This window comes from Anaerococcoides asporogena, from assembly GCF_029590275.1.
Classification (GTDB): domain Bacteria; phylum Bacillota; class Clostridia; order Clostridiales; family Clostridiaceae; genus JG1575.
This window is the reverse complement of the sequence record NZ_CP120965.1, coordinates 1,377,980-1,493,322: the sequence shown is the minus strand read 5'-3', so window position 1 is coordinate 1,493,322 and position 115,343 is coordinate 1,377,980. Positions and strand designations below refer to the sequence as shown.

Sequence of the window (115,343 nt, the reverse complement as noted above, 5' to 3'; positions counted from 1 at the left end):
TCCCACTGGGTGACGCCCCGCCCCACCCGGGCATTGATAAACGGTGCAACCTTGGGTGACTCCGATACAATCAGCGCAAACACCTTGACGTTCTGGTAATGTACCCGGTCCAGAACCAGGGAATACACCACGGTAAAGACCACGGAATAGATCAGGATCTCAATGGGAAAGCTGACCGCCACATAGAGCATGACGATGCCTGACACCAGCAGCGATACTTTTCCTACGGAGAAGCCGCGGAATTTCAGGGACAGGTACACCCCGAGAATATCCAGACCGCCGCCTGATCCCCCATGACGCAGGGTAAAGCCGGCACCGAAGCCTGACACCAGTCCGCCAATAACACAGAGTGTCAGCCAGTCATTGATGAGCGGCTGCCCTGCAATGGGAATCACCGCCATGGCAATGGACTGAGCCGTCAGCGTCAGCAGTGTCTTATAAAAGAAACCCTTATGAATGACCCGATAGGTCAGAACCAGAAGCGGAATATTGATCAGAAACAGCAGCGGTCCGGTCATCGCCAGATTCAGATTGCCCAGAGAATTGATAATGGCCTGAACCATCTGCGCGATTCCCGTGATCGTTCCGATATACAGTCCCAGCGGAAACACAAACAGATTCAGACCGGTGGCATAAAGGATGCCCCCCAGCATGGAATAAACCGTCTCCATCAGCACACGTCCCGTAAATTTCTTCTTAATATCCTGCATTTGCCCCATCCCTTCGACATTGAGATCATACCAATCATGTCCTGTACATTGATCCGACTGAGGGTCAGTTTCCCCCGGGCAGAACCTAAACTATACCCCAGAACCCGGTAGTTTTCAAGTCAGCCCATGGGAAATGATCCAGTCTGTCTCAAAGCCATCAATGAAAAAAGGGCATTCCATGGCTCACTGTTCCCGGATGGCAGCTGAGCTGTCCATCCCGTGGTGATTGAGGCATCCTGTCCGGATTCGAGACTCTTCTGGGACTCCTTCGCGACTTACTGATCGAATTGCTGAAAATTTCCCCTTTATAATGTGGTTGATTCAAATTTTTAGGTTGGGTGAACCCGCTTCCTGTGATATAATAACTCCGGCAGGTCCCCTGCCCGGATGGAGTGCCTTGCGGAGCTGCTACATAAATATCAAAAGTTTCAGGTCTAAGGTTGAAAATAAAACACCATTTGTGATATACTAATTTATGCTGTAAAAAACACTCGTTAAGGAGGTGTTGTAATGTCAAGAAAATGCGAATATTGCGATAAGGGCGTTGTTTCAGGTGTCTCCTACAGCCACTCACACAGACAAAACAAGAGAACCTGGGCTCCTAACCTGATGAAGGTCAGAGCAATTGTCAACGGTACTCCTAGAAGAGTTGTTGTTTGCACAAGATGCTTAAGATCCGGAAAAGTAGAAAGAGCAATATAATCTGAAAGGCCAGAATATAAATTCCGGCCTTTTCGTCTTTTTTGGGATTCGAAACCTTCCGGATTCCCTTCGGTCGAATTTCCATTGAACGAAATCCCGTTGAACGTATTCCAGAAGGAACGTATTCCAGACGGTGCTGTTCCCCTTGGACGTATTCCAGACGGAGCAATTCCCGTAAAATAAAAGCAGAACCATGAGCTGATGAGGCTCACGGTTCTGCTTTTTTGTTTTTATCGTACCGGTGCTCCGGCGAAGCCCTGAGTCTGCCCGGGCTAACAGCTCCCTGCCTGCACCTGCGAGTGAACGACTGCGACCTGGTCCCAGCTGGTCGTGCCTGGAATCAGTCGCGGCTGATGCAGACGAGAACCTGGCCGCGAGAAAATCGGATGCGGGCAGGACCCTCCAGAAACTCATTGGAGACGGTCAGGGTGGTGGCGAAATCCAGGGTATGGCGATCCAGGGGGTATTTCACGTTTTCCACGGTGAAATCGGGAATGGGTCTTCCCAGCGGGAAAAAAGAGATGTACCAGCCTGAGACAGCGTCGATGCTCTGTGGGGCATCGGCCAGGAAAATCCGGTTGTTGTCATCGCGGATCAAAAGCTTTGCTCCCAGAGACCGGGCTTTCTGGAGCAGGCCCAGGTTGCCGATAAAGTGATCCAGCCGATTGCCGGTGGCTCCAAGGAGCGTGATGTCCGTGGCCCCCCGCTCAATGGCTTCCTCCAGCGCTGCCTCCGTGTCGGTAAAATTCTTGCGCACCTGGTAGGTGATCACCGGGGTCTGGCTGCGGATCTGTTCCAGCAGTCCCGGTTCAATGGAGTCAAAATCTCCCAGGGCCAGGTCCATGGCGATGCCTTCCCGGAACAGGACGCCGGCTCCGGCGTCCGCTCCAATGATGAGATCCACCCCGCCGGCCAGCACTTCATCGAGGAGTTCCCGCGACGGAATCCGGCCGCCGGAAACAATCAGGGCTTTCATGCGAGCTGTTCCCGCAGCAGGTCCATGTTTTCCTGGATGGCGCGGTTGCGGAATACGGCAGAACCCGCGACAAAGCAGTCCGCGCCGGCCTGGGCCAGCATCCGGATGTTGGCGGCATCAACGCCGCCGTCGATCTGGATCACCAGATCCGGGTTTGAGTCCAGCGCCATTTCGCGGAGTTCCTTGATCTTGTTGACCGTGTATGGGATGAATTTCTGTCCGCCGAAGCCCGGATTCACACTCATGAGGAGCACGTAGTCCAGACAGGGCAGGATGTCCTTCAGAACACTGACCGGAGTGGCCGGATTCAGCGTAATACCTGCCTTGACGCCCAGTTCCTTGAGCATGGCTACGGCCCGGTCGATATGCGATACCGCCTCCCAGTGGAAGGAGATCATGTCCGCCCCGGCTTTGGCAAACTCAGCGAAATACTGCTCCGGATGAACGATCATGAGATGAACATCAAAGGGCAGCGTGCTGTACGGCCGGATGGCCTTGACCACCATGGGTCCGATGCTGATATTAGGAACAAAGCTGCCGTCCATGACGTCCACATGGACCCAGTCGGCTCCCGCCTGTGTAATTGCGGTGATGTCCTGTCCCAGAGCGGCAAAATCCGCTGAAAGTATCGATGGTGCGATCAATCCCATTTGTATTTGTCTTCCTCCTTGAGTTTTAAAAACATGCGTTGGTAATAGTCGTAGCGTTCGGGTGAGACGGCGGTGCCGATCTGTGCCTTTACGGCACAGCCTGGCTCCCGGTCATGCAGACAGCCGTTGAAGCGGCACTCGCCTTCAAAAGGCTGAAATTCCGGAAACAGGTCCTTCAGCTCCCGGTACGGGATCCCCTGGGGTTCGATGTTGGAAAAGCCGGGGGTATCCGCCAGGAGTCCTTCCCCCACTTCGACCAGTTCCGTATGGCGGGTGGTATGCTTGCCTCGGCCGATTTTTTCCGAGACCACGCCAGTCTCCATTTTTTCTTCCCCCAGCAGCTGATTCAGCAGAGTGGACTTGCCGGCTCCGGAGGGGCCGCACAAGACTGTCACTTCATCCTTCAGCCGGCCCGTCAGCAGCTCTCTGACCAGCGGATCGAGCGCTGAGATAAACAGCAACTCATAGCCAGTGCCCAGAAACCGCTGGATGATAGCCTGTCTGGTTTCCTCCGGCACCAGATCCTTTTTGTTCAGCAGAATCAGCGGCCGGATGGCTTTCTGTTCCATGACCAGAAGAAAATGATTGAGCAGATCCCAGTTGATGTCCGGTTCAGCCAGCGCAAAAACCAGGAAAGCCTGCGTAATGTTGGCGATGGCCGGGCGGATGAGATCATTGCGACGCGACTTCAGTTCGTTGATGATGCCCTCGGGGACGGCCCGTTCATAAGAAACGAGATCCCCGGGCAAAGGGGCTGTCTGGCGCCGGAATTTCCCCCGGGCCCGACAGGGTGTCACCGTGCCGTCTGTCAGATCCCTGACATAGTACAGCCCGCCGACGCCTTTCATGATGATTCCTTCCATGGCTACCTCCCATGCGATGCTTTTCTGGATCCTTCGAGTGATTGATCCTTCGAGCGATTGATCCTTCATGGAAAAAGCCCGTTGCTACGGGCTTTTTCCATTTAATCGATCTGAACGTTGCTCAGTACATTGACCAGAATGCGTTTTCCGGAAATATCGACTTCTTTGATGATGCCATCGATTTTCCCCTGATTGAGCAGCTTATTTTTCTTGGCGGTGGATACGACGGATCCATCCGGATTATGCAGATTCAGGATGCTGATGGTGTACCCTGCCTTCAATGCAATCTCTTCAGCCTCATAGTAATCCTTGTTCAGGATGTCCTTGGAGGTTACTTTCGTGTTGGAGGTCGGCGGAGTTGTCGTTGACGGCGGCTTGGTCGACGGCTTGGTACTTGGCTTCGTAGCCGGCTCGGTGGAGGGCTCGGTCGAAGGAGTCGTCGTCGACGGCTTGGTGGCCGGCTTGGTCGCCGGGACATACCGGCCGATCTCGACATTCACCACGGTATCCTTGGCAACCAGCGTGCCGCGGACCAGGCTCTGCCGGACTACCTTGCCCTCAAAGGCCTTGTCGTTCACCGTCACCGGGCTGGCTGTACCCAGCTTCAGGCTGGCAGCAATCAGCGCGTTGTTGGCTTCATCCAGGCTCTGACCCATGAGGTCCGGCACAATCAGATCCACTTTGACCGGATCCTTGCCCTTGGACACCGTCAGGTTGACGGTCGTGCCTTTTTCTACCTCACGGCCGGAAATCGGATCCGCGCTGACAATGACACCCGCCAGGATATAGTCATGGAAGCTTTCGGTGACCGTGCCGACAACCAGATCCGAAGCAGCAATGGCTCCCTGGGCATCTTCCAGTTTCATGTTGGAGAAATCAGGCACCTTCACCATTTCACGGGTTTTGCTGATCTTGGCTTTCACAGTTCCGCCGGACTGGATGGTCTGGCCGGCGGCGGGATCGGATTCCAGAACGATGCCGCCCGGGGTCTCGGATACCACATATTCTGGTTCCAGCTTGATCTGGAACTTGGAGAGCTCCAGGCGGGCCTTGGCTTCGTTCATGCCCACAATGTTGATCATGGAGATGGACTTGGGCGCGGCTTCCACCTGACGCTTCTCATTGAGGTCTTTGAAGTACTTGATGCCAAAGACACTGACGCCGGTCAGCAGCAGCACCAGGAACACCAGCAGTGCCAGGAGACCTTTGTTGCGCCGCTTTTCCTTTTCCTCTTCTTCCACCAGTTCGTCATACTCAAACTCATCCTCTTCCTCCGTGGGAGGAATGGCTGAGAATTTCTTCTGCACGGTGACCGGGCTGGAGGTTCGAACCGGTGCCATGACCTGAGTGGAATCCATGCGCACCTTGGGCTTGGATTCCTCGTCCTCAGCGGCACTGGCATGGGCGTAGACCAGCGGACTGGATCCCTTGATGCGCTGAATGTCCGTCAGCATGTCATCCATGCTCTGATACCGGTCGATGGGGTCTTTCTCCACCGCCTTCATGATGACCGCATTGAGCTTGTCGGAGATGCCGGGATTAATCGTTTTAGGCGGAATCACCGGTTCCTGCATATGCTTGAGGGCAATGGTCACCGGGCTTTCCGAGTCAAAGGGCAGCCGGCCTGTAATCATCTCATACATTACAATTCCCAGGGAATAGATGTCCGAGCGCAGGTCCGTCGTCAGGCCCCTGGCCTGTTCCGGTGAAAAGTAGTGAACCGAGCCGATGATGCGGCCCGAATTGGTGATGGTGGATGATTCCGAGTGCTTGGCAATGCCAAAATCAAAGATCTTCACCCGATCATCGTCCGTAATCAGAATGTTGTGGGGCTTAATGTCCCGATGAATAATTCCGTTGATATGGGCATGCTGCAGTCCCTTGGCGATCTGCTCGGAATAATTGATGACCTGGTCCTGAAACAGGCGGCCCTTTTCCTTGATGATCTTTTTCAGGGTCTTGCCCTTGATGTATTCCATGACAATATACTGCAGGCCGTTTTCGGATCCCACATTGTAAATATTTACGATGTTGGGGTGATTGAGTCCGGCGACCGAATTGGCTTCCTGCCGGAACTGTTCCAGAAACTCCTTGTTCTGGGCAAACTCTTCTTTCAGAATCTTGACGGCGTCATACCGTTTCAGATTCATGTCCAATGCCTTATAGACATTGCTCATTCCGCCCATGGCGACTTTTTCTACGATTTGGTATCTTTTTCCCAGTACTCTTCCAATCATCTGCGGTCTCCTCCGAATATCAGCAGGGAAATATTGTCCTGGCTTCCCCTCTCTTTGGCCAGGTTCACCATCATTTCCACAAATTTCTTATTGTCCGGCTCATTCAGATGAGCCTGGAGCATTTCTTCTTTCGTTACATAATCTGTCAGGCCGTCCGTACAGAGCAGCATATAGTCAAAATGGCTTTTGTCCACTTCCAGTATATCCAGTTTCAGTTCATCTTTGGTTCCCAGTGACCGGGTGATGATGTTTTTCTGGGGGTGACGGACCATTTCTTCCTCCGTCAGCGTCCCGATGTCCACCATTTCCTGGACCAGGGAATGATCCCGCGTCAGCTTGGCAATTCGGTCATCCTTGATCAGGTAGGCCGAGGAATCGCCCGCATGAGCGAGAAAGACCTCGCTGCCCACATCCAGGGCACAGGTAATGGTGGTGCCCATCCCGCTGTACTCCGCTTTTTCAGAGGACATGCGGTACACTTCCCGGTTGGCTTTCTGAATCGCCGACTCCAGGATCTGCGGGGCGATGCTGCGGTTGTAGTATTCCCGGATATAGTTTCGGATCAGTTCCACCGCTTCCCGTGAGGCGATTTCGCCGGCCCGGTGGCCGCCGATTCCGTCGCAGACGATGTAGAACCCGTAGTCTTTCGTGATGTCATAATCCACGAAATCCTCATTGGTCTCCCGGTAATTGCCAATATCAGACATCTTCTCCGCCAACGTCATCACCTCCCTGATCCAGAAAACTTCGCTTGAGCTGACCGCAGGCGGCATCAATATCAGAACCCATCTCCCTGCGGATGGTGGTGGGAATGTTGAAGCTCTCGAGCCTGGCCCGGAATGCTTCGATTTTTTTGAGATCAGGCTTTTTATAGAGCCCGTCTTTAATTTCATTGAGCGGAATCAGATTGACGTGGCACTTGAGGCCGCGCAGCAGGACACGCAGAGCCTGAGCTGCCTCGGGGGTATCATTGACCCCGTCCACCAGGGCATACTCGAAGGAGATGCGCCGGTTGGTTTTGGTCTGGTAATAGCGCAGCGCCTCGAACAGCGAAGTCAGATCATGCTGCCAGGCCACCGGCATCAGCTTCTGGCGCTCGGCCTGAGTGGGCTGGTGCAGGGAGATTGCCAGCGTGACCTGATTGTCCAGATCGGCAAAGTCCCGGATCCGCGGGGCGATGCCGCAGGTGGACAGCGTGATGTGGCGCTGGCCGATGGCCAGCCCCCAGGGCGAGGACACCATGCCCAGGAACCGGGCCACCTCGTCAAAGTTGTCCAGCGGCTCGCCGGACCCCATGAGCACGAGATTGGAGATTCGCTCCCCCGCAACCTGCTGCAGAGCCAGAATCTGTCCAATCATTTCACCGGCGGTCAGGTTGCGGATCAGCCCTTCCTTGGTAGAAGCGCAGAAACTGCAACCCATCCGGCATCCGACCTGGGTTGAAATGCAGACGGAATAGCCATGCTCATATTTCATCAGCACAGCTTCGATGATATGCGAATCCTTCAGCTTCAGAAGCCCCTTGCGGGTTCCGTCCACCGATTTCAGAAGCTTGATGATCTCGGGGACATCCACGGAAAACTCCCGCTTGAGCAGCGCTCTTGTTCCCTCCCCCAGATTCTTCATGTCGTCAAAGGAAAACACGCCCTCATAAATCCAGTTCAGGATCTGATCGGCCCGAAACGGTTTTTCACCTGATTCTTTCAGTTTTTGTTTCAATTCCTCTGGTGTGAGGTCCAATATATTAATCAATGATTCTCCGCCCAAACTGTATAAATTTCTCAATTATTATAACATACATCCCTTGGGATTTAATGACAAAATGAAGTGTCTCCCCAGCTTTCCCGTTTCCGGGAAAATCAAAAAATCCGATGGGACAGGATCATTACCCGCCCGCTGGCCGGTTGAATCAACAGTCGGCACCCCTCCCATCCCGAAAGAAGTGCCGCAGCCGTATTTCAATGAATCCTAGTTAAAATGGTCTCCCCGAACTCGCCGGGCAGTGCCGCGCCGATCCGGGGAGATATTAACACTTCCAGGCCAGGCAGCACCTGGCCCTGCCAGGTGCCGGCAGGAGCGAGCTGCATGATTGCCGGGAAGCTAATTCTTCTTGAGGACTGCCACAAAAAAACCATCCAGACCCGCTCCGGGCAGAACGGTCAGCATGCCGTCATGAAGCAGCAGATTGTCCAGTCCCCGGGCACCGGCCTGTTCCGCCAGCCGTTCCAGGGGCTGAGCCTGCAGCGCAAACTCCGGATGATCCGCCAGAAACGCCCTGACGTTGTCCTGATTCTCCGCGGGGTTCAGGGTGCAGGTGGAATAGATCAGGCAGCCGCCGCGTTTCAGATAGCGGGAGCCGTTACGCAGAATCCGGGCCTGGATCTTCGCCAGTTCCTGCATGCCCTTCTGATCCATGTTATGCCGGATGTCGGGCTTTCGGCCCAGCAGTCCCAGCCCGGAACAGGGAACATCCAGCAGGATGCCGTCCGCCGATTCGGCCAGGTCCGGCTGAAACTCCGTCGCATCCCCGATTCGGGTTGTAACGGTCAGCCCCAGTCTTTTAAAATTTTCTTCCATACGGTCGAGCTTGCGCTGGGACAGATCAAAGGCCGTGATCCGGTAATCGCCGGGAGTCTCGGCCAGGTAAGCGCTCTTGCCCCCCGGAGCGGCGCACAGGTCCAGGATGGTGCCGTCCGGCACCAGCTGATGCAGCAGCATGGGCGGCAGCGCGGCCGCCTCATTTTGAACCGAGAACCAGCCAGCGCGGTATCCCGGCAGATCACGCAGTGCGCCCTGCCGCGTCAGGTAGAGGAACTGATCCGAGAACCAGCCCGGTCTGGCTTCCAGCCCGACTTCCTGCAGTCGGGCTGTATAATCCGGCGAAGCGATCTTTTTCTGATTGACCCGGATGCACAGTCCTTCGGCCTGAATTAAATCAGCCAGGATGGACGGTGCCCGATCGCCAAAGGTCTTTTGAAAATGGCGGACCAGCTCGGGCTTCAGGGAATACTCAAAAGCCAGGCGGTCGGTTTCACCGGCAAAAGCCACGGCTTTTTCCTCCCGCAGAATGCTGCGGAGCATACCGTTGACAAAGCCGGCGGCCTTCGGACTTTTCTTGCGAACAATGGTAACGGCCTCGGATACCGCAGCAAAGGGCGGCACCCGGTCCAGGTACTTCATCTGATAAACCGCCAGGCGCAGCTGACTGAGCACCTGATCTTCCATTTTGCTCAGCCGGACCTTGGAATAAGTTTCCAGAATCCGATCGATGCTGTAGAGTCTGGCCAGCGTCCCGTAGACCAGTTCGGTAATAAATGCCTTGTCCTGCTGCGTCAGCTTGGCGTTAAAAAGGGCCTGATCAAGCTCAGCGCCTGAATAAGCCCCTTCCTTGGTTATTTTCGTCAGCAGGTCACCGGCAAGTTTTCTTGCCTGATCCATCAGTCACGCCTCCGGGAAAGCAGGAGAATTCTCAGAAAGCTGAGGATTCCCGTCACGGCAGCCGCCACATAGGTCAGAGCGGCTGCGTTGAGTACCCGCTTGGCTCCCTCTACCTCAGTGGGTGTAAGGATACCGGTGTCCAGAATTCGCAAGGCCCGTTTGGAGGCATCGAATTCAACCGGCAGCGTCACCAGCTGGAACAGCACGGTGAACAGGAACAGGAAGGCACCGATCTGGACCAGTCCGGTTCCGCCCAGGAACAGACCTGCCAGCACCAGAACCATGGAGAGATTTCCGCCGATGGCTGCCAGTGGCACGATAGCACCGCGCAGGCGCATCGGTCCGTAGTTGGTGGCATCCTGGATGGCATGGCCCACTTCATGGGAGGCGATGCCCAGGGCCGCCACCGACTGGCTGCCGTAGACGCCTTCGGACAGGCGCAGTACTTTGCCCTTGGGATCGTAGTGGTCGGTCAGCTGTCCGCGAATCGGTTCAATCGTAATATTATTCAGTCCGCTGTTATCCAGGATGTATCGGGCGACCTGAGCGCCGGTCAGACCGCGCTGGTTGCCCACCCGGGAAAACTGCTGATAGGTCGAGGTTACCTTGGACTGGGCCCAGGCAGCCAGAAGAATTCCCGGAATCAGGATCAGCATGGTGGAATCCATATAAGGAATCATTGCCGCGATGGCAGAGATAATGGTCATTCTGACACACTCCTTTTCATTTCTTTTGCTTCCAGCCGGTTTCCGTTCAGGAAATCGGCCACGGCCATGGGCCGCTTGCCAGGAAGCTGAAGCTCCTGGACACTGATGGCGCCGTCGCCGGTCCGAATGAGGATGCCGGATTTCTCCTGCGCCAGGATGGTACCGGGCTTCTCAGAACCATGGGCCTCCCGGGCGCTGGCTTTTAAGATCTTGACCATGACGTCCCCCGCATAGGCATACGCCAGCGGATGGGGATTCATCCCGCGGATCAGATTCAGAATCTCCCGCGTCGGCCGGCTAAAATCAATGGCGGCATCTTCCTTCTTTATTTTCCGGACGTAGCTGACCCCAGTCTCAGGCTGCGGCACCGGGGTTACCGTTCCGTCAGCCAGTCCGTGGATGGTGCGGATCAGAAGAGATCCTCCGCCCTCCATCAGAACATCATGCAGTTCGCCATAGGTCATGTCCGGCCCAATCGCCACCGGATCAGTCAGCAGAATGGCTCCGGTATCCAGACCTTCTTCCATCCGCATCGTAGTATTGCCCGATTGGGTATCTCCCGACAGAATAGCCTGCTGGATCGGTGCCGCTCCCCGCCAGGCCGGCAGGAGACTGGCATGCAGGTTAATGCAGCCAAGCCGGGGCAGTTCGAGAATTGTCTTTGGAAGCAGCTGACCGTAGGCTACCACCACAATGACATCGGGTGACAGCGCCTTCAGCTGATCCAGCACCGCAGGATCCTTCCGGATACTTTCCGGAGTCAGAACCGGGATGCCCAGAGATTCGGCCAGCGTCCTGACGGGCGTCGGCAGGAATTTCTTGCCCCGGCCCCTGGGCCGGTCCGGCTGGGTGATAACCAGCGCAATCTCGTAGACTTTCGCCAGTTCCTCCAGACTCTTTGCCGCATAATCCGGCGTGCCCATGAAGACCAGGGACAGCCGCTTCGTGTTATTCGTCAATCCCTTCTTCATCCTCCTCTACGGCTTCTACGAACTCCGGCTTGTCGATGAAAAGGATGCCGTGGAGATGGTCCACTTCATGACAGATGGCCCGGGCGAAGAAACCCTCGGCGTCCAGGGTTCTCTGAGCCCCGGTTTCATCCAGATATTCCACGGTGATCTTCTCCGGCCGGTCAACGAATCCAAATAGTCCGGGGACTGAAAGACAGCCTTCCGTGCCGTTGCATTTGCCTTGTGACCGGGTGATGACCGGATTGATGAACACATGGGGCTGTTTTTCTTCCATCCCCACATCGACGACGGCAATCCGCTTTAAGATTCCTACCTGCGGCGCAGCCAGTCCCACCCCGTGGGCGTTATACATCGTATCCAACATATCGTCGATCAGCTGCTTCACCCGCGGCGTCACTTCTTTTACTTCTTTGCTGATTTTCCGAAGGACGGGATCCTGTTCTTCCCGAATTTGTCTTAATGCCATATTACTCTCCTGTTGTGTATGGTCCGCACTCCCCATGAATCAGGAATCCGGATCGATAAAATGATTAGTGCCTAGGTTTCGTTCTGTTCGTTCTGTTCTTTCTTTTCTGTACTTTCTGTCTGGTTGATCCATCTACTTTTGGTTTACATTATATTGTAACAGATCGACCTTAAAACCAGTTTAAATTTGCTGCTCTGCCCCAACCAGAAGCATCGACAGCTCTCTTCATTCCAACTGTTTTTTATTGAGCTTTTCATCGGTTCATCCGCTTTTCTGCTCAGCTGGTTTACTTTTCAGCTGGTTATTCTGTTCAGCTGGTTATTCTGTTCAACTGGTTATTCTGTTCAACTGTTGATCATCCAGCAAAGAGTGGAGAGTCTTTTCTGATTTGCTCCATTTCATCTGCTGGCTTTTTTCAGCTCTTCATTGCTGAGCTCTTACCTTGGCTGGAAATCCAACTGAGGGCTCTAAACCAGATTCATCGGGTTGGCATCCAGGGAGACCCGGATGTCCTTGCCCCGAACCGCCTCATAGACCAGATCTTTGCAGGCCATGGCGAAATCCTGTGTCAGCTGACCCTTAATGATGATCTGCTGGCGGAAGTAGCCTTTGATTCTGGAAATCAGACAGGCGCTGGGTCCCATTACAGTAATGTTAGCATAGCGCGAACTTAATTCCCTTAAGAGCTGTGCAACAAACTGTATATTTTTTATTAATTCGGCTTCCTGCGTCCCGGACAGGACGATGGCAAGCAGGTCTCCCCGGGGCGGATAGGCCATGGCCTGGCGCACCATCATTTCCTGCTCAAAGAAGCCGAGATAGTCTGCCCGGGCCGCCATGGTGACGGGATACGCTTCGGGCTGGTAGGTCTGAAGGACCACCAGTCCGCCCTCATCGCCCCGGCCGGCGCGGCCCGATACCTGGGTGATAAGCTGGAAAGTCTTTTCGTAGGCGCGGAAATCCGGCAGATTCATGGACAGATCCGCTGCCAGAATTCCCACCAGATCGACGCCGTGGAAATCCAGACCCTTGGCGACCATCTGTGTTCCGATCAGAATATCGGCAGCCCCATCCCGAAAGGTATTGTATATCTCTTCGTAAGCTTCTTTATGACTGGTGGTATCCCGGTCCATCCGCAGCACCTGGGCATCGGGGAAGCGCTTTCTGACTTCCTGTTCGACTTTTTCCGTCCCGATGCCGAATTCCCGGATAAAGGACGAGCCGCAGGAGGGACAAAGTTCCTTCTGATACTGGCTGTACCCGCAATGGTGGCAGGTCAGGCGGCCGCCCTGGTGCTTGGTCAGGGAGACCGAACAATTGGGGCAGCGGTAAACAAACCCGCAGGCCCGGCAGGATACAAATCCGGACATGCCGCGGCGATTGAGAAACAGAATAATCTGCCGGCCTCTGGCCAGACTTTTTTCCATTTCCGCTGCCAGACGGCTCGACAGAATGCTCCGGTTGCCCAGCCGCAGTTCCTTGCGCATGTCGACGGTGACTACCGTCGGCATGGCCCCCTGACCCGCCCGCTGCGTCAGCTGAATCAGATGATACTGACCCTGGCGCGCCCGGTCAAAGGCTTCCATGGAGGGCGTCGCCGAAGCGAGCACCACTTTGCCTCCGGTCTGTTCCATCATAAAAGCCGCCACATCGCGGGTGACGTACTTGGGACTGGTCTCCGACTTGTAGCTGGTTTCGTGTTCCTCGTCCACCACTACCAGCCGGAGGTCGCGAAAGGGCAGAAACAGCGCAGACCGGGCACCGATGGCAATGCGCACCTTGCCCTCGCGGACCCGCATCCATTCATCATAGCGCTCCCCGTCGCTGAGCCGGGAGTGATAGACGGTGATGTCCCGGCCAAACCGGCTCTTGACGCGTTCAATCATCTGCGGCGTCAGGGCGATTTCCGGCACCAGAATCACAGAGTCATGCCCCTGCTTCAGCATATGGCTGACCAGGTGCAGAAAGACCTCCGTCTTGCCCGAACCGGTGATGCCGTGCATCAGGTAGGTTCCGGGATCCCCCTCCACAATGGCGCGAAAACCCGCGGCCTGCTCCTGATTCAGCACCCGGGCGCCATCCTCGGCATAGCGTACCGTGGAATAGCGGTCCTCGACCCGGTCTTCGACCTGGAGAAATCCGTGTTTGATCATGGTCTGAAGGGAACTGGCGGAAAATCCGGCCCGGACTGCTTCCGCCTTGATCACGCCGCCTTCGGCCAGGCTTTCTCTGACAAAATCGCAGATCACTCCATAGGCTTTGGCTTTGGGGTGATCGGGCGGAATGGGCTGCCCCGGCACCAGAATTTTACGGTATTTATGGCCCACCCCGGTCAGTTCTCCCCGGGGGATCAGCAGACGCAGCGCGTCCAGATGGGTGCACAGGTATTCCCGGCGCAGAAAATCAACCAGTGCCAGTCCCCTGACATCAAACAGGCCGGAGGCCAGCACCCGCTGAATCGGTTTGACCTTGTCCGCCGGAACATCGGGATCCAGGTTGTCCCGGATTCCCATGACAAAGCCCTGAAGGTGGCGGTTGCCTCCCCCAAAGGGAACCTGAACCAGATCCCCCACTGCCACCGTCAGATCCTGCGGCACCGCATACAGAAACATTCGATCCAGCGTCTGGCTCGTCGAATTGATAATTAGATCGGCATAAGCCATGGCGTTCCCTCCTGTCATTTGAAAAAACCCGCCTTCAGGCGGGTCCTTCGTCCGTTTGGCTAGTTATCTACTTGGCGATGTCCTTGATCGTTTCGTACTGAATGAGGCCTTCGTTGACTTCGTCGATGGCCGTTGACAGCGGCTTATCCGAATCACCGTCATCCGTCAGGGGTTCCTGCTTGGCAACAATCTGACGGGCCCGGCGTGATGTCACGGTCACCAGACGGTAGCGGTTGTCCACTTTTTCCAGAAGGTCCTTGATGGACGGATTGATCATAGTCTTTTTATCCGATGATTTCTTTTCCATTGTGTTTTTCTCCCTGTAAGTCTTTGATATTGGGCAATACCCTGGCAACGCGGCACTTTTCCGCCTGCACGATCGCCCGTACATTGGTCAGCGCCTCTTCCACCGTGGTATTGATGACGGCATAGTTGTATTTGGAAATGTAGTTGATTTCCTCAAAGGCGGATTCAAACCGCCGGATCAGCGATTCCGGCGTTTCCGAACCGCGCTTGATGATCCGGTTCTTCAGCTCCTCCATGGAAGGCGGCAGAACGAAAATGAAGATCCCTTCCTCCGTGTTTTCCTGAACCTTGAGTGCCCCCTGGATATCGATCTCCAGGATGACATCGATGCCCTGGGCAAGCTTCTCCTCGACGCGGGAGCGCGGCGTTCCGTACAGATTGCCGTAGACCTCCGCGTGTTCCAGGAAATCGCCCTGAACCAGCTTGGTTTCAAATTCCGCGCGGTCCAGGAAAAAATAGGATACACCCTCAGTTTCTCCCACCCGCGGTGAGCGGGTGGTGGCGGACACGGACAGCCAGGTGTTTTTGGCTTCCTTCAGATACGCGTTGCAGATCGTTCCCTTTCCGGCCCCGGAGGGTCCGGAAATGACAAACAGCAGGCCTCTAGTCATTCGGATTCTCCTCCACTTCTTCCTCGCGGGCAGTGATCCGATGAGCTACTGTTTCCGGCTGAACCGCCGAGAGGATCACATGATCCGAATCCGTGATAATGACGGCGCGGGTTCTGCGGCCGTACGTCGCGTCAATGAGCATGCCGCGGTCCCGGGCTTCCTGAATAATGCGCTTGATGGGCGCCGATTCCGGTGACACAATGGCCACCAGGCGGTTGGCCGATACAATATTGCCAAATCCGATATTGATCAACTTGATGTTCATTCATCTACTCCTGTCTGTTCAATGCTGCTATTCGATGTTCTGGATCTGTTCCCGGATTTTCTCAATCTCATTCTTGATATCCAGAACGAGACTGGTGATTTCCAGGTCCACAGACTTGCTGGCCATGGTGTTGGCTTCCCGGTTCATTTCCTGAGCCAGAAAATCCAGTTTCCGGCCGATCGGTTCTTCCAGGTTGACCAGATCCTTCAACTGATCCATGTGGGAATACAGTCGGGTGATCTCCTCGTCAATGGACGCACGGTCGGCGTAGAGGGCGACTTCCTGCGCGATTCGGTCATCATCGGCATAGAGCTGATCCAGCTCCGCCAGACGTTCCCGCAGCTTCTCGCGGTAGCGCTGCGTCATGCCTTCGGCCAGCCGGGCAATGAGTCCCAGCTTTTCCAGAATCACGCCGCGTTTTTCCAGCAGATCCCGCTTTAAGTTTTCTCCCTCGGCCCGGCGCATCGCTTCATGATTGGTCATGGCTTTGCCCAGAACGCCGGAGATCAGTTCCCAGACCCGGTCCAGGTCCTCGGTTTTTTCCTCCAGCGTAATGACATTGTCCAGCTTCAGCAGAAAGCTCGACGCGATGTCGTCCACAATGCCCAGTTCCTGGGTCAGCTGACGCAGAGCCTCGACATACTTGCGGGCTGCGCCCTCATTGACCCGGACCTCAAGGTCGTTTTCATTGTGATTGCGGTAGGTCAGGAAGACATCCACTTTGCCCCGGGCAATGCCGGAACCCAGCTGCTTCTTGATGCGGTCCTCCAGAGCCATCAGTGCCTTGGGCATCCGGATATTGATGTCCAGATACCTGGAATTGACGGATTTAAATTCAAGATCCAGCGACCGGCCATCCAGTACATCGGAGGCTTTGCCAAATCCTGTCATGCTTTTGATCATAGGTTCCCATCCTCATTTCATATCTATCTATCCATTATAGGGAAAGGACCCCATAAATTCAAGAAAAAGCGAGAAAACAAAAGATAATCGATCAAAACCGGCCCTGACAGCGGATAGATCACCCCTGCTGCGGCAAGGCGCCTGCCAGGCCTGCAAGATCCGGCTGATTCTCCGGTTTAATACCAAAATCCTGTTGAACCCCAACGCCGCGGGAGTGCATGGCCCGGTCAGCTATCCTTGCCAGTTCAGATGCCTTTCCCGGCAAAGACCGGGATCCCTCCAACCATGGTCGGAAGGATCCCGCCTGTTTTACAGTTCGCTGTACAGATCCCGTTCAAACCATTCCTTGACCGTTGTCAGATCCTCGGTGGCAGACAGAGCGACCATCAGCTTGATTCGGGCCTTCTGGCCATTGAGGTTGTCCCCCAGAATGACGCCCAGCTCCCTCAAATTGCGGCCTCCTCCCGGATAGCCGTAGGAATCAAACACGCGGCCTTCAAAGCAGCGCGAGACAATGACCACGGCCACTCCCTGGGAAATGGCCCGCCGGACGCCGGCCACCATCTGAGGCGGGATGTTGCCGCGGCCCATGGCCTCAATCACAATGCCCCGGTCTCCCCTGTCCAGACAGAAATCCAGGAACGCCGAATCCATGCCCGTGCAGGTCTTGATCAGGGCGACCCGGCTCTCGAGATGGTCGATCTCATGGGATTCGTGACGCAGCGTCTGACGGTAGAAAATGACCTGATTGTTGTCCACAATGCCCACCGGACCGTAGGTCGGCGTGCGGAAAGCGTTGAGAGCCATGGAATTGGCTTTGGTTACTTCACTGGCCGTATTGAGTTCTCCGTTGAGACAGACCAGCACACCGCGGCCCTTGGACTTGTCGGAAGCCGCGGTACAGATCGAAGCCGCCAGATTGGACGGTCCGTCATAACCCAGCTCCGAGCCGGACCGCATGGAACCGGTAAAGACAATGGGCTTTCTGGTATTTACGGTCAGATCCACCAGATAGGCCGTTTCCTCCAGTGTATCTGTTCCATGAGTGACAACGACTCCGTCATAGTCTCCCAGGGTCAGTTCGCGAATCAGCTTGGCCAGATCCATCATGATCTCCGGTGTCATATGCGGACTCGGGAATGACGAGAACTGGAAGGAATCCACCTTCGCGTAATCCTCGATTCCCGTTACCAGCGTCATAATCTCTTCGCCGGTCAGCGACGGCACCGCCGCTTTCAGCTTCGGATCCACCTTCATGGAAATGGTCCCGCCATTAAAAATCACAGCAACTTTTTTCATCTTTGTCTTCCCCCGTCATGGGCCATGCCGCGGCTCTCAGCGCCCGTCGCATGAGCTCATTGTTAAAATACAAGTTTTGCAATACAAGTTCGATATCGGAAATTCGTCTGTCTAAAAAAGGTTTCTAATACAATGATTGATTGATTGATTGATTTCGGGTCCGGCTCTCGCATTCCTTCGAATATTCTGTTTCCCCGGTTGGACGCGAAGTTCCAAGGCGGCCTCTGAACCCTGGCGGTTCACCGATTCTTCCTTTGAAATCCGGGCAGGGAATTATTTTTCCTGATTGGCTTTGGCTTCGGCCTTGCGAAAGTACTGATACATATAGCACAGCAGCCGGCCGTTATAGAGCTTGCGGTTCTTGTCGGATTTCTGGCCAAAGTATTTCTCAAAGTCCTTCAAGGCCGTGAAGACGTTGATGTCATAGGCCGGATACGCTTTCCGGATCTTGCCCAGAGCATAGGACAGAACCTGGGCCGTTTCCTCTTCATCGAGGCGTTCGCCGTAGGGCGGGTTGGTGATGATGGTGGCCGGAGTCTGCTCTTCCACGAAATTTCGGGCGTCCCGTTCCTTGAAGAAGATATCACGGAACACTTCGGCTTTTTTGGCGTTCGCCTTGGCGGTATTGAGCACCCAGGAGTTGATGTCATAGCCCGTGAGCGAGAGCTTCTTCTCCCGGTCGATGGCGGAGCGGGCTCCGGATCGAACCATTTCGAAGGGATTTTCCTCCAGGAACTGCGGCCAGGCTTCACAGGCAAAGGTCCGGTACAATCCGGGCGCCATGTTTCGGGCGATCATGGCAGCTTCGATCAGAATGGTGCCGGATCCGCAGAACGGATCGAACAGCGGCACTTCTCCCTTCCAGCCGGAGAGCATGACCAGGGCCGCCGCCAGAGTTTCCTTCAGCGGAGCCGCTCCGGAGTCCTTGCGGTAGCCGCGCTTATGCAGGCCCACGCCGGTGGTGTCCACCGACATCGTCACCTGATCTTTCAAAATGGCCACTTCAATTTTGTATCTGGGGCCGTCTTCCTGAAAATCCCGGCCGGGATAGGTCCGGCGCATCGCTTCCACAATGGCCTTCTTAGTGATGGACTGACAGTCCGGCACCGAATGCAGCTGGCTTTTCACCGATTTTCCGTTGACATGCATGAAGGCATCCGGCGGCATCAGTTCGCCCCAGGGCAGCGCCAGCACGCCCTGATAGAGTTCCTCGAAGGTGGTCGCGGAAAACTCGCCGAAATTGATGAGTACCCGGTCGGCACAGCGCAAATGCGTATTGGCAATGGCAATGTCCATTTCGTCTCCACTGAACTTGACCCGGCCGTTTTCCGTCACCAGGTCATCGTAGCCCAGCACTTTCAGTTCTTTGGCAACCAGGGCTTCCAGGCCGAAGGTTGCCGTTGCGATCAGTTGATAATCCATGGACTATTCCTCTCCTGCGGCGAAGGCGTCTTCGCTGGCCCCAACAGTGGACAGACCGGTCGTCGGCCAGTCCAGGGTGAGGGTCAGCGGACAGTGGTCCGAGCCCATGTACTCATTGAGAATCTGAGCATCCAATACCAGCGGCAGAGTCGCTTCATCCACGACAAAGTAATCGATGCGCCAGCCGACGTTGCGGTCTCTGGCCCGGAAGCGCTGATCCCACCAGGTATAGATCACCTGGTCCGGATTCAGGCGGCGGTATACATCAACAAAGCCGGCATCCAAAAACCGGCTGAACCAGTCGCGTTCCTCCGGCAGGAACCCAGACGTCTTCTCATTGGACTTGGGGTTGGCCAGGTCGATTTCCTGATGAGCGACGTTGAAGTCGCCGCAGACCACGACATGACGGCCTTGTTCCTTGAGGGTGCGGAACAGTTCCAGGTAATGGTCATAGAAGCGCATTTTGTAGGCCATGCGCTCTTCCCCCCGTCCGCCGTTGGGAAAATAGATGCCAAATACCGACAGCTTGCCAAAATCGACCCGGATGACCCGGCCTTCTTCGTCAAACTCGGAGCCGGTGCCTAAAAACACCTGATCCGGATCAATGCGCGAATAGACGGCTACTCCGGAGTAGCCCTTGCGCTGCGCCGGGTGGAGCATCAAGCGATAGCCCAGCTCCTCCAGATCCATCTCCGGTGTCCGCTGGTCTTCCTGCATCTTGATTTCCTGCAGGAACAGGACATCGGCATCCAGCTGAGCCGCCAGAGCGGCGAAATCCTTCTTCATGATGGCCCTCAGGCCGTTGATATTCCAGGATGCGATCTTCATTTAAGCTTCCTCCTGCTGATAAAGCAGCACAGCGTCCTGCTCGTCAAGTTCGCGGATCTCCACCGCCACCAGTTCATTCTTGGCTGTGGGAACATTCTTTCCGACATAGTCGGCCCGGATCGGAAGCTCGCGATGGCCGCGATCCACCAGAACCGCCAGCTGGATGCTCTGCGGACGCCCCAGCTTGACGACCGCGTCAATGGCGGCACGCACCGTCCGGCCGGTATAAAGTACGTCATCCACGAGAATAATCTTGCGGCCGGCCACGGAAAACCTGGTTCCGTGATCAACGACCTTGGGATATTCGCTCATCTCGGTGAGATCATCCCGGTACAGGGTGATATCCACTTCCTCCACCGGCAGGCGGACGCCCTCAATATCCTCAATCAGACGGGCAATGCGGTGCGCCAGCGGAACCCCGCGGCGCTTGATCCCCACCAGACTGATGTTTTCAATTCCCTTGTTTTTTTCTATAATTTCATGGGCGATCCGTTTCAGGGCCCGTTTCATAGCCATTTCGTCCATTAGATTCGATTTTAAAATCACACTCGTCGACCTGCCTTTTCTGCAGCCAGTTTTTCTAAAACCAGCCTGAATTCTTCGGGAACCGGCACCGAAAATTCCATCGGCTGCCCGTCCCGGGGATGTAGAAAGCCCAGGAGCCTGGCGTGAAGCATCTGGCCCTGGTATTTAACTCGCTGTTTTTTGAACCCGTAGACCGGATCCGCCGCCACCGGGTGATGAATTGACGCCATATGCACCCGGATTTGATGCGTCCGTCCGGTTTCCAGCCGCAGCCGGACCAGGGTCATGTCCTGATAGCGCTGCTGGACTGTATAATGGGTCACTGCCCGCCGGCCATTTGGAACAATCCCCATGCGCAGTCGATTTCTCGGGTCGCGCCCGATGGGCGCGTCAATGGTTCCCTGATCCATCTTGACCAGCCCCTCGCACAGAGCGACATATTCCCGGGTCATGGAATGGTCAGCCAGCTGTTTGGACAGGGCCTGATGGGCTTCATCGTTTTTTGCGATCACCAGCAGACCCGAGGTGTCCTTATCGATCCGATGGACAATGCCCGGACGGATCACGCCATTGACCGAAGACAGGTCCGTCAGATGATACAGCAGCGCGTTCACCAGCGTGCCGTGCTCGTTTCCCGGCGCCGGGTGAACCACCAGGCCCACCGGCTTGTTAATAACGGCCAGATACTCATCCTGGTAGATAATCTCCAGGGGAATGTTCTCGGCCTCAACTTTCAGCTCCACGGCCGGCGGCAGTTCAAACTCCACTTCATCGCCCGCTTTGAGCTTATGGGAGGATTTGACCCGGCGGGCATTGACCAGCAGCCGGTCATCCTCAATCAGGCGCTGTACCTGTGACCGGGAAATTCCTGGGAATTTGCCGGACAGATAGACGTCAACCCGCAGGCCGGCCTCCGCTTCCTCGATCAGGTAGTAAAATTCCTCGGTCATGAACGGTCGCCCTGCCTTCCTTCAATAAAGAGAACATAAAGAATCATCAGGCCAGACCCGACGACGACACACGAGTCCGCCACATTAAACGTCGGGAAATGCCAGGTGCTGTTGAGGTGAAAATGAATGAAATCCACCACAAAGCCATAGAAAAACCGGTCATAGGCATTGCCCAGCGCTCCGGCGACAATCAGGCTCAGCGAGATCTTCATCAGCGGATGGACTGACCGGTTCTTCACCAGATACAGCAGCAGCAGGGTACCCATGACCAGGGAAATGACCCCCAGTACCCGAATCTGCCCCTGGAAAATCCCAAAGGCCGCTCCGCGGTTCTCCACATAGCTGAAATCCAGATAACCCGGAATCAGATCTATCACCTGACCCGCGGTCAGGTTGGCCAGCGCCCAGCGCTTGGACAGATAATCACCGGCGATTCCCAGTATAATGATAATCCAAATCATAGAATTTACCTCTTTCTTGTACGGACCATTCGGGTCCGCCTGTTATTTCCGGTATACATACCAGAGTCCACTGGATGTCCTAAACGACCCTCTCGATTCCTGCGGAAGTGAAGAAAGCATCAGGAAACCATCCCCCGAATCTGCTCTGGTTTCTCTATTAATTTATCACAGTGAGCCCCTGTTTGCCACTGGCGGGCGCAAAAGGAGGACTCATGCTCTTGATCTTTTACGCTCGATGGGTCCATTCATTCTTCAACAGAACATTCAGAACGGATTGCAAGGTCGTTTCTTGACCTTTCTTGAACAGGAAGGATCGAATGAGTCAACCTGCGGCAGCTTCCGATCAGCTGATTACGAACCGAAACGTTCCTCAGGACCGATGATGCCGGAACATCCATCGCCTGTCCTGTTTCCTTCTACCGGGTCATTCTGGCGAACCCCCCTTATCCATCCATTTTTTCAATTTAAAATCATTCATTGACAGTAACCTATTTTATGATTATTATTAATGTTAACCAATTCTATCTTTAATTGATTAATTTCTCCATCATATAAATAACCATTATTACAATTGAAACCGCTTAATAATTCAAATTTACATTGGGAGAACTCAAAATGAGACACAGCATATCAGCCATCTTACTATCCGGCACACTTCTACTACAAGGCTGCAGCATCCTGGGTACCGGAACTGGCACTGGTGCTGGAACATCCGGAACTGCTGCAGCGATCGGAACCTCACCCACAGCAAATACCTGTGCAAATGCAACTGCTGCGGAATCGGACAAGACAACAGCCCAACTCAACACAACGACCCCAGAGTCAGTAAACCCATCAAACGCATATGATTACCTTAAAATGACTAAATTATTTAATTTTGTCAAGTCGAATTTATCTTTGCCCAATTTGGAATTGACTGAAGAATATGGATCAGCCTACCGATTATACTTGGATCCTGAAGTCACTTTTGATGGTCGGGGCATCGTTGCCAGTCAGGATGAAACCAGACCCTATAAGATGTACTTAGAGTATGCTCAAAAAGACAGCTCCCAGAAGAAAATCCAGCTCAGCATCTATTTTTATTATAATGACCCTGAGCTAAATGCATTTACTTATGATAATTTTGACTCGTTTGGCAATGGGGACTTCATTGAAAAATCTTATTTCATGAAATATGACATGGCTTTTATTCGAGTAACCCAAAAATTCTATGACCCATCAATGAAAGAAAATTCCGATGAGTATTATCTCGAGCAGCAAAAGTCGGCTTCAGCCATTACAGAGGAAATCGTAAAGTTACTAAAGAAATACCGGAATTAACCGGAAAGGAGTGCGTCCTTTGTTGCCGCAGCTCCTTTTTTTCGTTTGATACCCCTAACCAGGCACCTCAGGCAGCACCATATAATCTTTGCCTGGTCTGACGGTACGGAAAGTTTCATCCTGGTTCCTGATCCATCGCTTGATTCGTCCGGCTTGGAGCTTGCCACCTAAATTAAGAAAAAACGGGATCCGGCCGGATCCCTGTTTTTTTTATTAATATTGCTCTACCGTGAGGCGCAGCCGTCCCTTGCGGGTCTCCCCCGTGATTTCTCCTACCCGGAACTTGCCTGAACCGCGAATGGTCAGAACATCCTGAGTGTGAACGTCCTGAGCGCGGTCCTTCACTTCCCGATAATTCAGCAGGACCTTGCCGGACTTGATCAGCGCTTCCGCCTGGGAGCGGGATATTCCGGCGATCTCCGCGACCAGAGCATCCAGTCGCAGGGAGGCCACCTGAAGCGAGCGTTCCCGAACCGGACGCGGCAGAACCGATAATTCTTCCAGTCCCACTTCCCGGCAGCTGACCCCGTTGGAACCGACCTTGGTCAGGTTTTCCAGAATGTAGGGCATTATTTCCGGCAGCATCGGAATATAGCAGCAGTCAGAGACTACCATCAGGTCTGAGAACTTCTCCCGCCGCACGCCCAGGCTCATCAGCGCACCCATGTAGTCCTGATGCGCCAGCGGGCGGGCCGGATAAAGGTTTTTCACCTCCAGAACGGCAATCGAGCCGTCTGCCTGATCCAGCGGCGAGGCAAACAGTCGCCGATCTGCCTCCAGGGGACCGTAAAAGCCGGCCTCGGGCGGAAGGCAGCCCTTTTGAGCTTCGATCCGGGACCAGACGGCCGGCGTATAGAATTCGTTGGAAACCAGAGGGCGGCCCGACCAGGCTGCCTCGATGCAGCCGTACAGGCGGGCCAGCAGAACCGGATCCTCCCCCGGAAAAAGGGCCATAAAACGAGATTTATCCATTATTTCATGCCAAACAGGTTCTTCATGACCGATTCCGTGCGGGCGCTGTTTTTCAAGGACACGCCGCAGGGGGTCACTACATAGACCGCTTCCATGACTTCCTGGATATCCCCGTCCAGGGCAAAAGCCGCTCCGGACACAAAATCCAGCAGGCGCTGAGCGCTCTTCAGGTCCATCCGGGCAGTATTGATCACAATAATTTCTCCGGCCCGAACTTCATTGACAATCGCCATGGCATCATCAAATGCTTCCGGACGGATAATATTCACGGCCTGTTCCTCGACAGCCGGACGGATCGCTGCCGGACCGGCAGTTTCCTTTTCCCGACGCTTGAAGAAGGAAGGTTTTATAACATTATTCTCCTGCGGGCTGACCTCGGCTGCGTCCACTTCATCCTGAAAGCTTTCATAATCATCTTCCAAGCTAAACGTCCGTTTGAAACTATCTAATACGCTCATCCTGATTCCTCCATTCCCATGATACTCATTTGATATGTTCTTTTTTTATCTTTTCGGTTATTTCTTATTCTGTTTCCGCTGCATCAGACGGATTCGTACAGTGCGGACTGCAGATCACCCGAAGCCATCTGCCAATGGCCTGGGTCAGGTCTCTCGCCAGAGGTATGCTCTGGCCAGTTCCCGTTCCGGAATGGCGGGGTGAATCAGACCTCTGCAGGGTCTCCGGCGGACAGAGAGGTATTGGCGGAATAATCGCGGGCTCCGAAGATGGCGCTGCCGATGCGCACCATGGTGCTGCCGCAGGCCATGGCGGTCTGATAGTCTCCGCTCATGCCCATGGACAGAATCTCCATCTCATAGCGGGGTCCTTCCTTGGCCTTTTCCTTCCGGAACAGCTCCTGCATGGCCTGGAACCAGGCCCGCTGTTCCGCTTCATCCTCGGTCTCGGGGATGACGGTCATCAGCCCTTTGACATGCAGTCCCGGCAGTTCCCGGACCGCTGCCGTCAGCTCGGGCAGATCTTCGGGCAGCGCGCCGCCCTTGTTCTCCTCCCGGCCGATGTTGACTTCGAGCAGGATGTTCTGGATATAGCCTTTTTTTCGGGCCTGGCGGTCGATTTCCTGTGCCAGACTGATCCGGTCCACGGAGTGGATCAGATGAATCCGCTCATCCAGGTATTTTACCTTGTTGCGCTGGAGATTGCCGATGAAATGCCATTCAATGTCGGCGGGCAGCTGATCGATTTTCCGCATCAGCTCCTGCACCTTGTTTTCGCCAAATGCCCGCTGACCGGCCTCGTACGCTTCCCGGACGGCTTCGGCCGGCTTGGTTTTCGACACGGCGATCAGACGGACATCCGGTGCCAGCGTTGCCCGGATCTGATCCAGATTATGCTTGATTTCCATTACGATTCTCCTTTGGGACGGATGACGGGATCCGCATTGAACTTCAGATCGATGATGGCCGGTTCTTCCTGGATTTTCACCACCTTCAGGATATTGATCGCCCGGTTGACCTTCTGTTCCAGGCTGGCGCCATCCCCCAGCTCCACAACCCAGCCCCCGGATTCGAGTTTCAGGTCGGCCGGATCCGTCAGGATGAGGCGCGAAAAGCGGATGTCCGAGGTGTTCTGATCCATCAGAGCCATAAACTCCACCATCACATTTTTCTTGATGCCCTCTCCATACATCGTATGACCGGGCGCCAGGGGTTTGGTGTCATCAACCAGTTCGACGATATTCGGCGGAATGATGATCTGACTGGACAGGACCCGGCCCTGGCGGTCCAGCACCACCACCTGCCCCTCCTGAATCAGGGCATATTCCTGGGGATATTCCTCCGCCTCAATGGTCAGGGTTCCCAACAGGGAGCTTTTGATCCGCACATTGCGCAGGTACGGATCCGCCAGCACGTCCTGGCGCAAAGCACTTCTGCCGACCAGCAGCGCATGGCGGCCGATCTCGGCATTGGCCCGGGCAGTGATTTTCGCCTGATCGGCATGGGCAAAGCCCTTGAGGCTGACCTGGCGGATCTTGAACAGCGGCGAGAAAAAAAAGATGACGATGAGCAGCAGTCCGATGCCGCTTCGGGTCAGGATCCGGAAGAGCCGACTCTGTCGCTGCCGCCGGGCCTGATCACGCCGGACCAGCAGTTCCGATACCCGTTCCGGGCTCTCCTGCCGGTTGTTTTTGAATCTGGTGTTTGTCATGACATCACCTTCTGCTTGGAAATATTCAATAGAATTCCCATGGCGGCCAGGTTAACGATCATGGAGGTACCGCCGGCCGAGATGAAAGGCAGCGGCACGCCGGTGACCGGGAACGCTCCCATGACAACGGCCATGTTGATGGCTGCCTGCAGTCCGATAATGGACACAATGCCGACACTAAGCAGCTTGCCGTAAGAATCCTTCGCCTGCCGACCGATTTTCAGTCCGGTCAGAACCAGGAAGGCAAAAATACTCAGGACCGTCAGTCCGCCCAGCAGACCGAGCTCCTCACAGATAATGGCGAAGATAAAGTCATTTTCGGCATAGGGCAGCCAGAATGCCTTGAAGCGGGAGTTGCCGAGCCCCCGGCCCAGCAAGCCGCCCATGGACAAGGCGTAGAGCGACTGAACCAACTGAAGCGTATTGCCAGTGGGATCGGAGAACGGATGAAAAAAGCCCATCATCCGGTCAAGACGATAACCCGTGGTCCGAACCAGGACAACGCCGGCCAGTCCGCCGCCCACGAAAGGAAATATGTTCCACCACATCGGCACCTGGGAAACCAGGATGACCAGGAAGGCTGCCATCGCCAGAATGGCGCTGGTGGACAGATTGCTCTGCAGCTTGGCGATGATCAGGATGAAGACACCGACAAAGCTCCAGACCAGAAGATAGCGATAAAAAATGGTTCGCCGGGGGGTGGTTTTGGGAAATGTCATCAGACAGGCCGTAAGGACGGCAATGTAGTACTTGGCGATTTCGGAAGGCTGCAGGGTAGTAAACCCAAGATCCAGCCAGCGATAGGCTCCGTTGACCGGTGTTCCGACCAGTCGCGGCAGAAGATTCAGCAGAATGACCACAGGTGCGAGCCCCAGCAGCAGAGACCAGTTCAGACGATGATAGTCGAAGGAAGCCATGAACCACATGGCGCCAAACCCAAGAACCGTCAGAAGAATCTGCTTGCCGATAAAACCAAAGATGCTTTCCTGGCCGCGCCGGATAATGGTGTAGGAGGCCGTGGAGGTGACCATGACCAGTCCAAAGAGCACCAGCGTCAGGAGCAGAAACAGGAGTGTCCGGTCAATATGACTCAGAGAGAAGTCAAAGGACCGGTGCAGGTTCCGGAGCGTCGAACCAAAGGATGGTTTCCGGGCGGGACGGACGGGCGGCAGCTGTGGCCTGGGTGCTGGTTTTTCCTGATGCTGTTCCATTATGTCCCTCCTTTCCCGGATAATCCGATATACTTCAGCCGGATTCCCTTTGGGGCGGATCAGCTGATGAGATAAGCGATGGCAACGCAGACTGCGGTAATAAGCGAGAAGATGCCGACGATTTTGACTTCGGACCAGCCCTTCTTCTCGAAGTGGTGATGGATGGGCGACATGAGGAAAATGCGCTTGCCCCGGGTCTGGAAGGAAATGACCTGGATAATGACGGAGGCAGATTCTATAACATAGATCAGGCCGACCAGAATGAACAGCAGTTCGGTCTGAGTCATGACGCCCAGCGTCGCCAGAGCGCCGCCCAGAGCGAAGGAACCGACATCACCCATGAAGACCCGCGCCGGGTGCCAGTTGAAAAACAGGTAGGCGGCCAGCGCACCGGCCAGAGCGGAAGCAAACAGGATGACGGCAGGATCTCCCCGCCTGACGCCATACAGAATGTAGAATATGGCGACAATCAGCGATACCGAGCCGCACAGGCCGTCGATGCCGTCCGCCAGATTCACGGAATTGGTGACGGAAGTGAAAAATACGATCATAAACAGGAAGTACAGGACAGTCCCCAGGGTGAGTGTCTGATTCAGCAGCGGCACCTTCAAAACGAAGGGAGCCAGAGTCTGGTTCATCACATAGGCTATGCCAACGGCAAACAGCACATTCAGGCCGATTTTCTGGCGGGCGGTCAGTCCTTCCGACTGATGTTTGCGGATTTTGGCGCGGTCGTCAACGAAACCGATCAGACCAAACAGCAGCAGGCCGATTACGGGCCAGAGAACCCGCAGAAGATCTCCCGATGGGGGATAAATCAGGTTCATAATCAGATAGGAAACCAGAATGCCGACAATAAAGATCAGCCCGCCCATGGTGGGCGTCCCCTGTTTCTTGTAATGCTCCACCGGTCCGTCCTGACGGATCATCTGACCCTGGCGGTATTCCTTGAGTTTCCGGATTATGACCGGTCCGGCAGCCAGCCCGCTGATCAGGGCAATCACTATGGCTAATGCAATCTGCATGGTTATATCCTCTCCAATACACTTAAGAATCGTTCGAATTTCATGGACCGGGATGCCTTCAGATAGACCAGGTCCCCTTCATCCAGAAGATTGGGCAAAGCAATGACGGCATCCTCATAGGTCGGATAGCCATGGAAATCCTGGCTGCCAAAGCCCTCGCCGTATTCCTTGGCGAAGTCGCCCACGGCGATGAGGACATCAACCCGGGAGCGGGCATAGGCCCCTACTTCGACATGAGCCTTGGCGCTGTAGTCGCCCAGTTCCTTCATGTCACCCATCAGGGCAACCTTGCGTCCGCCGCGCAGAGCAAGGGTATCCAGTCCGGCTTTGGCGGATTCCGGGCTGGCATTGTACGCGTCGTTAATAACCGTCAGATGCTCAAACTGAGTCTCTTCCAGCCGCATGACCGTGCGGTCGATGGTCATACGGGTCAGATCCGCGGCGGAAATGCCCAGCTGATGGGCACAGGCGAAGCACAGGATGCCGTTGGCCACATTATGCATGCCGGGTACTTCCAGCTTGATGTGACCCAGGGTTTCCTCACCCCTCAGAGCGTCAAACTCAATGGTGCCGGGCTCCAGCGAGATGTTTTTGGCTCGATAGATGCCGGTGGCGATTCCGGCCGTCACGATCTGGTAGGTCTGGTGCTTGATACCGGCCAGGTAGGGATCATCGGCATTGAGGAACAGAACCTGGTCCGGCCCGAAAAAGTCCGTAATTTCCAACTTGGCTTTCAGGATATTTTCCCGGGTCTTCAAAATTTCGATGTGGGAGGTGCCGATGTTGGTGATTAACGCCAGATCCGGCCGGACAATGTCTGCCAGGAAATGGATTTCTCCCAGGGAAGACATGCCCATTTCCAGCACGGCGAAATCATAGCTGGAATCCATTGAAAAAATCATCAGCGGCAGTCCCAGTTCATTGTTGTAGTTGCCGCGGGTCTTAAAGACCTTGTATTTGGCGGACAGCATGCCGCAGAGCATGTCCTTGGCCGTCGTTTTGCCCACCGAGCCGGTGATGGCGATGAAACGGGTATTGGTCAGCGAGCGGTTCTTGTAATATTTAGCCAGGGCGGCCAGGGCATCCCGGGTGGAAGGCACCCAAACCAGACCTTTCTGTCCGGTCGGGATCACGTCCACGTCTTTTTCAATCAGCGCAATCGTCGCCCCCTGCTCGAAGGCGGTTAAAAAGTAGTCATTGCCATCGACCTGTTCGCCTTTAATACCTATGAACAGGGCGTTTTCCGTCACTTTGCGGGAATCCATTACGACGGATTCGCAAGTTACATCGTCATTGCCGAACAGGATCTTGCCACCTGTGGCCTGGGCTATTTCTATCAGTGTAAGTTTTTCCACGATCATCCATCCTCATATTTTTAGTTAACTTGAATATTATATCACGGAATGATCAATTAGTTGCCAGGTCCGTTCAGGTAGCTGATGGACTCCTGGATGATCCGCTTGGCCAGCGGTGCTGCCACCTGGCTGCCGAACGTCCGGTCCGTACCGGGCTCATCCACTGCGACGAAGACGGATATTTTGGGATCCTCCGCCGGCGCGGCGCCGACAAAGGAGGAAACGTAGAACTCATATTTTCCGGTCGCTGGGTTAACTTTCTGTGCGGTTCCGGTCTTGCCCAGAACCCGCAGTCCGTCAATCCGGGCTGCCCGGCTGCCGCCGTTGGCGACCGAGTTTTCCAGCATGGCCAAGAGGGTCTCGGCGGCCGAATTCTCCAGAATATCTTCGGTGCGCTGTTCCTCATAGGTGCGTACCACTTCAGTGGTTCCGTCGCCCTTGATCGTGCGGATTTCCTTCATCAGATGCGGCGTGGTCAGCTTGCCTTTGTTCACCACGGTGTTGAGATCATTCAGCAGCTGGAGGGATGTGGTCATGGTAGCCTGCCCCATGGATTTATTGGCCAGAGCATAGTCACTGGTGCCGGCCTTGAAATCCATCTTGCCCGAGGCTTCTCCGGTCAGATCAACACCCAGTCTGGTTCCCAGGCCGAACTTTTCAGCCCATTCGCCCAGCCGCTCCACACCCAGGCGGCGGCCCAGCTCAATGAAGCCGGGATTGCAGGAATTGGCCAGGATGTCGAAATAATTCTGATCGCCGTGCCCTTCCTTGTTGGTGCAGTTGATGCGGATGCCATTGACGATGGTGTAGCCGGGACAATGGAATACGTCATCTTCATCGACCACGCCTTCGGACAGTGCCGCGGCCATGGTCACAATCTTGAAGGTGGAACCCGGCTCATAGGCATCGGAAATGGCCCGGTTCTTCCAGGTTTCCTGTACCGTCTGACCTTCACTGACTGCATAGGGCTGGTTCAGGTCGAATCCGGGGCTGGTGACCATGGCCAGAATCTCCCCCGTCCGAGGAGCCATGACGATGATGTGAACGCCTTTGGCCTGATTGGCGGTCAGACCCTCCTGCGCCGCTTCCTCCGCGATCTGCTGAATCTTCTCGTCAATGGTGGTGACCAGGGTATGGCCATCCACCGGCAGGGTAACGATGGGTTCGGTCAGGAGAATGTCCTCACTGAGCTTGTCGACTTCCGAGATCTTCAGGCCGTCAATGCCGGCCAGATCATCTTCATAGACCGATTCCAGGCCGAACCGGCCTTTGTTGTCTTGCCCGACGATGCCCAGCGCCTGCGCAAGCATGTCCTGATTGGGGTAATACCGCTGAGTATCATCCAGGATCCTGAGCCAGGTCAGTTCATTGTCCCGGCGAAACTGTCTGAATTTCTCCAGATTGGTCAGATCTTCCTTGCTGCCCAGCAGCCCGTAGGACAAAAAGTTGCCCTTTGAGCCTGTGGCAGTCAGAATCTTGTAGAGTCCTTCCTGGGTCTTGCTCAGATATTCATCCAGACGGGCTGACCAGTCCTGGGCATACGCCCGGACAGCAGCCTGATCCGCTTCGGTCAGAGTATCCACATTTTTACGCCCCAGGGCGGCGCGTCTCATAGCCACCAGATCCGCCTCCACCGTAAAAGCCGAAACGCTGCTGGCCAGAAGACTGCCATTGCGGTCCACGATATCCCCCCGCCGGGCTGGCAGAACCGTCTCATTGCGCAGCTGGGCAAACGCCAGCGTCCGGATCGAACCGGCATCGTGCAGCATGACCAGGCTCAATTTGATTGCCAGAGCTCCAAACATCAGCGAGAAGATCAGAATCGGGATTCGGTTATTTTTTTTCAAGTCTATTTTCATATTCAGTCGCTCCTTGCGGGTCTTCCCGGCCGATGGACGGTCATTTAGAAAAAAAGAAAACTGAAATCATGCGGTTTCAGTTTTCTTTGCCTGTTTATTGAAAGAAGGCGAAAAGCTTTCCCCACCATGATACCTGATCTGCTGTCTGCGCAGTTCCGGTGAAGTTGTTGTAATCAAGATCCACACTCAGAGCCGTCTGGGCTGATCGTGACACATATTCGCCCGCCAGGGCTACCTGCTTGGTCTGATCCAGGTCCTGTGCCTTGAGGACGGTAACCCGCAGCGTTTCATTGGTCCGCTTCAGCTGAGTGATTTCCCCGTTGACGGATGCCAGATTGCGCTGCATGGCGTAAATGGCAATGGACTGCATCAGGATCACAAATACAACTGCCAGGGCAGCCAATGCCACCCAGTATTTGCGCAGGGCAGCTTCCAGTCGAAGGGCGCGTCGCCGCGACCGTTCCTGTTCGATCACAAGGTCCATGGTGGAAGCAGCATAGCTGCCTCCGGCCAGACTTGAATTCATTCGTTTGATTTCTGCCATTGATATTCCCCATTTTACTCAGAGTGAAGTGAAACTGCGGCCAGGCACCTCGGTTTTTCTATGTGTTGTCGCTGGCTGGCGGTGCCGCTGGAAGTTTTTCGCAGAGCCTCAGTTTGGCACTGCGCGAGCGCGGGTTTTCCCCCAATTCATCATGGCCCGGTTCAATGGCTTTGCGGGAAACCAGTGAAACGACGGGTACTTTGCCGCAGACACATGGGAGGTGTCTGGGACAGGTACAGGGATCGGCCTGTTCTCTGAAGACATTCTTCACGATCCGATCCTCCAGGGAATGGAATGTGATGATGGCGTATCGTCCGCCGGGTTTGAGCCGGGCAATGCCCGCCTCGATGGTTTTCTTTAATATGGTCAGTTCCCGGTTGACTTCAATGCGGATGGCCTGGAACGTTCGCTTGGAGGGGTGCGGGCCCACTCTGCGGTCCTTGGCCGGTATGGCGCGTTTGATGATTTCATTGAGGGCGAAGGTTGAGGTAATCGGACCTTCTTCACGAACCCGAACGATGTAGCGGGCAATGCGGGAGGCAAACCGCTCTTCGCCGTATTCTTTAATAATGCGGTAGAGATCGTTCTCGGTATAGGCGTTGACCACATCATAGGCGGTCATTTCGGCTTCCTGATCCATGCGCATGTCCAGCGGGGCATCGTTCATATAGGAGAACCCCCGGTCCGGATTATCCAGCTGATAGGAGGAAACGCCCAGATCCATCAGGATCCCGTCGACGCCGTCGGGTGCGTGCTCATCGATGATGGCTGCCAGATTCTCAAAGTTGTCATGGACGTAGGTGACATTGTCATGGTCACTGAGCCGTTCTCTGGCGTGCCTCAGGGCTTCCAGATCCTGGTCGATGGCGATGAGCCGGCCTTGCGGCAAATGTCGGAGAATTTCAGAGGAATGTCCCCCGCCCCCTAAAGTACAGTCCACATAAATGCCATCCGGTTTGATGTTCAACCCTCGGATCGCCTCGGACAATAATACGCTTTTGTGCTTGAATTCCATTGTCATAGCCCTAAATCAGCCATCCTTTCCGCCAGTTCATCCATATCCAGTTCTTCATTCTGGTACTGATCCCAGCTTTCCCTGGACCAGATTTCCAGCTTGTCCTGCATGCCGATGGTGACGACTTCATTGACCAGATTGCCAAACTCCACCAGATGAATCGGAATCAGGGCTCGGCCCTGTTTGTCCATTTCCACCTGGGTGGCACCGGCCAGGAAAAACCGCTTGTAGCGGCGGGCTTCATTGCGATTCCCCGGCAGTTGAGCCAAAGTCTCCTGGAACTGTTCCCAGGCCGCCATGGGGAAAGCATAGAGGCAGTGGTCCAGCCCCTTGGTCAGCATGAAGGGAGAACCCAGCTCATTGCGAAGCTTGGTCGGGATCATGATTCGATTTTTCGGGTCGATGGTATGCCAGTGCTCACCAATCAGCATGATCTTCACCACTTTTCTCCACTTTTTACCACTTTAGGTTCATTGTATAGAATATTCATCAATAATTCAACAAACGAAATCCCCTGCCTGGCCACTTCCGGCACGGGATTATAACAGAATATTTCTAAGAAAATAAACAAAAAAACTGCCGGCGGCAGTTTTTCAAAATCTTGTATTTCTTTTTATTCCCAATGTTTTTTCGTGTTATCACCAAAAAGGTGATTCCATGCCAGCATTTCAAAACCAAAACACCCGTTCTAAGCGCTGCGCACCATGGTTTGTTCAAAAAAACCTGTAAAGAATATTTATTAATAAACTATTTACATTTAAAAAGATCCGGTTCCACCGCAGCTCCCCAACTCTCAGTAAATATCCTTGTGTCCCAATGCCTTTTTCTAACCATATCCAAACACCTGGTTGCCAGGCTGTATGAAATAAAGTCCCAGTGCATACCTTGTCCGCAAGTACTTCCCGGCCGGTCTTTGGAATCCTCTAGTTGTCCTGACTCCACTCCCCCACCAGGTTTTTGATAATGATGGCATTGAGCCGTTCCAGTTCCTCCCGCTCCGCAGCGGTCAGACCGGCAAAGCAGGCCGATTCCCACTCAGCCAGGATCCGGTGAAGAGCCGGCAACTGTTCTTCCCCCGCTTCCGTCAGGAAGCACAGCTTGTTGCGCTGGTCCTTTTCATCCGGTGTCCGATGGATCAGTTTCTCATGCTCCATGGCTTGAAGCAGCTTGGTTACATTGGCCTTGTCGGTCTGCAGAAAGGGCTTCAGCTTCGCCTGGGAAATTCCGGGCCGCTGCTCCAGAACGAACAATACCACCAGTTGCCGCCAGTCCAGGCTGCCCGGAGCCAGCATCTGATCCAGCTTTATTTTTCCATATCGATTAAACACACTGATATCACAAATAAACATAATAACTCCAATTTTGCTCAAATTTCTTTATCCATTATACACCGATTTCCATACTGCACTGCTCCATTAACACAGGGAAATCCTGCGATTCTCAAAAAACACTCTCCCCTGAAGCGTCGAAGTGTCTATTCCGGCCGCCGGCAGCAGTGAAATAATCAGCCTTTCCGTGGCGGCCAAACAGCAATCAAAAATACCCGAAACCAAATTCCTCTCCGTCAAAAAACAGTCACCTGACATCCTCAAACCGGATCACCGCCAATGGCAAAGCGGCTGGTGATCCGCAGATCACCGGCCGCTCGAAGGTTCCTATCATAATAAGGCTTGGTTCATCACACCTTGCGCCACTTCACTTTCCGGATGGGTCGGGGTGGCTGGATCCGGAACGAGGCGCGCCTGCCCATCGTAAAGGACAGACCCCCGGATGTCTTTCAGATATAGATAATCTCGATGTTCTCGCCGATCAGTTCGGCTTCGGCGTGGTTATAGATGTAATCACTGATCCGGGCAGCTTCATTCTCAGCTACCACCTTGGAGGAGTTGATCACCGAGATGGATATCTCGATGTCCCGGATGGAATCGTTCAGTCCGGTTTCGGAACAGGAGGCATTGAATTTGTTCCGGACCCGATCAATGATAGACTTTGTCACCATCCGTTTGTCCTTGAGCGAATAAGCCGTATGCAGCTTCAGTCGGAATACTCCGCATGCGATTACCACTGTGATCACCTCGTTTCAGTTTTGGTCGGACAACCGCTGTCTCCAGCAGTTCCGCTTTGGAATCACCTGAAGGGGGGCTTTGCGAAAGAATGGATCCAACACCTCCTGGATGACCAGACAGCGGTTCCGGCAGCCGGAACATGAACTGATGCCGCTTTATTCCTGATAACCATCCAGCTCCTGATATTGCCGGCTGGCCCAGATCTCATGCTTGTAAACCGGAGCACGGTCATTGAAAATGGACCGAAGCGAATGATGTCTGAGGTAACGGATTGACGCGATTACCATGACCACACCGAGTACCAAAAGGACACCGCCCAGAATCATTTCACTGGGCTCTCCTTCCACCAGAACTCCGGTGGACAGCAGGATCGCCTGACCGAAGGCAACTGCATTGTTCACCGCATGTCCGATGATGGCAACTTTCAGATCACCGGTGATTTGATAAATGAAGGCCAGCACCAGTCCGATGATTGCAGTCTGCAGAAAGGTCGTTCCATGAAGGATACCGAAAATAACGGAACTGATCAGGGCTGATACCCACAAGGGCAGGGTTTTATTTAATAGATTGTAAAGGACGCCGCGAAAGGCGATTTCCTCCACGATCGGTGCCATGACAACTACAGATAAAAACAACAGCAACAGGGAGACCGGATCCGGGGAACTCATGAAATTTTCCGGCAGATTGCCGGCCTCCATCATCCGTTCCAGAAAGCTGGGAAAAAACCGTTCCAGAAACAGAACATAGATCACATTCACCGGCAGAGCCAGCAGAAACGGTGCCAGATAAAAGCCAAACCGCTTGGGGCTGTGGGCGGGCGCTGGTGTCAGAATGCGCTGACGGTCTTCCCTGGTCAGGCTCAGTCCCCAGATAAAGATCATAATGCCAAGATAAAGTCCCAGCGAGGACAGGAAGATTTCCCAGGATCCGGTCATGAGGATTTCCCCTTCTGCCATCTGAGTCATGGTATAGGGAATTAACAGGGCTACGCTCAGGCCGATACTCAGCAGGAACATCAGAATGAATTTCCCGATCCCAATTTTCTTAAAATATTCTGTCATACGTCTCCTTCTAGGCGGCGGTCATCATGCCGTGCCGCCGACAGTCACCGGTGGCATCCCAGGCTCTTCCGATCAAATACCTGGAAATAGTTCACCTCTTTATTAACTCAATTATAGCTCAATTCTCTCCCTGATTTGTTAAAACCAGCTTAATTTCAGTTTGGCTGGTCACTGTCGGTTGAAGCACACCTGAGAATGAAAATAACCGCAGCATAAAATCCATTCCGCCCCAGGGCTTTCTTTCCGCCGCCGAGAAAAAGTAACAATTTGGTAACGAAAAATAGATTGCCTCTTGCTACCCCATTTGATAAGCTATCTTTATAGATTGTAGAACGATTTCAATTCAACGTAAGATGAGGCAACCACTATGAAGCTGATCAATGCTCTATTGCCGCTGTTACTGACTTTAACAGCTTTTTTTTATAATAGCGCCAACGCATCCCAACCCGAGATCGTGATGACTACCGGCACTGCCCTGGCTGTGCTGTGGCTACTGTTCATCCTCCTGGTTCGTACCCGCCGCGTCCTTGATTTTTATTTGCTGAGCTGGTTCATCATGACCATGCTGGTGCTGCTTCGAATCAAGATCAAAATCGAAGGAGTGATTGAACTGCCCGCCGTCTTTGACTGGCTGTCCAATACGATCATTCTCCCGTTTTTGGGTCTGGTCAATTATTTCGGGGTACAGTACCAATGGGAAACCGCGACCCTGCTGGGAACGCTGTTTGTGACAGTCATCCTTGTTCGGATTCAGCTGGTGAATAAGCCAATCCTCACAGGCCGTCCAGTGAAGACCCGATATTGATGTAAATGAAATTTATTGAAAACTAGATAATGCAAATCAGACAGCAATAAACTAGACCGTTCAAACCGGTCAGTTAATAACCGGTCAGTTAATAACTAGACAGCAAAAAGCAAGATAACCTGCCATGCCGGCAGGTTATCTTGCTTTTTCAGAATCCATTTGAAACATCTTCACCATGGGTTGTTGATACCTATGGATGTTCTATTTGGTCCCTACAGAATCCCCACGCTGTATTTTCAGATGTCCTTTGGATTTTCTTCCGAATTGTCTTCCGAATTGTCTTCCGGATTGTCTTCCGGATTATTTTCAGGTTCCCGGCAGAAATGCCTGAACGACCCTAGACGTTGAACCGGAAGTTCACCACATCGCCGTCCTGCATGATGTATTCCTTGCCTTCCAGGCGGAACAGCCCCTTCTCTTTGGCATGGGCTTCCGAGCCGCAGGCAATGAGATCATTGAAGGAAACAATTTCGGCCCGAATGAAGCCTCGTTCGATATCGGAATGAATTTTTCCGGCTGCCTGGGGCGCTTTGGTGCCTTTCTTGATGGTCCAGGCTCTGGATTCCATGGGTCCGGCGGTCAGGAAGCTCATCAGCCCCAGCAGGTCATAGCTTTCCTTGACCAGCTGGTCCAGCCCGGTTTCCTTTAATCCGTACTCTGACAGCATTTCATGTTTCTCGGCATCGGACAGACCGGACATGTCTTCTTCCAACTTGGCGCAGACGACAATAACGCCAGCCCCTTCCTGATGGGCATAGTTTCTGATTTTTTCCACCATGTCATTATTCAGGTTGCCTGCGGCCAGATCATCTTCGGAAATGTTGGCGACATACAGAACTTTTTTCGAAGTGATCAGGAAAAACTGGCGGACAATCTCTTCCTCTTCCGGTGTGAATTCTAATGTCCGGACCGGTTTCTCCAGTTCCAGATGAGCCTTGATTCGTTCCATCAGGGCATACTCGACCTTTGCCGTCTTATCGCCTGAACGGACCTGGCGCAGGGACTTATCCATGCGTTTTTCCAGCACTTCCAGATCGGCCAGAATCAGTTCCAGATTGATGGTCTCGATATCCCGGATCGGATCCACGTTGCCGTCCACATGTACGACATTGGGATCTTCAAAAGCCCGGACGACATGGACAATGGCTTCGACTTCACGGATATGGGACAGGAACTTGTTGCCCAAACCTTCGCCTTTGGAAGCACCTTTTACCAGACCGGCAATATCATAGAACTCGATCGCCGTTTCAACTTTCTTTTTGGAATGATATACCTCGGCCAGGCGGTCCAGCCGCTCGTCCGGCACCGCGACGACACCGACATTGGGTTCAATGGTGCAAAAGGGATAATTGGCTGACTCTGCGCCAGCCTGCGTAATGGCATTAAAAAGGGTGCTTTTCCCGACATTGGGCAGCCCCACGATTCCTAATTTCATAAATTCAACTCCTCACGTTTACCACTGCTCATTATAACCCATGGACTCCCTTTTGTTCAAGGCAGACCATCCCATCGAGAATCTCCGGCCTCTGCCAGGCAATTCCGTCAGGGTCTGACCGGCGGTTCGACGGAGCCGTTGAGAAACAGCGCCAGCTCATCCAGAGCGCGGTGTATGCCTTGATCCTCCCGGGCCGGTACTCGATCGGTATCACTGGCGGTCACCGTGGGCCAGATGGATTGTACGCCCATATTCTTCAGCAGAATGTGGCAGCTGTGTTCAGGATAAATCAGGTTGCAGTGGCCGGCATAAGCTAACAGAAGCGCGCCTTTTTTCGGGTTGGGAAACAGTGTCTCCTGCCGGAGAAAGCGGGCGCTCCAGTAGACCTGAACCTTGGACAGAACCCGCAGGAGCTCTCCGGTCACTTCACTGAAATAGATCGGCGAGGCCAGGATGATATTATCACAGGAGCGGATCCGGTCATCCAGCTCCTGAAAATCCGGAAACACGCAGTGCGGATGGGTCCAGCAGTAGCGGCAGTCCACACAACTTTTCACGCCGCAGGTATAGGCGTCAATGACATGGACTTCACCGCTGAGGCGCTCACTCAGATAATCAATCATAAACCGGGTGTCTCCCTGCTTACGGGGAGAACCGTTGAATATCAGGGTTTTCATTTCAGTATTTTCTCCAGCTGCTCCCTGGCGCTGAGCGTCAGGGTCCGGATCAGCTCCGGCGGAATCGGCTCCTCATGCGGAAACTGAATCGCGCCTTTGCTGGTTTTATAGGCTGAGAGGGCCTGCGCGTGATCCAGAATGACCTGGGGTCCGGGATAGAATCCGATGTGCTGTCTGGATCCTCCGATATGGCACATATTCTTGCCGCGCCATTGAAAGGTGGGAATGCCATAGGCAATTTTCTCGGTTACCTCCGGCACCAGCTCATGAATCTGGGCCCGGATCGCTTCCAGGCGGTCCCGGACCGCTGGGGGCATCGCTGCCAGATATGCGTTGACGTCCTGACTGTATGTTTCCTTTGGCTGCATCGCGTCATCCTCCTTGTTCTTGATCACTTATGATTTATCAGATTCAGGTCCCAGCTCCTGGGTCAGCCGCTGCTGAATGTGGGCGATGAACTGATCGGGATCGGGCACATTGACCGGATCGGGAATACAGATCCGTTTCAGCCGGTGCGGATAATATTCGTAGAGCTCCCCGCCCAGCTTTTTCAGTTCAGTTTTGATATAGGCGTCATAGAGTGGACTGTTCAGAAGCCGGCACAGCCACTCCAGATCGATCTCTGTCCGATAGGAGTAGATATCCGCCGAGTGAAAGACATTTTGTGAGGGCACAAACAGGCTCCCGGCTCCCTTGTAGGGAAACAGAACCCGACGGGATTCAAACAAGGCGCGGTCTCTGCCCCACTGCAGCTGATAAAAGCGGATCATCCCTTTTTTCACTTCGCGCCGGCCGGACAACCGGTCCCGGTGCTGCTCAATGTACCTCATGAAATTCGGACAGTCTCCCGCCGCCGCGTCGGCATAGATCAGGCGGTTGATCCGGCGAATGCCCCTCAGATCCGTGGACTTGATCCAGTCCACCAGCAGTTCATCCTCGATGCGCAAAGCGGCAGCTTCCTTTGGAGACAGGACAAAGGCCTTGTCAAAACCGGTGATGATCCCCTGGTAGAATTCACCCGCCTGGCCCAGGGTCATGGCACATTCCTGCTCCAGAATGCGCCGCATGATCCGTTCCTGCCGCGTCAGCAGCTTCATGGAATCAGAACTCAGCGCGTCGGAAGAAATGACGAATTCTCCGACATCTTCCCGCCACACGGGGATGTCATAAGGGACTGCTGCCTGTCCTTTTGCCAGGACGATCAGAATCGGATCCACCCCGGCCCCGAAGGGACGGCTGCCGTACCAGTCATGCAGATAAAGAATCCGGAAATGGTTCAGCACAAACCGGCGCAGGTCCTGGCCTGAATCCGCTTCCAGCCAATAGCGCGAGACCAGAAGGGACAGAATGCCTCCTTCGGGCAGAAGCTCCCAGGCCTTGGCAAAAAAAGCAAAATGGAGATCAGCCTTGTCTCCCATAACGTGCGGAAAAAGCGATTTGACCCGTTCCTTCTCCGCCGGACTCATGCCCTTGTGACCTTCATAGGGCGGGTTGCCGATGATCACATCATACCGTCCGGCGGCCTCCAGAAAATCACCGGTACAGACCCTCACCCCGGGGTGTTCCATCTCGGCAATGGCCAGCGCGGTGACATCGCGGTCCATCAGCTGCACGCTGGCACCTGCCTGAACGAAAGGAGCGGCCAGATCACCGGTCCCTCCGGAACAGTCCAGGATTGAATCCGTCGCCTGCCAGGGAGTGCGTTCAAACAGGAGTCGAGCCAGTTCCGGCGGTGTATAGACCGAGCTGTTGACTTTTTCCCGGACGCGGCTGGCGTACAATCCCGACAGGGAGGGCTCCCGTTTGGAACCGCCTCGGCCTCTGGGCCGCCATTTCTCCAGGATGACCTGTTTTTGCGCCTCATAGTCAGAGAAGGGAGCCTTATCAAAGAGCTCCCTTAATCTGACGATATCCAGTTGAAATTCGTCCGGACTATGCATCCAGCTTCTTGGAAACAGAACTGTAGATCTTGTTGACCCGCTCGGTGGATTCAGCCAGCAGGCCATTCATCCGCTCCACATATTCCACTTTCTTCGCTTCGTCCTTCACCATGGGCAGATTGATCTTGACATTGAGCAAGGCAGCCTTGATGGCGGCATCCAGCATCAGCGCAGCCACTCCGGCATCGGACACGGCATTGGGGTTGCCATAGTTGTTGGCCAGTTCAATGGCGTCCCAGGCTTTGGCAGCAGACACGGCAATTTTTTCCGGGGTAGTGATAATATCAACCTTGGCCTGATCCAGCGCTGCTTTGCGGACCGCCTTCTCTTCCTCGGTTGCTTTCGGCATTTTCAGAGCGCTCATGAAGCGGTTGAAGCTGGCGGTATCTTCTTCGACCAGGTCGATGAACTCCGTTTTCAGTTTCAGCATCTCTTCCCGTCTGGTCTTCATCTCTTCGATGATTTCCGGAGCCAGGCCTTCGCCGGCTTTATTGTCAATGGTCAGATTGAATACCATGCTGGTGAGGGCTGCGCCCAGGGAAGCGGCCAGACCTGCGGTGGAACCGCCGCCCGGTGCCGGTGAAACCGAAGCCAGTTCATTCACAAACGTATCCAAATTCATTTCTCTTAACATTATTTTTCCTCCAGAATTTTAATTTCGCGTTATCTATCTGCATTATAACAGGAACTTCCCATGGATGGAATTGGATTCCCCCAGGTTGGAAAGGTTGTCAGTTCGCCCCCAAAAAACAATCGCCATCTCCTCCGGATCAGACCGTCCGAGGACAGGCCCGGATCTATGATTTCTCTGTGCTTGATCCGGACAGAGAGGCAGGAAAAGCAAAAAGCCTGACTGCTCAGGCTTTTTGTGTTTCCATTATTTTTGCTTACTGGGGCTTGCCCTGCGCGGAACCGGCTTTGGCCTGGGTCTGACGTCTGGCTTCTTCCGTGGCTTTAATCAGCTTAACCGGTTTCGCCCGTTTCAGGTCCTTGGCTTTGTCATCCGGTTTCTTTCTGGGTGCCGGTTTCTTGTCGGCCTGGGAGGAAACCAGGACACTGCGGGAGGTTTTAAGGCGCTCCGCCAGCAGATCAATGAAATAGTTCTGGGATTTGTCGGACACGATGATCAGTTCCAGCTTGGGATCCTGAGAGCCCTCAACAATAATGGAATCTTTGGAACGATGCATTTTTTCCAGATGGTCAAACGGGATTGCGTCGGTTCCGACCACAATTCCGTCCCGATACTGTCCGGTCAAGGTTCCCAGAAAATCAAATCCGCCCAGCATGCCTCCGGTGGATTCCAGCCGGAAAGCCCGCTTCTTCTGCGTGAGGAGCCGATCCGGAAATGCTCCGCCCAGCTGAGCCAGAATGGCGGCAGCCACCCCGGCGATAATCACGCCGGCAACCAGATAGGACGGCAGCCGGTAATTCGCCAGGCGGGCCATGACGATCAGGAAGGCTGCATACAGGATCAGCATAGCCACCGGATAGAGATAGTAGGCATAGGACCTGAGCCGGACTCCGGGCAACTGCAGCACTTTCAGAATGCGGAAGAGACCCCGGAGCACCAGGATCAGGATGAAATAGTTCAGCACAAAGAACAGGATTCCGCCGATGACACGGTCCGTCAGATCAATTTTCTGAGCCGACATCAGATACTGCAAAATAACCGACAGCAGTGCCGTGAGCACCAGGGATGGGAGGTTTATCGCTTTTTTCATTCCTGACTCTCCTCCCGGACCGGTTCAGACTTGGCCAGGGCGATGCCCAGTTCTTTCAGCTGCTTGTCATCCACCACATTGGGAGCTTCGGTCAGAGGACAGAATGCGTTCTGATTCTTGGGGAAGGCAATGACATCCTTGATATTGTCTGTTCCGGCCAGGAACATGATCAGCCGGTCAAAACCGAAGGCCAGACCGCCATGGGGCGGTGGACCGTACTTGAATGCTTCCAGCAGATAGCCAAAGCGGGCCCAGGCTTCTTCCTGGGTAAAGCCCAGCAGCTGGAACATGCGTTCCTGCAGATCCTGACGATGGATTCGGATGGATCCACCGCCCAGCTCTTCGCCGTTCAAGACCATGTCGTAGGCTTTGGCCCGAACCTTTCCCGGATCGGAAGCCATCAGCTCGATGTCTTCATCCATGGGTGAGGTAAAGGGATGATGAGCTGCCACATAGCGGCTCTCTTCCTCCGAATATTCCAGGAGCGGGAATTCAGTGACCCAGACAAATTTAAATACATCCTGCGGGATCAGTCCGTGCTTTTTCGCCAGTTCCAGACGCAGAGCACCCAGGGACTGGAATACCACGCTGTCCTTATCTGCCACAATCAGAATCAGATCGCCGGTTTTGGCGCCGCAGGCCTCAGCGATGCGGGCCAGTCCGGCCTCATCGAAGAACTTGCCGATGGAAGCCTTGATGCCGTCGGCCTTCAGCGCCACGGTAGCCAGCCCCTTGGCTTTATAGGTCTTGACGAATTCACCCAGACGGTCGAGATCCTTGCGGCCGGTGTCGGCACCGTCCTCCAGGACCAGAGCGCGAACCGATCCGCCATTGTCAATGGCCTGACGGAATACGACGAAGTCGGTATCCCGAACCGCGTCGGTTATGTTTTTGATTTCCATGCCAAAGCGCAGGTCCGGCTTGTCCGAACCGAACCGGTCCATGGCTTCCCGATAGGGCAGGCGCTCAAACGGAACCGGAATTTCCACATTCAGGACATCCTGGAAGACCTTTTGAATCAGGCCTTCGTTCAGGGTCTGGATTTCCACCTCTCCCAGGAAGGAGGTTTCAATATCGATCTGGGTGAACTCCGGCTGACGGTTGGCCCGCAGATCTTCGTCCCGGAAGCATTTCACCACCTGGAAATAGCGGTCGAAGCCGGCCACCATCAGCAGCTGCTTGAACAGCTGAGGTGACTGGGGCAGTGCGTAGAACGTTCCCGGATAGTTTCTGGACGGCACCAGATAATCCCGGGCGCCTTCCGGAGTGGAACGGGCCAGGGTCGGGGTTTCCACTTCAATAAAGCCGTTCTGGTTGAAATACTCACGGACCGAGTGAGCGGCCCGGGAACGCAGGAACAGAATCCGCTGCATGTCGGGGCGACGCAGGTCCAGATAGCGGTACTTCATGCGAACGTCTTCCCGGGCATCCAGATTCTCCATCACCTGAATGGGCGGAGTTTCCGATTCAGACAGAATTTTCAGCTCCGTCGCGTTAATTTCGATTTCACCGGTGGGAAGATTGGGGTTGACGGATTCCCGGGCAGCCACCTGGCCGGTGATTGCCACACAGTATTCCCGGCGCAGTCCCTTGGCTTTTTCCAGAGCTGCCGGCGCCACTTCCTCGCGGAACACTACCTGACAGATGCCCGCGCGGTCGCGAACGTCGCTGAAAATAATGGATCCCTTGTCCCGGCTCGTCTGGATCCAGCCCATGACGGTCACGGTCTGACCGATGTGTTCCCTGTTCAGTTCGCCGCACATGTTCGTGCGTCTGACATTGCCTAATGCCTCTCCCATATCCGTTACCTCTTTTCTTAAAATCCTTGATGAGGACGCTTTCGTCCGCTGGTAAGCCCTATGCCGGAGAGAACTCTGTTTCGATGCTCTCCTGACTGCCCGAACCGGCGGCGGCATTGCGGCCTCCGGGCCCGGCCGAGCGCTGGGCTGACTTCTTAATCATTATAATAGCTGTCTGGCCTTTCTGACAAATCCAATCGTTCCCTGGCCCGGGACAGTACCCCGGCTTTCGCGGCCAGACTCTCATTCAGAGAACGCAGATAGAGCTCCAGATCCTTGTACCCGTTATGTCTTAACAGGAGCGGAGATCCTGACTCACCGGCCGCCCCCGTCACGACCCGGGTAATGCCCGATGCCCCGCAGGCTGCGATGGTGTCGGTTTCCTCGATCATGGCGATGTTGTAGCGGCTGGCATGATCCCCCCGGGTAAATCCGACGTTCTCAAGATTGCCCAGGGTGTTCTTGTTTCGGTAGAGATAGTACGGCTCATAGCCGGCCCGTGCCAGTTCGTCATAGACGATCCGGTACATGGCACTCACCCGGTCCCGGATTTGGGAATCCACCTGAGTCAGGCTGGCGCCTTTTTTCAAAGCCAGACCGTGAATCGTGATGTTTTCCGGCCCCAGGGCACAGGCCCGCCGGATGGAGGCGGCCGCCTCTGCCACGGATTCACCGGGCAGCCCCAGGATCAGATCCATGTTGATGGACTCAAAATTCAGACTGCGCGCCTGGTCAAGACACGCTTCGATATCCCGGCCGGTGTGAGTCCGGCCCATGGACTGCAGCGTCCGGTCGCAGAACGTCTGTGGGTTGATGCTCAGCCGCGTGACGCCCAGTTCCTTCATCAGGCTCAGCTTTTCCGGGGTAATGGTATCCGGCCGACCGGCCTCCACCGTGAACTCCGTCATGGGCGAAGCCGAACGAAAGGTCTGGATGGCAGCCGTCAGGATCCGGCGCAGCGACTCGGCGGACCCAGACGTCGGCGTCCCGCCGCCGAAATAGAGGTAGCCCGGTTCCAGGCCCAGTGTTTTCAGAAGCTCTCCCGTTCTTTGGATATCCTGCAGAAGCGCTTCCTCATATCGCGCCATGGCCGCCTGATTGGCCGAGGGATAGGACAGGAACGAGCAGTAGAAACATTTGGTTGGGCAGAACGGCATATCCAGATAGATGCCGATCCGTCCATCCTGCCAGCCCTGCAGCAGTTTCTGTTCCGTTTTAGCCACCCGGATCGCCAGATCCAGCTTTTCCTCCGTCACCAGGTACCGCTCCAAAAGCTGGGCACGGATCGCTGGTTCCGACCGGCCCGCCGTCAGTGCCGTCAGGACCAGCTTGGTGGGACGAACGCCAATGAGCGTACCCCAGGGAATGCGTTGTCCGGTCCATTCTGACAGGAAGGAAAAGACGGCCCGCTTGCAGCTTTCCTTATCCGTTCCCGGATATTCCCGTTCCCGGCCCGACGAGCGGTCCTGGATCCGGATGACATTCATCGGGCGATCGGCCAGCACGGCCAAATCTGGTTTGGATAAAGAAGTTTCCACTTCCATCGAGCCGCTGACAAAGAGCCGGGCGGTATGATAGATGTGGAAAACATAAGATTCTTCATTGGTGCTGATGCGCAGATCCGATATCCGGACGAGACTGACTTGCCCGGTCATGGGATTACTTATTCCCCTTGACGAACATGTTGTACTTCTTTTCATGGGCAATATCGGTCTCATCTTCATGTCCGGAATAAACCCTGGTATGATCGGGCAGAGCATACAGCTTTTCCCGGACAGAATGCAGGAGCGCGTCGTAATCTCCGCCGGGCAGATCGGAACGCCCGATGGAATGGCGGAACAGCGTATCGCCGGCAAACAGATGATCTTCCAGCAGGTAGCAGACGCCGCCCTCGGTATGCCCCGGGGTTTCAATCACCCGGATTTCATGGCCGGCAAAAGGAATGATCATGCCGTCGAAAACCGGAAGGGTTTCACTGACCAAATCTCCGAAAATCCGGGTATCCTCATCAATGGCCTGGCGGTCGGCCGGATGCAGGTAGACCGGAACCGGACGGGCTTTGGTGATGCCGTCGACGCCGTTGACGTGGTCCAGGTGCCCGTGGGTAAGCAGGATGAACCGGAGGTTCAGCCCATGCAGGTCCAGATAATTCAGCACTTCCACGGGACGGTCGCCCGGATCCACCAGAAAAGCGTCGTGGCCTTCCGAGACGATATAGCAGTTGGACTGGAACATGCCCAGTGCCAGTTTTTGAATATTCATGTAAGACCTCCTAGAACAGCTTGGTTGAGTCAAGCAGGATCGTCACCGGTCCGTCATTAACGATGGTGACTTCCATTTCCGCGCCGAATTCGCCGGTATCCACCCGCAGACCGCGCTGGCGCAGCCGATCACGCAGTGTTTCATACAAGACCTTCGCCGCCTCGCCTTTCTGAGCGTGAATATAGGACGGCCGGCGCCCCTTACGGGCATCCCCGTACAGAGTGAACTGCGAAACGAGCAGAACCTCTCCCCTCGCGTCCTCCAGGGAAACATTCATCACGCCGTTTTCATCATCAAACAGGCGCAGTCCCGCGATTTTATCCTCGATGTATTGCAGATCCTTTTCGGTGTCCTCTGTGGAAATACCCAAAAGGACCGTGAACCCGGGTCCGATCTGTCCGATCACGTTCCCGTCGACGGAAACGTTGGACCGCTTGACCCGCTGAACGACTGCTCTCATATGATTCTCCTAGTTGTTGCCCATGCGCTGGACATCCAGCACCGAGGGCAGTTTTTTGATGCGTCGGCTCAGTTCGTTGAGCAGCGCGATATTGGAAACCAGCAGGGACAGATTGACCACCGCCTCACCGTTTTTCTTGTTTTCCGCGTTGACCGAGTTGATGGCTACCTTCATTTCGTTGAGAACCAGCATCACGTCTGTCAGCAGAGCGGGACGATCCACCGCCTCAATCTTGAGACGGGCAGAATAAAGTTCCTGAGACTGCGATTCCCACTCCACGCCCACAAAGCGCGAGGGCTCCTCTTTTTCCCGAAGGGTTTTCAGATTGCTGCAGTCCGCCCGATGAACTGAAATCCCCCGGAAATTGGTAATGTAACCGACAATGTCATCCCCTGGCAGGGGATTGCAGCATTTGGAAAAGCGGACCTCGACATTGTCCATGCCGGTGACGGTAACGCCGAAGAAATTCCGGGCCTTCTTTTTTTTGCGCTCTTCAGCCTTCTTTTTGGAATCTTCCACCAGAGCGGCGGCATTGGCCAGTTCCTGTTCCAACGTGGGCGGCTTTTCCTGTTTTTCCTTTTCTTCCAGGCCCTGGATCAGAAAATTGACAACAAACGCCGGCGTAACCTGACCCGTACCGACAACCACCATCAGGTCATCAATGCTGTTGCCGTGGTATTTCTCAATGATGCGGTGCAGCGGAACGCCCCGGGCAATGTCTCCGAAGTTGCGGTCACGCCGCTTGGCTTCTTTTTCCAGAAGCTCCTTGCCCTTGGCAATGTTCTCTTCCCGCTTTTCCTTTTTGAACCAGCCGCGGATTTTCGATTTGGCCTGGTTGGATTTGACAATGTTGAGCCAGTGAATGGACGGGCCCTTGTTGGAATTGGAGGTGACGATTTCGACGATTTCTCCCGTTTTCAGGCGGTAATCCAGGGAGACCATGTTGCCGTTGACTTTGGCACCCACCGCCTTGTGCCCAACATCGGTATGGATCCGATAGGCAAAATCGATGGGGCTGGAATCCGACGGCAGATTGATGACTTCACCTTTGGGCGTGAAGACAAAAACTTCATCCTCAAACAAGTCGACCTTGAAGCCTTCCATGAATTCATCGGCATCCGTCGTATCCTTCTGCCACTCCAGCATGTCGCGCAGCCAGACGTAGCGCTTGTCGACCGAGGCCTGGTCATTGCCTTCCTTATAGTTCCAGTGAGCCGCAATGCCGTATTCCGCGGTGCGGTGCATGTCAAAGGTGCGGATCTGGATTTCGAATGGCTTGCCCTGAGGGCCGATGACGGTAGTATGAAGGCTCTGATACATGTTGGGCTTGGGCATGGCGATGTAGTCTTTAAACCGTCCGGGAATCGGCTTGTAGATGGTATGGACGATACCCAGCGCGGCATAACAGTCCTTGATGGAATCCACGATCACGCGGATTGCGGTCAGATCGAAGATCTGATCGATGGTCTTGGACTGATTGTTCATCTTTTTATAGATGGAGTAGAAATGCTTGGGCCGCCCGTCGATCTCGCATTCAATGCCGGCATCGTGCAGCCGCTCGACGATTTCGCCCATGACGCGGTGGATATATTCCTCGCGCTCCTTGCGTTTTTCGGCGATTTGATCCACCAGGTCATAGTACTCGGTCGGATTGAGATAGCGGAACGCCAGGTCTTCCAGTTCCCACTTGATGCGGAACAGACCCAGCCGGTGAGCCAGCGGGGCGTAGATGTCAAAGACTTCCTTGGCCTTTTCCTTCTGCTTTTCCGGGCTTTTGAAGCGCAGGGTGCGCATATTGTGCAAACGGTCCGCCAGTTTGATCAGAACGACTCGAATGTCCTTGGCCATAGCCAGGACCATCTTGCGGACATTGTCTGCCTGTTCTTCCTCGCGGCTTTTGTATTCGATTTTACCGAGTTTGGTAACCCCTTCCACCAGTTCGGCTATTTCCGTGCCGAACTCGCGCTCGATGTCCTCATACGTATGGTCGGAATCTTCCACCACATCATGCAGCAGCGCGGCCGCAATCGTATTGGTATCCATTCCGATGTCCACCAGTATGGACGCTACTTCAATGGGATGGATCACATAGGGCTCTCCCGACAGGCGCATTTGTCCCTGGTGGGCCTCACTGGCTAAATTATAGGCTCTGATGATGACTTCTTTATCGATATTTCCCGCCCGATCAATCTTGGACAATAATCCCTGGATCACCTCTGGTCACCTCCCGGTTGATTTTGAGTTCGAAAAAAGCCCTTTTCCAAGGGCTCACCTCATGAAAACAATGAGAATATTATATATGATCTGTGATGAACTTGTCTATCTTTGGTCGATCCCGACTAAAATTCGTAGGTTACCATGCTCTCCACGTTGTATCCGGCGAGCTTGTCACGGCCTTTGAGGCCTGTCAGTTCAATCACAAAGTCCACGGAGACCACTTCGGCGCCGGCCAGCTCAAGCAGGTCCTTGCAGGCAGCTATGGTACCGCCGGTGGCCAGAAGGTCATCAATGATGGCTACCCGCATTCCGGGCCAGATGGCGTCCTTATGGACTTCCAGCGTATCCTTGCCGTATTCCAGGTCATAAGTCAGAGAGTAGGTATCAGACGGCAGCTTGCCTTTCTTGCGGATCGGCAGAAAGCCGACTTCCAGGGCATACGCTACCGGGACACCGAAAATGAATCCCCGGGCTTCCGGACCGGCCACGGCATCGATTTTCAAATCACGAAGGCGGGCCGCCATGGCGTCCACCATTTCTTTGAACACCGGACCGTTCTTGATCACCGTTGTAATATCCTTGAAGCTGATTCCGGGCTTCGGGAAGTCCTCAATGACTCTGATATGCTCTTTAAAATCCATAACGTTCTCCTTTTGTCCAATGCGTCAATTGATTTGACATCACTCCTATTTTATCACGGTTCGATTAAAATGATTCAAAACGGGCGTATAATTTGTCGTTCTGGCATCAGCTTGCCGGCTCCGTCATGATAATTCTTTGACAATGCCACCTCTTTTTACATTTTTCTGAAAATATGTTATACTATATTCAGATAAGTCGCTAAACGTGGTTTCGCCACGTTTTCCTTTTTACTGCCACAGGAGGAATTGATGTTTCATAAAAATGATTTGGTGCTCTATCGCACCGAGGGGGTCTACAGAGTGGAAGACATCTGTGTACCCGACATTTCTGGCACCAGTGACAGGCTTTATTACGTGATGCAGTCCCTATCCACCCAGACCACGGCGTATACCCCCGTGGACGCGGAGGTTAACATGCGGCGGATCTGTTCCCGGCCCGAAGCGCTCAAGGCGCTCAGCGAACTCCGTGAGATGGAGGCCGTGGATCTCTCGACCCTCAGCCACAAGCATTTAAAGGATTTCTACGCCAAAGCCATTAAAGACCAGAATTTCACCAATCTGCTGGCTCTCTACAAATCCATCAATCAGAAGAAAGATTCGCTTGAGGGAACCACCAAAAAGCTATGCCAGACCGACACCGCCTATTTACGCAAAATTCTTACCCTGCTGACGGAAGAAATCGCACTGTGCTTTGACATCAAAGATGATGAAGCCGTCCTGATGCTGGACCGGGCTCTTTCCCCTGACCTCAACTGATCCGGCCTGTTTCTCATCCGACAGATTATGGAATGGCATCAGCCAGAGGCTCAATGAATCTGCCCCTGACTCCCTTCCAAGCTGACCAGGAATCTTTTTTTCAAACAGGCAATCGCTGCAACTCACTTATAAGCCATATTTTCATATGAAATGCATCAGCCCCGGCCGTCTGGCCGGGGCTTTTTATTCGCACACGTCATGTTTTCGCTTTTCTCTCATCCGGACGATTAGCGAAACTATATTTCTGTATCATATGACGTCAGCAGTAAAAAATAAAAATCAAATCAGTGGATCAGCTCGTAGATCCTGATATTCATGCCCTCGGCAATCCATATCGGCTCACCGTTTAAAAAGAAGATCCGATATGACAGGCTGTCCTGGTTGTCTTCCGCATAGTATGTATACACGCTCATCTCCTGGGCATCGCTGAACTTTGGCACGGCCTTGCCCTTGCCCCAGAAGAACGACGGGTCTCCCAGCTCTTTCTCCAAAGCGCTTTGCGAATAGTAACTTCTTGTCGCGGACTTGCTTTCGAAGGATACAGTTCCATCCTGTTTGACCAGTTTCAGAGCGGTGGGCGAAAGGATCTGAATCTGACCCAGATGTTCTCCGGTCATGGGACGGTAGGACACAACACCGGCACAAACCAGCGGCCCGGCCCGGAAGGTGCCAGTCTGAATTCCCTGGGTCAGTGAGGTCGCCGGGTCCGTCAGGAAACAGCCTGCCAGCATGAGGGTGGCCACCAGGGCAAGGACCGTCATCGACCGACGGGGTTTCTGATAGCGCAGGATCTTCACGATTCGTTCTCTGACCCCCACTTCGCCAAAGGCCAGCGGACCTGCCGCCAGACCGTGCCGCGGCAAGCTCAGGGTCAGCAGTCCTCTGGCATAGTCCTGGCGTTGGGGCACCGTCATAGCTCGAATCACTCGTTCGTCACAGGTCAGTTCCAGATCCCGGCAGAACAGGATATAAGCGGTCCAGACCAATGGGTTGAACCAATGAACAGACATAAGGAGAAAGCCAAGCAGTTTCCACCACTGATCCCCTCTGGCCAGATGTGACTGCTCATGGGCTTCCACCAAAGGCAGCGTCCTTGCTTCCAGCTGGGAGGGCAGATAAATCCGGGGGCAGAAATATCCCAGGATAAACGGACTCCCCACCTCATCGCAAAGCCACAGGTTATCCCGCAGCCGCACGGCCGCGCGGACTTTTCGCCGAAGATTCCAGTAACTGGTCAGGGCATACAGCAGCATCAGTGAAAGTCCGATCAGCCAGATCAGTCCGAAGAACGACCAGGAAGATGATGCCACCAGGGCAGTTCCGGACAGATCCTGAGCCACAGGATTTCCTGCCGACGGTTTTTGAGTCAGTCCACCGATAGCACCCTGAGCAAGGGGCTGAGCCAGACGCTGGACAGGAATCAGGCTCCAGCTGCTTTTTACGGACACCGGCAGCATCAGTCGAAGTGCTGTCAGTGACCAGAGGATAAGCCGAAATGACTTCGGCGTCTCCCGCAGCAGACAGCGCAGGAACAACACTCCGATGATAAGCCAGCTGGCCTTCAGGCTGAGCGATAACACTTCAAAAAACAGACGATCCATCCCTATTCCTCCCCGCTTGATTCAATCAAACGTCTGATTTCAGCAATTTCCGCCTCAGACAGTGCCTGGGTTCGGGTAAAGGCAGCGATAAACTGCGGCAGTGACCCTTGAAAGGACTCCTTTACGATCCGCTCAGTCTGTATCGACTGAAACTCAGAGCGCGAGATTCGGGAGCTAACGGTCCCCTTCAAATTTTGAAAAAGTCCCCGCTCCGATAATTTTTTCAGCACGGTGTAGGTTGTAGATTTTTTCCAGTTCAGCTGAGCCTCACATAATCGGACCAGATCCTGCGATGAAATGGGTTCATGGTCCCAGATCAGATCCGCAAACCGAGATTCAATCACGCCAAGTTTCAAATCCAGCGTTGATTGATTTTTTGTCTGATCCATTGTCTGATCCATTGTCTGATCTGATGATTGATCCGTTGATCGATCCTTTAATTGATCCTTTGTCTGATCCATAGATTGCCTCCTCACCGCCTAATTACCAATCGGCCCTCTTTGGTCTATTCACTATCGACTGTTTTCAGTCTACTCCGAATAGACTGAAAGGTCAACCAATTTCACCTTGCCCTGATATAGCAGACAGCCCGGGTCGATCCTCTGGATCGGTCCGGGCTGTCTGCTTCACCATCATTCACTGTTCAGGAATGCGGTAAGGGCTTATTTGATTCGTGTGGTATTTTAATACTCATCCTCATCAAACTCGATTTTCTTCAAAGACTCTGCACTGGCTGAGCTGAATTTGAAGTCATCGGCCAGAGGGATTTCACGCTTTACCACTTCTTCGGGCGCAACCTCATGGAGTGATTCACCGACATTTCCTTCGACTGGTCGACTGGTCTTCTTTTTGGCATAGCGGTTGGAGTAGCGCAAATCCGACTTGGCCGCCTTGACTTTTGCTACGGCGACAGGTTCTGCCGCGCCAGTCTCAGTCTGAACTATCTTGGCCGATTTGACGGATGCGGCCGGCTGAACGACCTTGGTTTCTCCCTTGCCCTTCAGTTTCTTCTCCAGCATGACATAGATCGGAGAAGCAATGAAGACGGTGGAGTAGACACCGGAGAGTGTTCCAAGAAGCAGCGGGAGTGTGAACTCACGGATCTGCGGAACAAAGAAGAAGACCATAAGCAGGACAACAATAACCGTCAGACTCGTATTAATGGTTCTTACCATGGTCTGGCTGATGGATTCATCCGTCACTTCATCCAGGTGGCGGGAGCCTTTCAGCGCCAGATTTTCACGGATCCGGTCAAAGATAACGACCGTATCATTAATGGAATAACCGATGATGGTCAGAATCGCCGCGATAAAGGGCGAGTTGATCGGAATCCGGAACAGGAAGTACATCGCCAGGGTAAACAGCACGTCATGGATTAAGGCTACGATGGCGCCGACTCCCAGGGTAAAGTTAAACCGGACTGCGACATAGGCCAGTATGGCGAGAACTGACAGGGCGGAAGCCAGAATGGCTTTGCCGCTCTGCTCGGAACCGATGGTGGCTCCGATTTCATTGATGGATTCCACAAACCCGGTTCCAGGCTTGTATTTGGTCTCAAGTTCCTTGATGGCATCGTTGAAGGTTTCGGTAGTCAGCTTTTGGCTTCTGGCTTCCAGTTTGTTTGAGTTGATGACCTGAGTAATCATGGAATCATCGTATTTCTTCAGAATTTCATCCACTTCCACCTTATTGACGGCAGCAGGGAAATTCAGCGTCACCTGGGTTCCGCCGGCAAAGTCGATGCCGACATTCGGTCCCCGGACAATCCCGATGACCAGACCGAGGCCGATGACCACAGCGGAAGCAATGAAAAAGATGTTCCGCTTTTTGTAGAATGGGAAGCGGAAGGTTGTTTCCTTTTCCTTAAAGCCGAAGGCTGCCTTGGTTTTGAGCAGTCCAGCAGAATAAGCCAGAACCATCAGGAAGCGGGTCACAATGATTGCAGTGAACATGGATAGCAGCACACCGATGACCAGGTTGAGGGCAAAGCCTCTGACAGAGCCCGCTCCAAAATAGAACAGGATGAAGCCGGAAATCAGGGTGGTGATGTTGGCATCCAGAATGGAGCTCATGGCATGGCGGAAACCAAGGGCGATGGAACGCTTGATGTCAAGTCCGGACTGAAGTTCTTCCTTGATGCGTTCGAAAATCAGGACGTTGGCGTCAACTGCCATACCGATCGACAGCAGGAAACCGGCGATACCGGCCAGGGACATCGAGATTTTAAGCCCGGCTGTTACCAGGATCAACCCCAGACAGAAAATGACAAGTGCCAGAGAGGCCAGAATACCAGGTACGCGGTAGAACCAGACCATGATCAGGAAGATCGCGGCGATTCCCAGAATACCTGCCAGCTTGACGTTGGGCAGTACGGAGGATCCGAGTGTTGCGCCGACTTCCTGTACCGACAGGGTTTTCACCGGGTAAGGGAGTGCGCCATTGTTAATCATGGCAGCCAGCATTTTGGCTTCATCTTCCGTAAACTGGCCGGTGATGGACGCCTGTCCGTTCTTGATGGCTTCATTGACCACAGGATTGGACAGCATTTCATCATCCATATTGATGGAGATGGATTTTCCGACATTGGCGGTCGTGGCATCCGCGAATTTCTGAACGCCGGAGTCTTTCATCTTCAGGTTGACCACAATTCTTCCCAGATCGTCGTATCCGGGAGTAGCTTCCTGAATATCCTTGCCTTCGAGAACGACTTTGCCGTCGGCATCCTTAAAGGTCAGGACACCGGTCTTGCTCAGCTGTTCCACGATGTTGGCGGACTGGTATTTTCCGGGGATATCGACCCGGATCCGATTAGTGCCTTCGGTGGTGATCGTCGGATCAACCGCACCGGTGGCGTCAACACGCAGGTTGATGAGGGAGCGGACGCGGTCCAGGCCGGCAGCATCCAGGTTCGGTGCCTGAACTTCGAGTAGTACGGAAGTACCACCCTGAAGATCCAGACCCTTGACGATCTGCTCGCCGAAGGTCTTAACCCGGTAATCTCCTAATTTCAGTCCGAAAAGACCGGAAAAACTAAGTAACCCCGTGATGACGGCGATTACGATCAAAGCAATTAGTGCTGATGGTTTACCTTTCTTGTTCATTTAGTTATCCACCTGTTCCTCTTCCAATATTTTAGATTTCAATGCAATGGCCGACTCGATCCGTTTTTTCTGCAGTTCGCAGCCCAGTTCATAGGGCTGATTAATGTCTCCCGTGAAATTAATGTTATTGGCCTGGCAGCCGCCGGAGCAGTAAAAGCGTGCCCAGCAGTCCCGACAGACAGGTTTATTATAAATGTGTGCTTTGCGGAATTTATCCACCAGATCCTGACGCTTGATGCCATCCGTCAGATTGCCCATGAGATACTCCGGGTTTCCGACGAACTGGTGGCAGGGATAAATGTCACCGGAAGGTGTCACTGCGACATATTCAAACCCGGCGCCGCATCCGGAAATCCGTTTGTAAACACACGGCCCGCCGGAAAGGTCAATGTTGAAGTGGTAGAATTTGACCTTCTCCCCTTTGCGATGCGATTCTAATAAATCGTGATACAGCAGATCATACTGTTCCTTGATCTTTGGAACATCTTCCCAGCGCAGGGACAGCGGATGGTCATTGGGCAGAACCACGGGTTCGATGGAAATTTCATCGAAGCCTTCGTCCTTCAGGAACTTGTAATCATTGTAAAAGTCCAGATTTTCCCGGGTAAACGTCCCGCGGACATAGTATTGCTTGGATGGGTCCCGCTGCTCGACCATGGTCTTGATCTTTGGCATGATCTGCTGAAAAGAACCCTTGCCGTCAAACCGAATTCGGACCTTGTCATTGACTTCGGGCCGGCCGTCAATTGACAGAACCAGATTGCCCATGTTCTTGTCAAGATACGCCATGTTTTCTTCATTGAGCAGGGTGGCGTTGGTGGTCATGGTAAAGCGGATATTCTTTCCGGTTTCAAGCTCCCGCAGTCTGGCATAATCAACAATTTCCTTGATCTGCCGGAATGCCATAAGCGGCTCGCCGCCGAACAGGTCCACTTCGATGTTATGGCGCGGTCCCGAAGCTTCGATCACAAAATCGATGGCCTTTTTGCCAATTTCAGCGGACATCACCTCGCGCTTGCCATGATATTCTCCTTCATCGGCAAAGCAGTATTTGCAGCGCAGATTGCAGTCATGAATGACATTCAGGCACAGTGCCTTCACATAATCCGGACCATCATCTGTCTGAGCGATCTCTTCATAGAGATCTTCTGTATATAGCATCCCTTCGTTTTTCAGTTCCAGGATCTCGCCATAGGCTTCTTCCAGTTCGACCGGATCTGCCGTGCTCAGGCGTTTTTTCAGGTCTTCCAGGCTTTCCAGAGCATTTTCATCCAGCATATCGTAGATGAACTCATCCACCAGGTGGACCGATCCTGAATTTACATCGAGCACATAGCGCTCGTTGTCGTTTACAAATTTATGTATCAGTGCCATTCAGGCCTCCTCAAAATGAAAGGGCAACTTGTTTAGTTGCCCTGTTTCCACCGAATTTTAGTTTTCGCAAGCTAAGTTAGCAACAGTGCAGGATGTTTTACAGGCGGACTGGCAGGAGTTTGCACATTCCTTGCATCCCGGTTTTGAAAGGCTCTTCTTGAGATTTTTAGCGTTGACAGTTTTGATACGTTTCATAGTATAACCCCCATTTTTTTATATTCGATTGTTTACATTTCCTTCATGATTATTTTATCTGATTCCAAATCGCAAATCAACTGGAAGGAACGGATTAGGAGCGCTCCACTTTCACGGTTGGCTCAGTTTTTTCGACTTTCGAGAAAATCGCGTCACGGACCATGCGCAGTCTGACGCGGTCAGGACCAGTTTCGACGACCATATAGTCATCTTCCAGCTTGATGATCTTGCCGATGACTCCGCCCTTGGTAATGATCTCATCATTGACCGAAAGCTGGGTCAGCATCTGACGATACGTTTCCTTGCGCTTCTTTTCCGGTTTCAGGATCAGAAAATACATGATGGCGAACATTCCGAGCAGCGGCAATAAAGACACCAGCATGCTCCCGAGGTCACCCCCGGCTGCTAAAAAAAACATCTATTCATCCTCCTTTTTGTATTTCACCGCACCGCGAACCCGGGATCCGGCAAAATTGGTTTTTATGCGTTTAATTATACTCGTTCCCGCCATGGATTGCCATTCTTATTTCAACACAAGTTTGATTCCGGAGTTGTCAGTTCATGGCCGGTCGGTCCATCGAAATCAGTGGGGCTCGGGCTGCTTCCACTGCGCCAGCTGAGCGGCCTTATACTCGGCAAAAGTGCCCTCTTCGATACGGCGGCGGATTTTCGCCATCATATCATTGTAAAACCAGAGGTTATGCAGCACGCACAGTCGCATGGCCAGCATTTCCTTGGCCTTGAACAGATGCCGGATATACGCTCTGGAGTAATTCTGGCAGGCCGGACAGCCACAGCCTGGATCAATGGGGCGCTGATCCCGCTCAAAGCGCTGATTGCCCAAGTTGATTCTGCCATGAGCGGTAAAGACGTGGCCATGGCGGCCGTTGCGTGCCGGAAGGACGCAGTCAAAGAAATCAACACCCCGTTCAACGGCTTCCAGAATATTCTCCGGCAGTCCGACGCCCATAAGGTAGATGGGCTTGTCTTCGGGTAAATGAGGTACCACCGCATCCAGAATCCGGTACATCTCTTCATGGGATTCCCCGACAGCCAGACCACCAATGGCATAGCCCGGCAGGTCCAGTTTCGAGATTTCCTTGGCATGGGTGATTCTCAGGTCATCAAAGACCCCGCCCTGATTAATGCCGAACAGCAGCTGGTCGGGATTGATGGTCCCTTCCGCCTGATTCAGCTCTTCCAGTTTTGCCATGCAGCGCTTCAGCCAGCGGGTGGTCCGCTCTACGGAAGCCTCGACGTATTCCCTGGGAGCGGGATTTTCGACGCACTCGTCAAATGCCATGGCGATGGTCGATGCCAGATTGCTCTGAATCTGCATAGATTCTTCCGGTCCCATGAATATGGTCCGGCCATCTACATGGCTCTTGAAGGTCACTCCCTCTTCTTTGATCTTGCGCATCTGGGCCAGGGAAAACACCTGGAACCCGCCTGAGTCAGTCAGAATCGGCCGGTCCCAGTTCATGAAGCGGTGCAGTCCGCCCAGGTCCCGGATCAGTTCATCTCCGGGCCGAACATGCAGATGGTAGGTGTTGGACAGCTCCACCTGACAGTTGATCGCTTTCAGGTCCTGCGCATCCACAGCGCCTTTGATGGCCGCCTGAGTTCCGACATTCATAAATACCGGAGTCTCGATGGTGCCGTGCACGGTTTCGAAGCGTCCGCGGCGGGCTTTTCCCTCTTTTTTGAGTAAAGTATATTTATGCTTGCCTATCATGATTTGGTCCCTCTTTAAATCGGCTGCTCCGGATGAACATGGAATCCCCGAAACTGAAAAAACGGTAGCGTTCCCGGACTGCCTCGCGATAGGCCTCCATGGTATGGTCATAGCCCAGCAGAGCACTGACCAGCATAATCAACGTGGATTCCGGCAGATGGAAATTGGTAATGAGACTGTCCACAATCCGGAACTCAAATCCGGGATAGATGAAGATATCCGTCCAGCCCGAGCAGGCTTCGATTCGACCCCGGTCGCGCATGACGGTTTCAAGGGTCCGCGTTGTGGTTGTGCCGACACTGATAATACGCCGACCCGCGGTCCGCGCAGCTTCGATCCGCTGAGCGGTCAGCTCATCGATGGAATAGTATTCGCTGTGCATCAGATGCTCGGTGATCACTTCGACCTTGACCGGTCGGAACGTGCCGAGCCCCACATGAAGGGTCAGAAAGGCGGTCTCCGCGCCGCGGCCTCGGATAGCCTCCAGCAGTTCCGGAGTGAAATGAAGTCCGGCAGTGGGTGCCGCGGCAGACCCCTCGGCCCGGGAGTACACGGTCTGGTACCGCTCGCGGTCCTCCAGCTTTTCGTGGATATAGGGCGGCAGCGGCATTTCACCCAGGTCATCCAGCACTTTTTCGAAGACACCCTCGTAGTGGAAGCGGACAATGCGGTTGCCGTCCTCGCGAACTTCAAGAATTTCAGCCCGCAGCCGGCCATCGCCAAAGCTGAAGAATCGTCCCGGTCTGGCTGATTTGCCAGGCTTTGCCAATGTTTCCCAGGTGTTCAGGTCAATCCGGCGCAACAGAAGCAATTCCACCTGCCCCCCCGTTCCTTCACGCACGCCCAGCAGCCTGGCCGGCAGCACCCTGGTGTCATTGAGTACCAGTAGATCCCCGGGTTCGATGTATTCGATCAGATCCCGGAACACCCGGTGAGTAATTCCCCCGGTGGCCTGATCAATGACCATCAGCCGGGACTGGTCACGCTGAGCCAGCGGATGCTGCGCAATCAGCTCCGGTGGCAGATCATAATTAAAATCACTAACTTTCATTGTTATCGTCTCTTTCCCGTTAGATTCCGTTATTCCTTTCCGTATGAAAACAAAAAGGAAGGGACTAACATCGAGTCCCTGTTGTATCATATCTTATTTTTCCGGTCTTTGCACGCCTAAATGATCGTAGGCCCGGTCCGAGGCCATCCGGCCGCGCGGCGTCCGCAGAATGAATCCTTCCTTAATCAGGTACGGCTCATAGACATCCACGATGGTGTCAAGATCCTCGCCGATGAAATAGGACAAGGTTTCCACGCCCACCGGTCCTCCCCGGAAATTGTGGACCAGGGATTCCAGGATCCGGTTATCCACCCGGTCCAGCCCCTCGCCATCCACATCGAGCATCCTGAGAGCGCCCTGAGCGGCTTCGAGATTTACCCGCTCATACTGCTTGACCATGAAGTAGTCGCGAACCCGGCGCAGCAGGCGGTTGGCAATTCGCGGTGTGCCCCGGCTGCGCTTGGCGATTTCAAAAGCGCCGTCCTCGTTGATCGGCGTATTCAGGATTCCGGCAGAGCGCAGGACAATTTCCTTGAGCTCCTGCGGCGTGTAATAGTCCATCTGACATACCACGCCAAACCGGTCGCGCAGTGCGTTGGTCAGCATGCCGGCACGGGTTGTGGCACCAATCAGGGTGAAATGTTCCAGGTCCAGCCGGATGGACTTGGCCTGGGATCCTTTCCCGATCACAATATCAAGAGAATAATCTTCCATGGCCGGGTACAGCACTTCTTCCACATTGGGATTCAGGCGATGGATTTCATCGATGAACAGCACATCCTGAGCCGACAAGGAGGTCAGAATGGCAGCCAGATCGCCGGCCCGTTCAATAGCCGGTCCGGAGGTGATCCGCAGATTCCCGCCCATTTCCAGAGCGATGATATTGGCCAGGGTGGTCTTGCCCAGCCCCGGGGGACCGTACAGGAGCACATGATCCAGAGCTTCGCGCCGCATCCGGGCCGCTTCGATGAAGATCTTCATCCGTTCTTTAACGGCAGACTGGCCGATGTATTCGGACAGCCGCCGGGGCCGAAGCGAATATTCCTGGACGTCCTCTTCCGGTATTTGACATTGGCTTAAAAAACGTTCACTCATGTTGCTCTCCCTGTTCCCCGCGGCCGGCTAGCTCATCAGAGCCTGCAGCGCCTGTTTGATAGTCTCTTCAACGGTAAGATCCGGCTTTACCGTTTTCAGTACGGTGTCGGCCTCCTTCTGTGTATACCCCAGGGACAGCAAAGCTTCCACTGCCTCCGCCTGACTGGCGGAGATCTGGATGTCCCGGTCGGGAGCAGTCAGGTTCAGTTTCTTGAACTTGTCCTTCAGCTCCAGAATAATTCGGCCAGCGGTCTTTTTTCCGATGCCCGTTGCCCGCAAAAGGAGTGTTTCCTCCTCAAAAGCCATAGCTTTCTTCAGGTTATCCGGCGTGGCGATGGACAGGAGTGACAAAGCGGATTTCGCGCCGACGCCTGAAACTGTCAGAAGCTGATTAAACAGCTCCAGCTCAGCCCGGTCATGAAATCCGTACAGACCGATGAAGTCCTCCCGCACGATCTGATGAAGGAACAGCTTGGCTGCTTCCCCCATAGCCGGCATTTTCGCCATGGTATTGCCTGAAGTATATATCTTATAGCCAAGGCCCTGGTGGTCGATCACCACATAATCCTTGAAAATGCCCATGAACCGTCCTTCAATATATTCGTACATAAGGGTCCTCCCGCATTTTTCTAACTTCTCCAATCATAGCATATTTCACCCTCAAATCAAATATACGTTCGCTTTCCGGGCGGCATAGCGCAGACAGCCCTCCGCGATACGCGGAGGGCTGTCTGCCGGTCTGAACTGGTTGCCCGGTCCCATTCATGCTGGACTGGAATGGATCAGCGGCTGTCTGAAGAACCATTTTCTTCTGTTTCTTCAAACGGGACATCCAGCACGGTATGGTCCTTTTCCCAGAATTCATCATCCCGGACGCTGGCCGGACGTTCCAGCACTACATCCGGTGCTTCGACCTCTTCGCTGCCACGGAACGGACCGGACTGGTCCGGGTCCGTGTACTGGATGCGCCGTCCCGCGGGAGCCTCTTCCTCAAAGCGTCGTCTGCCAAGGAGTCCCCGAAAATTGGCAAACAGCGCGATGACAGCAGCCACTGCGATTAACGGCAGCAGAAACGGCACAAGCATCATCAGGAACAGAAGAATCAGGATTAATATAATCAGCTGCATGAAAAAGTCTCCTCTAAATGGATCAGTCGTAATCATTCGTTGGTTCAATTATAACCCGAATGTCATCATGAAACATTATGAGGAGACCAGATTAAACCCGGCTTAAAATGAAATACTTATTCTGCTTTGGCCAGTTCAACGGCAATGTCGGATGCGACCGCGGCGTTGTTGTAAACCAGCTGGATATTGGAATCGAGGGATTTGCCCTTGGTAATTTCCTTGATCCGGGAGAGCAGGAACGGGGTGGTTTCTTTTCCCTGAATGCCCTGGACTTTTGCCTCGTCCAGCGCGTTCTCAATGGCCTGGTTGATCAGTTCAGGATCCATGGAATATTCCGCGGGGATCGGATTGGTGACCAGAACGCCGCCGGAAAGATTCAGATCCCATTTGGTCTGAGCGATGGCCGCGATTTCGCGGGCGCTATCCACTCGGTAATCGACTTTGAATTCCGAAGTGCTGGTATAGAATGCCGGCAGGCTGGCTGTCTGATAGCCCAGGACAGGCACGCCGCGGGTCTCCAGGTATTCCAGTGTCAGTCCCAGGTCAAGGATCGCCTTGGCGCCGGCACAGACGACGATCACATCGGTCTTGCCCAGTTCTTCCAGATCAGCTGAGATATCCATGGTGGTTTCAGCTCCGCGGTGAACTCCGCCGATGCCGCCGGTTGCAAAGACCTTGATTCCGGCCAGAGCCGCGACAATCATTGTCGCTCCGACGGTGGTTCCGCCATTGCGGCCCTGTGCCACGATATAGGGAATGTCCCGGCGGGAGGCTTTGATGACATCCGTTGCCTGGCCCAGATATTCGATTTCTTCGTCAGTCAGTCCGGCTTTCAGCTTTCCGTTGAGAATGGCGATGGTAGCGGGCACTGCGCCATGGTCTCGTACGATCTGTTCCACCGCCCGAGCTGTATCTACATTGGCAGGATACGGCATGCCATGAGAAATAATGGTGGACTCCAGGGCGACGACTGGACGGCCCTCTTTCAGTGCAGCTTCAACTTCCGGTGACAATTCAAGGTATTTTACAAATTTTTCCATTCGATCTGATACTCCTTCTTCATTTGTTTTATGGTTTCGCGGGACAAATCCCGGTTAATCGTGCTCTCGGAAAGGATTGCGCTGATGGCAGCGGCAGCTCCGTTGATCGTCCATTCCCGGATATCATCGGTCTCCAGCGAAGTCATCAGCATGGCGGATGTGAAGGCATCGCCGGCGCCGTTGGCGTTGCGCATCGGAACTTTTTTGCTGGTCACTTTCCCCATCACCTTACCTCTGGCGGCAAACGTTCCTTCGCTGCCCAGCGAAATGATGACATTTCGGACCCCCTGGTTGAAATACCAGCGGGCGCTGGCCTTCAGGCTTTCATCATCCGTGATGGGAATTCCGGTCAGAATTTCCGATTCGATCCGGTTGGGTTTAACGGTGGAAAAACTGCCGATGATCGATTTGACCCGCAGAGCCTTATTGCTGGAAACCGGATCAAGGAAGAGTTCCCGGTCAGACAGATTTTGTGCGATGTACGCCAGTGCTGCCTCCGACAGATTGGTATCGACAGCAATTCGATCCGCCGAGCGAAGGACGCCAAGCACGGACTCCGGGTAGCTTTCATCCATCTCATCATAGATTGACATCTGGCTGATGGCGGCGATCATTTCACCGGTTTCATCCTGAACAGATAAATAGATGCCGGTGGGATGAGATCGGTCGCGCCGGATATGACTGACATCCACTCCGGCTGAACTTGTGTCATTGAGGATCCACTCCCCATGCGAGTCTTCTCCCAGGACCGTGAGCAGACGGACCGGAATGTTCAGTCGAGCCAGGTTTTCGGCAATGTTGCGTCCGACGCCCCCCATGGACTGCAGCACAGAACCGGGATTGGAGTCTCCCGGCTTGAACCGTTCCCGCGGGAAGCCCAGGATATCGACATTGGCGCCGCCCAGGACTGCTACGAACTTTTCCTCACGGATCACGTACCCCTTCCCCGCGATAATGTCCTTTTTCATTAAATTGGTGATATGAACCGCTACCGAGCTTCTGGAAATCCCCAGTCGCCCTGCCAGATCATTTTGATTGATCATCGGTTCTTTCTTGAGAATTTCGATGATTTCCCGTTCGCGTTTCGTCATTGCGCTCCCTCTTTCTTCGTAACTCATGTTTTTTCCTTTGATTGTCCGGTGCCAGATTCAGCAACTGCTGCCCCGAATCACTGCTTTAATCATATTATATCCAGCGGAAAGAAAATAAGCAATACCTTATCACCATAACCTTTTGTTTGTTTTTGGCCGAAACTGAATCCTTACCCTTAACCATTCCCTATCGTTTCCAGAGCCTTTGTTTCTCAGGCCTTCATCTCTCTGATTAAAAAAGTCACTGCCGCTTACGGATTCAATCCGCAGCGGCAGTGACAGGTACCCGATTATTATGAAATGGGATTGGTCATCCATCCATCCCAAGTGACTGATGATCAGGCAAAGCTGATTCGAAGGTTAATTTCTGCGCTGTCCTGGCAGGGAGTCAGCCGGATCGCTCGGGGGTTTTCCGTCGTTTGGACCGGATGAGGTAGCTGCGGCTCGATTCCCGTCATAATGCCGCGCGGGCATTTTCCAGGATTTTCGTATAATCATCCAGCCAGCCCTCGATGTCAGAAATGGTGGTTTCACCCATTGTTTCTGAAAATGCTCTGGTTATTTTGCGGGATTGATCCCGCAGCTTGAGGGCATGGGTTTTAACTTTTTCCAGACCGGCCGGCGGCTCTTCCAAAGCGGTGAAGACATCGCCCATGGCAGCATTGCGGTTGGTCATGGTTTTAAACGTCTCGCTGTCTCTGAATTTATTAACCATGGAATCATAGAAGCCGTCCAAAAAGATATTATTGAGCCAGCTCCAGTTGCTGATCCGGAGAAGCTCATCCAGATTGGTCTTCAGGGTGACTTCCTGGGATTGAGCCAGTACCAGGAGTTCCCGGTATTTACGCAGATAAGCATCCCGCTGTTCCTTGATTTCAGCTTCCTTCAGCTGTGCTGCCTGGCTGGCTGCGAGTGTTTCCCGGCTCCGGCGTCGTGAGGCGATGGTCTGTACCCCAAATGCCGAGAGTCCGATGATCAAAAGAAGCAAGGCCAATAAAATCAGATGTTCTTTTCGCGCCGGTCTGCCGGTCGAGGCTTCCTTCATCGCAGACAGCGGATGATCCCGATCCAGAATCGGATCATCGGATAAAGGGATTTCTTCCGGTTCATGGTCAAAGGCTGTTACCTCATAGTCCCCCAGAAAAATCCGCTGGCTAACTGGCTCAAGCGTTTCTTCCTGGGTTTGTCCACAGAAATTGCAATATTTCGATCCGTCCATCAGTTCGCTGCCGCACTGGCGACATTTCATCCCTTTCACCTCCCCTGTCTGACATTCAAATTAACATTGTTCTGATTTTGGTTTGATTGTAAAAAATACGGATAAAATTCAGATTAAAAAAAGATCCCGAACGCCTTGGCAATCAGGATCTTTTTTCATCTGATTCTCGAATGATTAGCCTTCAAATTCGTCCGGGAAGTCCGTATTGTGATAGATGTCATTGACATCATCATCCTCTTCCAGAATATCAATGAGTTTCTGAATCTTGACGGCTGTTTCCATGTCCACTTCCGTATAAAGATTCGGGACCATTTTGATTCCCGATTCGGCAAACGCATAGCCGGCCTGTTCCAGAGCTTCAGAAACCGCTTCATAATCTTCGGGCTCGGTCAGAATCTCAACAGTCTCCTCATCGCGGATGATGTTTTCAGCTCCTGCCTCGATGGCAGCCAGTTCGAGTTCGTCCAGATCAATTTCATCGGTCACTTCCAGGATGAACTGACCTTTTTTATTGAACTGGAAAGAGACGGAACCTGGAGTGCCCAGATTGCCGCCGACTTTGTCAAAAGCATGGCGCACATTGGCCGCGGTCCGATTCTTATTGTCTGTCAAAGCCTCAACAATGAATGCCGGTCCCCCCGGACCGTAGCCTTCATAGGTGATTTCTTCATAACTCGCTCCGCTCAGCTCACCGGCGGCTTTCTTGATTGCCCGCATGATATTGTCCATGGGCATATTGGCTGCCTTGGCTTTAGTAACGACGTCCTTCAATCTGGAATTGGCATCTATATTGGGGTTATCCTTGGCTGCGACCATCAATTCCTTGCCCAGCTTGGTAAATACTCTGGCCCGGGCTGCATCGGTCTTCCCTTTTTTCGCCTGGATATTATGCCACTTTGAATGTCCTGACATGTTGTATCCCTCCTGTCGTATAACAGAAAGATTATAGCAGACCTCCCTGGCTTTTTCAATTTTCACTTTAACCGGGTCATCAACTCAGGATCCCCGACGAATGAAACGCTGAATGAAAGAAAGGAAGGCTGCAGAGTACCACTCCGCAGCAACGGCGGGCGATATTGCTCCACTGAAAATCCGGGAAAGATGCTTTCATCCAATCAATTGGAGCTATAATAAAAAAGAAGAAATGAAATTAAATTGACGAGGTGATCACCATGAACACGCAGCTCATTCAGAAACCTGCCTTCGCGGTGGCTGGTCTTTCCATGACCGGCATAGCAGGAGCAGATTTCCCCGGCCTGTGGACCCGACTGATGGGAGAGATCCCCTTCCCGGATCTGCTTCAGCTTGGTTCCGGAGAAAGTTTCGGGGTATGCTACGATTATCAGCCGGATGATACGTTCCGCTACATGGCCGGTTTTGATGTGAAAGATCGAGCCCGGGCCAGCGAACTGGGACTTGAGATTCTCGACATTGCTCCCGCTCAGTACCTGGTGGTAGAGCTCATCGGACCCATGCCCGAATCGATTCACCGAGGCTGGCAATGGCTCATGACGGAGTACTTCCCTTCCAGCCCCTTCACTCATGCCGGCACCCCTGACTTTGAAGCTTACCTGGAAGGTGACATGTCAGCGACTGACTACAAAATGGAACTATGGGTTCCAGTTCGTGAAAAATAAAAACCCACAGCAGTTTCAAACCCCTGTCAATCCGTTATAAGGATTGATTGAGAAACAGAAAGCTCTCATGGCCGTTCGCCATGAGAGCTTTCTGTTTCCATTTCATTTGGTGTTTTTTTAGTCCTGGTCCACCGGTTCCAGCATTCCATCCTTGCTGAGGAAATAGCGACCTGCCGTAACTTCAGAAAAGATTGCCTGACCCTGGATCTGGTTGGTCAGTTCCGCCATCACGCCGTCCACTTCTTCCTCAGTGGTCAGAAGATGCAGCGTTACGGACTGACTAAAATCGGTCTGCGTGACTTGAAGTTCTGACAGGAAGCTTTTCAGCCGGGCATGGAGATCGTAAGGCAGGGTGACCATGAAAGCGGCACCTTGAATGACCTGCCAGTGGGTAACTGATGCCGCAGCATCGGCTGCCGCCTTGCCGTAAGCCCGGGTCAGTCCCGGAGCGCCCAGCAGGATTCCGCCGAAAAAGCGGCTGACGACCAGACAGACGTCGGTGAGGCCATGCTGAGTCAGCACGTTAAGCACCGGAAGTCCGCCTGTGCCCTGAGGTTCTCCGTCATCCGAATATCGCACAATCTGATTTTTTTCGCCGATGACATACGCAAAGACATGATGCCGGGCCGTTCGTTCCTGTTTGCGGATCCCTTCAATGTACTGCCGCGCTTCCGCCTCACTGGAGCAGGGGCAGATCCGTCCGGTAAATACCGACTTTTTCTCTGTGTATTCCCCCAGTCCTTCTTCTCGAATTGTATAACTCATATGAAGTACACATTCTCTCGAACCAGGGTTTCGGCTCCCTGTGAGAGCAACTCACGGTGATTTCGCTTAAGCAGTTTCTTTTCATACAGCAGAGCCAGAATTGCCTCCATCTCGATCCGGTATGGAAACAGGAGCGGATCCTCCTGAATCTCATTGGCTGACAACGGCCGGTCCTTGTCCCGCAGGTACTGAAACAGAACTTCGGTCAGATCCCGTAGCTTCCGGTCCATTTCCCTAAGAATCCAGGAAACGGTGTCTTCGACCCGCTTCTTCAGGTCGCCCCCGGCCACCAGGTTCGTGAATGCCTGCCGAAAGTCCGGGAACAGCTCCGCGGCAATGTTGATATTGTCCTTGGAGACCATATAGCCGCCCTCATTGATCAGCACCATTGCGTACCAGTTCATGGTGTCCATCAGCGTAACATAGGCTGCCAGCTCGTTGCTGTTCTTCAGGGACTTGCGGATCGAATCCGTCCCCTTGATCACTTTTCCGAAGTAAGTCAGGGTCCAGATTTTTCTGGACTGATCGGTATAGGCCCGACCGGCGTTGAACCGTTCCTCAATGTCACGGTCGCGGCAGTTTACCAGCCGGCTGGAAGCAAACAGGCGGTGCAGGAAACTGCCTTTCAGGTCGAAGCCCTTGGAATTCATGAATTCCTTTTTGGAGAGGAATTTATAATGAACCGGTTTGCCAAGATCCGTGGAATGAACATTGGTCATGCCCGGCGGCCATTTCTTCATGATGACAAAAAAATCAATGTCGGATTTCTCCCAAAGATCGCCGCTGACCATGGAGCCAAAGACAAAGATCGCCAGAACTTCCTTGTTGGACTGAAGTGATTGCACGGCCAGGTTATAGGTCCGTTGATACTCTACGATCTGATCTTCCATTGATCTACTCTTCCTCCTGACCCTCAACGATGTACTCTTTCAGTCTTCCGGCCATGGCGTCCGACAGCTGAGCCCTGAGTCGGGTCCCCTCTTCCACATAGTCTTCTTCCAGGACGTTCCCCTCGGCATGAACCAGGCTCACCTGCTTCTGGTCAGAGAATGGAATGAGCAGATCGTATGTTTTATATTGCTGGGGGAGCAGCCGGCTGATGGTCCAAAGCAGTTCTTCCAGATTCTGGCCGGTCCTGGCGGAAATTGCCAGGGCGCTCTCAGCGTCGGACTGAGTCACCTGCAGACGTTCGCCGGCCATGCTCAGGCCCAGATCGACCTTATTCAATGCCAGAATCATGGGCTTATTGACTGCACCCAGATCTTCCAGCACTTCGTCGACGGCTGCGGCCTGGTCATCGGCATCCGGAGAGGACGCATCGACCACATGAACCAGAACATCGGCATAAATGACCTCTTCCAGGGTGGATTTAAATGCCTCCACCAGGTCATGGGGCAGCTTGCGGATAAAGCCGACCGTATCCGTGAGGGATATGATCCGGCGATCCGGCAGCTCAATGGCCCGGGTCGTGGTGTCCAATGTGGCAAACAGCATGTCGGCCTCAAACACTTTATCTTTTTTCCGGGCATCCCGGGCACTGCGCTCGGCCAGCGCGTTGCGCAGCGTGCTTTTGCCGGCATTGGTATAGCCGACCAAAGCAACCTGAGGCATGTCCTGACGGTGGCGGTTTTCCCGCTGGGTCGCCCGGATCTTCTGGATTCCCTTGAGTTCTTCTGCCAGATCGTGATACCGGCTGCGAATGCGCCGACGATCCGTTTCCAGCTTGGTCTCACCCGGTCCGCGGGTACCGATGCCGCCGCCGGTACGGGACATGACAAGTCCCAGTCCAAGCAGACGGTTCATCCGATACTTCAGCTGCGCCAGTTCAATCTGAAGCTTAGCTTCTCTGGTCTTGGCGCGCCGGGAAAAGATTTCCAGAATCAGCGTGGTGCGGTCAATGATTTTGACCCCGGTCAGATCTTCCATGTTTTTAATCTGAGAACCTGACAGTTCATCATCGGCGATGATGACATTGCTGCGGGTCAGCTGGCACAGATTGGACAGCTCTTCCAGCTTGCCGGATCCCATGTAGTACTGGGAATCTGCCTTGTCCCGAAGCTGAAGCACGCTCTCCGACACTTCGATATCCGCCGCGTCGGCCAGTTCCTTTAATTCTTCCAGGCTTTCCCAGGATTCGATGCCGATGAGCAGAGCTCGTTCCGTCTCATCTTCCCGGACTTCTGAATCCTTCAGCAGTTCCTGGTTATATCGGACCTTGTCTTCGATATTAACTTCCAGCGCATCCTCCCAGGTCAGTTCCCGGGTGATCTCCGCCACCAGCGCTCCCTCCGATACGGTAGAAAATCCGATGGATATCCGCGAATCCTCGGTATTACAGGCAACAGCCGCCATGCAGTCGAGCCTCAGTTTCAGAAGCGCCGACAAATCGAGGGCGGACAGCCTGGACAGTCCGTTGGGATGGGTATGCACAATCCGGAATCCAGACAGCTTGCGGGCCGTCGTATCCATGACCGGCAGCGACACGCTGGCCGAGTCCCCGATGGTCACTTCTGTCACGTTCCCGCGTCGATCAATAGTCACTGAGACCTCGCGATCAATCCGCTCCGTCACCGCTCTCACCAGATCCAGAATTTCCCGGCTCGCAATTTCATACTTCTGACTTTTCATATCATAAAGGGTTTCCAGCTGCTTTAACACAACATCCCTTACACCTTCTACATTGCCGTAGATCAAATGATTCACCTGCCTTGTCCCTGATTCACAGGACGTTTATTCCTTTTATCATATCAAATAATCGCCCTGCCCGCTTACATTTTCCGCAACATTCGATGGAACCCAGCCACCCCGCCGTACATAACCCGGGACTGCCCCCGTTTTGTCCGGACAGTCTGCTAGAGTGAAACAACAAAGTAAATTTTTACAAAACTCATCCAGGGAGGTTTTTTTCATGAAGCACTCATTATCCAAGAATCGAGTCCGTCCGGACAGGCCGAACCGGATCCCTCTGAAGACTGAGAGAGTGTGTCCGCAAGCACCCGATCCGAAGATTAGCCATCGACTCCTGTATCATTTGGAGCATTCGAAACAGCCTGATTCGAAAACCGCTGCCGTCGGCTTTGGGGATTCAGGATCGCTTCAGCCGGTAGTCAGTTCAGTCTCGCTAATTGCTGAAGAAACGGGCAATTTCCGATTGATTTGTGAACCCCCTGTGCCAGTTTCGCGGATTCCAACTTATGCCAGGCGGCTGGACATCGTAGCCCAGCAGTCCGGTGACATGCAGCTGCTGCTGGCTCTGCTGGGATTGTGCGGCCTGACCTTCCGGGAAACGATATCCTTAAGACGGCGCGATATCGACTGGAAGCGGCAGACGCTGCCTCTGCGCCAGCACGACTCTGGATTACCCGTAGTGGATGCCCAAGAGAGGAATCGGGAGATTCCACTGCCAGAAGCGGTCATGGAACTGATCCGGCAGCGTCCGGTAAATTTGAGCGGTCAGCTGTTTGAGAACCGACACACCCGAACGGAACTGAATACCCTGCTCAGGCCCTATCATCTTTGTTTGGCCGACCTGCGCGATGCCTGCATCCGGGACTTCATTGCCGCGGGAGCATCTCCGGAAGCGGCTGCGCACCGATTTGCAGAGCCGCTGACAAGAATTCAGGCACGTTACGGCTCCTTGTTTGACAAATCCTGAGAATCCCGGATTCAATTCCGGTCAGGCAGGATATAATGGTCCAATCAAAAAACTTCTTGCAATCAAAGCCCGAACTGAAGAAAATGATTATAATAGATACATCGGTTCATATAAGCGGAGGATAACCCATGGAAGATCGCAAGAAACATGTTTTAATCACGAAGGAAGAAATTGATGCACAGATTCGCCGGCTGAGCCAGGAGATCACCCAGCACTATCAGGGGAAGAATCTCTATGTTCTGGCCTTGCTGCGCGGAAGCTTCATTTTCGCATCCGATCTGGTACGGGCAGTGGACCTCCCCATGAAGATCGGATTTATGACGACAGCTTCCTATGGCAATGCCGAGCATTCATCCGGCAACGTCGAAGTCGTCAATGACATTCCCGACAGTGTGGAAGGCTACGACGTTCTGGTCGTTGATGATATCATCGATACGGGCTACACGATGAATTTCGTTTTGAACCATATCCGGAACAAGGGAGCCAGATCCGTCAAGTTCTGCACCCTTTTGGATAAGCCGTCTCGCCGCCAGGTTGGAAGCCTGACACCGGACTTCTGCGGCTTTACGATTGAAGATGTCTTTGTCGTAGGATATGGACTTAATTACGGAGATTACTACCGCAATGTTCCCTATATCTTCAATTTCGAATAGAATAACAGAAAATTTGGATTTCCCCTGCGGGATCAGCCAAAAAGACTTTGCCGGAACAATCCGGCAAAGTCTTTTTTGTCATCATTTCTTCATCTTATTTTCTCAGGATTCACTATAATAGGAATACGGATTTCAATTGGAATCCGCGCTTGTGATATAATGAATCCGTTATTCCTATCCCTTTTAACAAATGGAGGTCCTTCATGGCTCAAAAAGTGAAAAAAACAGCCAAAAAAACATATACCCGACACTCCGGACTGCAGGTCTTTGGGAAAGTTCTCAAAGGTCTGGTCATCTTCACCCTGGTGGTGATCCTGATTGCGTCCGTCTTCCTGGGAACGAAAGTTCTGGCCATTGCCAAGGACGCCCCGGAAGCTGACATCGAAAAGTTTCTGTCCTTGAATTCTCAGAGCGTACTGCTGGATGACAAGGGCGAAATCATGGACCGGATCATATCCAGTGAAGTCCGTCTGCCCGTGGAACTGTCCCAGATCAGTCCAAATCTTCAAAAGGCCTTAATCGCCATTGAGGACGAACGCTTTTACGAACACAACGGGGTTGATTTCAAGCGAACCATCTCGGTTACGCTGCGCTACGCTCTGAGCAAGCTGGTCGGCGGAGATTTCGATCAGGGCGGCTCCACGTTGACGCAGCAGCTGATCAAGAACACCTTCCTGACGACAAAAAAGGAAGAATCCCGGAAAATCCAGGAAATCTACATGGCGCTGCAGATTGAAAAGAACATTCCGAAAGAAAAAATCCTGGAAACGTATCTGAACTCCATCTTTCTGGGCGGACGTGCCCACGGTGTGGAAGCCGGTGCCAGACAGTACTTCTCCAAGTCGGCAAAGGATCTGACGGTTATTGAATCCGCCTACCTGGCTGGCGTGCCCCAAGCGCCCTCCGTTTATTATGCCTTCACCAAGGCAAACCAGAAGGATCCAACGCCCTACATCAACCGGACCCTGCTGGTTCTGAGCCAGATGCAGAAAAATAATTTCATTACCGAATCTGAATACGAGACGTATCGAGATGAAATCAAGGAAAACGGCATCCCCTTCAACTACACCGCTCTGACCAACGGCGGTAAATACAATTACGAGTACTTCACCCGCCCGGTCGTGACCCAGGTTCTGGATGATATGGTGGAACAGCTTGGCATCACCCGGGAACAGGCGCAGGAGAACCTCGCGCTGAACGGATATATCATCTACACGACCATGGACCGCTCGTTCCAGGAACATACCGAAAAGGAAATCAACAATAAAGACAACTACCGCTTTAAGGAATACGTTGATGCCAACGGCATCATTCAGCCTCAGGTCTCCGCGGTTGTCACCGAGCCCTCCACCGGGTACGTCAAAGCCATTGTCGGCGGTCGCGGCAATCAGGTTGCTGCCGGCCCCAACCGGGCTGCCTCCTCCAGTTTCCTTCGGGCCATTGGTTCTTCGACCAAGCCGCTGACGGTTTTCGCGGCAGGCATTGACTCCAAGACCTTCAATTCCGCAACCGTCTTTGAGGATTCTCCGCTGCCCCTGGAAGACCGCAAAGCCTACTTTGCCGGCAGTGATGTCGACTATAACGACCCCTCAAAGCCTGGTAACTCCTATGACCGCTGGTGGGGTTACACCAACGCCCGTGATGCCCTGAGACGCTCCAGCAATATGGTAGCGATCAAAGCCCTTCAGGCTGTCGGTCAGCCCACCGCCCAGACCTATGCGGAAAAATTCGGTCTGGTTCTACCGCCGGCAGGCTATCGCGGACTGTCCATGTACGCACTGGGCCAGTATGCCAATATCAATGGAAAAGACGGAGCCAATCCTCTGATTATGGCCTCCGCTTATGGAACCTTCGCCAATAACGGCATTAAAAACGACTCCCTGCTTTATACCAAGGTCGTAGATGCTGCCGGGAATGTCATTCTGGAGAACAAGCCCAGAGGTGAGCAGATCATCAAGCCCGGAACGGCCTACATCATGTGGGATCTGCTGAAGAATGTTGTGGATGGAAACGAAAGCATTTCCAAGCTCAAGTTCGGCAAAATGCCCGTGGGCGGCAAGACCGGAACAACCCAGGACAACAAAGAGCTCTGGTTTGCCGGCACGACGCCATATTACTCCGCAGCCATCCTGATCGCTTCCGACGATCACAAGCCGATCATCGACAAGGCCACCGGCGAAGGCATGAGCTCTGCGATCGGCGGAATCAAGGCCTGGGGAGCCATCATGGCGTTCCCCCATGAAGGAAAAGAAGTGAAAGACCTTCCAGTACCCAATGATATCGTCAAGGTACCCGTCAGCTATGATTCCGGAACCCTGCCCACCGATCTGACCCGCCGGGATCCCCGCGGTGACCGGACTGTTTCGGAATGGTTCTTCCGGGATATGGTTCCGACGACCTTTGATGATATCCACGTCGAAGTAGAAATCAACAAACTTACCGGAAAACTGGCCACAGCCTGGACCTTCCCCATGTTTATTGAACGGAAAGTATACATCACCCGAAACTATGTCCCGGAAGTCAAGCTGGAGGACCAGAAATATGTTCTTCCCAAAGAATATGACAAGGGTCCGGACGAGGACGGCTACACTGTACCGGTGACGCAGCCGGCGACTCAGCCTGGAACAGTGCCTCCCGCGACAACAGACCCACAGACATCCGATCCGGCAACGAAACCGACAACCAAGCCACCGTCGACGAAACCGCCGGCAACCCAGCCCCCGGCAACCCAGCCGCCCGAAACTCAGCCGCCTGAAACTCAGCCGGAAGAACCGGCCGAACCGTAAAGGAGTCCGCAATGGCAAGTTCGATTATCTCCAGTCCGCTGGGAGCCATCCATCTGGAATCCAATGCACAGGGTCTGACCCTGCTTGAGTTTTCATCTGAACGACCAGCCGCTGAACCACCCAGCGATCCCTTCCTGTGTCAGGCAGCCAACGAGCTGGCCGAGTACTTCCGGGGAGAGAGAACCCGTTTCACGGTTCCCCTGGCTCAGATCGGCACCCCTTTTCAGACCAGAGTGTGGGACGAACTGAGCCGGATCCCCTACGGCTCCACCATCTCCTATGGCGAACTGGCCCGACGCGTCGGACAGCCGAAAGCCAGCCGGGCAGTCGGCGGAGCCAACGGCAAGAATCATATCGCCATCATCGTCCCGTGTCACCGGGTCATCGCCGGGGACGGCACCCTGGGAGGCTATGCCACCGGTCCGGTCCACAAATCCTATCTGCTGGAACTGGAAGGCGCGCCCTTCAGAAAACCGCAGAACCGGTCATAACCAGGCACCGGGACAATTCCAAAAATCAATTTAAACTATACTGAAAGGCTCGATTCGCTTGTTGCGGATCGAGCCTTGTGCTTTGCGGATTCTTTCTCAGTCTGTTTGGGTTTGTTCCAATCTGTTTGGGTCTGTTCCGATCTGTTTGGGTCTGACTGAGTATTTGTCAGTTTCTTCTGGTCTGCAAGAAACCGCCCGGCTGAAGCCGGGCGGTTTTCTGATTGGTTGAACTAATTGATGTTGGTCTGCTTGAATGGTCTCATTCTGCCTGAGAATATTATTTTTCCAGGAGAGAAAGAGCCTTGGCAACAACGGACTCCGAGTTGATGCCGAATTTCTCAAGCACAACATCTCCAGGAGCGGATGCTCCAAAATGATCCAGTCCGATGACTTCGCCTTTGCGTCCAAGGTAGGGTGACCACATGATGCCAAATCCGGCCTCCATGGCGATGCGAACCTTCACGGACTTGGGCAGAACAGATTCCTTGTATTTCTCATCCTGGTCATCAAACAGTCTCTTGCAGGGCATGGAGACGACACGGGCATCGATTCCCTGCTCAAGCAGTTTCTCCCGGGCGGCAACCATATGCTGAACTTCTGAGCCGGCTGCCATGAGAATGAGGTCTGGCTGAGCCTTGGTCTCATGGACCAGTACGTAGCCGCCTTTTTCCGCATTGATTCCGGTTCCCTCAAGGACCGGAAGATCCTGACGGGACAGCGCGATGCTGAACGGAGAAGTTGAGATTTCCATGGCTTTGATCCAGGCTGCAACCGTCTCCCGGTAATCACAGGGCCGGAACGCATACAGATTCGGGATCATTTCCAGGGATGCCTGCTGTTCGATGGGCTGATGGGTCGGACCGTCTTCACCGACTGCCACCGAGTCATGGGTCAGGATGAAGAGTGAGCCGATGTCCATCAGGGCCGACAGCCGGACAGAAGGTCTCAGGTAATCGGAGAAAATCAGGAAAGTGGAACCAAATGCCTTGAATCCTCCATGCAGAGTAATGCCGTTAACAATCGCTGCCATGGCATGCTCGCGAACACCAAACCGGATATTGCGTCCGGCCGGAGTCTGTGGCTGGTAATCCCCCTTGTCTTTCATGTAGGTCAGGTTGGACCCTGCCAGGTCGGCGGATCCGCCCACCAGATTGGGAACCTGATCAGCTAGAAGATTCAGGATGTCATGGGAAGCCTTGCGGGTTGAAACCTTGGCTAATTCTGTGTGATACAGCGCAGTGGTATCCACATCCTTCAGCAGTTTGCCGCGCATCCACTGTTCGTACTCTTCATAGAGTTCCGGCTGTGTTTTGGCGTAGCGCTTCAGCATGCTTTCCCACTTCTTGTGGACTTTTTTCTTTTCTGCCACCAGTTCGCTGGTATGGGCAGCCACTTCCTCCGGAACGGTGAACGGTTCATAGTTCCAGCCCAGTTCCTGTTTCATGGCAGCAATTTCCGCGTCTCCCAGGGGAGCACCATGGACTTTGCTGGTTCCCTGCATGTTCGGGGCTCCGAAACCGATGATGGTCTTGACTTTGATCAGGGTCGGTTTGTTTTTCTGTGCTTTCGCCCGGCGAATCGCAGCATGGATTGCCGCCGTATCGGTTCCGTCCTTGACTTCGAGAACCTGCCAGCCATAAGCTTCGTATCGCTTCTTCACATCCTCCGTAAAGGAGATGTGGGTCGTTCCGTCGATGGTAATGTTGTTATCATCATAAAGTACGATGAGTTTGCCCAGTTTCAGATGGCCTGCCAGCGAAGAGGCTTCCGAGGTAATGCCTTCCATGAGACAGCCGTCTCCGGAGATGACATAGGTGTAGTGATCCACGACCGGGAAGCCGGGCCGGTTGAATTTTTCAGCCAGCATGGTTTCCGCGATGGCCATACCAACGGCAGAGCTCAGTCCCTGTCCGAGCGGGCCGGTGGTCATCTCAACGCCGACGGTGTGACCAAATTCCGGATGTCCCGGAGTCTTGGAATCCCACTGCCGGAAATTCTTGATGTCTTCCATGCTCATGGGATAGCCAAACAGGTGGAGCAGGGAGTAAAGAAGCATGGAGCCGTGTCCGGCGGACAGAACAAACCGGTCCCGGTTGTCCCAGTACGGCAGTTCCGGATCAAATTTCATGAAGTCCTTATATAATGCATATGCCATCGGGGCCGCACCCATGGGCATCCCGGGATGGCCTGATTTTGCTTTCTGCACGGCCTCCGCTGATAATACACGAATGGTATTAATGGTCAGTTGATCGATGTGCTCATTATTGTTCATGCGAACCCTCCGAATATGTGTTTTTTTATTCCTATAGAATATTACCATAAATCAAGATAAATATGGAGACGCATTTTTTATTCTCCAAATTATTCAGACGGCTTCGAACACCCTCGGATCAAAATGGGCTATACGCAGAAAAACGATTGGGATTGGCTGATTATTTTGTTTTCAAGCCTTTAATTGACTCCTCACGGGTCATTTCCTGGTACCGTGTAATCGTATGCTCATTGACTAAAACCATGATTCCATTTTCGCGATAAAACCGCCTCCCTGTTTTTTCAAACTGCTCAATGGCCCGTTTCAGATATTTTTCTTCCGTTGTGATATTCATATCCTTTCCCTCTCTTTCATTCTGTTCGTACATACATTCTAACAAAGAGTGAGGACACATTTGGTAGCCTGCCAGGAGATTGAATAAAATATGATACAATTAGAATCGAATGAAATCAGGAGGAATTGAATCATGATTGCCGTATTGTCCCCCGCCAAAACCATGCGGGAAGAAACGTTTGAGATCGAGATGACCAGGCCAAGATTCGCCTCTGATGCCAGCAAGCTGGTGTCAGTTCTTAAGAAAAAGGATGTCTCTGATCTAATGAGTCTGATGAAGATTTCGGAAAAGCTCGCTATTCAGAATTATGATCGCTTCCATGCCTTTTCCCGTTCAGCATCCTATCCAGCCGGCTGGCTGTTCAACGGGGATGTGTTCAACGGTCTGGCCATTGACGAGTTCGATGCGTCCGATCTGGATTACGCGGAAGACCACCTCCGGATTCTGTCCGGTCTGTACGGCATCCTGCGCCTGCGAGACGGCATTAAGCCTTACCGCCTGGAAATGGGTACTCGCCTGGTGACGGACAAGGGCAATGACCTGTACGAGTTCTGGGGCAATAAAGTGTCAAAGGAACTGGTCAAAAGTCCTCAGGCGGATCTGCTGGTCAATCTGGCCTCCAAGGAATATTCCCGAGTTCTTCATCTGCCCGCTCTCCCGATTCCGGTACTGACGGTAGAGTTCATGGAAATTCGCAGTGGCAAACCGGTAGGTATCCCGCTTTTTTCCAAAAAGGCCCGCGGTCTGATGGCTCGCTATATGGCCAAAACCAAAGCAGCCGTGAAAAAGGATCTGAAAAGCTTTGATTATGAGGGTTACACCTTCTCGGAGGAGCTGTCCGATGACTGGACTTATGTTTTCACCAGATAAGCCTGATTTTCAACCGGACTTTCTCCCCTGCACCGAGGCTGACTTGCCGATCATCCTGGCACCGGTTGCCGAATTGCTGGCCACTGTTGAGACAGAACGGATGGTTGATCTGACGGTGGTAAGGCTGGCCATGGAAGAAGAAATCCGCAGCGAACTGCCTGACTACACAAAAATATCAGTCGGGGGAGAAATTCTCGGGTGGTATCACCTGATCCACTCGGATCAGGGGGTGGAACTGGATGACTTTAATATCCTGAATGAATTCCAGTCCCGCGGTCTGGGCAGTCTGGCCCTGAATCGCATCATCCGGCAGACTGCACTGGTGGAATATCCCATATGGTGCACTGTCACCCGAGGCAATGAAGCTGCCATTCGATTCTACCAGCGCCACGGATTTAAACAGACCGCAGAAACCGATCAGGTCATCACGCTGTCATTGACCCAGGCCCCATAAAAAATAAATTCCTGACCATAGCAAAGCACCCGGACTGATAGTAATCAGACCGGGTGCTTTGCTATGGTCGGCATGAATCGTATGATTTGCCTCTGGATTTGTCCTCTGCATTTGTCTTTTGGATTTGTCTTCTCGATTTGTCTTCTCGATTCGTCTTCTCGATTCGTCCTTAGGTTCACCTTCTGAATTGTCTCAATCATTCCTGGTTGATTCCACATCCGCAAGATCTGCCTGGTCTTCCTGGCCATTACGAATCCTGTGGAGAAGTAAGGATGAAATCCGACAGGATGTAATTGCTCAAATCCAGTCCGCGGGTTGTGAGGTACAGCCGATCGCCCTGTCGGACCATGAGTCCGTTGGCAATGAAACGATCGCACACCCCGGGGTAAACCGAGTCAAAGGACTCGCCGAAGCGCTCGAAGAATTGCTCCATCGAAATTCCCGCTGTTTTCCGCAGACCCATGAAGACGAATTCCTCCATCGTATCTTCGCGGCTGTTGCGATGGACCGACTCAGAAACATCCTCGCCCGATTCGATTCCGTGAATGTACTCCGAAACTGAGGGCGTGTTGATCCAGCGCAATCCTTCGCTGAAACCGGCAGCGGCCACCCCGCAGCCAATGAACTCCCCAAGATCCCAGTAATTCAGATTGTGGCGGCATTCCAGCCCGTTCCTGGCATAGTTTGAGATCTCATAGCGATGATAGCCGGCTTCTTCCAGACGCTGGCGAAACAGATCCTGAAACTGACGGTCCGTTTCGTCATCGGTCAGCTGAAGCTGCCCTTCCTCCACTTTCTTGTAGAAAGGAGTCCCTTCTTCCAGGATCATGCTGTATACTGACACATGTTCCGGTGCCAGGGCCAGACTTTTCTCGATGGTATCCAAAATCACGCTCTGGTCCTGTCCGGGAAGTGCTGTGATCAGATCAAAACTCAGATTGGTGAACCCTTCCTGGCGAAGCAGGCTGTAGCTTTTCAGAAATGTCGCATAATCATGTATGCGGCCGATGTTTTTTAGAATCAGATCATCGGTGGACTGAAGCCCCATGGATACCCGGTTAATCCCAGCCTCTTTCATCAGGCGCACCTTGGTCAGTGACAGAGACTCGGGATTGGCTTCCATCGTAACTTCCTGCTCCGGTGAAGTAATCTGAGACTTCACTATGGCCATCAGATGCGCAAAGCTGGCATCATCCAGGCTGGTCGGTGTTCCCCCGCCGATGAAGATGGTTTGAGCCTGCTTGCCCTGCATCTGCTGCCGGACTTCTTTTTCCAGCGCTTTCACATAATCGGGCATCAGCCCTTCCAAACCGGTATAAGTGGTGAAATCACAGTAGTAACAGCGCTTTTTGCAGAACGGGATATGAATATAAAGGCCTGGCATTACTCCACCTTAAGGACTGCCATAAAGGCTTCCTGCGGAACTTCTACGGATCCGACCTGACGCATCCGTTTCTTTCCTTCCTTTTGCTTCTCGAGCAGTTTCTTCTTCCGGGAGATGTCTCCGCCATAACACTTGGCCAAAACGTCTTTACGCATCGCCTTGACGGTCTCGCGGGCTATCACTTTGCTGCCGATGGCCGCCTGGATGGGCACTTCAAACATCTGCCGGGGAATAACTTCCTTCAGCTTCTCCGCGATGTTTCGTCCCTTGAGGTAAGCCCGGTCTTCCGGAACGATCATGGACAGAGCATCTACCGTTTCGCCGTTCAGAAGGATATCCAGCTTGACCAGCTTAGTCTCCTGATAGCCGTGCAGCTCGTAATCCAGGGATGCGTAGCCGCGGGTTCTGGATTTCAGGGTATCAAAGAAATCATAGATGATCTCATTGAGCGGAAGAATATAATTGAGCTGTGCCCGGGTCTGCTCGATATACTCCATCCCTAGGTATACGCCGCGGCGGGCCTGGCAAAGATCCATGATGGAACCGACATATTCGCTGGGCGTGATCACCGTTGCTTTAACCACGGGTTCTTCCATGTGGTCGATTTCGTTGGGCGACGGCAGGTTGGTCGGGTTGGTGATTTCCACTACAGATCCGTCCGTTCGAAAGACCTTGTAAATAACGGAGGGAGAGGTAGTGATGATATCCAGATCAAATTCCCGTTCGATCCGTTCCTGAATAATTTCCATGTGGAGCAGCCCGAGGAATCCGCAGCGGAATCCAAAGCCCAGGGCAACGGAGGTTTCCGGTTCGAAGTCAAGTGCTGCATCATTCATCTGCAGTTTCTCCAGCGCTTCCCGCAGTTCGTCATAGCGGGCTCCATCCATCGGATAGATTCCGGAGAAAACCATGGGGACAGCCTTTTTGTATCCCGGCAGAGCGGTCTCAGCTGGAGTATTGGCCAGCGTAATGGTATCGCCCACACGGGCATCTCTTACATTTTTAATGGAGCCGGTAATATATCCGACATCGCCCGACTTGAGCTCATCCAGGGGCAGATATCCCGGCGTAAAGACACCAAGTTCAGTCACGTCGTATTCTTTCTTCGTGGCCATGAATCGGATCTTGTCTCCCGGGCGGACGGTTCCTTCCTTGATTCGGACATGAGCGACTACTCCGCGGTACGGATCGTAATAGGAATCAAAGATCAATGCCCGCAAAGGCGCGTTCTCATCGCCGGTTGGAGCTGGAACTTTTTCAACAATTGCTTCCAGCACCTGTTCAATGTTGAGACCGGTTTTGGCTGAGATCTGAGGAGCGTCATGAGCAACAATTCCGATGATGTCTTCGATTTCCTGAATGGCTTCTTCCGGACGCGCCGAGGCCAGATCCATTTTATTGATCACCGGCACAATCTCCAGATTGTTTTCCAGGGCCAGGTAAGTGTTCGCCAAAGTCTGCGCCTGAATGCCCTGCGTGGCGTCAACGACCAGGATCGCTCCCTCGCAGGCCTGCAAGGAGCGTGATACTTCATAATTGAAGTCTACATGCCCCGGTGTGTCGATCATATTCAGATAATACTCTTCACCGTCTGCCCGGCGGTAAATCAGACGGACAGCCTGTGCCTTGATCGTGATTCCCCGTTCCCGCTCCAGATCCATGTTATCCAGGATTTGCTCCGCCATTTCCCGTTCCGTCAGGGTCTGTGTCGCTTCGATCAGGCGATCGGCCAGAGTCGATTTGCCGTGGTCAATGTGAGCGACGATGGAAAAATTACGGATGTTGCTTTGTCTTCTGCTCATTTTTTTCTCCTATTCAAACGGTTCGACTCAGTCGAACAAAAAATTATCCCATTTTCTAACATTAGAATTATATCATATCCTTGATATTATTTCGGATTTGTACTATACTAATTTTTGCGATGCATGAGAAATCCGTTGAATTTCAGCAGACATGATGATATAATTTGTCTGTTGTCTAAAAAACGGAAATTAAACCCAGGAAATGGTTAAGGGGGTGAAAACGTGGCAAACATTAAATCATCAATCAAACGGATTGCAACTACCGAAAAGAAAACATTGCAGAACAAGTCCAAGAAATCTGCTTTGAAAACGACTTTGAAGAAGTTTGAAGCAGCTGTGAGCGAAAGTGCAGAAACTGCCGGAGTTCTCTATCAGGCTGCTGTTAAGTCCCTGGACAAAGCTGCTTCTAAGGGTATTATCCATAAGAATGCTGCAGCCAGAAAGAAATCCAGACTGGCAGCTAAGTTGAACAAAGAAAACCAGGCAGCAAAGTAGTACAGCTAGTCAAACTGCATGGATAAAAACCCCCGTTTCACGGAGGTTTTTTTATTTTTTGCTGATTCATGAATTTTCCAGTTTGGCTTACTCCCCCTGCTTCCTGTTCCCTGATATGAAAAAAGGATGAGCCGATTCGGACTCATCCTTTTTGATATGATTCGAGCTCTCGGGAAGATTGTTCTTTGCGCCGCCCAGACTTCCAGGACGGAGCACTACATGCCGGCAGTACCTGCCAGAGCCAGAATCAGCATTTCGATCTCGCGCTCCGGATTGGTTGGTGTTCCCTTCATCCGCTCTTCCGAATCAACCAGGAGCTTGAACATGGCATTGAGTCGGGTCAGACTGATCGGTCGAATCATGGCGACCTTTTTTTCAACCAGCCAAGGCATCCGCTCATTCAATTCCTCCATGAGGGTTTTCACCGGAAGTCCTGCCGCGATCCGGATTTTATAGTTGTAGGCCTCTCTCAGGCGATAGCCGCAGACTTCCAGGATCTCATGCGGTTCGGTTCGCTTATAGATCAGTTCATTGTACAGAAGCACCGCATCCCTGGCTTTTCCCTGCATAACCATATCCAGCAGATCATACTTGTGGCGTGTCCCGGATTTGATCATCAGCCGGTCAATATCGCTTTTTTCAATGGAACGGCCGGTCGCATAGGCTAAAATTTTATCGAGCTCCTGACGAAGTTGCAGAATGTTGCCTTCAAAATTTTCCCGGATGTAGGTCAGCATGGGCCTGGAGATTTCCATTCCTTTCTCGCGAAAATATTCCTCCAGATATTCCGAAACATTTTCCTTTTTCAGGACAGGCATCTTCATTACCAAGGCGTCAGTCTTGTGAGCTTTTTTTTCAAGCGCTTTGATCTTCGTATCTTTCTTATCCTGATCCGTTATGTAGTAGACCAGCAGAAGCGTATCCTCTGGCGGATTTTCCAGAAAGCCGGAAATCAGCTTGATCTTTTCCTGCCAGTCCCGCATGGCCTGATTGCCCGTAAAAAAATCAGCCCGAAACACCTCGACGACTTTTCGTTCCCCCATGAAAGGCAGCGTCATCAGCGCAGCTTCCAGTTCTGCCAGCTCCGCTTTCTGTCCGTCAATTCGAATATAGTTAAAAATATCATTCGGAGCGATCCCAGTTTTTTTCTGAATCGCCTCCACAACTTCTTTAATAAATCCTTCATCTTCGCCATAAAGAGCATAGGCGCGGCGCAGCTTGCCCTGATCAATCTCTTTTTTTAAATCACTGTAATACATAGGCCTCACTTCAATCGGATCCACTGGTGAAAGATCCACAGGTATTCTTCATCTATTATATCAGATGATGGATCAGTGACCGGAACCAATGCTGTCTCATCGGCCGAAACCTGCGGAAAGACATCACCCGGCTCCAGGAGGATCGTCCCTGCCGACAGAGGCTCTTTCACCAGTATCACGCGCTCGCGGACTCTTTCCTTGAACATCTTGTCCGTCACAAACTCATACTGCCTCAGATCCTTCTGCAGCACGATTCTGGCCTGACCCATGGCCTGATGAAAAATAACTTTTGTTGTTCCCGGCAAAAAAGCCAGTACAAACAACAACCCGTAAAACAGAAGAAGCGCTGCCACGCGTCGCCTGGCGCTGATGCAGTATCGGCCGCTCAGGCATGAAAACACCACCAGCCATAAAAAGATATATGCCCCGCTCCAGGCAACCCTCAGACTGAGCCATTGGGACAGGATAAATTCCGAAAAGTTCATCAAACGGAGCAACACGCTCATCCCAATTCCGACCAGTCGACCAGGGAAATCGAAGGGCAGCAGAGTGACCGGAATCCCAAGGAACGATAGAATGCAGAAGATGCTGTACACCGGAACCAGCACCAGATTGGCCGGAAGCATCGCCAAATTGATGTCAAATGACATTCGAGACAGAATAGGGATGCAGGGAATCATGGCAGCTGCACTGAGCAGCAGTCCGTTCTTCAGACGGCCCTGTGGAAACCAGACGAACAGATGCTGCAAGGGGCGATTCAGACAGATCAATCCCAAAGTCGCGGCATATGTCAGCTGAAAACTGGTATCAAACAGCAGGTACGGCCGCAGGCTAAGCAGGATGAGACAAGAGAAAAGGAGCTGGTTGAATCCATCGCTGTCCCGCCGAACCATCCGGGCAGCAGTCTTGGAACCTTTCATAAGACAAGCCCGCCAGGCCGGAACACTGCCAATCAGACAGGCATAGAGCAAAATCAGCCAGAAACTTATGCGCTTTAGTCGAATTCGATCAAGCAGCATCTCCAGAAGGTTCACATGGAATCCAGAAATCGACAGGATGTGGATGATGCCAAGAAACTGGAGCGTGCTGCTGCGCTCCGACAGAAGCGGATCCTTGAGCCCAAGAACCAGCGAAGAAGCCAACGCTCCCTCCTCCGCACCAAAGGATGCCTTCATCCGATCAGACACACTGATTTTCCACTGATCAAACAGTCTGAGGAAGGAAAAACTATCAGGATCTGGCTCGATCCTGGCCGCCTCACATTCAAATAAAACTCCGGTTAACTGATAGGGCGTTTTATGAAAATGACCTTCCAGCGAACATACTTCCCCATGCTGCAGGGGGTCTTCGGATTTTTTACGTCTTTGCCGGACGGATACAATGCGGCCATGGTATTGAAAATAGTCCGTCATTCCCAGTGATCTGGTATATGTGCCTTCTATTTTATTAACATAATTATTATTACTATATACCTCAAGGTCCATTTGTTGATACATCCAGCTGGTTGTCATGCCCATGAGCAGCCCAACAATCATCAGGCAGAAAGAACCCTTCTTAGCGTTCATAACAGCCCAGACCAGGCCGAGAATCAGAAATAGGCCAAGAATCCATTCAATATTCGTACCAGCATAGGCGGTTATGATGCCACAAATTTGAGCGATGACCAGGATCAGTAAATCCCGCAATGCTTTTCCCCAAACAGCAGTCGCAGGCGGGTCTTCGCTCTTTTTTCCTCCCGACTGACATCGACCTGATGCATGCCCAGCAGCTTTCCGATGTCTGCCTGGGTCATGTCCATGTAATACCGGTATAATAAAACCAGACGCTGACGAGGAGTCACATGCTTCAGACATTTTCGAAGCGTTTCTCGGTTTACCACTTCATTTTCCAGTCGATCCGGGCTAAAGTCCCCCGAGACCGAACGGTGGACAAATTCCGCGATTTCTTCCGCCACCATATCAGAATCCTGACTTCCGAATAAGTCCGTATAGGTGGAATCCGTATGCATGATGGCATCCGCCAGCCGAACTATTTCACCATGGATATAGCGGTAGGCAAAGGTGCTGAACAACGTATTAAACTTGAAATCAAAGCGGTTAAGAGCCTTCATGAGGCCCAGGCACCCAGCCTGAAACAGATCATCCTTATTATCCTCATTCCGCAGCAGATAGCCAAACTCCCCCATGATTTTATAGATCATTCCCCGATTGTTCTCTAATAATTCGACTTTCATAGCCTCATTTCCCTCACGGATCTTTCGAATCAACTCTTCGTTTGTGAATTTCATCATTATCGGACAGCGCCCCATCCATCAGGGAACGGTTTGAGTTCATGATGGATGACTAAGTCCTTCTCCTTTCGCGTCAATGTGTCCTGTTGGTCATTTTTTCCTGGTAAGTGGTGATTTCATTTCGAGTCACTGTACAAGCATTTTGTATGGAAATTGTCTGCAACTTTCCAACCCAATCTCTTCAAAGGGCTGGCGCATTCCTTGGAAAAACGCTTAGTCTCCCTGAACCTGCTAAATGATCCTGTATAAAGCGACCAGCCTCTTTGAACTTCGAACCAGCCTCCGATAAAAGCAGAAGCCCACCCCATGCCGTTGAAGCCTATAGTCATTATCCGGGATTCTCGAGAAACTATAAAATTTTATGCGAGCAATCGACGAGCAGTCGCATAAATATACTTTTGGCTATCTGTTAAGAAACCATCGAAAAATCAGTGTATGTTATTTACGTATTATTCAATTGGGACACAGAGTGCATCAGTCCACACCTATTGTCGTTTTGAAGTTTTTAACCGCCTTTTCTTTCAACATTTTTCCATGATTCCAATTAGTGAACCCTTATAATGGTTATTTTTGAAATAGATGGAATATTCATTTCAGTTAAATGATTGTCGTTAAATTTTTGTTAATGCATTATGACGTATAAAAGCGGAAGTTATGCACCATTTTGCATAACTTCCGCTTTTATTTATTAGGCTACCCCATTATATGTTCACAACAGAAGCGTTTCAAAAACCCCTTGTTTTTCATTGCAGCTTCATACAGCAATATAGTAGTCGCAACACCAACATTCAGGGAGTCCATATCTCCCAGCATGGGGATCATCACATCCTCATGAGGCGCTTTGTAAAACCAGTCACTGATGCCATACTTTTCCGCGCCCATGACCAAGGCGACTTTGCCCACATAATCCAGGTCATAGTACTTATTCGGACTGTCTGTGTCTGCCAGTATGATTCGATATCCCCAGCTCAGGAGCTGGCGTATCAGTTCCGGTGGATCCGGAGCCTCAATCACCGGCACCTTGAAGACAGACCCCATACTGCTCCTCAGGAGTTTGGGATGGTTCAGACGCACTTTTCGATTGCTCAGAAAGACTCCCTGGGTACCAGTCGCCTCCGCGGAGCGAAGAATCGTTCCGACGTTTCCGGGGATTTCCAGACCATCCAGAACAAGAACCAGAGAGTTTTCTGCCGGTTCAAAGTTTGCCAGATCCATAAAGTTCAGGTAGAAAACACCCATGATGCCCTGGCCATTTTCAGTTTCCACCAATGTGCTGAACACTCGTTCAGAGATCAGGAATGTTTCTTCTGCCCGTTCGATGAACCAATGGATCAACTGCTGACTCTCAATAGTTTTCAGCTGGTCGGGACAGATCAGCAGGTACTTGATCGGAACTTCATATCTTTGTGCCAGATTCATGGCCCAGATACCGCCCAAAGCAGCCAGCCGCTCTGGATTTGGTTTTGTGTTCTTATTCAATGCCAGTACTTTATCAACGACCGGATGCTTTTTCCCGGCGTTTTTAATTTTTCCAGGATAACGCTCCCGGAACAAGACTTCTTTTTGCTGTGGATCCAGGGATCCGATATCATAAAAATTCATGTTTCGCTTCCTTCCGCTGTTCTTTCCATTCATTGACCTGACTAACCCATGCTGCAGAAGTCAGGCAAAGCCGGACTGACCTCCGTTGGGATCGGGAAAATACCAGCCAAAATCTTCCAAAGCCGCTATCATCGACTGAGCCAATTACAGTTTATCATATCTGTTTCTATTTCATTATATGAGAAAAACCGGATTTACATCCGGTTTTTCTCTATTTTACGATTCGACCCTTGGCTGTCTGACGGCCAAGATTTGAAATTCGAGCTTTATACTGGGTATTGGTTTCTCCCGATTTTCTGGGAATAAAGACATCCAGTCGATAACGGTTATAGAAGTGAGAACCGCCCCGGTCTTTCACGGTCATTGTCCCCCAGCCTTCCAGGTAAATTTTCGTGTAGAGCGGCCAGACATTGTTGGCAACCACTCCGTAAACCAATTTATCGCCTGTCGCCGTGATGGTCCAGCCGCCGTTTTCTTCGGGCAGGTCTGTGTAAAACGAGAGATAGAACGTCAGATTGTTCTCCGAGGAGGAACCTGAATTCTGATCGGCAATTTCTTTCGCCTGATCGGCGGCTTCCTTAACCTGAGCTTCTTCAGCGGCCAGTTTTTCAGCAGCGTCTTCCTGCTTGTCTTTTTCACTTTCCAACGCGTCCGCTCTGGCCTCAGCCTCCAGGCGTTCCTTTTCCTTCCGGGCAGCCTCTTCCTTGGCCTGTCTGGCTTCGTCCAGTTTCTTCTGACGCTCCAGTTCACGGGCTTTACGTTCGGCTTCTTCTTTTTCTCTGGCCAGTCGCTCCGCTTCTTCACGGGCTATTGCCAGCTTCTGTGACAGTTCCCTGCCTTGGGACTCAAGCTGTCTTCCCAGCTCCACAGCTTCTGCAGTAGAAACCTGCGCCTGGATGGTCTCAAGGATCGCCAGCGCGTCGTTAATCTCTTCTTCTGTGCTGTCCTTGGAATTCAGGATGCGCTGGATCTCTTCAAATAGTGCTACTTCCTGACTCATCAGCAATTCGCGCAGCTTTGACTTCTCCGTCTTCAGCGCATTCAGTTCCTGTTCCTGATCCTGTTTGTTTTGTGACAGCTGGTTCTGATTGTTTTTAAGATCCTGGGTAGCTGTTTCCAATCTCGTCCGAGTCTCTTCCAGTTGATTTCTCTTTTCTTCCAGTGTCCGCTTAAGTGCTTCGATGGAATCAATCAGCTCTTTATCGTGCCTGGCAATGTTATCCACCGCCTTGAATCGAAGCAGCAAATCAGACAGATTCCTGGCACCGAGGATTGTTCCTAAAACAGAGGTATTTCCATTCTTGTAAACTTCCCGCAGCCGTTTGCCATATAGTGCTTCTTTATCCGACAAGTCACCCTGGGCATCTTCAATTTCAAGATGAGTTGCCTCGATCTGTCCGTTTAATCCGGTGATGTCCTGTTCGTTCTTTGAAATGTTCTCGCCCACCATCGTAATGGCATCTGATAACTCCGTTATTTTATCTTCTTTCTGATGAATCGAATCCGTCATCGTCATGATCTGTTTCTTTGTCTGATCAATCGCTGATTCCGGTTCTGCTGATAGGGCCTGATAACCCGGAAATGAGGTTAACAGGATTCCGGCACCTAATGCCAGCGACAGTATTTTCATTTGGATTTTTTTCATATTTTTACCTCTCCATGCTGAAACCTTCTGCACAAGTTGTATCTTACGATTGAGTTGTGAAGTGAGTATAAAGCAGGCGAGCTCGTATTGACTCATAAACCTTCAGTCAGTCGATATCCTCTCTTCACATATCATTCAAATTCTAAGGGGTAAAGCTTTCAGGGCAAGGATCACTCAGCCATGAAAGCAAATCCATAATTTCAGACTTGTGTTTTCTTTGATTCAAAATGAAAAGAAAAAATCCGGGGAATTCCCCCGAATTTTTTCATCTTATTTTGTTGACTCTTATCCGTTGTACAATGAAACGTTGCCTTGGCAGTAGATACAGAGCTACATGAGTCAAGAAGATTTCATCTGAAACTATTCATCAGTCCGGATCTCTTTTTAGCTGTTCAAGTCAATATGACAGTAGCCGCCAGGATTTTTTTCGAGATAGTCCTGATGATAGGCTTCTGCCGGCCAAAAGTTTTCAAGGGGCATCACTTCCGTTACGATAGGTTTGGCATAGCTGCCCTGGATCGATTCAATGAAGCGGAGAATCAGCTTCTGATCATGCTCCGTCTCATAGTAAATCCCCGTGCGATATTGTGAACCAACATCATGTCCCTGACGGTTTATAATCGTGGGATCAATGATATGAAACAGCGTTTCAAGGACTTTGGTCAAATCTCCCTCATACATAATTTCAACTGCTTCGGCAGCTCCGGTTGTTCCGGTGCAAACCAGCTTGTAATCCGGCTGCTCTACTTTGGAGTTCACATAGCCAACCGTTGAGTCGACTACAAACGATTTTTTCTTAAAGTAAGCTTCAACACCCCAAAAACATCCTCCGGCGACAATAATTCGATTCATCTCATGACTCCTTCTTAGTCTCAGCATGTGGTTAATAGAAAAACCCTCTTAAATATTAACATATTATTTAGTATGTAATTAAGTGATATGGAGTAAACTAGTTTCTGTTGTCTTTTTCCCAGAAATCCAATAGGAATGATACCATGTCTTCATAGCTTTGAACGCCAGTCTCCTGACCATTGCTCTTCAGGTACTGGTCATTCACCGCTTCAGCCTGCTCCTGGATCGGACCCTCAAACCGATCCCAATATGCATCATAGTCGGCCAGATCCAGTAGCATTCCCTCCGAGTATCTCTCATATACTTCCCGGGCAGCGGCTGGATCCTGTGCGGTCAGCCGGTTCATGGTATTGATCAGCGCCAGCATGGTTGATGAATAGCGCAGGGCCATGTCATCACTGGAACGCGAGGCAAAATAAGCCAGGAAATTCGCTTCCTCTTCCCGGGCAATGCCTTTCAGATGGGCCAGTTCATGGAGAATCGTCGAGGGAATTAGCAGCATCGGCTGATCCTTATTATAATTTGCTTCGCCGGTGTAGGGAAAAAAGATGCCTGAGATTCCCATCTGGCTGAACCAGCGACTGGTGGCGAGTGGTTTTACCCTTCCCTTTGGCTGAAGAAATGCCGGATAGTCCTCGGCCATCGTCTCATACGCAGCCAAACTGGCTTGGTGCAGATCCCCCGTATAATGGAACACTTCGGTATCCTTCAATCCCGTCAGAGCCCGTTCTGTTTTGGCCTGCTCAACCAGATCCAAGCCAAGCCGCTTCAGCTGGACAGCATCCCCTTGTACCGGAGATATGCCAACTGCGGCGGAAAGTCCCAAGGCCCGGTAATTGAATCCCCATATGAGCAGGAATCCGATCACAAGCAAGGCGATCAGATCTGTGATCCGGGTGAGAGCGCGAATGCGATCTGTCCCCTTCATGACTGAACGGATTCCTGACACGAAGAACATGATAAACAGGAGAACGATTCCCAGAACAAAGAATTCTGCCAGGGAAAAAGGCAGCCAGGATGTCAGGGCTGAGAGAACCAGCAGAATCGCTTTTGAGATACCATTCGTATAGTATGAATCAATTGCTCCATTGGCCCCAGTTCGTTGATAGACCGAAAAAAGAATCAGCGCAGCGAAAGGCAAAAAGATGCCCCTGGCCACGCTGCGAGCAATCGGCTTCATTGTTCCTGCAGAACCGAAAAGTCCGCCGCGATCGATTTGTCATAAAGAACCAGGGTATCGACGCCCTGGAAAAACTCCCTGAAATCCTCATAGGATTCGGCCTTTTCTTTGAATTCTCCAGACTTAATATACTCAGCCAGATGCACCGAATCGCACTTTTCCTTCAATTCTTCCAGTGAATCAAATGGGAGATCCATCACATCGTCTTTGTTAATAAAGGATAAGTAATAGCTGCGGTCGGTTTCCTGACCATCCTGGTCCATATCAATAAAAGCGGTATATTTTACAAGCATTCTCATTTTTTATCGCACCTCGTTCATTTTTATTCTGGTCAATCCTGCGCTGAAACTGTCTGAATGGCCTTCCAGTCTGCGCCCTTGCTGTACTCAAACGGACTGAAATCCCTGAGTAGAAGTTCAGGGGGATACCCATAGAGTCACTGACATATAGAGCAGGTAGAAGACTATACTGGAAAATAATCCAATCAGTACATAAAACAGACGTCTTTTAGGGGGCGGATCTTTCCGCGTTTCTGCTTGATTTTCCTTGTTCATTGTAATTCCTTTCGGTCTCTTGATCAGATCTTTCCTTTATTTTACTATAATCCAGGCTGAATGGTCCCATTCTCAGTTAAAAAAACGATGGAATCGGCTGGAGAACCGCCAATCTCCCTTTCCGGGAAGCCTGTTTCACGGGGCGCCAGTGCTGTTCTCACCGGAATTTCATTGAAAATTTTCTAAGAATCAAGAAAAAACGGATTGCAGAAGGGTTTCTTCTGCAATCCGTTTTCCTTGATCAGCTTACGCTGATTAAGTCCTGAGTAAGTCTGTAAGCCGAGTTCTGTATTTGATGATCATCTGTCTAGACCTGTGATTTCTCACAAGTTCAAGCGGCACACCCGGGGACGGAACGGGCCGCTCCATCTGTCCCCCTATTCGGCCTTGCACCAGGTGGGGTTTACATAGCCATAAAGTCGCCAATATGCTGGTGAGCTCTTACCTCGCCTTTCCACCCTTACTGACAAAATTGTCAGCGGTATCTCTCTGTTGCACTTTCCTTAAGGTCACCCTCACTGGGAGTTAACCAGCACCCTGCCCTGCGGAGCTCGGACTTTCCTCTTCTATTTTTCAATAGCAGCGATCATCTGGCTTACTCAGTACTCCTTATATTACCAAATATCCGAAGATAAATCAACCTTCGCCCCGTCTATTTAACCCTCTGCCATTTCTGGTTCGACCCCTGCTGATATGGTGCGGTAGGGATCACGGGCGGTACGGGAAATAATAAATTCCACATTCCCCAGCTCCTGTTGGGCGTGCTGGGCAACGTCCTGCATGATCAGTTGAAAGACTTTCCACTCCGATGCAAAATGCCCTGGATCAATGATGGCAATCCCCGCTTCTGCCGCGTCGAGCACTTCATGATATTTTGTGTCCGCGGTAATTACGCAGTCTGCTGCCTGAGCGGCTGCCTCCTGAATCATATCAGCCCCGCTGCCATTGATGACGGCTACCCGTCGAATTCGGGCAGAAGGATCCCCGCAAGTCCGGACTGAAGACAAGTCCAAAGCTCGTGCCGCGCGCAGCGAAAGCTCGCCCAGGGTCAGCCCCTCCACATCACAGATTCGCCCAATACCGGTTACTCCATCGGCACTGCTTAGTATCTTCCAGTCTGTAAAGCCTAACAGCTGCATCAGGCGATCATTCATTCCCTCCTTGGCCACATCCAGGTTGGTATGGGCGGAATACGCGCTGCGCCCGCTGCGAACCAGTTCCAGAATTTTCCGGCCGGCAAGGGTTTGTGGAGTAATGGAGTCCGGTCGCTGAAACAGAAGCGGATGGTGAGTCAGAACAAGCTGGGCACCCACCGTTTCAGCCTCCTGAAGCAGTTCCAGGGTAACGTCCATTCCGACCAGAACCCGCTCGATCATTTGGGACGGATCCCCTACTGCCAGACCAGGATTGTCCCAGGCTTCTTTCAAGTTCAGGGGTGCCATCGTCTCGATCAGGCCGATTAGATCCATTAGTTTGACAGCCATATCAGCACCTCCTCATAGCGATTTTTCTGATCATTCAATTCCTCAAATTTCTTTTGGGAAGAGGGATAGCTCAGATTCAATTTGGATTGGATCTGGGAAATCTCCTCCATCTTGGCGCGCAGGAACTCCGGCAGCAGCGGATGGTGTTCAGCTTTCAAAACAGGACTGATCAGGTGGTCAAAATCGGTCAGGTCACACAGACTGAGATCCGGCTGCGGAGACACCAGGAAATACTCGTAGAACCGCCCGTCACTTTCTCTCACCAAATCTTCACTTAGAATCCGGTAATCTCCGCTGTAAAGATATTTTCGGAGGACTTCCGGATTCTGAGCCGGCTGCAACACCAGAAAATCCAGCGCCTGAACCACCTCCGGGGAGTTCGCAAGGAGATCCTTGATCAGTTCTCCACCCATACCGGCCAGAACAGCTCCCTGGACTTCACCCGGTGACAGCACCGCCAGACCCGAACCCAGACGGAAATCCATCCGATCAATGCATCCTTGACCCTGAGCCGTTCTTTTCGCTTTATCCAGTGGCTTCTGATTGATGTCAGCAGCTATGGCCCGCTGCACCTTCCCCTGCAGCAGCAATTCACAGGGAACATAGCCATGGTCTGTTCCGATGTCAGCGATCACCGGACAGGCTGGTATTATTTCAACGATTTTTTGCAAACGCACAGATAATTTCATTCTATCTCTACTTTCAAGTGTATTTTAATTCATAAGTTAATCAGGGATTCATTCCAAGTCCCTGTTCTGCCGGTCAACCGTGAGCTCGACTCTGCCAGTTTGCTGTGTGCTCTGTTAGGCCAATCAACCGTGAGCTCAGCTCTTCCGGTTAGCTCTGAATCTGGTTATTTTAATTTTTGCTCTGTTTGCTGGATGAGCAGCCGTCACTTCGGTCGACCGCAGTTGAACAGACATTCAGCTGGTTTTCCGCAGACTCTCATTAGAAATTAAGCAGAATATTCAGGTGGGTGTTGATCTCCAGGAACAGCAATGTAACAACCATAGCCAACGGCACATACATAATCCGATAATAGAACTTGCCCTGAGAGGTGGAGAGCAGAACGACGATGCCATACGACATCAGATTCAGCAGTAAAACCAGCAGCCCTTTCGTAATGACGGTTTCCAGGTAGGCATTTTGAGTAATGTACCGGTTCATTCCCTGAGGAATCCAGGCCGGCAGGAGGTTCATCAGATACATCAGTACCGGCAGCAGCAGCAGGATGACCGTGAGCAGAATGCCGTACAGCATCAGCTGATTCAGCGGAGATCGTCCCTGATTGTCATCTGATTTCATATAGGATCGTTCATTCCCAAACATTTGGGGAATGCCCAGTTCTTTTAACTGTTCAATGAATTCGTCGGCCAGCTCCGGAGAAATACCGTAATTGCCCCGTTTCGTCTTCAGAAAAATCGCCTTCTTGGAAGAAGTGATAAACAAATCCGCAGAGTCGCCGTTGCTGTCCAACCCCTTCCCCAGAGCGAATCGAGCCGTGTGCAAACTGGCTCCCACATTTTCAAGCAAAGTGATTCGCCGGGACCAGCAGGTGATTTCACTGACCGGAATCCGGGTCCGTTTCATGTCAAAAGCTCCGGAAATTGCGAATTCCTCGGCCGATAAATGGAACTTCAGCGAGCCCAGAAGGATGAGAAAATATCCTCCATACAGATTTAGCAGGAGGAATAAAAAGACTAACAGTCCTTTGATGCTGACTGAATGGGCAATCAGGAACAGAGCGATGACGACCAGGTCAATAAACATGAGCCCCGCCGTGATAAAGATTCGTATATTGTTTTTCTCCGGTACGTATTCCATGGTGATCCCTCCGCTGTTCCATTATACCATTTCAGGCCGGGGTCCCTGCCCCGTCAATTGTTTCAAATCAATGAATTGTGTCCGCTAAAAAAAGACTGCCCGGAGGCAGTCTTTTTCGGCTGGAACCTAGTCCAGGTAATCCTTCAGCTTCTTGGACCGCGATGGGTGCCTCAGTTTGCGCAGCGCTTTCGCTTCAATCTGCCGAATCCGCTCGCGAGTTACGTTGAACTCCTTGCCGACCTCTTCCAAGGTTCTGGCCCGACCGTCATCCAGGCCAAACCGAAGGCGCAGCACTTTTTCTTCCCGTGGTGTCAGAGTGTCAAGCACGCCCATGAGCTGTTCCTTGAGCATGGTGAAGGCAGCTGCCTCCGCCGGCGCCGGCGCGTCATGGTCCTCAATGAAGTCCCCCAGATGGGAATCTTCTTCTTCACCAATCGGTGTTTCCAGAGAAACGGGTTCCTGAGCGATTTTCATGATTTCCCGCACCTTATCGGCCGGCATGTCCATCATTTTGGCGATTTCTTCCGGCTGCGGAGCCCGGCCCAGTTCCTGAATCAGCTGTCGCTCAATCCGGATCAGCTTATTGATGGTCTCCACCATGTGCACCGGAATCCGGATGGTTCTGGCCTGATCCGCAATGGCACGGGTAATTGCCTGCCGGATCCACCAGGTGGCGTAGGTTGAGAATTTAAAGCCCTTGGTGAAGTCAAACTTCTCCACCGCTTTGATCAGACCCAGGTTGCCTTCCTGAATCAGGTCAAGGAACTGCATTCCCCGCCCAACGTAGCGCTTGGCGATGGAAACAACCAGTCTCAGGTTGGCTTCCGCCAGTTTCTGCTTGGCCACTTCATCTCCGGCTTCAATCCGCTTGGCCAGCTCCACTTCCTGCTCGGAGGTCAGCAGCGATACTTTTCCGATTTCCTTGAGGTACATCCGAACCGGATCATCGATGGAAATTCCTTCCGGAACAGACAGATCGACTTCTTCCTCTTCCGTTTCCTCATCCTTGCTCTCCTGGATGACTTCAACCCCCATGGCTTCAAGCCCTTCATAGATCCGCTCGATCTGGGCCGGGGTGACTTCTACATCTTCCAGTTCATCATTGATTTCGGCGTAGTTGAGCGAATGAGTCTTCTTCGCCTTGTCCAGCAGTCGATTGACAATGGAATTGAGAAAATCCCGATCCATGTCCTCTGCCTTGTCCAAATCAATTTTTTTGTTAATGCTGCCTACCATCTATTTACCTCCAAGTTCCTTCTGGATCTCCAAAAGCTCGCGGACTGCTTCCAACGACTCAGCCAGTCTGCCTTCTTTTTCCAGGACTTCAATTTCTTTTACCATGGCATTTTTTCTTGCCTTTAAATTGTAATAACGAACGGTCCGGATATAGTCCGTAATCAAACGATCCACTTCAATATCCGCTGGCAGATCCGATATGCCATAGATCTGCGCCCATTCCGACTGGTCCTCCACCTGAGTCAGCTGCGACATCAAAAATGCGTTGGCATTGTCTCCATCGTATGCTAACAGCAGTTCGAAAATCTTCTGGTGGGACCGTCCTGTGAGCTCCTCGACCTGGATATTTCGCCCTACCTCGTCATATCCCTGAGCCATCAGTTTGAGTAAGTAACGCTGAGCCTTGCGATGCCCCGATTCCACAAACCCGGCCGGACGGCTCGAGCTCATCCAGAGCTTACGGTCGTAGCCGGAATGAACCATGGACGAGATGGCTTCGCGGGAGACACCAGTCTCATCGGCCAGCTTGCCAACCCAGATATCCTTTTCGATCCCAGTCAACTTTTCCAGCACCGGTGCCAAATTCTTAAAATAAGTTACTTTGTCCTCTTCCCGGGAAAGATCCAGTCCTTCTTTGGCCAGATTGATCTGAAATTCGGTCAGGGATAGTGCTTTCTCCATCAGTTTCAGAAACGCTTCCCGGCCATGAGTTCGGATGTACTCATCCGGATCTTTGCCGTCCGGGATCAGAAGAATCCGGACTTCAAACCCTTCATGAACCAGGATCTCCAGTCCCCTCAGGGTGGCCTGCTGACCCGCCGTATCGGCATCGAAGGCGGTGATGACGCGCTTGACATATCGCTTCATCAGACGGGCCTGAATCGGAGTCAGCGCTGTTCCCAGGGCAGCCACGGCCTGATGAATTCCGGCCTGGTGGAGCGCAATGCAGTCCATGTAGCCTTCTACGATCAGCAGAGTACTTTCATCCCTGGCCATTTTCTTCAGGAAGAAGTTCATGCCGTACAGGTTGGTTCCTTTATGGAACAGCAGCGTCTCGGGTGAGTTGAGGTACTTGGGCTTGGAATCGTCCAGCACTCTGGCGCCAAATCCGGTGATGCGGCCCCTCGGATCGAATACGGGAAAGATCAGCCGGTTGCGAAACCGGTCATAGCATTTTCCCCGGTCCATGCCGGACATCAGACCGGAGGCCTTGATATCGGCATCCTGAAAGCCTTTCTGAATCAAGTGCCGGTAAAGGGCATCCCAGGAATCCGGAGCATACCCCAGCCCAAAGCGAGTCATGGTTTCCGGAGTAATTCCCCGCCTCAGAAAATAATCTCTGGCGGCTGGATTCTGACGCAGGTGATCAAAATAGAAGCGTGCGGCCGTTCGGTTGATGTTTTCCAGGGTTTCCCGAGCCTGCCTCTGGTCGGCCTGCTCTTCGTTCTCCTCCGGGATCTCGATGCCGGAACGCTGGGCTAAATGACGCACCGCTTCATCAAAAGTCAGATTCTGCGTCTTCATCAAGAACGTGAAGACATTACCCCCTTCGCCGCAGCCGAAGCATTTATAAATCTGCTTGGTTCTGGACACACTGAAGGACGGCGTTTTTTCCGAATGAAAGGGACAAAGACCGGTATAGTTGGCTCCGGTCCGCTTCAGTCGTACTTTTTCCTGAACGATTTCGACGATGTCACTTTGTTCTTTGATTTGTTCGATAATTGCTTCCGGTATGAATTTCATGGTTCTCCAGGCGCCATCGGACGGTGCCGATGGTCGTCGACATAGTATAACCCGCCAAATATATATTATAGCACAGACAATTTAAAGTGTGAAGCCAGGAATGAAAATCTGCTGGAAGACCGAGGTGGCAAAATCGTCCGTCATCCCGGCAATATAATCCGCCACCGCTCTTTCCCGACCTTCCTCAGCCATGATTTCCCGGTAGAGTGTCGGGAGTTCTTCTTCGTGGCTCATATAATGCTCAAACAGATTACTGATGATGAACTGCGCTTTATCCTTTTCCCTGGTCTGAGCCGGACCCAGATAGATATTCTCAAACATGAACCGGCGCAGTCCGATGAGAGCATCCCCCACCGCCGGACTGAGTCGAACCAGCAAATTCCCCTGAGCGATCTCAGCGGTGGTAGCAGTGACGCAGTCCCGCACCAGGGTGTCAATCCGCCTGGAGTGAGTCGGTCCCAGAACATCCAGAAATTCCTGCGGTACATCTCCGGGATCCATCATCCCGGCCCGTATGGAATCATCAATGTCATGATTGACGTAGGCAATTTTATCCGCGTATTTCGCAATCTGCGCTTCCAGACTCGATACAGCCACCTTGCCGCCCAGTCCTGAATGCTTCAGCACACCGTCCAGGACTTCCCGCGTCAGGTTCAAACCCTTCCCATCCCGTTCCAGGCGAGTCAGCACTCGGACACTCTGCTCAAAGTGGCGAAATCCGCCAGGCAGCAGCTGGTTGAGAATATCTTCCCCGTTATGTGCAAATGCCACGTGACCGATATCATGACCAAGGGTAATGGCTTCCACCAGATCCTCGTTCACCGCCAGCCCACGGGCAATGGTTCGGGCGATCTGACTGACTTCCAGGGTATGGGTCAGACGAGTCCGGTAATGGTCACCCGTAGAACGAATGTAGACCTGAGTCTTATGCTTGAGCCGGCGAAAGGATTTGGAGTGGATGATCCGATCCCGGTCGATCATGAAGCAGGTCCGAAAGTCATCCAGAGGTTCCGGACGCTCCCGCCCGAGAGAATCCCTGGAGTGAACCGCCTCGGGGATCAGAATCAGATTCTCATTGTGTTCAATCCGTTCTCTGATGTTCAATGTCATCCCTCCCATCAACAATGGTTTGTTCTATTATGACCGCAACCGTCCGATTTTATCGGTTTATTTTTTGAAAGCAGCCTGATCCAGGCCAAACCCGACGCCCGGGACATACTCCCCGGCCGGCAGTTCCACCCGGTCGCTGACCAGCCAGGCTGTATCATCCACAAACAGGGGCAGCATGGGCAGATCCCTGAGCAGAAGGGATTCCATTTCGGCCAGCTGATTCAGGCGCAGCGCAGGATCGGCAGTTCCTTTACCGGTCGAAGCTGTCAGCAGGTCGTCAAACCGTTGGTTCATCCAGCGATCCAGTTTGCCGGGGTAAGCACTGCCAAAGGCTGCCAGGGAGTTCCATGGATCCAGCGGATCCTGACCCATTCCGCCAAACCCCATATCATATTCGCCTTTCTGCAGCCGGTCATACAGCTGCTGCAAGGGCAGAGCAGTGATTCGAATGGTGAGTTTCCCTGAAAACAGCTGTTCCCAGCCTGATTTCAACAGTTCCCCCATCGCCAGCATCTGCTCATCTCCAGCCGGAATCAGTAGCTCCAGCTCTTCAGGTTTTGACCGGGCAATCACAGCTTCTGCCATCGTCCCTGCCTTATTGGGGTCGAAGACATTGGCCTGGTCCACATTTTTCTTGCCCTGGGCCGTCTTGCGGAAGGCTGTTCGCCTCCCGTTAAGTTCCACTTTAGAAATCGGTCCCAAAAACCCGGAACAGGAGCGATAACTGCCGAACAGTCCGACCGCGATTCCGGTTCGGTCTGTTCCCAAGTACAGGGTTTGACGGAAGTCCGGATCCCGGAGCAAAGCTGACTTCTCGGATGTCAGGTTTAAATAGATTCCCCAGACTGTACTGGATGGGGCAATCTGAAGGTTCGGGTCATTCTTCAACTGCTTATAATTCGCCCCGGACACCGGTAAAAGATCCAGAGTCCCGGCCCGGAATGCTTCCATTGCCTGCGTTCTGGATGCATAGATCCGCAAGACGAGGTAGTCCTGAGTAAAGTAAGCCGCATGAACCGGATCAAGTGCTGGGTCCTCCCGCCGCTTCAGGCGAAGCCCGGCTCCCGGGGTGTAATTCTCAATCACATAGGGTCCGGAGCAGATCAGCTCTTTCCAGCCATCGCCTTTGTCCAGGCTGGAGTGCACCAGAAAAGGCGTAGTCAGGCGAACCTGGATCTCATCAATTTTCATCGGCTGGTCCAGTGTAAGCCGCAGCGTCAAATCATCAACCGCCTGGAATCCGACCTGCGCGTAAGATGACAGGCTGCCGCTGAAAAATGATTTTCCATTCAAAATAGGCAGCTGTGTCAAAAATCGCGCTCCCGCATCCAATGCCTGTTTCGGATCCAGCAGGCTCTGCATGGCGGCTGCGTAGTCGTCAGCAGTAATGGAGCTGCCATCTGAAAAAGTCATGCCAGAGCGCAGCTTGATCAGAAAATGAGTTGCATCCTCTGCCGCAATCTCCGCGGATGCGTGGTAAGGAGCCGCGGTCGCTTCCCCTGAAACGGAATTCACCGTCATCACAAACAGTGAGCCATACAGGTACCGGGCCAACTCTTCTTCCGAGGACAGTCGGACCTGATGTGGGTGCAGAGACCCAATCGTTCCCAGGAGTCGTCGGCCAATTACTGAACCATCGGGAAAGTCCCCTTCTGACCAGGCTGTCGGCTGCGTCTTCGTGGCAGGCTGGCTGGATCCACCAGAGCTCTCCGTAGCGGTCCCTGACGCTCCAGTTGAACCCGGAGCCGAGGCAGACCCGCCTGAGGTCTCAGGGGGCCTGGATGAGGATATAGGGGCTGCCGGCTGACATCCGGTAAAGAAGACCAGTAAGGTCAATAAGATCATTAATTTTTGGAAGCGGGAAGTTAATTTCATGAGAGCCCTCTTATTCACAGAAATATCGATAGTTATTTTCATTATATGCTAATTCAGACAGAAACACAGCAAATCTTGATAAATCCCCCAGAGAGGCAGTCGACAACGGTTCCTCCTTCCGCCTGAAACAGCTCACCCCGACCGGTCAATTTGGAGCAGTGGATCACAGCTCGATACCTCCCAGACAATGGTTTGTCAGCCTCAGAACAATGGTTTGCCGGTCCTGAAGAATTAGGTCCCTTTTCTCAACGAAAAAAGATTCGCCGTTCCGGTTCTGCAGTACCGGGACGGCGAATCTTATGGATTAGAACTGATTGGTTTCAGTTATTTCTTTTCTCTGGGGAACTTGATCTGCGCCTGTGCAGCAGCCAGTCTGGCAAGCGGTACACGGAACGGTGAGCAGGAGACATAGTCAAGTCCGGTTTTGTGGAAGAATTCAACGGAAGATGGATCTCCGCCGTGTTCTCCGCAAACGCCAAGCTTGATGTCCGGTCTGGTCTTGCGGCCCAGCTCAACAGCGATCTCTACGAGACGGCCAACTCCGGTCTGGTCTACTTTCTGGAAAGGATCAAATTCGTAAATTTTCTTTTCATAGTAATCCTTCAGGAAGTTGCCGGCATCATCTCTGGAGAATCCGAAGGTCATCTGAGTCAGGTCATTTGTACCGAAGGAGAAGAATTCAGCTTCCCGGGCAATCTCATCAGCCGTGATGGCGGCTCTTGGGATTTCAATCATGGTACCAACGCTGTACTTCATGTCCTCTCCGGACTGTTTGATGATGGAATCAGCAGTGCGGACAACGATATCCTTGATGTACTTCATTTCCTTGACTTCGCCAACCAACGGAATCATGAGTTCCGGAACGATGTTCAGGCCCTTTTCCTTACGCACTTCCAGAGCTGCTTCGATGATCGCTCTGGTCTGCATTTCAGCGATTTCCGGATAGGTAACGGCCAACCGGCATCCTCTGTGTCCCATCATCGGGTTAAATTCATGAAGGGAAGTGATGATATCCTTCAGTTCCTGTACTTCCATCTCCATGTCTTTTGCCAGCGCCACGATGTCTGATTCATGGGTGGGCAGGAATTCATGCAGTGGTGGATCCAGGAAGCGGATGGTTGCCGGGCGGCCTTCCAATGCCTCATAGATGCCCTTGAAGTCTGCTTTCTGCATCGGCAGGATTTTGTCCAGGGCTTTCTTTCTGGCTTCCACAGTACGGGAAACGATCATTTCGCGCATTGCCGGAATCCGATCTTCGCCGAAGAACATGTGCTCGGTACGGGTCAGACCGATTCCTTCCGCTCCGAAGCGGACAGCCTGCTCGGTGTCGTGGGGTGTATCGGAATTGGTGCGAACCTTGAGAACACGAACTTCATCAGCCCAGCTCATAAAGGTTCCGAAATCACCGGAGATTTCCGGATCAACGGTTGCAATCTGCGCGCCATAGACATTTCCGGTGGATCCGTCCAGGGAGATGTAATCCTGATCGGTATAAAGCTTGTCGCCAGCCTTAACCGTACGGTTGGCTTCGTTGACAACAATGGAACCACAGCCGGCTACGCAGCAGGTTCCCATACCTCTGGCAACAACCGCTGCATGAGAAGTCATTCCGCCGCGAACGGTCAGAATTCCTTCAGCGGCAATCATGCCTTCGATATCCTCGGGTGAAGTCTCAAGACGAACCAAGATAACCTTTTCGCCTTTTTCTACACGTTCCTTGGCTTCAGCCGCAGTGAATGCGATCTTTCCGGTAGCGGCTCCGGGAGAAGCCGGCAGACCCTGTGCAATAACCTGAGCATTCTGCATCGCAGCTTCATCGAAAGCCGGGTGGAGAAGGGTGTCAAGCTGCTTGGGATCAACCTTAAGGAGTGCTTCTTCCTTCGTGTTGAGTCCTTCTTCAACCAGGTCAACCGCAATCTTGAGTGCTGCCTGCGCAGTTCTCTTGCCGTTTCTGGTCTGCAGGAAGTAGAGTTTGCCTTCTTCAATGGTAAATTCCATATCCTGCATATCGCGATAATGTTTTTCCAGCGTGTCAACGATGGAGACAAACTGCTGGTAAACTTCAGGCATCTGCTTATTAAGTTCTTCGATGGGGAACGGTGTCCGGATTCCGGCAACAACGTCCTCGCCCTGAGCATTCATCAGGTATTCAGCAAAAATCTTGTCTTCGCCCGTGGATGGGTTTCTGGAGAAGGCAACGCCAGTTCCTGATGTTTCGCCCTTGTTTCCAAAGACCATTGCCTGGACGTTGACTGCTGTACCCCAGGAATAAGGAATGTCATTGAGTCTTCTGTAGACATTCGCTCTGGGATTGTCCCAGGAACGGAAAACCGCAGTGACGGATTCAATCAGCTGCTCTTCCGGATCCTGCGGGAATTCCTGACCCTTGGCGCGGCTGTAGAATTCCTTGAACTTTCTGACCAGTTCCTTTAAGTCGTTGGCATCCAGCTCGGTATCGAGATGAACTCCCTTGGCTTCTTTCATGTGATCCATGATATGTTCGAAGTTTTTCTTTTCGATTTCCATAACGACGTCCGCGAACATCTGGATGAATCTTCTGTAAGAGTCATAAGCAAAGCGCTCATTTCCGGTTTCACGGGCCAGTACTTCAACTGTTTCGTCATTCAGACCCAGGTTCAGGATGGTATCCATCATGCCGGGCATGGAAGCTCTGGCTCCCGAACGTACAGAAACAAGGAGAGGATTGGTCTGTCCGCCGAACGTCTTTCCGGTGACTTCCTCAATGTTTGCCATGGCTTTGCGGATCTCTTCTTTTACTTCCTGTGCCAGCACTCGGCCGTCATTGTAGTACTTATTGCAAGCTTCCGTTGTTACCGTGAACCCCTGGGGGATCGGGATCCCCAATCCGGTCATTTCAGCCAGATTGGCGCCCTTGCCGCCGAGAAGGTTTTTCATTTTGGCGTTACCTTCTGTAAAAAGGTATACGTACTGTTTGTTTTCCATTCTCTTACCTCACTTATTTTTACTCTGAAACAGAGTGATTGATGAATGCCTAACATGGACTCATTAAAGTCCACAATCCACCACAAATTATACCATGAATTCCCACAGGATTAATCAAGTTTAACGATTATTCACGGATTGATGGGGTCGTTTATGATATTATTTTAGTTTCACCGCTGATACGTTTTCATTTTTTAGTTTTTTTCGATTTTTGACAGCTCAGTTGGCAATTTTTTGATACCTTGCCCATTTTATGATGAACTGTCATTTTCTCTTCAGAATGGAATGTTCCAGCTCCACCGCATCGATCCAAATGAATTCCTGTCATCGCGTCCCGCGTAATCTCTGTGGCTTTCTGTCCGAAGGACCTCCCACATGAAGTCTCATCGCGAACACTGAACTTTCTGCTTTCCCCGTCCAATTTCCACAGGTCTTCGCGGGTCTGTCCCCGGAAGTCCTGACATTCATCAGAATAATCTCTCTCAAAATAATCTCTCATCAAAAATCGTTATTTCAAGACCGGTTTTTCGATTCTGGATGTTCAGGACTGAATATCCTTGGACCGGAGGTTCAAGACGGATCACAAAAGGCAACCGTCCCCGAAAACAGCTCGTGGGTAGGTTGCCTTAGATATAGCTTGTGATGACAATGTTTTACAGCTTGATGGTAAAGTATCGGTCCCCGTGACTGGGTCCCTCTTTCTGGAATGCCTGATCTTTCATGTCCTGCAGGCGGTCATCCAGCCGTTCTCTCATCTCCTGAACACTGGCCGCTGCCTTACGAGAACGGCGAAAGACTGATTCATGGAGGCTGACTTCCCTCCCCTGACAGGTAAGCGCTGCATCCGTTCCGGACAGAAGGAGTGCTGCCCCGGCACCCAGCAGCAGTTTAGGGCGCTTCAGGCCGATCAGAGTGATGGCCAGGACAACGACTGCCGGCACTGTAACGAGATCTTGTCCTCCGCGGCGGAAAGTCACGGTCGGTCCGGTCAATCTGGCTCCGGTCTCCTCGACCTTCTCCCTGATCGGAATGCCGGAGCGTTCCTCCAGATCATCCAGGGCTTCCACGAGATTAAACTGATTCCGCTCCAGGGCGGCCTTGGCATCTTCATATGAGACACGGAGACGTTTCTTGATTTCATCGATGAGTTCCATCAAATCTTTGTTATCCATGCTAAGCTCTCCTGTAGATTATTTTATCGATACTCTCCTTAATAGGATGACTGAAGTATTTCCAGACTCTTTGGCTTGCGCTGAAAGTTTTCATCCAGCAGCTGTTTCGTCAGCTGACCGGCGATGGCCAGATCCGCCGCTTCACACACCTGCTGCATCATCTCCTCGAGAGGCTTGTTCAGAAGGTTTCGAATCAGCAGTCGGGCCGATTCGGGCATCCCCTGTGCCAGAGCCGGGTCCGGCAGGTTTCCGGTGCGCACCAGAGTCTTCATTTCGAAGGCTCGGGCCAGCTGTTCCACCGCAATGCCGGGCTGATCCAGAAGATACATTGCCTTCATCAGATCGAGAAAGAATCGTTCATTGACTTCATGATCGGGCATGGCGATATCGGTCAGTTCCAGAAAGTAGCTGCCATAGGCAATCCGGTCAAAATCAGTTTTCACGTGCGAAAACGAGTGGATGACAACCGCTTCGTTCAGCTGATAGAGACTCTTGCCCGGAAACAGTACAAAGTCACACAGCATCATGGGCTGTGCCGCCGCCTGAAACCGCCCCTTGGTGCCGCGAGTCCCGCGGGCCAGGACGGAGATTTTACCGTACTCGAGGGTGAAGACATGGAGCAGGCGGTCTTTTTCCTTGTACTCCATGGTATTCAGGATTACGCCCCGGGTCTTGACCAGGTTCATGGCTACTTGCCTTTTTTATAGCCGTATTCAGCCAGGAAACCCGGATTGTCCCGCCAGTCCTTCCTGACTTTGACAAATGCCTTCAGGTTGACTTTCGTGCGGAAGAAATGTTCCAGATCTTGCCGGGCGTACATTCCGATTTTTTTCAGCGTCTGCCCGCCGCGACCGATAATAATGGGTTTATGGGATTCTTTTTCAGTCACAATATCCACTTCAATATCCAGGGTGCCATCCGGCCGTTCCTTCATGGAAGTGACATTGACGGCGATGCCGTGCGGTACTTCCTCATTGAGCAGGCGCAGAGCCTTTTCACGGACAGTCTCAGCCACAATGAACTTTTCCTGGACATCGGCCATAATATCTTTGGGATAGTAGGCCGGCCCTTCCGGAAGGTATTTTTTCATCAGGTCCATCAGCCGGGTGACATTTTTTCCGTGCAGCGCGCTGATTGGGATCATTTCGTTGAAATCAGCCAGTTTCTGATAAGCCAGCAGAGTCTGGGCCAGATTTTCCGGTTTCTTTTCATCCATTTTGTTGATGACCAGGAATTTGGGCGCGGAGCGGTGTTTCATCATTTCAATGATGAATTCGTCTCCCGGACCGGGTTCATCCGAATCGGTCAGAAAGAGAATCAAGTCCACTTCATTGGTGGAATCCGTCGCCCGGTTGACCATGTATTCTCCCAGCTTGTGCTTTGGTTTGTGCATTCCAGGAGTATCTACGAAGATGATCTGAGAATCGTTGTCGTTATAGATGGCCTGCATGGTGGTACGGGTTGTCTGAGGCTTACTGGACACAATGGCCAGCTTCTCGCCCATCAGGTTGTTGAGGAGAGTTGATTTGCCCACATTGGGCCGTCCGATGATCGTAACATAGCCAGATTTAAACATGGTCTTCCCTGCCTTCCAGATCCTGTTTGGTGAACGCCCCGGGAAGAATCTCCCCCAGGGTATGAAGATGATATTCCGAGCGGTTTTTGGCAACAATGACAACCATGTCTGGATCCCCGAATTCAGCCATTACCTGACGGCAGATCCCGCAGGGATAGGTGTAGTTTTCAGGATCGCCAGTGACTGCCAGGGCTTTGATTTTTTTAGCTCCCCCCTGCAGTGCGCAGAAAATGGCGGTGCGCTCCGCGCAGTTGGTGGCACCATAAGAGGCATTCTCAATGTTAAACCCTCCGACCAGCTCCCCGGATTCGGTCTGGACTGCCGACCCTACCGAAAACTGAGAATACGGCACATAAGCCTTCTCTTTTTTCGCAAGAGCCAGGTCAATCAATTCTTGTATCTTTATTTCCATGAAATCAATCCTTTCTGATGTTGAAAATGATGTGTCTGAATTAACAGTGGCAAACCGGTGACTGATGGCGTCAGGGCCGCTCCAGAAGCTGGCAGGCATCGCTCACGGCGTGCCGCCACTCTTCCTTCGACTTGACCATCTGAGGCTCTAGAAGCCGAACAGACGGAACAGGAGCAGGGTGCTGGCAAAGCCAAGCAGCGCACCCGCGAAAACCTCCCAGAAGGTATGAACGCGGGTATCAATCCGGCTTTGTGCCACGACAACTGCCATGATAAAGGACAATGTGACCACAATCGGATTCTCTGTCACGTAGCTCATCATCGTGGCCAGCGCGAAGGCAATGGCCGTATGGCCTGATGGCATGCCGCCGCGCAGCGGGGTGCCGTCACCGACATGAGCTTTGATATAGAGAACCAGGAAGGTCACGATCCCGAGGATTGCGAAGGCAAAATACGGGCTTGAAGTCTTAATCAGGACGATTCCGCCATAGGTCATCTGCGTGATCGGCGTCCAGAAAACCAGGACGCCGATGCTGACCGCGTTGATGGCAGTAACCAAAACAGCGGCTGCCGCCGTATTTTTGGCAATTTTAACAAGCGGGTGGTAATAGTTGGTCGTCGCGTCCACGGCCGATTCCAGCGCTGTGTTGATCAACTCGGCTGTGATGACCAGTGTGACGGCTATGAGCAGGATCAATATTTCCACTTTGGAAACCTTGAAGACCAGTGAAGCGATCAGAACTACAATAGCGGATAGCACATGGATGCGCATATTGCGCTGCGTCCGAATGGCGTAGATCAGTCCGTGAATCGCATAATTAAAACTGTCAGTCAAACCCCGCTTCACGATCGGCTCACTCCAATCAATGCCATATAATGCTGCTCCCTGGCAACCATTCGTTCCCGGTCGGCGGCGTTCATATGGTCGTACCCCAACAGATGGAGCAGCGAGTGTACAAACAGGAACACCATCTCCCGCTGGATCGAGTGGCCATAATCCACCGCCTGACTGATTGCCCGCTCTGTCGAGATAATGACATCGCCCAGCAACAGACGGTCATCCAGGAACAGATCGTCCGTCAGATCATGTTCGGTATACTGCTCCGAAAAAACCGCTCCTTCTTCAAAGGCCAGCACCGGAAAAGACAGGACGTCCGTTGCTGTGTCGAGGCTGCGATAATCACGGTTAAGTTCCTGGATCGCCTGATTGTCGACGAGATACAGACTTACTTCCGGTTCATAATCCACGCCTTCGCCTTCAGCGACGACATTGAGTGCTTCATTCAATTTATCGATCAGTTCACGTGCAGGCTCAAGCAGAGTCTGATCGTTTTCCAGATTCAGCATAAGCTTCCTCCCATCCAGTGTATTTCGCTTACTTCTATGATACACGAAACCGCATCCGTTCACATCAGAAATTCAGTCTTGGCCAGTGATGCAAAAGGACAAAAAAAGACTTACCCACGAACGGGATAAGCCTAGTTTTGTTCATTCAGATACTTTTTAACGAGTTCACTCACCAGTTTGCCATCGGCTTTCCCTGTTGTCAGGGGCCGTACCGCACCCATGAGCTTGCCCATATCCTTTATGTTATTTGCGCCCAAAAGCGTAGCCTGCTCTTTAATCAATGAAGCGATTTCGGATTCGGTCAACTGTTCCGGCATATAGCGCAACAGTGTTTCAATTTCGAAATTAGCCTGATCGACCAGATCCTGCCGGTTGCCCCGCTGGAATTCCGTGAGAGCCTCACGACGCTGCTTGATTTCTCTGGCTAAAATTTGAAGGGCTTCGGGATCTTCAACCTTACGGTTATCAGTTTTCTCTACCTGCAAAATTGCAGCCTTCGCCATATTCAAAATATTGCTCAGATTCTTGTCTTTCTCCTTCATGGCCTGAATCCAGTCCCGTTGGAGCATCTCTTTTATCGTCATTTTTCTCTACCTCGAAGTTACTTGAACTTTCTCTTTCTGGCAGCTTCTGACTTCTTCTTTCTCTTTACGCTCGGTTTCTCGTAGTGCTCTCTCTTCCGGACCTCACTGAGAACTCCGGCTCTGGCACACTTCTTCTTGAATCTTCTGAGAGCTGACTCTAAAGTTTCGTTCTCTCCAACCTTGATTTCTGACATTATTTATCCCTCCCTCCGCTAGCAAAAAATTTAAACATTTCAGCCCTGCGGGGCAAAATAACACATCAGTTATTATACCCCGAACAGAGCTAAACGTCAACACCTAACCGGGAGGCCAATTCATACTTCTTCCGCCTAATATGTGGAAATGAAGGTGGGGCACCGTCTGCTGGGCATTCCGACCAACATTGGAAACGACCCGATAGCCGTTTTCGTTGAGACCTTTGTCATTGGCCAGGATCGCTATGATCTTCAGAACATGTCCCAGAATCCGCTGATCCGCCTCAGTGATATCTGCGATGGATGGGATGTGATGTTTGGGGACAACGAGAAAATGAACGGGTGCCTGGGGATTGATGTCATTGAATGCGACACAGTATTCATCCTCATGGATGATTTCTGCTGGAACTCGGCCATGTGCAATTTCACAAAATAAACAATCCATTGTTTCACCTCCTGTCATAGTTCTATTATACTACCTAATTCTTTTGAAAGCATTAAAATAACAGCAGACGAGAATCTCGTCTGCTGTTCATGGAGTTAACCAAGACTCAGAATCAGTACAACCAGCAGGATGATGCCCAGGAACAAGGGAAGGAAAAACTTGTAAGCGCCCAGCACCATGGCCAGGAAGTCGCTTCGCTCCATTTCTTCTTCCATTGTTGTCCGGAAATTCTCCTCGTCGACCGGATGATCTTGATCTTTAACGGCATCAAATGCCTCATCAATTTTTTTCTTGAACATGCTTCTCCGATGAATCGATTATTGAACTTCGTCCGCGAGAGTGATGTCAATGGTCTTGGCCCGATCTTCCTGCTTCAGCAGCGGGAAGTGGCAGGCAACCATGTGATTGGGGCGAATTTCACGGAGTTCAGGCACTTCTGTCTTGCAGCGTTCCTGAGCGAACTGGCATCTGGTGTGGAACTTGCAGCCTGCCGGTGGGTTGATCGGTGAAGGAATATCCCCTTCCAGGATCTTGATCTCCACTTTTTCCTTCAGATCCGTTGTCGGGATAGCCGACAGCAGAGCTTCCGTATAGGGATGGAGGCGGTTTGCGAAAAGTTCCTTGGTGTCCGTCAGCTCGACCAGGTTGCCCAGGTACATAACGCCGACACGGTCGGAAATGTACTTAATGACAGACAGGTCATGAGAGATAAACAGGTACGTCAGCTTATGGCGTTCCTTGAGGTCCAGCAGCAGGTTGATAACCTGGGACTGAATGGAAACGTCAAGTGCGGAAACCGGTTCATCAGCGACGATGAACTTGGGATTCAGTGCGACTGCCCGGGCAATACCGATACGCTGACGCTGTCCGCCGGAGAACTGGTGGGGATAACGGTGTACGAAATAGGGCTGGAGGCCGCATTTTTCCATAACATCCAGGATATACTTCTGGCTTTCTTCATCATCTTTTTCGATAATGCCATTTGCCTTCAGTCCTTCTGAGATGATCTGACCAACCGTCATTCTGGGATTCAGTGATGAATAAGGATCCTGGAAAATGATCTGAAGATCTTTCCGGTACTTTCTCATCTGATCGCGGTTCAGCTTCGCCAGGTCGATTCCTTCCGGATGTTCCGGGTCACCGTAATAGAGGATTTCGCCTTTGGTCAGGGGATAAAGCTGAAGCAGCGTGCGACCAAGGGTTGATTTTCCGCAACCTGATTCTCCAACCAGGCCCAGTGTTTCTCCCTCGAAAATATCCAAATCAACCCCTTCATTGGCCCGGACAAACAGGGCTTCCTTCTGGAAGATGGATGATTTCTTTAATGGGAAGTATTTCGTGAAATCCTTCAGACGGAACAGCAGTTTTTTTCCATCAGTCGAGTTCCCCGCAGCAGCGGTTTCCGGCTGATTGTTCTTAACATCATTCATTGGTTTATTTTGCATTTTGCTCACCTGAACGGACCCCCTTTTCCGGATAGAAACATCTTACTTCATGCTGATCTTCCAGCAGAAGCAGTTCCGGTTCTTCGTTTTGGCATTTTTCTGTCGCATATTTGCAGCGTGGTGCAAACTTACAGCCCTTAGGCAGATTCAGGGGATGCGGAACCGCTCCCGGGATCGGCTCAAGTCTCGTATCTACCGGGGTGTCGAGCCGCGGGATGGAGAACAGAAGGCCTTCGGTATAGGGATGTCTGTATTTGGAGTTGGTTTCATCAAAGATGGTGCGAACCGGGGCTTTTTCAACAACCTGACCACAGTACATGACGACAACGTCATCAGCCATTTCGTTGATAACCGCCAGATCATGAGTAACAAAGATGATGGAAGTTCCCTTGCGGGCCTTCAGATCATTCATCAGCTTCAGTATCTGAGCCTGGATTGTTACGTCCAGCGCGGTAGTAGGTTCATCCGCGATCAGCAGCTTCGGTTCGCAGGCCAGTGCCATAGCGATCATGACACGCTGACGCATACCGCCGGACAGCTGATGAGGATACTGCTTGGTTACTTTGGCAGGATTCGGAATCCGAACCTGTTTGAGCATTTCGATGGTCTTTTTGGCTGCTTCGCTCTTGTTGAGTCCCTGATGAATCATCAAAGGCTCAGAAATCTGACGCTCAATGGTGAACACCGGGTTCAGCGAAGTCATGGGTTCCTGGAAAATAACTGAAATGTCGTTTCCACGAATTTTTTCCATTTCTTTCAGCGGAATGTGAACCATGTCTTTTCCGTCGAATGTGATGTCACCCGAATCAATATAGCCATTTCCATCCAGAAGACGGATGATGCTCATAACAGAAACGGATTTTCCGGAGCCTGATTCACCAACAACACCTAATGTCTTCCCTGCTTCAACCACATAGTCGACATCATTAACTGCTTTAACAACACCTTTTTTCGTTTTGAAATAGGTATGTAAATTTTTAATCTCTAATAACGGCATAACCTGTTCTCCTTTCTACCTTTCCTGCGATTTCGGATCGATGGCATCGTCCAGTCCGGTTCCGATGAGGTTAATACAAATGATGCAGATGGAAAGGATCAGCGCAGGGAATACCCATCTCCACCAGAAATTCTGAATAACCGTGGAGTTGTTGGCACCGAACAGCATGTTGCCCCAGGTTGGCTGTGGCGGCTGTACCCCGAAGCCCAGGAAGGACAACGTTGCTTCGTAGAGCAGGTAGCCGGCAAAGTCCAAAGTGGCGGAAACAATGATTACTGAGATAACGTTAGGAATAATGTGCTGGAATACGATTCCCAGTTCCTTAATACCCATGGCTCTGGCCGCGGTAACAAACTCCTGTTCACGCAGTGACAGAACCTGAGCACGAATCAGACGCATCAGGCCGGTCCAGCCGAGGAACCCGAGAAGAACCATGATCAGGTAAACTTTCTGAGTTGAGGTGAACTTATTCCCCCAGACAGAGTTTAACAGAATGATCGTTGGCAGGAAGGGGAACGAGGAAATGATTTCCGCGAACCGCTGGATGAACATGTCGACTTTGCCTCCGAAGTATCCGGAGATGCCGCCCAATGCCATACCAATAAGTGTGGAAATAATGACAGCTAACGTACCGATGGTCAGAGACAGTCTGCCGCCGTTGATGATACGGGTCAGAACGTCACGGCCGAATTCATCCGTTCCCAGGAGATACCCTTTCATACCGAAGGAATTAAGCTGACCATCAGCTGTTATGTAGTAATTCTGATAGAATCCGGAAGCGATCATCTTCGCGTTTGTAACACCTGAAGGAACAGCGATCTGCCGCTGGTCATCTTCACCCCAGGCAACGATTGAACCATTTTCCAGAACGGTGGCGTAATGGTAAAGTCCACCTGAAATTGCCACTGGCTTGGAAGTGAATTCAGGAAGTTCCTGACCCGTCCGATAGCTCAGATTTCCCCAGTCGATGACCTTTCCATCTTCACGGATGGCTGCGAAAGACTTAGAGGTGGCAGCAATATCAATAAACTTGCCTGCCGGCGGTTTGGAGAATGTGTTCGCTTGAGTTCCAAGGTAAACAATCGTTCCATCTTTGGTCAGGGCTGACACAACATCGGTGGTAATTGCCACTTTGTCGATCTGTCCCTGATACTGATGGAAGTCGTTGTAGTCAAAGTTCATCACATTGCCCCAGGCTGCGGTCGTACCGTCTTCCAGAACAACCAGTGAGAACTTGTAACCTGCATGAACCGATTTGATCTTAGCATTTCTCAGCTGAGGCGGAATCCGGGTCTGTCCGTTTCGGGAGTTGCCCCATGCCCAAAGCTTGCCATCGGCACCCAATGCCAAAACATGGTCATAGCCGGCAGCTACCTGAACCAGGTTATTCATGCCAGCGGGTTTCTTTGCTTCAAGGTCAGGCATGGCGAACAGCGCTTTCTGCCCCCAGGCATGGAAATTTCCATCCTTGTCGATGCCAACACCGAACGTGCTTCCGACAGCGACATCTCTGGCACCGGTTTTCATGATTTCCGGGAACTCCATGAAGTTCTGTGACGGAGGCAGATCCGCCTGCATCGGTTCATTGTATCCAAGATCGATGCGGTAGAAGTACGGTGCGATAAACATGAAGGCCGCAATCAGTACGAACACAATCAGCGCGCCCATGGACAGTCTGTTTGAGGCAAAGGTTTTGACTACGGTCCGCCATGGCGTCTGGATCTGTTCTTCCTGATAGATGTTCAGGTTCTTTTTCTTCTTGCCGAACAAGCCCTTTTTGGGCGCAGCGGCTTTCTGCTCATTATTTCCGTTTGTTTTTTTCAATTCTTCTGACATTTGTCTTCCCCCTACGCGTTGATCCGGACACGTGGGTCTACCAGACCGAATGTCAAGTCAATGATGAGATTGGATCCCAAGGCCAAAAGTACATAGAACATCTGGATACCGAGTCCAACTGACCAGTCCTGATTTCTTAAAGCCGTGATGAAGGTATTTCCCATTCCGTTCAGTCCAAACATGCTTTCTACAACGATGGATCCATAGAAAATGGACAGAACCCATCCGATC

112 protein-coding genes and 1 other RNA gene (2 of these 113 running past the window's edge) are annotated in these 115,343 nt (G+C 52.4%); 12 read left to right on the top strand and 101 right to left on the bottom strand.

Annotated features, from left to right (window positions below; translation table 11 throughout):
- On the bottom strand, positions 1 to 710 hold the 5' portion of the coding sequence (locus P6M73_RS07220) for a YitT family protein (protein WP_277855436.1). It extends 169 nt beyond the left edge of the window; only the first 710 of its 879 coding nucleotides appear in the window; its start codon is at positions 708 to 710; its stop codon lies beyond the left edge, outside the window.
- A 510-nt stretch (positions 711 to 1,220) separates the two neighbouring features.
- On the opposite strand from P6M73_RS07220, the gene rpmB reads away from it, so the two are divergent.
- Positions 1,221 to 1,412, top strand: a complete 192-nt coding sequence (rpmB, locus tag P6M73_RS07215) for a 50S ribosomal protein L28 (protein ID WP_277855435.1) — start codon at positions 1,221 to 1,223, stop codon at positions 1,410 to 1,412.
- A 340-nt stretch (positions 1,413 to 1,752) separates the two neighbouring features.
- Here the strand turns inward: rpmB and P6M73_RS07210 are convergent, their stop codons facing one another.
- The 21 genes from P6M73_RS07210 to lspA form a co-directional block, all read right to left on the bottom strand.
- On the bottom strand, positions 1,753 to 2,388 hold the full coding sequence (locus P6M73_RS07210) for a thiamine diphosphokinase (RefSeq protein WP_277855434.1): 636 nt from the start codon (positions 2,386 to 2,388) through the stop codon (positions 1,753 to 1,755).
- Entirely contained in the window at positions 2,385 to 3,038 is a 654-nt protein-coding gene (gene rpe, locus P6M73_RS07205) for a ribulose-phosphate 3-epimerase (RefSeq protein ID WP_277855433.1), read from the bottom strand. The genes P6M73_RS07210 and rpe overlap by 4 nt, the downstream gene beginning before the upstream one ends.
- A complete protein-coding gene (gene rsgA, locus P6M73_RS07200) occupies positions 3,029 to 3,901 on the bottom strand; it encodes a ribosome small subunit-dependent GTPase A (RefSeq protein WP_277855432.1) in 873 nt (290 codons plus the stop codon). Before rsgA ends, rpe begins: the two co-directional genes overlap by 10 nt.
- A gap of 101 nt (positions 3,902 to 4,002) precedes the next feature.
- A complete protein-coding gene (gene pknB, locus P6M73_RS07195; RefSeq protein WP_277855431.1) occupies positions 4,003 to 6,138 on the bottom strand; it encodes a Stk1 family PASTA domain-containing Ser/Thr kinase in 2,136 nt (711 codons plus the stop codon).
- Positions 6,135 to 6,857, bottom strand: coding sequence for a Stp1/IreP family PP2C-type Ser/Thr phosphatase (locus tag P6M73_RS07190; RefSeq protein WP_277855430.1), 723 nt, complete (start codon positions 6,855 to 6,857; stop codon positions 6,135 to 6,137). Before P6M73_RS07190 ends, pknB begins: the two co-directional genes overlap by 4 nt.
- Positions 6,838 to 7,890: a dual-specificity RNA methyltransferase RlmN gene (rlmN, locus tag P6M73_RS07185; protein WP_277855429.1), complete on the bottom strand. Its 1,053-nt coding sequence runs from the start codon at positions 7,888 to 7,890 to the stop codon at positions 6,838 to 6,840. The genes P6M73_RS07190 and rlmN overlap by 20 nt, the downstream gene beginning before the upstream one ends.
- 348 nt (positions 7,891 to 8,238) lie before the next feature.
- Positions 8,239 to 9,576, bottom strand: coding sequence for a 16S rRNA (cytosine(967)-C(5))-methyltransferase RsmB (gene rsmB / locus P6M73_RS07180; RefSeq protein WP_277855428.1), 1,338 nt, complete (start codon positions 9,574 to 9,576; stop codon positions 8,239 to 8,241).
- A complete protein-coding gene (locus P6M73_RS07175) occupies positions 9,576 to 10,283 on the bottom strand; it encodes a zinc metallopeptidase (protein WP_277855427.1) in 708 nt (235 codons plus the stop codon). Before P6M73_RS07175 ends, rsmB begins: the two co-directional genes overlap by 1 nt.
- Positions 10,280 to 11,254 (bottom strand): methionyl-tRNA formyltransferase, encoded by a 975-nt coding sequence (gene fmt / locus P6M73_RS07170; RefSeq protein ID WP_277855426.1) that lies wholly within the window; start codon positions 11,252 to 11,254, stop codon positions 10,280 to 10,282. Before fmt ends, P6M73_RS07175 begins: the two co-directional genes overlap by 4 nt.
- Positions 11,232 to 11,720, bottom strand: a complete 489-nt coding sequence (def, locus tag P6M73_RS07165) for a peptide deformylase (RefSeq protein ID WP_277855425.1) — start codon at positions 11,718 to 11,720, stop codon at positions 11,232 to 11,234. The genes fmt and def overlap by 23 nt, the downstream gene beginning before the upstream one ends.
- Positions 11,721 to 12,187: 467 nt before the next feature.
- A complete protein-coding gene (gene priA, locus P6M73_RS07160) occupies positions 12,188 to 14,383 on the bottom strand; it encodes a replication restart helicase PriA (RefSeq protein WP_277855424.1) in 2,196 nt (731 codons plus the stop codon).
- A 67-nt stretch (positions 14,384 to 14,450) separates the two neighbouring features.
- A complete protein-coding gene (gene rpoZ / locus P6M73_RS07155; RefSeq protein WP_277855423.1) occupies positions 14,451 to 14,690 on the bottom strand; it encodes a DNA-directed RNA polymerase subunit omega in 240 nt (79 codons plus the stop codon).
- Positions 14,668 to 15,300, bottom strand: a complete 633-nt coding sequence (gmk, locus tag P6M73_RS07150; protein WP_277855422.1) for a guanylate kinase — start codon at positions 15,298 to 15,300, stop codon at positions 14,668 to 14,670. The genes rpoZ and gmk overlap by 23 nt, the downstream gene beginning before the upstream one ends.
- Positions 15,293 to 15,565 (bottom strand): extracellular matrix/biofilm regulator RemA, encoded by a 273-nt coding sequence (remA, locus tag P6M73_RS07145; protein ID WP_277855421.1) that lies wholly within the window; start codon positions 15,563 to 15,565, stop codon positions 15,293 to 15,295. Before remA ends, gmk begins: the two co-directional genes overlap by 8 nt.
- Before the next feature lie 27 nt (positions 15,566 to 15,592).
- Positions 15,593 to 16,468 carry a YicC/YloC family endoribonuclease gene (locus P6M73_RS07140; RefSeq protein WP_277855420.1) on the bottom strand — a complete coding sequence of 292 codons (876 nt, stop codon included), beginning with the start codon at positions 16,466 to 16,468 and terminating at the stop codon, positions 15,593 to 15,595.
- Positions 16,469 to 16,777: 309 nt separating this feature from the next.
- Positions 16,778 to 17,767 (bottom strand): asparaginase, encoded by a 990-nt coding sequence (locus P6M73_RS07135; RefSeq protein WP_277855419.1) that lies wholly within the window; start codon positions 17,765 to 17,767, stop codon positions 16,778 to 16,780.
- Positions 17,768 to 18,040: 273 nt separating this feature from the next.
- Complete coding sequence (locus tag P6M73_RS07130) at positions 18,041 to 19,189, bottom strand: THUMP domain-containing class I SAM-dependent RNA methyltransferase (RefSeq protein WP_277855418.1); 1,149 nt, start codon at positions 19,187 to 19,189, stop codon at positions 18,041 to 18,043.
- Between the two features lie 3 nt (positions 19,190 to 19,192).
- A complete protein-coding gene (locus P6M73_RS07125; protein ID WP_277855417.1) occupies positions 19,193 to 20,017 on the bottom strand; it encodes an exodeoxyribonuclease III in 825 nt (274 codons plus the stop codon).
- Entirely contained in the window at positions 20,018 to 20,563 is a 546-nt protein-coding gene (gene pyrR, locus P6M73_RS07120) for a bifunctional pyr operon transcriptional regulator/uracil phosphoribosyltransferase PyrR (RefSeq protein ID WP_277855416.1), read from the bottom strand.
- On the bottom strand, positions 20,560 to 21,492 hold the full coding sequence (locus P6M73_RS07115; protein WP_277855415.1) for an RluA family pseudouridine synthase: 933 nt from the start codon (positions 21,490 to 21,492) through the stop codon (positions 20,560 to 20,562). Before P6M73_RS07115 ends, pyrR begins: the two co-directional genes overlap by 4 nt.
- On the bottom strand, positions 21,489 to 21,953 hold the full coding sequence (gene lspA, locus P6M73_RS07110) for a signal peptidase II (protein ID WP_277855414.1): 465 nt from the start codon (positions 21,951 to 21,953) through the stop codon (positions 21,489 to 21,491). Before lspA ends, P6M73_RS07115 begins: the two co-directional genes overlap by 4 nt.
- A gap of 615 nt (positions 21,954 to 22,568) precedes the next feature.
- On the opposite strand from lspA, the gene P6M73_RS07105 reads away from it, so the two are divergent.
- On the top strand, positions 22,569 to 23,273 hold the full coding sequence (locus P6M73_RS07105; protein ID WP_277855413.1) for a hypothetical protein: 705 nt from the start codon (positions 22,569 to 22,571) through the stop codon (positions 23,271 to 23,273).
- Positions 23,274 to 23,486: 213 nt separating this feature from the next.
- Here P6M73_RS07105 and P6M73_RS07100 read toward each other — a convergent pair whose 3' ends face one another.
- The 14 genes from P6M73_RS07100 to P6M73_RS07035 all read right to left on the bottom strand — a co-directional run bounded on the left by P6M73_RS07100 (position 23,487) and on the right by P6M73_RS07035 (position 36,547).
- Positions 23,487 to 24,245, bottom strand: a complete 759-nt coding sequence (locus P6M73_RS07100) for a YlmH family RNA-binding protein (RefSeq protein WP_277855412.1) — start codon at positions 24,243 to 24,245, stop codon at positions 23,487 to 23,489.
- Positions 24,245 to 24,703 (bottom strand): cell division protein SepF, encoded by a 459-nt coding sequence (locus P6M73_RS07095; RefSeq protein ID WP_277855411.1) that lies wholly within the window; start codon positions 24,701 to 24,703, stop codon positions 24,245 to 24,247. The genes P6M73_RS07100 and P6M73_RS07095 overlap by 1 nt, the downstream gene beginning before the upstream one ends.
- A 203-nt stretch (positions 24,704 to 24,906) precedes the next feature.
- Positions 24,907 to 25,608, bottom strand: a complete 702-nt coding sequence (locus P6M73_RS07090; protein ID WP_277855410.1) for a YggS family pyridoxal phosphate-dependent enzyme — start codon at positions 25,606 to 25,608, stop codon at positions 24,907 to 24,909.
- Positions 25,608 to 26,411, bottom strand: coding sequence for a cell division protein FtsQ/DivIB (locus P6M73_RS07085; RefSeq protein WP_277855409.1), 804 nt, complete (start codon positions 26,409 to 26,411; stop codon positions 25,608 to 25,610). Before P6M73_RS07085 ends, P6M73_RS07090 begins: the two co-directional genes overlap by 1 nt.
- Positions 26,408 to 27,622, bottom strand: a complete 1,215-nt coding sequence (locus tag P6M73_RS07080) for an FtsW/RodA/SpoVE family cell cycle protein (protein WP_277855408.1) — start codon at positions 27,620 to 27,622, stop codon at positions 26,408 to 26,410. Before P6M73_RS07080 ends, P6M73_RS07085 begins: the two co-directional genes overlap by 4 nt.
- A gap of 59 nt (positions 27,623 to 27,681) precedes the next feature.
- Complete coding sequence (gene mraY, locus P6M73_RS07075; protein ID WP_277855407.1) at positions 27,682 to 28,647, bottom strand: phospho-N-acetylmuramoyl-pentapeptide-transferase; 966 nt, start codon at positions 28,645 to 28,647, stop codon at positions 27,682 to 27,684.
- Positions 28,648 to 28,649: 2 nt separating this feature from the next.
- The gene (locus tag P6M73_RS07070) at positions 28,650 to 30,002 is read right to left on the bottom strand and encodes a UDP-N-acetylmuramoyl-tripeptide--D-alanyl-D-alanine ligase (RefSeq protein ID WP_277855406.1); all 1,353 of its coding nucleotides are present in this window, start codon (positions 30,000 to 30,002) and stop codon (positions 28,650 to 28,652) included.
- A gap of 56 nt (positions 30,003 to 30,058) precedes the next feature.
- Positions 30,059 to 31,861 carry a peptidoglycan D,D-transpeptidase FtsI family protein gene (locus P6M73_RS07065; protein WP_277855405.1) on the bottom strand — a complete coding sequence of 601 codons (1,803 nt, stop codon included), beginning with the start codon at positions 31,859 to 31,861 and terminating at the stop codon, positions 30,059 to 30,061.
- A 94-nt stretch (positions 31,862 to 31,955) separates the two neighbouring features.
- Positions 31,956 to 32,405, bottom strand: a complete 450-nt coding sequence (locus P6M73_RS07060) for a hypothetical protein (RefSeq protein ID WP_277855404.1) — start codon at positions 32,403 to 32,405, stop codon at positions 31,956 to 31,958.
- A 58-nt stretch (positions 32,406 to 32,463) separates the two neighbouring features.
- Entirely contained in the window at positions 32,464 to 33,420 is a 957-nt protein-coding gene (gene rsmH, locus P6M73_RS07055; protein WP_277855742.1) for a 16S rRNA (cytosine(1402)-N(4))-methyltransferase RsmH, read from the bottom strand.
- Between the two features lie 2 nt (positions 33,421 to 33,422).
- Positions 33,423 to 33,851: a division/cell wall cluster transcriptional repressor MraZ gene (gene mraZ / locus P6M73_RS07050; RefSeq protein WP_277855741.1), complete on the bottom strand. Its 429-nt coding sequence runs from the start codon at positions 33,849 to 33,851 to the stop codon at positions 33,423 to 33,425.
- A 492-nt stretch (positions 33,852 to 34,343) separates the two neighbouring features.
- Positions 34,344 to 34,769 (bottom strand): MarR family winged helix-turn-helix transcriptional regulator, encoded by a 426-nt coding sequence (locus tag P6M73_RS07045; RefSeq protein WP_277855403.1) that lies wholly within the window; start codon positions 34,767 to 34,769, stop codon positions 34,344 to 34,346.
- Between the two features lie 428 nt (positions 34,770 to 35,197).
- On the bottom strand, positions 35,198 to 35,485 hold the full coding sequence (locus P6M73_RS07040; protein ID WP_277855402.1) for a DUF503 domain-containing protein: 288 nt from the start codon (positions 35,483 to 35,485) through the stop codon (positions 35,198 to 35,200).
- A 156-nt stretch (positions 35,486 to 35,641) separates the two neighbouring features.
- Positions 35,642 to 36,547, bottom strand: a complete 906-nt coding sequence (locus P6M73_RS07035; protein WP_277855401.1) for a CPBP family intramembrane glutamic endopeptidase — start codon at positions 36,545 to 36,547, stop codon at positions 35,642 to 35,644.
- A gap of 367 nt (positions 36,548 to 36,914) precedes the next feature.
- Here P6M73_RS07035 and P6M73_RS07030 point away from each other — a divergent pair, with 367 nt between their 5' ends.
- A complete protein-coding gene (locus tag P6M73_RS07030; RefSeq protein ID WP_277855400.1) occupies positions 36,915 to 37,352 on the top strand; it encodes a hypothetical protein in 438 nt (145 codons plus the stop codon).
- A 337-nt stretch (positions 37,353 to 37,689) separates the two neighbouring features.
- Here P6M73_RS07030 and ychF read toward each other — a convergent pair whose 3' ends face one another.
- The 12 genes from ychF to P6M73_RS06970 all read right to left on the bottom strand — a co-directional run bounded on the left by ychF (position 37,690) and on the right by P6M73_RS06970 (position 50,504).
- Positions 37,690 to 38,787: a redox-regulated ATPase YchF gene (gene ychF, locus P6M73_RS07025; protein ID WP_277855399.1), complete on the bottom strand. Its 1,098-nt coding sequence runs from the start codon at positions 38,785 to 38,787 to the stop codon at positions 37,690 to 37,692.
- A 107-nt stretch (positions 38,788 to 38,894) separates the two neighbouring features.
- Complete coding sequence (locus tag P6M73_RS07020) at positions 38,895 to 39,464, bottom strand: flavodoxin family protein (RefSeq protein WP_277855398.1); 570 nt, start codon at positions 39,462 to 39,464, stop codon at positions 38,895 to 38,897.
- Positions 39,461 to 39,832 (bottom strand): iron chaperone, encoded by a 372-nt coding sequence (locus P6M73_RS07015; RefSeq protein WP_277855397.1) that lies wholly within the window; start codon positions 39,830 to 39,832, stop codon positions 39,461 to 39,463. The genes P6M73_RS07020 and P6M73_RS07015 overlap by 4 nt, the downstream gene beginning before the upstream one ends.
- A gap of 27 nt (positions 39,833 to 39,859) precedes the next feature.
- Entirely contained in the window at positions 39,860 to 41,404 is a 1,545-nt protein-coding gene (locus P6M73_RS07010; protein WP_277855396.1) for an Eco57I restriction-modification methylase domain-containing protein, read from the bottom strand.
- Positions 41,397 to 42,038 (bottom strand): cyclodeaminase/cyclohydrolase family protein, encoded by a 642-nt coding sequence (locus P6M73_RS07005; RefSeq protein WP_277855395.1) that lies wholly within the window; start codon positions 42,036 to 42,038, stop codon positions 41,397 to 41,399. Before P6M73_RS07005 ends, P6M73_RS07010 begins: the two co-directional genes overlap by 8 nt.
- A gap of 253 nt (positions 42,039 to 42,291) precedes the next feature.
- Positions 42,292 to 43,125 (bottom strand): hypothetical protein, encoded by an 834-nt coding sequence (locus P6M73_RS07000; RefSeq protein WP_277855394.1) that lies wholly within the window; start codon positions 43,123 to 43,125, stop codon positions 42,292 to 42,294.
- A complete protein-coding gene (gene aspS / locus P6M73_RS06995; protein WP_277855393.1) occupies positions 43,122 to 44,924 on the bottom strand; it encodes an aspartate--tRNA ligase in 1,803 nt (600 codons plus the stop codon). Before aspS ends, P6M73_RS07000 begins: the two co-directional genes overlap by 4 nt.
- A 155-nt stretch (positions 44,925 to 45,079) precedes the next feature.
- Positions 45,080 to 46,579: a coproporphyrinogen dehydrogenase HemZ gene (hemZ, locus tag P6M73_RS06990; RefSeq protein ID WP_277855392.1), complete on the bottom strand. Its 1,500-nt coding sequence runs from the start codon at positions 46,577 to 46,579 to the stop codon at positions 45,080 to 45,082.
- A gap of 4 nt (positions 46,580 to 46,583) precedes the next feature.
- Positions 46,584 to 47,186 carry an MBL fold metallo-hydrolase gene (locus tag P6M73_RS06985; RefSeq protein WP_277855391.1) on the bottom strand — a complete coding sequence of 201 codons (603 nt, stop codon included), beginning with the start codon at positions 47,184 to 47,186 and terminating at the stop codon, positions 46,584 to 46,586.
- A 10-nt stretch (positions 47,187 to 47,196) separates the two neighbouring features.
- Positions 47,197 to 47,646 (bottom strand): D-aminoacyl-tRNA deacylase, encoded by a 450-nt coding sequence (dtd, locus tag P6M73_RS06980; RefSeq protein WP_277855390.1) that lies wholly within the window; start codon positions 47,644 to 47,646, stop codon positions 47,197 to 47,199.
- Between the two features lie 9 nt (positions 47,647 to 47,655).
- Positions 47,656 to 49,860 (bottom strand): RelA/SpoT family protein, encoded by a 2,205-nt coding sequence (locus tag P6M73_RS06975; protein ID WP_277855389.1) that lies wholly within the window; start codon positions 49,858 to 49,860, stop codon positions 47,656 to 47,658.
- A 125-nt stretch (positions 49,861 to 49,985) separates the two neighbouring features.
- Positions 49,986 to 50,504, bottom strand: coding sequence for an adenine phosphoribosyltransferase (locus tag P6M73_RS06970; RefSeq protein WP_277855388.1), 519 nt, complete (start codon positions 50,502 to 50,504; stop codon positions 49,986 to 49,988).
- Positions 50,505 to 50,753: 249 nt separating this feature from the next.
- On the opposite strand from P6M73_RS06970, the gene P6M73_RS06965 reads away from it, so the two are divergent.
- Positions 50,754 to 51,260 carry a CarD family transcriptional regulator gene (locus P6M73_RS06965; protein ID WP_277855387.1) on the top strand — a complete coding sequence of 169 codons (507 nt, stop codon included), beginning with the start codon at positions 50,754 to 50,756 and terminating at the stop codon, positions 51,258 to 51,260.
- A gap of 284 nt (positions 51,261 to 51,544) precedes the next feature.
- On the opposite strand, the gene P6M73_RS06960 is transcribed toward P6M73_RS06965, so the two are convergent.
- The 15 genes from P6M73_RS06960 to P6M73_RS06890 all read right to left on the bottom strand — a co-directional run bounded on the left by P6M73_RS06960 (position 51,545) and on the right by P6M73_RS06890 (position 66,801).
- On the bottom strand, positions 51,545 to 52,861 hold the full coding sequence (locus P6M73_RS06960) for a M56 family metallopeptidase (protein WP_277855386.1): 1,317 nt from the start codon (positions 52,859 to 52,861) through the stop codon (positions 51,545 to 51,547).
- A gap of 2 nt (positions 52,862 to 52,863) precedes the next feature.
- Complete coding sequence (locus P6M73_RS06955) at positions 52,864 to 53,322, bottom strand: BlaI/MecI/CopY family transcriptional regulator (RefSeq protein WP_489666477.1); 459 nt, start codon at positions 53,320 to 53,322, stop codon at positions 52,864 to 52,866.
- A gap of 222 nt (positions 53,323 to 53,544) precedes the next feature.
- Complete coding sequence (secD, locus tag P6M73_RS06950; RefSeq protein ID WP_277855385.1) at positions 53,545 to 55,962, bottom strand: protein translocase subunit SecD; 2,418 nt, start codon at positions 55,960 to 55,962, stop codon at positions 53,545 to 53,547.
- On the bottom strand, positions 55,963 to 57,336 hold the full coding sequence (gene scfB / locus P6M73_RS06945; protein WP_277855384.1) for a thioether cross-link-forming SCIFF peptide maturase: 1,374 nt from the start codon (positions 57,334 to 57,336) through the stop codon (positions 55,963 to 55,965).
- Between the two features lie 57 nt (positions 57,337 to 57,393).
- Positions 57,394 to 57,531: a six-cysteine ranthipeptide SCIFF gene (gene scfA / locus P6M73_RS06940; RefSeq protein WP_277855383.1), complete on the bottom strand. Its 138-nt coding sequence runs from the start codon at positions 57,529 to 57,531 to the stop codon at positions 57,394 to 57,396.
- Between the two features lie 94 nt (positions 57,532 to 57,625).
- Positions 57,626 to 57,949, bottom strand: a complete 324-nt coding sequence (yajC, locus tag P6M73_RS06935; protein ID WP_277855382.1) for a preprotein translocase subunit YajC — start codon at positions 57,947 to 57,949, stop codon at positions 57,626 to 57,628.
- Between the two features lie 165 nt (positions 57,950 to 58,114).
- Complete coding sequence (gene tgt / locus P6M73_RS06930) at positions 58,115 to 59,266, bottom strand: tRNA guanosine(34) transglycosylase Tgt (RefSeq protein WP_277855381.1); 1,152 nt, start codon at positions 59,264 to 59,266, stop codon at positions 58,115 to 58,117.
- Complete coding sequence (gene queA, locus P6M73_RS06925; protein WP_277855380.1) at positions 59,250 to 60,317, bottom strand: tRNA preQ1(34) S-adenosylmethionine ribosyltransferase-isomerase QueA; 1,068 nt, start codon at positions 60,315 to 60,317, stop codon at positions 59,250 to 59,252. Before queA ends, tgt begins: the two co-directional genes overlap by 17 nt.
- Before the next feature lie 93 nt (positions 60,318 to 60,410).
- Positions 60,411 to 61,412, bottom strand: a complete 1,002-nt coding sequence (ruvB, locus tag P6M73_RS06920; RefSeq protein WP_277855379.1) for a Holliday junction branch migration DNA helicase RuvB — start codon at positions 61,410 to 61,412, stop codon at positions 60,411 to 60,413.
- A gap of 27 nt (positions 61,413 to 61,439) precedes the next feature.
- Complete coding sequence (gene ruvA / locus P6M73_RS06915; RefSeq protein ID WP_277855378.1) at positions 61,440 to 62,021, bottom strand: Holliday junction branch migration protein RuvA; 582 nt, start codon at positions 62,019 to 62,021, stop codon at positions 61,440 to 61,442.
- Positions 62,022 to 62,194: 173 nt separating this feature from the next.
- Positions 62,195 to 62,539 carry a hypothetical protein gene (locus tag P6M73_RS06910; protein ID WP_277855377.1) on the bottom strand — a complete coding sequence of 115 codons (345 nt, stop codon included), beginning with the start codon at positions 62,537 to 62,539 and terminating at the stop codon, positions 62,195 to 62,197.
- A 116-nt stretch (positions 62,540 to 62,655) separates the two neighbouring features.
- The gene (locus P6M73_RS06905; protein WP_277855376.1) at positions 62,656 to 63,579 is read right to left on the bottom strand and encodes a pseudouridine-5'-phosphate glycosidase; all 924 of its coding nucleotides are present in this window, start codon (positions 63,577 to 63,579) and stop codon (positions 62,656 to 62,658) included.
- Complete coding sequence (locus tag P6M73_RS06900; protein ID WP_277855375.1) at positions 63,564 to 64,670, bottom strand: PfkB family carbohydrate kinase; 1,107 nt, start codon at positions 64,668 to 64,670, stop codon at positions 63,564 to 63,566. Before P6M73_RS06900 ends, P6M73_RS06905 begins: the two co-directional genes overlap by 16 nt.
- Before the next feature lie 454 nt (positions 64,671 to 65,124).
- Positions 65,125 to 65,919, bottom strand: coding sequence for a zinc ribbon domain-containing protein (locus P6M73_RS06895; RefSeq protein ID WP_277855374.1), 795 nt, complete (start codon positions 65,917 to 65,919; stop codon positions 65,125 to 65,127).
- 144 nt (positions 65,920 to 66,063) lie between these two features.
- Positions 66,064 to 66,801: a YebC/PmpR family DNA-binding transcriptional regulator gene (locus P6M73_RS06890; protein ID WP_277855373.1), complete on the bottom strand. Its 738-nt coding sequence runs from the start codon at positions 66,799 to 66,801 to the stop codon at positions 66,064 to 66,066.
- A 260-nt stretch (positions 66,802 to 67,061) separates the two neighbouring features.
- Between P6M73_RS06890 and P6M73_RS06885 the strand changes: the two genes are divergently transcribed.
- Complete coding sequence (locus P6M73_RS06885; protein WP_277855372.1) at positions 67,062 to 67,526, top strand: GyrI-like domain-containing protein; 465 nt, start codon at positions 67,062 to 67,064, stop codon at positions 67,524 to 67,526.
- Between the two features lie 117 nt (positions 67,527 to 67,643).
- Here P6M73_RS06885 and P6M73_RS06880 read toward each other — a convergent pair whose 3' ends face one another.
- From P6M73_RS06880 to hflX, 3 genes are read right to left on the bottom strand one after another with little or no spacing between them, the layout of a single operon-like run.
- On the bottom strand, positions 67,644 to 68,291 hold the full coding sequence (locus tag P6M73_RS06880) for an IMPACT family protein (protein WP_277855371.1): 648 nt from the start codon (positions 68,289 to 68,291) through the stop codon (positions 67,644 to 67,646).
- Complete coding sequence (locus P6M73_RS06875; protein WP_277855370.1) at positions 68,288 to 69,181, bottom strand: nucleotidyltransferase domain-containing protein; 894 nt, start codon at positions 69,179 to 69,181, stop codon at positions 68,288 to 68,290. Before P6M73_RS06875 ends, P6M73_RS06880 begins: the two co-directional genes overlap by 4 nt.
- Before the next feature lie 4 nt (positions 69,182 to 69,185).
- Positions 69,186 to 70,985, bottom strand: a complete 1,800-nt coding sequence (hflX, locus tag P6M73_RS06870) for a GTPase HflX (protein WP_277855369.1) — start codon at positions 70,983 to 70,985, stop codon at positions 69,186 to 69,188.
- Between the two features lie 214 nt (positions 70,986 to 71,199).
- Here hflX and P6M73_RS06865 point away from each other — a divergent pair, with 214 nt between their 5' ends.
- The 4 genes from P6M73_RS06865 (at position 71,200) to P6M73_RS06850 (ending at position 75,876) form a co-directional block, all read left to right on the top strand.
- A complete protein-coding gene (locus P6M73_RS06865) occupies positions 71,200 to 71,946 on the top strand; it encodes a hypothetical protein (protein ID WP_277855368.1) in 747 nt (248 codons plus the stop codon).
- 128 nt (positions 71,947 to 72,074) lie between these two features.
- Complete coding sequence (gene hpt, locus P6M73_RS06860; protein WP_277855367.1) at positions 72,075 to 72,599, top strand: hypoxanthine phosphoribosyltransferase; 525 nt, start codon at positions 72,075 to 72,077, stop codon at positions 72,597 to 72,599.
- A 203-nt stretch (positions 72,600 to 72,802) separates the two neighbouring features.
- The gene (locus P6M73_RS06855) at positions 72,803 to 75,385 is read left to right on the top strand and encodes a transglycosylase domain-containing protein (protein ID WP_277855366.1); all 2,583 of its coding nucleotides are present in this window, start codon (positions 72,803 to 72,805) and stop codon (positions 75,383 to 75,385) included.
- 11 nt (positions 75,386 to 75,396) lie between these two features.
- Positions 75,397 to 75,876: a methylated-DNA--[protein]-cysteine S-methyltransferase gene (locus P6M73_RS06850; RefSeq protein ID WP_277855365.1), complete on the top strand. Its 480-nt coding sequence runs from the start codon at positions 75,397 to 75,399 to the stop codon at positions 75,874 to 75,876.
- A gap of 277 nt (positions 75,877 to 76,153) precedes the next feature.
- On the opposite strand, the gene tkt is transcribed toward P6M73_RS06850, so the two are convergent.
- On the bottom strand, positions 76,154 to 78,148 hold the full coding sequence (tkt, locus tag P6M73_RS06845) for a transketolase (protein WP_277855364.1): 1,995 nt from the start codon (positions 78,146 to 78,148) through the stop codon (positions 76,154 to 76,156).
- A 160-nt stretch (positions 78,149 to 78,308) separates the two neighbouring features.
- On the bottom strand, positions 78,309 to 78,482 hold the full coding sequence (locus P6M73_RS06840) for a hypothetical protein (protein WP_277855363.1): 174 nt from the start codon (positions 78,480 to 78,482) through the stop codon (positions 78,309 to 78,311).
- Between the two features lie 132 nt (positions 78,483 to 78,614).
- On the opposite strand from P6M73_RS06840, the gene P6M73_RS06835 reads away from it, so the two are divergent.
- Both P6M73_RS06835 and P6M73_RS06830 read left to right on the top strand, forming a co-directional pair.
- Positions 78,615 to 79,352 (top strand): YaaA family protein, encoded by a 738-nt coding sequence (locus P6M73_RS06835; RefSeq protein ID WP_277855362.1) that lies wholly within the window; start codon positions 78,615 to 78,617, stop codon positions 79,350 to 79,352.
- A complete protein-coding gene (locus P6M73_RS06830; RefSeq protein WP_277855361.1) occupies positions 79,324 to 79,806 on the top strand; it encodes a GNAT family N-acetyltransferase in 483 nt (160 codons plus the stop codon). The genes P6M73_RS06835 and P6M73_RS06830 overlap by 29 nt, the downstream gene beginning before the upstream one ends.
- A gap of 247 nt (positions 79,807 to 80,053) precedes the next feature.
- Here the strand turns inward: P6M73_RS06830 and hemW are convergent, their stop codons facing one another.
- The gene (gene hemW, locus P6M73_RS06825; RefSeq protein WP_277855360.1) at positions 80,054 to 81,190 is read right to left on the bottom strand and encodes a radical SAM family heme chaperone HemW; all 1,137 of its coding nucleotides are present in this window, start codon (positions 81,188 to 81,190) and stop codon (positions 80,054 to 80,056) included.
- Entirely contained in the window at positions 81,190 to 82,992 is a 1,803-nt protein-coding gene (lepA, locus tag P6M73_RS06820) for a translation elongation factor 4 (RefSeq protein WP_277855359.1), read from the bottom strand. The genes hemW and lepA overlap by 1 nt, the downstream gene beginning before the upstream one ends.
- Before the next feature lie 222 nt (positions 82,993 to 83,214).
- On the opposite strand from lepA, the gene rpsT reads away from it, so the two are divergent.
- On the top strand, positions 83,215 to 83,487 hold the full coding sequence (rpsT, locus tag P6M73_RS06815) for a 30S ribosomal protein S20 (protein WP_277855358.1): 273 nt from the start codon (positions 83,215 to 83,217) through the stop codon (positions 83,485 to 83,487).
- A gap of 215 nt (positions 83,488 to 83,702) precedes the next feature.
- Here the strand turns inward: rpsT and holA are convergent, their stop codons facing one another.
- The 31 genes from holA to P6M73_RS06660 all read right to left on the bottom strand — a co-directional run.
- Entirely contained in the window at positions 83,703 to 84,746 is a 1,044-nt protein-coding gene (gene holA, locus P6M73_RS06810; protein ID WP_277855357.1) for a DNA polymerase III subunit delta, read from the bottom strand.
- Between the two features lie 5 nt (positions 84,747 to 84,751).
- A complete protein-coding gene (locus P6M73_RS06805; protein WP_277855356.1) occupies positions 84,752 to 86,431 on the bottom strand; it encodes a ComEC/Rec2 family competence protein in 1,680 nt (559 codons plus the stop codon).
- Positions 86,416 to 86,979 (bottom strand): sigma-70 family RNA polymerase sigma factor, encoded by a 564-nt coding sequence (locus P6M73_RS06800; protein ID WP_277855355.1) that lies wholly within the window; start codon positions 86,977 to 86,979, stop codon positions 86,416 to 86,418. Before P6M73_RS06800 ends, P6M73_RS06805 begins: the two co-directional genes overlap by 16 nt.
- A 750-nt stretch (positions 86,980 to 87,729) precedes the next feature.
- Positions 87,730 to 88,638, bottom strand: coding sequence for a TrmH family RNA methyltransferase (locus P6M73_RS06795; protein ID WP_277855354.1), 909 nt, complete (start codon positions 88,636 to 88,638; stop codon positions 87,730 to 87,732).
- 211 nt (positions 88,639 to 88,849) lie between these two features.
- The gene (locus P6M73_RS06790) at positions 88,850 to 90,283 is read right to left on the bottom strand and encodes a PcsB-like coiled-coil domain-containing protein (RefSeq protein WP_277855353.1); all 1,434 of its coding nucleotides are present in this window, start codon (positions 90,281 to 90,283) and stop codon (positions 88,850 to 88,852) included.
- 384 nt (positions 90,284 to 90,667) lie between these two features.
- Positions 90,668 to 91,135 carry a peptide-methionine (S)-S-oxide reductase MsrA gene (msrA, locus tag P6M73_RS06785; protein ID WP_277855352.1) on the bottom strand — a complete coding sequence of 156 codons (468 nt, stop codon included), beginning with the start codon at positions 91,133 to 91,135 and terminating at the stop codon, positions 90,668 to 90,670.
- A 97-nt stretch (positions 91,136 to 91,232) separates the two neighbouring features.
- A complete protein-coding gene (locus P6M73_RS06780; protein ID WP_277855351.1) occupies positions 91,233 to 92,315 on the bottom strand; it encodes a DUF3810 domain-containing protein in 1,083 nt (360 codons plus the stop codon).
- Entirely contained in the window at positions 92,312 to 92,614 is a 303-nt protein-coding gene (locus tag P6M73_RS06775) for a hypothetical protein (protein ID WP_277855350.1), read from the bottom strand. Before P6M73_RS06775 ends, P6M73_RS06780 begins: the two co-directional genes overlap by 4 nt.
- A 514-nt stretch (positions 92,615 to 93,128) precedes the next feature.
- An RNA gene (gene rnpB / locus P6M73_RS06770) (RNase P RNA component class A) lies at positions 93,129 to 93,471 on the bottom strand.
- Positions 93,472 to 93,525: 54 nt separating this feature from the next.
- Positions 93,526 to 94,353 (bottom strand): Nif3-like dinuclear metal center hexameric protein, encoded by an 828-nt coding sequence (locus P6M73_RS06765; RefSeq protein ID WP_277855349.1) that lies wholly within the window; start codon positions 94,351 to 94,353, stop codon positions 93,526 to 93,528.
- Positions 94,338 to 95,042 carry a tRNA (adenine(22)-N(1))-methyltransferase gene (locus tag P6M73_RS06760; protein WP_277855348.1) on the bottom strand — a complete coding sequence of 235 codons (705 nt, stop codon included), beginning with the start codon at positions 95,040 to 95,042 and terminating at the stop codon, positions 94,338 to 94,340. Before P6M73_RS06760 ends, P6M73_RS06765 begins: the two co-directional genes overlap by 16 nt.
- A 259-nt stretch (positions 95,043 to 95,301) precedes the next feature.
- Positions 95,302 to 96,177: a PH domain-containing protein gene (locus P6M73_RS06755; protein WP_277855347.1), complete on the bottom strand. Its 876-nt coding sequence runs from the start codon at positions 96,175 to 96,177 to the stop codon at positions 95,302 to 95,304.
- Positions 96,178 to 96,303: 126 nt separating this feature from the next.
- Complete coding sequence (gene rpoD / locus P6M73_RS06750) at positions 96,304 to 97,365, bottom strand: RNA polymerase sigma factor RpoD (RefSeq protein WP_277855739.1); 1,062 nt, start codon at positions 97,363 to 97,365, stop codon at positions 96,304 to 96,306.
- A gap of 48 nt (positions 97,366 to 97,413) precedes the next feature.
- Positions 97,414 to 99,156: a DNA primase gene (gene dnaG, locus P6M73_RS06745; RefSeq protein ID WP_277855346.1), complete on the bottom strand. Its 1,743-nt coding sequence runs from the start codon at positions 99,154 to 99,156 to the stop codon at positions 97,414 to 97,416.
- 81 nt (positions 99,157 to 99,237) lie between these two features.
- Positions 99,238 to 100,260 (bottom strand): deoxyguanosinetriphosphate triphosphohydrolase, encoded by a 1,023-nt coding sequence (locus P6M73_RS06740; RefSeq protein WP_277855345.1) that lies wholly within the window; start codon positions 100,258 to 100,260, stop codon positions 99,238 to 99,240.
- Between the two features lie 63 nt (positions 100,261 to 100,323).
- The gene (locus P6M73_RS06735) at positions 100,324 to 102,141 is read right to left on the bottom strand and encodes a peptide ABC transporter substrate-binding protein (RefSeq protein ID WP_277855344.1); all 1,818 of its coding nucleotides are present in this window, start codon (positions 102,139 to 102,141) and stop codon (positions 100,324 to 100,326) included.
- A gap of 324 nt (positions 102,142 to 102,465) precedes the next feature.
- Complete coding sequence (ppdK, locus tag P6M73_RS06730; protein WP_277855343.1) at positions 102,466 to 105,105, bottom strand: pyruvate, phosphate dikinase; 2,640 nt, start codon at positions 105,103 to 105,105, stop codon at positions 102,466 to 102,468.
- A gap of 653 nt (positions 105,106 to 105,758) precedes the next feature.
- The gene (locus P6M73_RS06725; RefSeq protein ID WP_277855342.1) at positions 105,759 to 106,277 is read right to left on the bottom strand and encodes a UBA domain-containing protein; all 519 of its coding nucleotides are present in this window, start codon (positions 106,275 to 106,277) and stop codon (positions 105,759 to 105,761) included.
- Between the two features lie 38 nt (positions 106,278 to 106,315).
- The gene (gene recO, locus P6M73_RS06720; protein WP_277855341.1) at positions 106,316 to 106,963 is read right to left on the bottom strand and encodes a DNA repair protein RecO; all 648 of its coding nucleotides are present in this window, start codon (positions 106,961 to 106,963) and stop codon (positions 106,316 to 106,318) included.
- Positions 106,964 to 106,965: 2 nt separating this feature from the next.
- Positions 106,966 to 107,853 (bottom strand): GTPase Era, encoded by an 888-nt coding sequence (era, locus tag P6M73_RS06715; RefSeq protein ID WP_277855340.1) that lies wholly within the window; start codon positions 107,851 to 107,853, stop codon positions 106,966 to 106,968.
- Positions 107,846 to 108,364: a cytidine deaminase gene (locus tag P6M73_RS06710; RefSeq protein WP_277855339.1), complete on the bottom strand. Its 519-nt coding sequence runs from the start codon at positions 108,362 to 108,364 to the stop codon at positions 107,846 to 107,848. The genes era and P6M73_RS06710 overlap by 8 nt, the downstream gene beginning before the upstream one ends.
- Positions 108,365 to 108,412: 48 nt before the next feature.
- Positions 108,413 to 109,114 carry a diacylglycerol kinase gene (locus tag P6M73_RS06705; protein WP_277855738.1) on the bottom strand — a complete coding sequence of 234 codons (702 nt, stop codon included), beginning with the start codon at positions 109,112 to 109,114 and terminating at the stop codon, positions 108,413 to 108,415.
- Positions 109,108 to 109,611 carry an rRNA maturation RNase YbeY gene (gene ybeY / locus P6M73_RS06700; protein ID WP_277855338.1) on the bottom strand — a complete coding sequence of 168 codons (504 nt, stop codon included), beginning with the start codon at positions 109,609 to 109,611 and terminating at the stop codon, positions 109,108 to 109,110. The genes P6M73_RS06705 and ybeY overlap by 7 nt, the downstream gene beginning before the upstream one ends.
- A gap of 131 nt (positions 109,612 to 109,742) precedes the next feature.
- The gene (locus P6M73_RS06695) at positions 109,743 to 110,195 is read right to left on the bottom strand and encodes a GatB/YqeY domain-containing protein (protein ID WP_277855337.1); all 453 of its coding nucleotides are present in this window, start codon (positions 110,193 to 110,195) and stop codon (positions 109,743 to 109,745) included.
- Positions 110,196 to 110,212: 17 nt separating this feature from the next.
- Positions 110,213 to 110,389 (bottom strand): 30S ribosomal protein S21, encoded by a 177-nt coding sequence (gene rpsU / locus P6M73_RS06690; protein ID WP_090038177.1) that lies wholly within the window; start codon positions 110,387 to 110,389, stop codon positions 110,213 to 110,215.
- A 103-nt stretch (positions 110,390 to 110,492) separates the two neighbouring features.
- Positions 110,493 to 110,834, bottom strand: a complete 342-nt coding sequence (locus P6M73_RS06685; RefSeq protein ID WP_277855336.1) for a histidine triad nucleotide-binding protein — start codon at positions 110,832 to 110,834, stop codon at positions 110,493 to 110,495.
- A gap of 95 nt (positions 110,835 to 110,929) precedes the next feature.
- The gene (locus tag P6M73_RS06680; RefSeq protein WP_277855335.1) at positions 110,930 to 111,133 is read right to left on the bottom strand and encodes a hypothetical protein; all 204 of its coding nucleotides are present in this window, start codon (positions 111,131 to 111,133) and stop codon (positions 110,930 to 110,932) included.
- Between the two features lie 18 nt (positions 111,134 to 111,151).
- Positions 111,152 to 112,264: an ABC transporter ATP-binding protein gene (locus tag P6M73_RS06675; RefSeq protein ID WP_489666495.1), complete on the bottom strand. Its 1,113-nt coding sequence runs from the start codon at positions 112,262 to 112,264 to the stop codon at positions 111,152 to 111,154.
- 4 nt (positions 112,265 to 112,268) lie between these two features.
- Positions 112,269 to 113,276, bottom strand: coding sequence for an ABC transporter ATP-binding protein (locus P6M73_RS06670; protein WP_277855333.1), 1,008 nt, complete (start codon positions 113,274 to 113,276; stop codon positions 112,269 to 112,271).
- A 15-nt stretch (positions 113,277 to 113,291) separates the two neighbouring features.
- A complete protein-coding gene (locus P6M73_RS06665; protein ID WP_277855332.1) occupies positions 113,292 to 115,112 on the bottom strand; it encodes an ABC transporter permease subunit in 1,821 nt (606 codons plus the stop codon).
- Positions 115,113 to 115,123: 11 nt separating this feature from the next.
- Positions 115,124 to 115,343, bottom strand: the 3' portion of a protein-coding gene (locus P6M73_RS06660; protein ID WP_277855331.1) for an ABC transporter permease. Its footprint extends 770 nt past the window's final position; only the last 220 of its 990 coding nucleotides appear in the window; its start codon lies off the right edge, out of view — the gene reads right to left on this strand; it ends in the stop codon at positions 115,124 to 115,126.

Coding starts and splice junctions, on each gene's coding strand:
- rpmB (WP_277855435.1), top strand. CDS start 1,221: ATGTCAAGAAAATGCGAATATTGCGATAAGGGCGTTGTTTCAGGTGTC.
- P6M73_RS07210 (WP_277855434.1), bottom strand. CDS start 2,388: ATGAAAGCCCTGATTGTTTCCGGCGGCCGGATTCCGTCGCGGGAACTC.
- rpe (WP_277855433.1), bottom strand. CDS start 3,038: ATGGGATTGATCGCACCATCGATACTTTCAGCGGATTTTGCCGCTCTG.
- rsgA (WP_277855432.1), bottom strand. CDS start 3,901: ATGGAAGGAATCATCATGAAAGGCGTCGGCGGGCTGTACTATGTCAGG.
- pknB (WP_277855431.1), bottom strand. CDS start 6,138: ATGATTGGAAGAGTACTGGGAAAAAGATACCAAATCGTAGAAAAAGTC.
- rsmB (WP_277855428.1), bottom strand. CDS start 9,576: ATGGATCAGGCAAGAAAACTTGCCGGTGACCTGCTGACGAAAATAACC.
- P6M73_RS07175 (WP_277855427.1), bottom strand. CDS start 10,283: ATGACCATTATCTCTGCCATCGCGGCAATGATTCCTTATATGGATTCC.
- fmt (WP_277855426.1), bottom strand. CDS start 11,254: ATGAAGAAGGGATTGACGAATAACACGAAGCGGCTGTCCCTGGTCTTC.
- def (WP_277855425.1), bottom strand. CDS start 11,720: ATGGCATTAAGACAAATTCGGGAAGAACAGGATCCCGTCCTTCGGAAA.
- priA (WP_277855424.1), bottom strand. CDS start 14,383: ATGGCTTATGCCGATCTAATTATCAATTCGACGAGCCAGACGCTGGAT.
- rpoZ (WP_277855423.1), bottom strand. CDS start 14,690: ATGGAAAAGAAATCATCGGATAAAAAGACTATGATCAATCCGTCCATC.
- gmk (WP_277855422.1), bottom strand. CDS start 15,300: ATGACTAGAGGCCTGCTGTTTGTCATTTCCGGACCCTCCGGGGCCGGA.
- remA (WP_277855421.1), bottom strand. CDS start 15,565: ATGAACATCAAGTTGATCAATATCGGATTTGGCAATATTGTATCGGCC.
- P6M73_RS07140 (WP_277855420.1), bottom strand. CDS start 16,468: ATGATCAAAAGCATGACAGGATTTGGCAAAGCCTCCGATGTACTGGAT.
- P6M73_RS07135 (WP_277855419.1), bottom strand. CDS start 17,767: ATGAAAAAAGTTGCTGTGATTTTTAATGGCGGGACCATTTCCATGAAG.
- P6M73_RS07130 (WP_277855418.1), bottom strand. CDS start 19,189: ATGGATTATCAACTGATCGCAACGGCAACCTTCGGCCTGGAAGCCCTG.
- P6M73_RS07125 (WP_277855417.1), bottom strand. CDS start 20,017: ATGAAGATCGCATCCTGGAATATCAACGGCCTGAGGGCCATCATGAAG.
- P6M73_RS07115 (WP_277855415.1), bottom strand. CDS start 21,492: ATGACCGAGGAATTTTACTACCTGATCGAGGAAGCGGAGGCCGGCCTG.
- lspA (WP_277855414.1), bottom strand. CDS start 21,953: ATGATTTGGATTATCATTATACTGGGAATCGCCGGTGATTATCTGTCC.
- P6M73_RS07105 (WP_277855413.1), top strand. CDS start 22,569: ATGAGACACAGCATATCAGCCATCTTACTATCCGGCACACTTCTACTA.
- P6M73_RS07100 (WP_277855412.1), bottom strand. CDS start 24,245: ATGGATAAATCTCGTTTTATGGCCCTTTTTCCGGGGGAGGATCCGGTT.
- P6M73_RS07095 (WP_277855411.1), bottom strand. CDS start 24,703: ATGAGCGTATTAGATAGTTTCAAACGGACGTTTAGCTTGGAAGATGAT.
- P6M73_RS07090 (WP_277855410.1), bottom strand. CDS start 25,608: ATGGAAATCAAGCATAATCTGGATCAGATCCGGGCAACGCTGGCACCG.
- P6M73_RS07085 (WP_277855409.1), bottom strand. CDS start 26,411: ATGACAAACACCAGATTCAAAAACAACCGGCAGGAGAGCCCGGAACGG.
- P6M73_RS07080 (WP_277855408.1), bottom strand. CDS start 27,622: ATGGAACAGCATCAGGAAAAACCAGCACCCAGGCCACAGCTGCCGCCC.
- mraY (WP_277855407.1), bottom strand. CDS start 28,647: ATGCAGATTGCATTAGCCATAGTGATTGCCCTGATCAGCGGGCTGGCT.
- P6M73_RS07065 (WP_277855405.1), bottom strand. CDS start 31,861: ATGAAAATAGACTTGAAAAAAAATAACCGAATCCCGATTCTGATCTTC.
- P6M73_RS07060 (WP_277855404.1), bottom strand. CDS start 32,405: ATGGCAGAAATCAAACGAATGAATTCAAGTCTGGCCGGAGGCAGCTAT.
- rsmH (WP_277855742.1), bottom strand. CDS start 33,420: ATGGAATTCAAGCACAAAAGCGTATTATTGTCCGAGGCGATCCGAGGG.
- mraZ (WP_277855741.1), bottom strand. CDS start 33,851: ATGCTGATTGGTGAGCACTGGCATACCATCGACCCGAAAAATCGAATC.
- P6M73_RS07045 (WP_277855403.1), bottom strand. CDS start 34,769: ATGTTTATTTGTGATATCAGTGTGTTTAATCGATATGGAAAAATAAAG.
- P6M73_RS07035 (WP_277855401.1), bottom strand. CDS start 36,547: ATGACAGAATATTTTAAGAAAATTGGGATCGGGAAATTCATTCTGATG.
- P6M73_RS07030 (WP_277855400.1), top strand. CDS start 36,915: ATGAAGCTGATCAATGCTCTATTGCCGCTGTTACTGACTTTAACAGCT.
- ychF (WP_277855399.1), bottom strand. CDS start 38,787: ATGAAATTAGGAATCGTGGGGCTGCCCAATGTCGGGAAAAGCACCCTT.
- P6M73_RS07020 (WP_277855398.1), bottom strand. CDS start 39,464: ATGAAAACCCTGATATTCAACGGTTCTCCCCGTAAGCAGGGAGACACC.
- P6M73_RS07015 (WP_277855397.1), bottom strand. CDS start 39,832: ATGCAGCCAAAGGAAACATACAGTCAGGACGTCAACGCATATCTGGCA.
- P6M73_RS07010 (WP_277855396.1), bottom strand. CDS start 41,404: ATGCATAGTCCGGACGAATTTCAACTGGATATCGTCAGATTAAGGGAG.
- P6M73_RS07005 (WP_277855395.1), bottom strand. CDS start 42,038: ATGTTAAGAGAAATGAATTTGGATACGTTTGTGAATGAACTGGCTTCG.
- P6M73_RS07000 (WP_277855394.1), bottom strand. CDS start 43,125: ATGAAAAAAGCGATAAACCTCCCATCCCTGGTGCTCACGGCACTGCTG.
- aspS (WP_277855393.1), bottom strand. CDS start 44,924: ATGGGAGAGGCATTAGGCAATGTCAGACGCACGAACATGTGCGGCGAA.
- hemZ (WP_277855392.1), bottom strand. CDS start 46,579: ATGACCGGGCAAGTCAGTCTCGTCCGGATATCGGATCTGCGCATCAGC.
- P6M73_RS06985 (WP_277855391.1), bottom strand. CDS start 47,186: ATGAATATTCAAAAACTGGCACTGGGCATGTTCCAGTCCAACTGCTAT.
- dtd (WP_277855390.1), bottom strand. CDS start 47,646: ATGAGAGCAGTCGTTCAGCGGGTCAAGCGGTCCAACGTTTCCGTCGAC.
- P6M73_RS06970 (WP_277855388.1), bottom strand. CDS start 50,504: ATGGATTTTAAAGAGCATATCAGAGTCATTGAGGACTTCCCGAAGCCC.
- P6M73_RS06965 (WP_277855387.1), top strand. CDS start 50,754: ATGTTTCATAAAAATGATTTGGTGCTCTATCGCACCGAGGGGGTCTAC.
- P6M73_RS06960 (WP_277855386.1), bottom strand. CDS start 52,861: ATGGATCGTCTGTTTTTTGAAGTGTTATCGCTCAGCCTGAAGGCCAGC.
- P6M73_RS06955 (WP_489666477.1), bottom strand. CDS start 53,322: ATGGATCAGACAAAGGATCAATTAAAGGATCGATCAACGGATCAATCA.
- secD (WP_277855385.1), bottom strand. CDS start 55,962: ATGAACAAGAAAGGTAAACCATCAGCACTAATTGCTTTGATCGTAATC.
- scfB (WP_277855384.1), bottom strand. CDS start 57,336: ATGGCACTGATACATAAATTTGTAAACGACAACGAGCGCTATGTGCTC.
- scfA (WP_277855383.1), bottom strand. CDS start 57,531: ATGAAACGTATCAAAACTGTCAACGCTAAAAATCTCAAGAAGAGCCTT.
- yajC (WP_277855382.1), bottom strand. CDS start 57,949: ATGTTTTTTTTAGCAGCCGGGGGTGACCTCGGGAGCATGCTGGTGTCT.
- tgt (WP_277855381.1), bottom strand. CDS start 59,266: ATGATAGGCAAGCATAAATATACTTTACTCAAAAAAGAGGGAAAAGCC.
- queA (WP_277855380.1), bottom strand. CDS start 60,317: ATGAAAGTTAGTGATTTTAATTATGATCTGCCACCGGAGCTGATTGCG.
- ruvB (WP_277855379.1), bottom strand. CDS start 61,412: ATGAGTGAACGTTTTTTAAGCCAATGTCAAATACCGGAAGAGGACGTC.
- ruvA (WP_277855378.1), bottom strand. CDS start 62,021: ATGTACGAATATATTGAAGGACGGTTCATGGGCATTTTCAAGGATTAT.
- P6M73_RS06910 (WP_277855377.1), bottom strand. CDS start 62,539: ATGCAGCTGATTATATTAATCCTGATTCTTCTGTTCCTGATGATGCTT.
- P6M73_RS06905 (WP_277855376.1), bottom strand. CDS start 63,579: ATGGAAAAATTTGTAAAATACCTTGAATTGTCACCGGAAGTTGAAGCT.
- P6M73_RS06900 (WP_277855375.1), bottom strand. CDS start 64,670: ATGACGAAACGCGAACGGGAAATCATCGAAATTCTCAAGAAAGAACCG.
- P6M73_RS06895 (WP_277855374.1), bottom strand. CDS start 65,919: ATGAAATGTCGCCAGTGCGGCAGCGAACTGATGGACGGATCGAAATAT.
- P6M73_RS06890 (WP_277855373.1), bottom strand. CDS start 66,801: ATGTCAGGACATTCAAAGTGGCATAATATCCAGGCGAAAAAAGGGAAG.
- P6M73_RS06885 (WP_277855372.1), top strand. CDS start 67,062: ATGAACACGCAGCTCATTCAGAAACCTGCCTTCGCGGTGGCTGGTCTT.
- P6M73_RS06880 (WP_277855371.1), bottom strand. CDS start 68,291: ATGAGTTATACAATTCGAGAAGAAGGACTGGGGGAATACACAGAGAAA.
- P6M73_RS06875 (WP_277855370.1), bottom strand. CDS start 69,181: ATGGAAGATCAGATCGTAGAGTATCAACGGACCTATAACCTGGCCGTG.
- P6M73_RS06865 (WP_277855368.1), top strand. CDS start 71,200: ATGAAGCACTCATTATCCAAGAATCGAGTCCGTCCGGACAGGCCGAAC.
- hpt (WP_277855367.1), top strand. CDS start 72,075: ATGGAAGATCGCAAGAAACATGTTTTAATCACGAAGGAAGAAATTGAT.
- P6M73_RS06855 (WP_277855366.1), top strand. CDS start 72,803: ATGGCTCAAAAAGTGAAAAAAACAGCCAAAAAAACATATACCCGACAC.
- P6M73_RS06850 (WP_277855365.1), top strand. CDS start 75,397: ATGGCAAGTTCGATTATCTCCAGTCCGCTGGGAGCCATCCATCTGGAA.
- tkt (WP_277855364.1), bottom strand. CDS start 78,148: ATGAACAATAATGAGCACATCGATCAACTGACCATTAATACCATTCGT.
- P6M73_RS06840 (WP_277855363.1), bottom strand. CDS start 78,482: ATGAATATCACAACGGAAGAAAAATATCTGAAACGGGCCATTGAGCAG.
- P6M73_RS06835 (WP_277855362.1), top strand. CDS start 78,615: ATGATTGCCGTATTGTCCCCCGCCAAAACCATGCGGGAAGAAACGTTT.
- P6M73_RS06830 (WP_277855361.1), top strand. CDS start 79,324: ATGACTGGACTTATGTTTTCACCAGATAAGCCTGATTTTCAACCGGAC.
- hemW (WP_277855360.1), bottom strand. CDS start 81,190: ATGCCAGGCCTTTATATTCATATCCCGTTCTGCAAAAAGCGCTGTTAC.
- lepA (WP_277855359.1), bottom strand. CDS start 82,992: ATGAGCAGAAGACAAAGCAACATCCGTAATTTTTCCATCGTCGCTCAC.
- holA (WP_277855357.1), bottom strand. CDS start 84,746: ATGTATTACAGTGATTTAAAAAAAGAGATTGATCAGGGCAAGCTGCGC.
- P6M73_RS06800 (WP_277855355.1), bottom strand. CDS start 86,979: ATGAAAGTCGAATTATTAGAGAACAATCGGGGAATGATCTATAAAATC.
- P6M73_RS06795 (WP_277855354.1), bottom strand. CDS start 88,638: ATGAATTTTTATGATATCGGATCCCTGGATCCACAGCAAAAAGAAGTC.
- P6M73_RS06790 (WP_277855353.1), bottom strand. CDS start 90,283: ATGAAAAAAATCCAAATGAAAATACTGTCGCTGGCATTAGGTGCCGGA.
- msrA (WP_277855352.1), bottom strand. CDS start 91,135: ATGAATCGAATTATTGTCGCCGGAGGATGTTTTTGGGGTGTTGAAGCT.
- P6M73_RS06780 (WP_277855351.1), bottom strand. CDS start 92,315: ATGAAGCCGATTGCTCGCAGCGTGGCCAGGGGCATCTTTTTGCCTTTC.
- P6M73_RS06775 (WP_277855350.1), bottom strand. CDS start 92,614: ATGAGAATGCTTGTAAAATATACCGCTTTTATTGATATGGACCAGGAT.
- P6M73_RS06765 (WP_277855349.1), bottom strand. CDS start 94,353: ATGGCTGTCAAACTAATGGATCTAATCGGCCTGATCGAGACGATGGCA.
- P6M73_RS06760 (WP_277855348.1), bottom strand. CDS start 95,042: ATGAAATTATCTGTGCGTTTGCAAAAAATCGTTGAAATAATACCAGCC.
- P6M73_RS06755 (WP_277855347.1), bottom strand. CDS start 96,177: ATGGAATACGTACCGGAGAAAAACAATATACGAATCTTTATCACGGCG.
- rpoD (WP_277855739.1), bottom strand. CDS start 97,365: ATGGATCGGGATTTTCTCAATTCCATTGTCAATCGACTGCTGGACAAG.
- dnaG (WP_277855346.1), bottom strand. CDS start 99,156: ATGAAATTCATACCGGAAGCAATTATCGAACAAATCAAAGAACAAAGT.
- P6M73_RS06735 (WP_277855344.1), bottom strand. CDS start 102,141: ATGAAATTAACTTCCCGCTTCCAAAAATTAATGATCTTATTGACCTTA.
- ppdK (WP_277855343.1), bottom strand. CDS start 105,105: ATGGAAAACAAACAGTACGTATACCTTTTTACAGAAGGTAACGCCAAA.
- P6M73_RS06725 (WP_277855342.1), bottom strand. CDS start 106,277: ATGGATAACAAAGATTTGATGGAACTCATCGATGAAATCAAGAAACGT.
- recO (WP_277855341.1), bottom strand. CDS start 106,963: ATGAACCTGGTCAAGACCCGGGGCGTAATCCTGAATACCATGGAGTAC.
- era (WP_277855340.1), bottom strand. CDS start 107,853: ATGTTTAAATCTGGCTATGTTACGATCATCGGACGGCCCAATGTGGGC.
- P6M73_RS06710 (WP_277855339.1), bottom strand. CDS start 108,364: ATGCCTGCCAGCTTCTGGAGCGGCCCTGACGCCATCAGTCACCGGTTT.
- ybeY (WP_277855338.1), bottom strand. CDS start 109,611: ATGCTGAATCTGGAAAACGATCAGACTCTGCTTGAGCCTGCACGTGAA.
- P6M73_RS06695 (WP_277855337.1), bottom strand. CDS start 110,195: ATGACGATAAAAGAGATGCTCCAACGGGACTGGATTCAGGCCATGAAG.
- rpsU (WP_090038177.1), bottom strand. CDS start 110,389: ATGTCAGAAATCAAGGTTGGAGAGAACGAAACTTTAGAGTCAGCTCTC.
- P6M73_RS06685 (WP_277855336.1), bottom strand. CDS start 110,834: ATGGATTGTTTATTTTGTGAAATTGCACATGGCCGAGTTCCAGCAGAA.
- P6M73_RS06680 (WP_277855335.1), bottom strand. CDS start 111,133: ATGTTCAAGAAAAAAATTGATGAGGCATTTGATGCCGTTAAAGATCAA.
- P6M73_RS06675 (WP_489666495.1), bottom strand. CDS start 112,264: ATGAATGATGTTAAGAACAATCAGCCGGAAACCGCTGCTGCGGGGAAC.
- P6M73_RS06670 (WP_277855333.1), bottom strand. CDS start 113,276: ATGCCGTTATTAGAGATTAAAAATTTACATACCTATTTCAAAACGAAA.
- P6M73_RS06665 (WP_277855332.1), bottom strand. CDS start 115,112: ATGTCAGAAGAATTGAAAAAAACAAACGGAAATAATGAGCAGAAAGCC.